General features: G+C 48.7%; 102 protein-coding genes, 1 tRNA gene and 1 other annotated feature (2 of these 104 only partly in view). Of the genes, 86 read left to right on the top strand and 17 right to left on the bottom strand.

Going from position 1 to position 115343, the window contains the following annotated elements; all coding sequences use genetic code 11:
• The 17 genes from V8Q34_RS10320 to V8Q34_RS10240 all read left to right on the top strand — a co-directional run.
• Nucleotides 1–341 carry the final stretch of a LysR family transcriptional regulator gene (locus V8Q34_RS10320; protein ID WP_033142449.1) on the top strand. Its footprint begins 568 nt before the window's first position, so the window shows 341 of its 909 coding nt (coding positions 569–909); the start codon falls outside the window, past its left edge; it ends in the stop codon at nt 339–341.
• Between the two features lie 244 nt (nt 342–585).
• Entirely contained in the window at nt 586–2478 is a 1893-nt protein-coding gene (gene cooS / locus V8Q34_RS10315; RefSeq protein WP_033142448.1) for an anaerobic carbon-monoxide dehydrogenase catalytic subunit, read from the top strand.
• A 47-nt stretch (nt 2479–2525) separates the two neighbouring features.
• Nucleotides 2526–4652, top strand: coding sequence for an acetyl-CoA decarbonylase/synthase complex subunit alpha/beta (gene acsB / locus V8Q34_RS10310; RefSeq protein WP_335835373.1), 2127 nt, complete (start codon nt 2526–2528; stop codon nt 4650–4652).
• A 202-nt stretch (nt 4653–4854) separates the two neighbouring features.
• The gene (locus V8Q34_RS10305) at nt 4855–5505 is read left to right on the top strand and encodes a DUF3786 domain-containing protein (RefSeq protein ID WP_335835372.1); all 651 of its coding nucleotides are present in this window, start codon (nt 4855–4857) and stop codon (nt 5503–5505) included.
• Nucleotides 5506–5578: 73 nt separating this feature from the next.
• Complete coding sequence (locus tag V8Q34_RS10300; protein WP_335835371.1) at nt 5579–6106, top strand: GNAT family N-acetyltransferase; 528 nt, start codon at nt 5579–5581, stop codon at nt 6104–6106.
• Nucleotides 6103–6798, top strand: a complete 696-nt coding sequence (locus V8Q34_RS10295) for an HD domain-containing protein (RefSeq protein ID WP_103731293.1) — start codon at nt 6103–6105, stop codon at nt 6796–6798. Before V8Q34_RS10300 ends, V8Q34_RS10295 begins: the two co-directional genes overlap by 4 nt.
• A gap of 2 nt (nt 6799–6800) precedes the next feature.
• On the top strand, nt 6801–7172 hold the full coding sequence (locus V8Q34_RS10290) for an ACT domain-containing protein (RefSeq protein ID WP_033142556.1): 372 nt from the start codon (nt 6801–6803) through the stop codon (nt 7170–7172).
• A gap of 8 nt (nt 7173–7180) precedes the next feature.
• On the top strand, nt 7181–8065 hold the full coding sequence (locus V8Q34_RS10285; protein WP_335835370.1) for an SPL family radical SAM protein: 885 nt from the start codon (nt 7181–7183) through the stop codon (nt 8063–8065).
• Nucleotides 8066–8268: 203 nt separating this feature from the next.
• Nucleotides 8269–8865 carry a methyltransferase family protein gene (locus V8Q34_RS10280; protein WP_054352495.1) on the top strand — a complete coding sequence of 199 codons (597 nt, stop codon included), beginning with the start codon at nt 8269–8271 and terminating at the stop codon, nt 8863–8865.
• 56 nt (nt 8866–8921) lie between these two features.
• Nucleotides 8922–9851, top strand: a complete 930-nt coding sequence (locus V8Q34_RS10275) for a GNAT family N-acetyltransferase (protein ID WP_335835369.1) — start codon at nt 8922–8924, stop codon at nt 9849–9851.
• A 53-nt stretch (nt 9852–9904) separates the two neighbouring features.
• Nucleotides 9905–10345, top strand: a complete 441-nt coding sequence (locus tag V8Q34_RS10270) for an NUDIX hydrolase (RefSeq protein WP_148392158.1) — start codon at nt 9905–9907, stop codon at nt 10343–10345.
• Nucleotides 10342–11022: a TIGR00266 family protein gene (locus V8Q34_RS10265; protein WP_033142559.1), complete on the top strand. Its 681-nt coding sequence runs from the start codon at nt 10342–10344 to the stop codon at nt 11020–11022. The genes V8Q34_RS10270 and V8Q34_RS10265 overlap by 4 nt, the downstream gene beginning before the upstream one ends.
• Before the next feature lie 50 nt (nt 11023–11072).
• Entirely contained in the window at nt 11073–12095 is a 1023-nt protein-coding gene (locus tag V8Q34_RS10260) for a DUF7309 domain-containing protein (protein WP_148392160.1), read from the top strand.
• 236 nt (nt 12096–12331) lie between these two features.
• Entirely contained in the window at nt 12332–13438 is a 1107-nt protein-coding gene (locus V8Q34_RS10255; RefSeq protein ID WP_227210627.1) for a GntR family transcriptional regulator, read from the top strand.
• 12 nt (nt 13439–13450) lie between these two features.
• A complete protein-coding gene (locus V8Q34_RS10250; RefSeq protein ID WP_335835368.1) occupies nt 13451–15121 on the top strand; it encodes a ribulokinase in 1671 nt (556 codons plus the stop codon).
• A gap of 3 nt (nt 15122–15124) precedes the next feature.
• The gene (locus V8Q34_RS10245; RefSeq protein WP_033142563.1) at nt 15125–15814 is read left to right on the top strand and encodes an L-ribulose-5-phosphate 4-epimerase; all 690 of its coding nucleotides are present in this window, start codon (nt 15125–15127) and stop codon (nt 15812–15814) included.
• Between the two features lie 23 nt (nt 15815–15837).
• Complete coding sequence (locus tag V8Q34_RS10240; protein WP_148392166.1) at nt 15838–17445, top strand: xylulokinase; 1608 nt, start codon at nt 15838–15840, stop codon at nt 17443–17445.
• Between the two features lie 76 nt (nt 17446–17521).
• On the opposite strand, the gene V8Q34_RS10235 is transcribed toward V8Q34_RS10240, so the two are convergent.
• Nucleotides 17522–17992: a DUF1648 domain-containing protein gene (locus tag V8Q34_RS10235; protein ID WP_148392168.1), complete on the bottom strand. Its 471-nt coding sequence runs from the start codon at nt 17990–17992 to the stop codon at nt 17522–17524.
• Between the two features lie 186 nt (nt 17993–18178).
• On the opposite strand from V8Q34_RS10235, the gene V8Q34_RS10230 reads away from it, so the two are divergent.
• The 32 genes from V8Q34_RS10230 to V8Q34_RS10075 all read left to right on the top strand — a co-directional run bounded on the left by V8Q34_RS10230 (nt 18179) and on the right by V8Q34_RS10075 (nt 56132).
• Nucleotides 18179–18979 carry an MBL fold metallo-hydrolase gene (locus V8Q34_RS10230; protein WP_335835367.1) on the top strand — a complete coding sequence of 267 codons (801 nt, stop codon included), beginning with the start codon at nt 18179–18181 and terminating at the stop codon, nt 18977–18979.
• Nucleotides 18980–19214: 235 nt separating this feature from the next.
• The gene (locus tag V8Q34_RS10225) at nt 19215–19502 is read left to right on the top strand and encodes a DUF2325 domain-containing protein (RefSeq protein WP_033142567.1); all 288 of its coding nucleotides are present in this window, start codon (nt 19215–19217) and stop codon (nt 19500–19502) included.
• Between the two features lie 6 nt (nt 19503–19508).
• Nucleotides 19509–20060 (top strand): DUF3793 family protein, encoded by a 552-nt coding sequence (locus tag V8Q34_RS10220; RefSeq protein ID WP_335835366.1) that lies wholly within the window; start codon nt 19509–19511, stop codon nt 20058–20060.
• A 41-nt stretch (nt 20061–20101) separates the two neighbouring features.
• The gene (locus tag V8Q34_RS10215) at nt 20102–20527 is read left to right on the top strand and encodes a flavodoxin (RefSeq protein WP_244806191.1); all 426 of its coding nucleotides are present in this window, start codon (nt 20102–20104) and stop codon (nt 20525–20527) included.
• A 343-nt stretch (nt 20528–20870) separates the two neighbouring features.
• Entirely contained in the window at nt 20871–21647 is a 777-nt protein-coding gene (locus tag V8Q34_RS10210; RefSeq protein ID WP_033142570.1) for a ZIP family metal transporter, read from the top strand.
• A gap of 27 nt (nt 21648–21674) precedes the next feature.
• Entirely contained in the window at nt 21675–22703 is a 1029-nt protein-coding gene (locus V8Q34_RS10205) for a DUF2804 domain-containing protein (RefSeq protein WP_335835365.1), read from the top strand.
• Between the two features lie 175 nt (nt 22704–22878).
• The gene (locus V8Q34_RS10200) at nt 22879–23142 is read left to right on the top strand and encodes a metal-sensing transcriptional repressor (protein WP_033142572.1); all 264 of its coding nucleotides are present in this window, start codon (nt 22879–22881) and stop codon (nt 23140–23142) included.
• A 96-nt stretch (nt 23143–23238) separates the two neighbouring features.
• A complete protein-coding gene (locus V8Q34_RS10195; protein WP_335835364.1) occupies nt 23239–25836 on the top strand; it encodes a heavy metal translocating P-type ATPase in 2598 nt (865 codons plus the stop codon).
• A 283-nt stretch (nt 25837–26119) separates the two neighbouring features.
• Nucleotides 26120–26653, top strand: coding sequence for a 2-C-methyl-D-erythritol 2,4-cyclodiphosphate synthase (ispF, locus tag V8Q34_RS10190; protein ID WP_335835400.1), 534 nt, complete (start codon nt 26120–26122; stop codon nt 26651–26653).
• Between the two features lie 26 nt (nt 26654–26679).
• Nucleotides 26680–28233, top strand: coding sequence for an ABC-F family ATP-binding cassette domain-containing protein (locus V8Q34_RS10185; RefSeq protein WP_054352568.1), 1554 nt, complete (start codon nt 26680–26682; stop codon nt 28231–28233).
• A 222-nt stretch (nt 28234–28455) separates the two neighbouring features.
• On the top strand, nt 28456–29790 hold the full coding sequence (gdhA, locus tag V8Q34_RS10180; RefSeq protein ID WP_033142576.1) for an NADP-specific glutamate dehydrogenase: 1335 nt from the start codon (nt 28456–28458) through the stop codon (nt 29788–29790).
• Between the two features lie 251 nt (nt 29791–30041).
• Entirely contained in the window at nt 30042–32132 is a 2091-nt protein-coding gene (locus tag V8Q34_RS10175) for a two-component system response regulator (protein WP_335835363.1), read from the top strand.
• A gap of 51 nt (nt 32133–32183) precedes the next feature.
• Nucleotides 32184–32397, top strand: a binding site (T-box leader).
• Between the two features lie 63 nt (nt 32398–32460).
• A complete protein-coding gene (epsC, locus tag V8Q34_RS10170; protein ID WP_103732416.1) occupies nt 32461–33132 on the top strand; it encodes a serine O-acetyltransferase EpsC in 672 nt (223 codons plus the stop codon).
• Between the two features lie 4 nt (nt 33133–33136).
• On the top strand, nt 33137–34543 hold the full coding sequence (gene cysS, locus V8Q34_RS10165; RefSeq protein WP_033142579.1) for a cysteine--tRNA ligase: 1407 nt from the start codon (nt 33137–33139) through the stop codon (nt 34541–34543).
• Nucleotides 34528–34977 (top strand): Mini-ribonuclease 3, encoded by a 450-nt coding sequence (locus V8Q34_RS10160; protein WP_033142580.1) that lies wholly within the window; start codon nt 34528–34530, stop codon nt 34975–34977. Before cysS ends, V8Q34_RS10160 begins: the two co-directional genes overlap by 16 nt.
• Entirely contained in the window at nt 34952–35701 is a 750-nt protein-coding gene (gene rlmB / locus V8Q34_RS10155; RefSeq protein WP_148392180.1) for a 23S rRNA (guanosine(2251)-2'-O)-methyltransferase RlmB, read from the top strand. Before V8Q34_RS10160 ends, rlmB begins: the two co-directional genes overlap by 26 nt.
• Nucleotides 35702–35704: 3 nt before the next feature.
• The gene (locus V8Q34_RS10150; RefSeq protein ID WP_148392182.1) at nt 35705–36289 is read left to right on the top strand and encodes a sigma-70 family RNA polymerase sigma factor; all 585 of its coding nucleotides are present in this window, start codon (nt 35705–35707) and stop codon (nt 36287–36289) included.
• Nucleotides 36290–36562: 273 nt separating this feature from the next.
• On the top strand, nt 36563–37876 hold the full coding sequence (locus tag V8Q34_RS10145; RefSeq protein WP_335835362.1) for a hemolysin family protein: 1314 nt from the start codon (nt 36563–36565) through the stop codon (nt 37874–37876).
• 56 nt (nt 37877–37932) lie between these two features.
• The gene (locus V8Q34_RS10140; RefSeq protein ID WP_033142584.1) at nt 37933–38907 is read left to right on the top strand and encodes a D-2-hydroxyacid dehydrogenase; all 975 of its coding nucleotides are present in this window, start codon (nt 37933–37935) and stop codon (nt 38905–38907) included.
• 198 nt (nt 38908–39105) lie between these two features.
• Nucleotides 39106–39178 (top strand) — tRNA-Thr (locus V8Q34_RS10135).
• A 441-nt stretch (nt 39179–39619) separates the two neighbouring features.
• Nucleotides 39620–40165, top strand: a complete 546-nt coding sequence (locus V8Q34_RS10130; protein ID WP_227210617.1) for a D-lyxose/D-mannose family sugar isomerase — start codon at nt 39620–39622, stop codon at nt 40163–40165.
• Nucleotides 40166–40181: 16 nt separating this feature from the next.
• A complete protein-coding gene (locus tag V8Q34_RS10125) occupies nt 40182–42689 on the top strand; it encodes a beta-mannosidase (protein WP_335835361.1) in 2508 nt (835 codons plus the stop codon).
• A gap of 21 nt (nt 42690–42710) precedes the next feature.
• Complete coding sequence (locus tag V8Q34_RS10120; RefSeq protein WP_033142587.1) at nt 42711–44129, top strand: ABC transporter substrate-binding protein; 1419 nt, start codon at nt 42711–42713, stop codon at nt 44127–44129.
• Between the two features lie 120 nt (nt 44130–44249).
• Nucleotides 44250–45146 (top strand): carbohydrate ABC transporter permease, encoded by an 897-nt coding sequence (locus V8Q34_RS10115; RefSeq protein ID WP_033142588.1) that lies wholly within the window; start codon nt 44250–44252, stop codon nt 45144–45146.
• Nucleotides 45139–45990, top strand: coding sequence for a carbohydrate ABC transporter permease (locus V8Q34_RS10110; RefSeq protein WP_081960475.1), 852 nt, complete (start codon nt 45139–45141; stop codon nt 45988–45990). Before V8Q34_RS10115 ends, V8Q34_RS10110 begins: the two co-directional genes overlap by 8 nt.
• Nucleotides 45991–46018: 28 nt before the next feature.
• Nucleotides 46019–46969: a sugar-binding transcriptional regulator gene (locus V8Q34_RS10105; RefSeq protein ID WP_033142589.1), complete on the top strand. Its 951-nt coding sequence runs from the start codon at nt 46019–46021 to the stop codon at nt 46967–46969.
• A gap of 10 nt (nt 46970–46979) precedes the next feature.
• Nucleotides 46980–48023 (top strand): zinc-dependent dehydrogenase, encoded by a 1044-nt coding sequence (locus tag V8Q34_RS10100; protein WP_033142590.1) that lies wholly within the window; start codon nt 46980–46982, stop codon nt 48021–48023.
• Between the two features lie 41 nt (nt 48024–48064).
• Nucleotides 48065–49120 (top strand): galactitol-1-phosphate 5-dehydrogenase, encoded by a 1056-nt coding sequence (locus V8Q34_RS10095; RefSeq protein ID WP_033142591.1) that lies wholly within the window; start codon nt 48065–48067, stop codon nt 49118–49120.
• A complete protein-coding gene (gene deoC, locus V8Q34_RS10090; RefSeq protein WP_335835360.1) occupies nt 49117–49782 on the top strand; it encodes a deoxyribose-phosphate aldolase in 666 nt (221 codons plus the stop codon). The genes V8Q34_RS10095 and deoC overlap by 4 nt, the downstream gene beginning before the upstream one ends.
• 69 nt (nt 49783–49851) lie before the next feature.
• Nucleotides 49852–51378: a xylulokinase gene (locus V8Q34_RS10085; protein ID WP_335835359.1), complete on the top strand. Its 1527-nt coding sequence runs from the start codon at nt 49852–49854 to the stop codon at nt 51376–51378.
• A 34-nt stretch (nt 51379–51412) separates the two neighbouring features.
• Nucleotides 51413–53923, top strand: coding sequence for a glycoside hydrolase family 2 protein (locus V8Q34_RS10080; RefSeq protein WP_335835358.1), 2511 nt, complete (start codon nt 51413–51415; stop codon nt 53921–53923).
• Nucleotides 53924–53933: 10 nt separating this feature from the next.
• On the top strand, nt 53934–56132 hold the full coding sequence (locus V8Q34_RS10075) for a beta-galactosidase (RefSeq protein WP_227210611.1): 2199 nt from the start codon (nt 53934–53936) through the stop codon (nt 56130–56132).
• Nucleotides 56133–56180: 48 nt separating this feature from the next.
• On the opposite strand, the gene V8Q34_RS10070 is transcribed toward V8Q34_RS10075, so the two are convergent.
• Complete coding sequence (locus V8Q34_RS10070) at nt 56181–56885, bottom strand: FadR/GntR family transcriptional regulator (protein ID WP_148392187.1); 705 nt, start codon at nt 56883–56885, stop codon at nt 56181–56183.
• A gap of 81 nt (nt 56886–56966) precedes the next feature.
• Entirely contained in the window at nt 56967–57689 is a 723-nt protein-coding gene (locus tag V8Q34_RS10065) for a FadR/GntR family transcriptional regulator (RefSeq protein ID WP_103733231.1), read from the bottom strand.
• A 271-nt stretch (nt 57690–57960) separates the two neighbouring features.
• Here V8Q34_RS10065 and V8Q34_RS10060 point away from each other — a divergent pair, with 271 nt between their 5' ends.
• The 7 genes from V8Q34_RS10060 to V8Q34_RS10030 all read left to right on the top strand — a co-directional run bounded on the left by V8Q34_RS10060 (nt 57961) and on the right by V8Q34_RS10030 (nt 64577).
• Nucleotides 57961–59040, top strand: a complete 1080-nt coding sequence (locus V8Q34_RS10060) for a TRAP transporter substrate-binding protein (protein ID WP_227244304.1) — start codon at nt 57961–57963, stop codon at nt 59038–59040.
• Nucleotides 59041–59058: 18 nt separating this feature from the next.
• Nucleotides 59059–59571, top strand: coding sequence for a TRAP transporter small permease (locus V8Q34_RS10055; protein ID WP_227210609.1), 513 nt, complete (start codon nt 59059–59061; stop codon nt 59569–59571).
• Complete coding sequence (locus V8Q34_RS10050) at nt 59568–60851, top strand: TRAP transporter large permease (RefSeq protein ID WP_207727950.1); 1284 nt, start codon at nt 59568–59570, stop codon at nt 60849–60851. The genes V8Q34_RS10055 and V8Q34_RS10050 overlap by 4 nt, the downstream gene beginning before the upstream one ends.
• 42 nt (nt 60852–60893) lie before the next feature.
• Nucleotides 60894–61715, top strand: coding sequence for a transketolase (locus tag V8Q34_RS10045; protein WP_335835357.1), 822 nt, complete (start codon nt 60894–60896; stop codon nt 61713–61715).
• Nucleotides 61715–62647 carry a transketolase family protein gene (locus V8Q34_RS10040; RefSeq protein WP_335835356.1) on the top strand — a complete coding sequence of 311 codons (933 nt, stop codon included), beginning with the start codon at nt 61715–61717 and terminating at the stop codon, nt 62645–62647. Before V8Q34_RS10045 ends, V8Q34_RS10040 begins: the two co-directional genes overlap by 1 nt.
• 65 nt (nt 62648–62712) lie before the next feature.
• Complete coding sequence (locus V8Q34_RS10035; RefSeq protein ID WP_033142941.1) at nt 62713–63576, top strand: phosphogluconate dehydrogenase C-terminal domain-containing protein; 864 nt, start codon at nt 62713–62715, stop codon at nt 63574–63576.
• A gap of 35 nt (nt 63577–63611) precedes the next feature.
• Complete coding sequence (locus V8Q34_RS10030) at nt 63612–64577, top strand: D-2-hydroxyacid dehydrogenase (RefSeq protein ID WP_033142942.1); 966 nt, start codon at nt 63612–63614, stop codon at nt 64575–64577.
• Between the two features lie 134 nt (nt 64578–64711).
• On the opposite strand, the gene arcC is transcribed toward V8Q34_RS10030, so the two are convergent.
• The 5 genes from arcC to V8Q34_RS10005 all read right to left on the bottom strand — a co-directional run bounded on the left by arcC (nt 64712) and on the right by V8Q34_RS10005 (nt 70173).
• Entirely contained in the window at nt 64712–65659 is a 948-nt protein-coding gene (gene arcC, locus V8Q34_RS10025; RefSeq protein ID WP_335835355.1) for a carbamate kinase, read from the bottom strand.
• Between the two features lie 100 nt (nt 65660–65759).
• On the bottom strand, nt 65760–66953 hold the full coding sequence (gene ygeW / locus V8Q34_RS10020) for a knotted carbamoyltransferase YgeW (RefSeq protein WP_033142944.1): 1194 nt from the start codon (nt 66951–66953) through the stop codon (nt 65760–65762).
• A 47-nt stretch (nt 66954–67000) separates the two neighbouring features.
• On the bottom strand, nt 67001–68266 hold the full coding sequence (locus V8Q34_RS10015; protein WP_334295324.1) for a YgeY family selenium metabolism-linked hydrolase: 1266 nt from the start codon (nt 68264–68266) through the stop codon (nt 67001–67003).
• Between the two features lie 45 nt (nt 68267–68311).
• On the bottom strand, nt 68312–69520 hold the full coding sequence (dpaL, locus tag V8Q34_RS10010; RefSeq protein WP_033142946.1) for a diaminopropionate ammonia-lyase: 1209 nt from the start codon (nt 69518–69520) through the stop codon (nt 68312–68314).
• Nucleotides 69517–70173, bottom strand: a complete 657-nt coding sequence (locus V8Q34_RS10005) for a helix-turn-helix transcriptional regulator (RefSeq protein ID WP_033142947.1) — start codon at nt 70171–70173, stop codon at nt 69517–69519. Before V8Q34_RS10005 ends, dpaL begins: the two co-directional genes overlap by 4 nt.
• 207 nt (nt 70174–70380) lie before the next feature.
• Here V8Q34_RS10005 and V8Q34_RS10000 point away from each other — a divergent pair, with 207 nt between their 5' ends.
• From V8Q34_RS10000 to yqeC, 6 genes are read left to right on the top strand one after another with little or no spacing between them, the layout of a single operon-like run.
• A complete protein-coding gene (locus tag V8Q34_RS10000; RefSeq protein WP_033142948.1) occupies nt 70381–70617 on the top strand; it encodes a DUF3343 domain-containing protein in 237 nt (78 codons plus the stop codon).
• Nucleotides 70618–70658: 41 nt separating this feature from the next.
• Nucleotides 70659–73229 carry a selenium-dependent xanthine dehydrogenase gene (gene xdh / locus V8Q34_RS09995; RefSeq protein WP_335835354.1) on the top strand — a complete coding sequence of 857 codons (2571 nt, stop codon included), beginning with the start codon at nt 70659–70661 and terminating at the stop codon, nt 73227–73229.
• A 6-nt stretch (nt 73230–73235) separates the two neighbouring features.
• On the top strand, nt 73236–74615 hold the full coding sequence (gene hydA, locus V8Q34_RS09990; RefSeq protein WP_148392194.1) for a dihydropyrimidinase: 1380 nt from the start codon (nt 73236–73238) through the stop codon (nt 74613–74615).
• A gap of 54 nt (nt 74616–74669) precedes the next feature.
• Nucleotides 74670–75284: a sulfurtransferase-like selenium metabolism protein YedF gene (yedF, locus tag V8Q34_RS09985; RefSeq protein WP_335835353.1), complete on the top strand. Its 615-nt coding sequence runs from the start codon at nt 74670–74672 to the stop codon at nt 75282–75284.
• A gap of 31 nt (nt 75285–75315) precedes the next feature.
• Nucleotides 75316–76131 carry a selenium-dependent molybdenum cofactor biosynthesis protein YqeB gene (gene yqeB, locus V8Q34_RS09980; protein WP_335835352.1) on the top strand — a complete coding sequence of 272 codons (816 nt, stop codon included), beginning with the start codon at nt 75316–75318 and terminating at the stop codon, nt 76129–76131.
• A complete protein-coding gene (gene yqeC, locus V8Q34_RS09975; protein WP_335835351.1) occupies nt 76128–77513 on the top strand; it encodes a selenium cofactor biosynthesis protein YqeC in 1386 nt (461 codons plus the stop codon). Before yqeB ends, yqeC begins: the two co-directional genes overlap by 4 nt.
• 37 nt (nt 77514–77550) lie before the next feature.
• On the opposite strand, the gene V8Q34_RS09970 is transcribed toward yqeC, so the two are convergent.
• Nucleotides 77551–77871, bottom strand: a complete 321-nt coding sequence (locus V8Q34_RS09970) for a helix-turn-helix domain-containing protein (protein ID WP_335835350.1) — start codon at nt 77869–77871, stop codon at nt 77551–77553.
• Between the two features lie 289 nt (nt 77872–78160).
• Between V8Q34_RS09970 and V8Q34_RS09965 the strand changes: the two genes are divergently transcribed.
• Nucleotides 78161–79033, top strand: coding sequence for a GGDEF domain-containing protein (locus V8Q34_RS09965; protein ID WP_103731478.1), 873 nt, complete (start codon nt 78161–78163; stop codon nt 79031–79033).
• 111 nt (nt 79034–79144) lie between these two features.
• Here V8Q34_RS09965 and V8Q34_RS09960 read toward each other — a convergent pair whose 3' ends face one another.
• The 3 genes from V8Q34_RS09960 to V8Q34_RS09950 all read right to left on the bottom strand — a co-directional run bounded on the left by V8Q34_RS09960 (nt 79145) and on the right by V8Q34_RS09950 (nt 81711).
• Nucleotides 79145–79624 (bottom strand): S-ribosylhomocysteine lyase, encoded by a 480-nt coding sequence (locus tag V8Q34_RS09960; protein ID WP_033142954.1) that lies wholly within the window; start codon nt 79622–79624, stop codon nt 79145–79147.
• A gap of 79 nt (nt 79625–79703) precedes the next feature.
• A complete protein-coding gene (locus V8Q34_RS09955) occupies nt 79704–81038 on the bottom strand; it encodes a sensor histidine kinase (protein ID WP_335835349.1) in 1335 nt (444 codons plus the stop codon).
• On the bottom strand, nt 81031–81711 hold the full coding sequence (locus tag V8Q34_RS09950) for a response regulator transcription factor (RefSeq protein ID WP_244806180.1): 681 nt from the start codon (nt 81709–81711) through the stop codon (nt 81031–81033). The genes V8Q34_RS09955 and V8Q34_RS09950 overlap by 8 nt, the downstream gene beginning before the upstream one ends.
• Nucleotides 81712–81867: 156 nt before the next feature.
• Between V8Q34_RS09950 and V8Q34_RS09945 the strand changes: the two genes are divergently transcribed.
• The 9 genes from V8Q34_RS09945 to V8Q34_RS09905 all read left to right on the top strand — a co-directional run bounded on the left by V8Q34_RS09945 (nt 81868) and on the right by V8Q34_RS09905 (nt 92857).
• Nucleotides 81868–84162 (top strand): ABC transporter substrate-binding protein, encoded by a 2295-nt coding sequence (locus V8Q34_RS09945; protein ID WP_335835348.1) that lies wholly within the window; start codon nt 81868–81870, stop codon nt 84160–84162.
• A gap of 13 nt (nt 84163–84175) precedes the next feature.
• Complete coding sequence (locus V8Q34_RS09940; RefSeq protein ID WP_335835347.1) at nt 84176–85045, top strand: carbohydrate ABC transporter permease; 870 nt, start codon at nt 84176–84178, stop codon at nt 85043–85045.
• A 7-nt stretch (nt 85046–85052) separates the two neighbouring features.
• On the top strand, nt 85053–85889 hold the full coding sequence (locus tag V8Q34_RS09935) for a carbohydrate ABC transporter permease (protein ID WP_335835346.1): 837 nt from the start codon (nt 85053–85055) through the stop codon (nt 85887–85889).
• 10 nt (nt 85890–85899) lie between these two features.
• Entirely contained in the window at nt 85900–87582 is a 1683-nt protein-coding gene (locus tag V8Q34_RS09930; protein WP_335835345.1) for an HlyD family efflux transporter periplasmic adaptor subunit, read from the top strand.
• Nucleotides 87579–88805 (top strand): ABC transporter permease, encoded by a 1227-nt coding sequence (locus V8Q34_RS09925; protein WP_335835344.1) that lies wholly within the window; start codon nt 87579–87581, stop codon nt 88803–88805. Before V8Q34_RS09930 ends, V8Q34_RS09925 begins: the two co-directional genes overlap by 4 nt.
• 264 nt (nt 88806–89069) lie before the next feature.
• Complete coding sequence (locus V8Q34_RS09920) at nt 89070–90575, top strand: DUF1538 domain-containing protein (RefSeq protein ID WP_033142962.1); 1506 nt, start codon at nt 89070–89072, stop codon at nt 90573–90575.
• Nucleotides 90568–91230, top strand: coding sequence for a hypothetical protein (locus V8Q34_RS09915; protein ID WP_244806175.1), 663 nt, complete (start codon nt 90568–90570; stop codon nt 91228–91230). The genes V8Q34_RS09920 and V8Q34_RS09915 overlap by 8 nt, the downstream gene beginning before the upstream one ends.
• Nucleotides 91231–91300: 70 nt before the next feature.
• Nucleotides 91301–92305, top strand: a complete 1005-nt coding sequence (gene trpS / locus V8Q34_RS09910; RefSeq protein ID WP_033142964.1) for a tryptophan--tRNA ligase — start codon at nt 91301–91303, stop codon at nt 92303–92305.
• Between the two features lie 57 nt (nt 92306–92362).
• On the top strand, nt 92363–92857 hold the full coding sequence (locus V8Q34_RS09905; protein ID WP_033142965.1) for a heme-binding protein: 495 nt from the start codon (nt 92363–92365) through the stop codon (nt 92855–92857).
• A gap of 132 nt (nt 92858–92989) precedes the next feature.
• Here the strand turns inward: V8Q34_RS09905 and V8Q34_RS09900 are convergent, their stop codons facing one another.
• The 5 genes from V8Q34_RS09900 to V8Q34_RS09880 form a co-directional block, all read right to left on the bottom strand.
• Complete coding sequence (locus V8Q34_RS09900; RefSeq protein ID WP_033142966.1) at nt 92990–93322, bottom strand: DUF6951 family protein; 333 nt, start codon at nt 93320–93322, stop codon at nt 92990–92992.
• A 153-nt stretch (nt 93323–93475) separates the two neighbouring features.
• Nucleotides 93476–94384, bottom strand: coding sequence for an RluA family pseudouridine synthase (locus V8Q34_RS09895; RefSeq protein WP_033142967.1), 909 nt, complete (start codon nt 94382–94384; stop codon nt 93476–93478).
• 61 nt (nt 94385–94445) lie between these two features.
• The gene (locus tag V8Q34_RS09890) at nt 94446–96317 is read right to left on the bottom strand and encodes an extracellular solute-binding protein (RefSeq protein ID WP_033142968.1); all 1872 of its coding nucleotides are present in this window, start codon (nt 96315–96317) and stop codon (nt 94446–94448) included.
• Nucleotides 96317–97132 carry an ABC transporter permease gene (locus tag V8Q34_RS09885; protein ID WP_033142969.1) on the bottom strand — a complete coding sequence of 272 codons (816 nt, stop codon included), beginning with the start codon at nt 97130–97132 and terminating at the stop codon, nt 96317–96319. The genes V8Q34_RS09890 and V8Q34_RS09885 overlap by 1 nt, the downstream gene beginning before the upstream one ends.
• Nucleotides 97125–98198: an ABC transporter ATP-binding protein gene (locus V8Q34_RS09880; protein WP_018596301.1), complete on the bottom strand. Its 1074-nt coding sequence runs from the start codon at nt 98196–98198 to the stop codon at nt 97125–97127. Before V8Q34_RS09880 ends, V8Q34_RS09885 begins: the two co-directional genes overlap by 8 nt.
• Before the next feature lie 248 nt (nt 98199–98446).
• Between V8Q34_RS09880 and V8Q34_RS09875 the strand changes: the two genes are divergently transcribed.
• From V8Q34_RS09875 to V8Q34_RS09810, 14 genes are all read left to right on the top strand, one after another.
• Nucleotides 98447–99505 carry a lactonase family protein gene (locus V8Q34_RS09875; protein ID WP_033142970.1) on the top strand — a complete coding sequence of 353 codons (1059 nt, stop codon included), beginning with the start codon at nt 98447–98449 and terminating at the stop codon, nt 99503–99505.
• A 138-nt stretch (nt 99506–99643) separates the two neighbouring features.
• Nucleotides 99644–100585: a magnesium transporter CorA family protein gene (locus V8Q34_RS09870; RefSeq protein WP_033142971.1), complete on the top strand. Its 942-nt coding sequence runs from the start codon at nt 99644–99646 to the stop codon at nt 100583–100585.
• A 53-nt stretch (nt 100586–100638) separates the two neighbouring features.
• Entirely contained in the window at nt 100639–101484 is an 846-nt protein-coding gene (locus V8Q34_RS09865; protein WP_033142972.1) for a hypothetical protein, read from the top strand.
• Nucleotides 101485–101493: 9 nt separating this feature from the next.
• Complete coding sequence (pyk, locus tag V8Q34_RS09860; RefSeq protein WP_033142973.1) at nt 101494–102930, top strand: pyruvate kinase; 1437 nt, start codon at nt 101494–101496, stop codon at nt 102928–102930.
• Nucleotides 102931–103082: 152 nt separating this feature from the next.
• Nucleotides 103083–103745, top strand: a complete 663-nt coding sequence (locus V8Q34_RS09855) for an HAD family hydrolase (protein WP_335835343.1) — start codon at nt 103083–103085, stop codon at nt 103743–103745.
• A gap of 31 nt (nt 103746–103776) precedes the next feature.
• Nucleotides 103777–105048, top strand: coding sequence for a diaminopimelate decarboxylase (locus V8Q34_RS09850; RefSeq protein ID WP_103731564.1), 1272 nt, complete (start codon nt 103777–103779; stop codon nt 105046–105048).
• A 179-nt stretch (nt 105049–105227) separates the two neighbouring features.
• Nucleotides 105228–106379 (top strand): anaerobic sulfatase maturase, encoded by a 1152-nt coding sequence (locus V8Q34_RS09845; RefSeq protein ID WP_335835342.1) that lies wholly within the window; start codon nt 105228–105230, stop codon nt 106377–106379.
• The gene (locus tag V8Q34_RS09840) at nt 106367–108181 is read left to right on the top strand and encodes a cache domain-containing sensor histidine kinase (RefSeq protein WP_244806169.1); all 1815 of its coding nucleotides are present in this window, start codon (nt 106367–106369) and stop codon (nt 108179–108181) included. The genes V8Q34_RS09845 and V8Q34_RS09840 overlap by 13 nt, the downstream gene beginning before the upstream one ends.
• A gap of 2 nt (nt 108182–108183) precedes the next feature.
• Nucleotides 108184–109746, top strand: coding sequence for a response regulator (locus tag V8Q34_RS09835; RefSeq protein WP_033142978.1), 1563 nt, complete (start codon nt 108184–108186; stop codon nt 109744–109746).
• Nucleotides 109747–109928: 182 nt separating this feature from the next.
• Nucleotides 109929–111254: an ABC transporter substrate-binding protein gene (locus tag V8Q34_RS09830; RefSeq protein ID WP_335835341.1), complete on the top strand. Its 1326-nt coding sequence runs from the start codon at nt 109929–109931 to the stop codon at nt 111252–111254.
• 108 nt (nt 111255–111362) lie between these two features.
• Nucleotides 111363–112265, top strand: a complete 903-nt coding sequence (locus V8Q34_RS09825; RefSeq protein ID WP_052099650.1) for a carbohydrate ABC transporter permease — start codon at nt 111363–111365, stop codon at nt 112263–112265.
• Between the two features lie 11 nt (nt 112266–112276).
• Nucleotides 112277–113140 (top strand): carbohydrate ABC transporter permease, encoded by an 864-nt coding sequence (locus tag V8Q34_RS09820; protein WP_227210595.1) that lies wholly within the window; start codon nt 112277–112279, stop codon nt 113138–113140.
• Nucleotides 113141–113152: 12 nt separating this feature from the next.
• Nucleotides 113153–114517, top strand: coding sequence for a sulfatase-like hydrolase/transferase (locus tag V8Q34_RS09815; protein ID WP_335835340.1), 1365 nt, complete (start codon nt 113153–113155; stop codon nt 114515–114517).
• Nucleotides 114518–114559: 42 nt separating this feature from the next.
• Nucleotides 114560–115343, top strand: partial view of a beta-galactosidase gene (locus V8Q34_RS09810; protein ID WP_335835339.1) — the beginning only. The gene runs 1232 nt beyond the window's last position; only the first 784 of its 2016 coding nucleotides appear in the window; it begins with the start codon at nt 114560–114562; its stop codon lies off the right edge, out of view.

The raw sequence follows: 115343 nt of genomic DNA, 5'->3' as shown, positions 1-115343 counted from the left end.
AGCTTTACATTGAAAGCTCGGAATTTAATATCCATAACCTGATACTGAGCCAGTGCAGGCTGGCAGGATTTAAGCCGGATATCGTTTTCGAGACCAGCGGATTCAGTCTGTGCCATAAAATGGTGCAGCAGAACAAAGGCATCTCTGTCACTGTGGATTTTATTTTTGATGACATGAAACAGGACGATCTGGTCATGCTCCCCTTTGAGGAGGGGCCTTTCTACTGGGAGACCTATATGCTGACCCGGGAGGGAAAGGCAGAGAACCCGGATATCAGCCTTTTTCACAACCATGTGATGTACTGGCTGGAGGAAATCAGGAAAAATTCCATACAGAGGTGAAACGCCTCAGAGATTCGTTGCATGCTTGAAACGTTTTGTTTATTATCAGCGAAGAAACGGTATGTTACAATAATCACGAATTCACTCATAAAGAAAGACACATCTCAGAACCGCAAATGAGGTGTGTCTTTCTTTTTGCATACCCCATCAATGAAACGTTGAAGAAAGTCAATAAAACGTTGATGGGAACCCCTGCCCGGGGTTGTTATAATATAGACAAATACAATATTTCAGGAGGATAAGGATGAGTTCGTTTAGGTTGACAACAGTAGAAGAATTCGAGGCAGCCACAGACAGGCTGCTGGAGACAGGGGCAAAGGTCGGTGCGGATTCCTGGCAGATGCGCGTGAAGAACCAGACACCCCACTGCAAATTCGGCGAGGAGGGCATTTGCTGCCGTATCTGTTCCATGGGACCCTGCCGGATCACAAAAAAGGCGCCGAGAGGTATCTGCGGCTGTGACGCACACGGCATTGCGGGAAGGAATTTTCTGCGTTTTACGGCAGGAGGGGCAGCCACCCATTCAGACCATGGGCGTGAGATCTGCCATACCCTGCACACGGTGGCACCGGATGGCAATTATAAGGTAAAGGACGCGGAGAAACTGATCCGCATCGCAAAAGAATGGGGCGTAGAGACAGAGGGCCGGGATATCTATGAACTGGCACATGAGATGTCAGAGCTGGCCCTTATGGAATACGGAAAACCCTTCGGTGTGCAGAGATGGCTGAAACGTGCGCCGGAGCATACACAGAAGCTCTGGCATGACGCGGAGATCGAGCCGAGAGCCATTGACCGTGAAGTTTCCACTGCCATGCATATGACACATATGGGAAATTCCAGTAAACCGGAGGCACTGGTGCGTCAGGCTCTGCGCTCCGGTATGTCTGACGGATGGGGCGGCTCCATGTGCGGCACGGAATTTTCAGACGTCATGTTCGGCACACCGAAACCGGTGGATACAGAGGCTAATCTGGGTGTCATGAAAGAGGATCAGGTCAACATCATTGTACACGGACATGATCCCAGTCTTTCCGAGATGATCTGCGAATACGCCGATGATCCGGAGATGGTGGCACTTGCAAAAACCATGGGAGCAAACGGGATCAACGTTGCAGGCGTCTGCTGTACATCCAACGAGGTTGCCATGCGAAGAGGCGTACCCATGGCGGGAAATTTCCTGCAGCAGGAAAATGTGGTGCTGACCGGAGCCTGTGAAGCCATTGTAGTGGATGTACAGTGCATTTTCCCGGCACTGGGCCCTCTCTCCAAATGCTTCCATACCAAGTTTATCACCACCTCCCCCATTGCGCAGATGCCGGATTCCGATTTCATCCGTTTTAACGCAGAGACAGCAGGGGAGAATGCTAAGAAGATTGTCCGCACAGCGGTTGAGAATTTTGCCAACAGAAAACAGGAGCTGGTACATATTCCGCAGTTAAAGCAAAAGGCCACGGTGGGCTATTCCGTGGAGGCCATAGTCAAGACTCTGGACGGTGTCACAAACTCACAGGTGGACGTGCTGGGCACCACGAAACCGCTGCTGGAATGTATCACATCCGGCGTGCTGCGGGGCGCTGTAGCTATGGTCGGCTGCAACAATCCAAGGGTACGCCCGGACTACGCGCATATTGAACTGATGAAAAAGCTCATCAAAAACGATATCATCGTGATCTTGTCAGGATGTTCCGCCCAGGCAGCGGCAAGGGCCGGACTTATGGATAAGAGGGCAAAAGACCTGTGCGGAGCCGGTTTAAAGAGAGTCTGTGAGCTGGCAGATATTCCGCCTGTCCTGCATATGGGATCCTGTGTGGATATCAGCCGTATGATGGTCCTGGCGTCTGAGCTGTCAAAGGATTCCGGGCTGCCCATCTCCAAGCTTCCTGTTGTGGGATGCGCGCCGGAATGGATGTCAGAGAAAGCCGTGTCCATCGGAAACTATGTGGTTGCCACGGGGATTGATACATTCCTGGGTGTAGACCCGCAGGTCAGCGGTTCCTCTGAGGTCACATACTGGCTGACAGAGGGTGTCCGCAAGTGGGTGGAAGCAGCGTACACCGTGGAGAAAGATATTGAAAAACTGGGCGATGCCATGATCGCCAGAATAGAAGAAAAACGTGCGGCTCTGGGAATATAAAAAGATTCGCTTTTACCAAGAAAATATCATTTGCGGAGGATGAAACAGTGACATTATTTGAAACCGTATTTAGCGGAAATGACGCAGTGTATGGGCTGACAGAAGGCGCTGTCAATGCTGCCATCGAACAGCACGGTGCTGACAAGGCTGTCAGCTTCCCGAACACCGCTTACTGCTTACCATGCTACTATGCAGTGACAGGCGTGAAGGTTAAAACTTTAGGAGAATTAAAAGAAGCTTTAGGTGTAGTGAAAACCCTGATGACAAGAGAGATGAGATTAGATGACGTATTTATGTCAGGTGTAGCTACCGCTCTCTGTGCAGAGTTCATCGAAGTTCTGAAATATATCGACGGCGCAGAGCCGTATACAGAGCCCTGCTACGGACATCTGGCAGATGCTGTGATCCGTGAGCTGGGTGTACCCCTTGTAACCGGTGATATCCCCGGTGTTGCTGTTATCCTGGGAAGCGCTCCTACAAAAGAGGAAGCAGCTGCCCTGGTTAAGAGCTATCAGGCACAGGGTATCCTGGTAACACTGGTCGGCGGTGTGATCGATCAGGTGGCAGAGGCAGGCATGAAGACAGGCGCAAACTTACGTGTTATCCCGCTGGGCAAAGACGTGACAAGCGTGATCCATGTAGTATCCGTTGCTTTAAGGGCAGCGCTTATCTTTGGTAATGTAACACCTGGTGATGCAGCAAACCTGATGAAATACACCTTTGAGCGTGTACCGGCATTCGTTAACGCATTCGCTCCCCTGGACGATGTGATCGTTGCCTGCGGCGCAGGTGCCATCGCACTGGGCTTCCCTGTTATCACAAACCAGGAAGGCGTATCCACAGTACCGAAGAGCCTGATCTTACAGCCGGATGTTTCCAAATTCAACGCTACATCCTTGGAAGCACGCGATATCAAGATCAAGATCACCAATATCGACATTCCGGTTGCATTCGCATCCGCATTCGAGGGTGAGATCATCCGCCGCGGCGACATGCAGGTAGAGTTCGACGGTTCCCGTGTAGACTGTGCAGAGCTTGTTCAGTCAGCAGAGGCTACAGAGATCGAAGACCACAAGATCACTGTGATCGGACCGGAAGCAGATGAGATGGAGCTGGGCAGCAAGAACAGCATTGCTTATGTTGTAAAAGTTGCAGGCAAGAACATGCAGTCTGACTTTGAACCGGTTATCGAGCGTAAGTTCCATAACTACATCAACTGTATCGAAGGTGTATATCACACAGGACAGCGTGATATGCAGCGTATCCGTATCAGCAAGGATGCATTCAATGCAGGATTCCGCCTGAAACATATCGGTGAAGTTCTGTACGCATCTGTTAAGAATGAATTTGATGCTGTTGTTGACAAATGTGAAGTTGTGATCTACACAGATCCTGCAGAGTGTAAGAGGATCCGTCACGAAGTGGCAGTTCCTACCTTCAACAAACGTGATGACCGTCTGAAATCCCTGACCGATGAGTCTGTAGACGTATACTACAGCTGTATCCTGTGCCAGGCATTCTCCCCGTCACACGTATGTGTGGTAACACCGGAACGTCTGGGCCTGTGCGGTGCCGTTTCATGGCTGGATGCAAAGGCGACCAACGAGCTGGATCCAAACGGACCATGCCAGGTTATCACGAAAGAGAAATGTATTGACGAGAGGATTGGTGAGTACGAGGACGTTAACGAAGCCGTACGCAAATTCTCCCAGGGTGCTCTGGAAGAGGTATCTCTGTACTCCATCATGGAAAAACCAATGACATCCTGTGGATGCTTTGAGTGTATCTGCGGTATCGAGCCGTTCTCCAACGGTGTAGTTATCACAAACCGTGAGTATGCGGGTATGACACCGCTTGGAATGACCTTCCCGGAACTGGCATCCATGACAGGCGGCGGTGTACAGACACCGGGCTTCATGGGCCATGGAAAGCATTTCATCGGTTCCAAGAAGTTCATGAAGGCAGAGGGCGGTATCGAGAGGATCGTCTGGATGCCGAAAGAGCTGAAAGAATTTGTTGCTGAGAGACTGAACCAGACAGCAAAAGAATTATACGGTATCGACAACTTCACAGACATGGTTGGTGATGAGACCATCGCAACAGATCCGGAAGAATTAGTTGCATTCTTAACAGAAAAAGGACATCCGGCTCTGGGTCTTGATCCGATGATGTGATTTTGTAAAAAGTTTTAACAGAAGAAGAGCGCGTACCTCCTGGAGAATCGGAGGTATGCGCTTTTTAGCGTGCTGCGCTTCCCACAGGTGCAGCTGACCGGGATATGATTGTAATCATCCATAAAATCCGTTATAATTAGAAAAAGAAAACCGGCAGATATGCCGTCTGCCCCGGAGAAACAGGACAGAAAGGAGAAATAATATGCAGAAGACACAGCAGTCCAATTATGATAAGCTCTGCGAAGACTGGAGAGAAAAATTTCTGCAGATGGACCAGGAGATATTGATGAGAAAGCTGCCGGAAATAAAGGCTGAGGGAGAATATCTGACCATTGTCCATTTCGGAAAAAAGTACGGAATCCACAGAAAAGAAGGATATATCAGAGCAATGGAGGATAACATTCCTCTGCGCAACGGAACGAAAATGAATATTTACAATCTGTTCTGGTATTCCAAAGAGAATGTCAGCCTCCAAGAGCGCTGGGTGCCCTTCAGGGACGTGAGAAACGCGGGACCCTTTGCGCCGGCTTTTGAGAGCAACATACTGAAACCTTTTGCCATGACCTTTGAAGGGAAAACAGAAAAACTCAGGCGTGCAGCCGAAAAGATGGGCGGACAGCCTGTACGGCAGGGCGATGCAGGATATATCGTTCATGCGTTTTCCTGTATCCCCATGCAGTATCTGTTCTGGGATGGCGATGAGGAATTTCCTGCCCAGGGAAATATATTATTTGACTACAGTGTGACGGATTTTATCCATGTGGAGTCCACCGTGACGCTGGCGGAGGAGGGAATCATCCGGCTGGCAGAACTGGCAGGCATTGAGTTAAAGAAGAAAATGTTCGGAATGTAGAGCCTGGGGCGCGCAGATTGCCGGAATGAATTTTCAAATATGCTCTAAGCACAGGATGAAAAAAGGAGAACAGATGCAGATAGAGACAGAACGATTGATCATAAGGCCGTTTCGGGCAGAGGATGAACCAGCAATGTACGAATATCTTTCGGATGCGGAAGTAGTGCGTTATGAGCCGTATCACCCCATGAGTATGGAGGAGGTCAGGGCCGAGGCAGTCAGAAGAGCGGAGGATAAAAGCTTTTGGGCGGTCTGCAAAAAGAATGGAACGCTTATTGGAAATTTGTATTTCGACAAAGGTGACCTTAATACCTGGGAGCTGGGGTATGTGTTTAACCGCAGGTACTGGAAACAGGGATATGCGTATGAGAGTGCGTGGGCACTGCTTGACCTGGCCTTCAGGGAATGGGATGTCAGGCGGGTGACAGCCATGTGTGACCCGGAAAATACGGCATCCTGGCGGCTGATGGAGCGCCTTGGCATGCGCAGGGAAGGGGAATTGAAGCAGAATGTATACTTTTTCTGTGATGAGGAGGGAAATCCAATCTGGAAAGATACTTATGAATATGGTCTGCTCAGGGAGGAATGGAAACAGAGATGACGAAAAAGACATATGAACAGCTTGAAGCTTATATGAAATCCTGTATGCAGGACAGTGCCCATGATATGGAGCATATTTACCGGGTCCTGTATACCGCGCTGGATATTGCGGATCATGAAAAAGACGTGGATTACGATGTTTTGATATGTGCCTGTCTCCTGCACGATATTGGCAGGAAAGCGCAGTTTGAAAATAAAAAGGTCTGTCATGCTAAGGCCGGGGCGGCAATGGCCGTAAGATATCTGACGGAACAGGGTTTTGACAAAGATTATACTGCGAAGGTGGAACACTGCATACTGGCACATCGGTTCAGAAAAGGAAAGGGGAATCAGCCGGACAGCACAGAGGCAAAAATCCTGTTTGACGCGGATAAAATAGACGTTACCGGCGCGGTGGGCGTTGCCAGAACGCTTCAGTATGGCGGCCATGCATCCGAACCCATATACACGCGTCTGCCTGACGGACGCATCGCCGATGGGGAGGAGGAGTCAGCTGATTCCTTTTTTCATGAATACAGACATAAACTATGTAATATCCATGAAAAACTCTATACGAAAAGAGGCCGTGAAATTGCCGGGGAGCGAAAAGCCGCGGCAGAGGCATTTTATAAAAGTCTGTACAGAGAAGTCACCGGTGCTTTTCAAACCGGACCGGAATTATTGGAGCGCAGCTTAAAAGCAGGAGGACAATAGAAATGGAGCTTAAAATCATTGACCAGGATTTTTCCGTCTGTAAAATAAAGGAATTTTCGCCGGATCTGCTGAAAGACGGCTTTTGTTTTATCGGCAGGACAGACGAAGAGCTTTCACTTGTATGTGCTGCGAAACATGTGCCAAAAGACGCACTGGAACGCGATGACGGCTGGAGGGCGTTTCGGATCCAGGGGGTTCTTGATTTTTCCCTCATAGGCATCCTGTCCGCAATTTCCGCTGTTCTGGCGGAGAATCATATAGGTATCTTTGCAGTCTCCACTTATAATACGGACTATATCCTCACAAAAGAGGAAAATTTCCAAAAGGCCGTGGAGTGTCTGAAACAGGCCGGTTACCGGTTCGCCGCGTCATAGGAGGAGATATGCATAAGGTAAATGCAAAATCCATTTTGTCTGCCCAGAACGGCATGAATCTGTACCGCGGCTGCAGCCATGGCTGTATTTACTGCGATTCCAGGAGCACATGCTATGGAATGAAGCATCCGTTTGAGGATATAGAGGTGAAAATAAATGCTCCGCAGCTTTTGGAAGCAGCCCTGAGAAGCAGACGGAAGAAATGTATGATCGGCACAGGTGCCATGACCGACCCCTATCTGCCGCTGGAAAAGGAACTCTGCCTGACCAGAAAATGCCTGGAATTGATTGAACACTACGGATTCGGCGCAGTGCTGCAGACAAAATCCGATCTGGTGCTGCGGGATTTGGATTTGCTGAAGAAGATCAATGAGAAGACAAAATGCGTGGTGCAGATGACGCTGACCACAGCAGATGAGGAGCTGTGCCGTATTCTGGAACCCAATGTGTGCACCACAAAACGGCGGGCAGAGGTGCTGGATATCCTTCGGGACGAGGGGATTCCCACGGTTGTCTGGCTTTGCCCGATTCTGCCCTTTATCAATGACACAGAAGAAAACATAAGGGGTGTTATGGATTACGCGGTCAGAGCAAAGGTGTACGGTGTCCTGAATTTTGGCATGGGCGTCACCCTGCGGGATGGGGACAGGCAGTATTTTTATGAGAAGCTGGAGCAGCATTTTCCGGGACTTCGCAGGAAATATATAGAAAACTACGGAAATGCCTATGAGGTGGACAGCCCCAGCGGGAAAAAGCTGATGTCCGTCTTTTACCAGATCTGCAGGGAAAATGGGCTGGAGAGCAGCATAAACAGGATCTTTGCATGGATACACACATTTGAGGAGAAAAATACAGCCAGTCAGATAGAGCTGTCTGATTTCATGGAGCTGTAGAGATAAGAAGAGACCGGCCGGACGCTGTTCCGACCGGTTGGCTGTGTGTTATAAAAGCCCGGAAATGACCGGCAGCTGCGGACAGCAACTAACAATTGCAATCCCGTAGCATGTAGGGTATACTGTATTGAAAGAATTCAGCTATGTTCGTAACAGGACAGAAAGTGGATTCGGACAATAACATAACAGAGGAGATACCACAAATGGACAAGTTTCAGTCAGGCAGCATTGTTATCATGCTTGTATTTTATGGCATCTATTTCGGCAAAATGCTGGGTCAGAAAAAGAAAGGGATCAGGACGAACCAGATTGCTAAGGGGGACAAAGCAGAGGAGCTTCTATACATAGAGTTCATCATGAAAATAGCAACCATCGGCGTACCTGTTTATGAATTGGTATCTATCTTTTGGGGAATTAATCAGGCATCTGAAAATGTGCGGATCGCGGGTCTGATCATTGCCACAGCAGGTGTTATGGTATTTGCACTTTCCGTATATACCATGCGCGACAGCTGGCGTGCAGGCATTCCGGAGCACGGCAGGACAAAAATGGTGTCAGAGGGAATCTATTCTGTCAGCAGAAATCCTGCGTTCTGCGGATTTGATCTGACGTATATCGGCATTTTACTTATGTTTTTCAATATTCCGTTGCTGGCATTTACCTGCTTTGCTATTTTTACCCTGCATCTGCAGATCCGGCAGGAAGAAAAATATCTGGAAAAGGTGTTTGGCAGGGAATACAGGGAATACAGAAGAAAAGTTTTCCGCTATGTGGGCAGAAATTTCTGGGCGGACCGATAGGCGGATAAAGTAAGGCGGGGTAAACCCTGCAAAGGGAAAAGGAGCAGTGGAAGGATATGGCATTCGTGATCAGGGAGTTTATCCCCAAAGACATACAGGCGTTAATGGAAATCTGGCTGCAGGCCAACTGCCGGGCGCACAGCTTTATCCCTTCTTCCTATTGGGAGGAAAATTATGAGTATGTGAGCCGGGAGCTTTTGAAGGCGGAAATCCTTGTGTGTGAGGTTGAGGAGCAGATCGCGGGTTTTATCGGCATGCAGGATGGCTTTATTGCGGGACTTTTTGTCCGGATAGAGAAGCAGGGACAGGGAATCGGCACAGCGCTTTTAAAGGAAGCCTGCAGGCGCCATGAGGAGCTGTCGCTCAGAGTGTATGAAAAGAATGAAAATGCGGTCCGTTTTTATAAAAAATACGGTTTTCTCCTCCGGGAGTCAGACACCGATGCAGAAACCGGGGAAACGGAATATCTTATGCGATATACAGGAAAGAAAGAACTCCTGTTTGAACAGATAACCTTACAGGATGGCAGGCGGGTGGAGGAATTGTCACAACTGGCGTCCTCTGTGGTAAAGGAAGTGTTCGACCCCATGATCGGGGCAGAACAAAATGATTATATGATACATTTATTCCAGACGGTTCCCGCCATAAAAGGACAGCTTGAAAACGGATACACATATTATATGGTAAAGGACGCATCCGGGGATGTGGGATTTCTGGCCTTTTATCCCAGGGACGGAATGCTTTATCTGAGCAAATTCTATCTGAAAAGCAGTGCAAGAGGCAGAGGATATGCGGGCCGGATGTTTGATTTTGTAAAGGAAAAGGCAGTTGAGGCGGGATATGGAAAAATTTTTCTGAATGTAAATAAAAAGAATCCGGCAGCAGCTGTCTACAGGCATATGGGATTTCAGCTTCTGCGGGAAGAGAAAAATGATATCGGCAATGGATTTTATATGGATGATTATGTATTTCTGTATCAAATCTGAGGCTGCAAAGCGGTGCGGTTTAAAAGCCAGGGCGCTGAAGGGGGGAAGCTTTTGTGCTGGAGGTAAAGTTTTACAGTGAGGCCGAGGACCGGCTTTTAAAATTCGCGGTGATCTACGCCGTAGCAGGAGAGAAAATGGTCCTGGTCAAACACAGGGAACGCCGGACTTATGAGATTCCGGGCGGTCACAGGGAGCCGGGAGAGACCATAGAAGAGACTGCGGCAAGGGAGCTTAAGGAGGAGACAGGTGCAGAGACATTTACCTTGAAGCCGGTGTCTGTCTATTCTGTCACAGGCCGAAACCGGGTCAATGATACGGGGGAGGAGACTTACGGAATGCTGTTCTATGCTGAGATCACTTCTTTCGGGAAAATCGAAAGCGAGATTGAACAGATCGGCTTTTTCGACAGTCTGCCGGAGGCTCTGACTTATCCGGAGATACAGCCGAAACTGGCTGAGAGAGTAAGGAAAGAAAAGGAGGCGTATGTATTATGAGATATAAGCTGGAGGGCAGTGTTATGCCGGCAGTGGAAGTGCTGCTGAACAGAGGAGAGAGTATCTATACACAGACCGGAGGTATGTGCTGGATGAGTGACGGCATCAGCATGAGCACCAATGCCAGAGGCGGTTTTATGCGCGGCCTGGGCCGTATGTTTTCCGGGGAATCCTTTTTCATGACAAGTTACCAGGCGGAGATGGACGGTGCCATGGTTGCGTTTTCTTCAACTGTACCCGGGGAGATCGTCCCGGTGGACTTAAGGGAATACAGAGGATTTTACTGCCAGAAAGGATCTTTTCTCTGTGCGGAAAGCGCAGTGGAGACAAAAGTGGCATTTACAAAGAAGGTATCTTCCGGATTCTTTGGCGGTGAGGGATTTATCCTTCAGGAGATGCAGGGGAACGGCATGGTATTTTTGGAAGTGGACGGTAATAAAGTGGAGAAAGAACTTCTTCCGGGAGAAGTGATCAAGGTGGATACCGGAAATGTGGTGGCCTTTGAGGGCAGTGTGCAGTATGAGATCGAGATGGTAAAAGGCGGCATGAACATTTTTCTGGGCGGTGAAGGACTGTTCCTCACAAAGCTGACCGGACCGGGCAAGGTGATTCTGCAGACCCAGAACTTCGGGGAATTCTGCGGCAGGATACGCCAGTATATACCATCCCACGACTGAGTTCCAGTAAGTAAGACAGAAGGGCCGGGAGGATAAGAGGAGGATCGTGTATGAGAGAAGAGGCATCGCCAAAGCAGTGGGAGAAATTGTATGAGGTAACCTGTAATCTGAAGGCCCTGGAGCCGTGGAAATATTTCTGGGATACCCAGCTTGTGGCTATATTTTTAAAGGACAGTGAGGAGCCTGTTTTCGCAAGTATTATGGGATGCGGCGGGAACTGTTACGGGATCAGTGTCTACGAAGGGCTGGAGGGGCTCAGGGATTTTGATATGATCGCTTCCACGGAAGAGACCGGTCTTCCTCCCGATTATGCAATGCTGGAACAGCATTCTCTTACCTGTTATTTCGGAGACCGGGAAGAGGTTCCCCCGGACCAGAAAAAGATGATCAAAGAACTGGGATTCCGGTTTCGGGGACGTGGGGAATGGCCTTTCTTCCAATCCTGTGTGCCCCGGTTCGTGCCCTGTACGCCGGATGCCAGGGAGGTGGAGGTGCTTACGGGAACCTTTCAGAATCTATTCATGGCTGTGCGGGCCGTGATAGAGGAAAAAATCTTTGTAGACTGGGATAAGGGGGAGATACTCTTTCGGGCCTACAATGAGAAAACCGGGATGTGGAATATGTTTGCAGAGTCCATTCCCATGGTGGAGAGGGAATATCCGGTGGTTCAGCTTCAGGACGAGGTACTGAGAAGGCGCCTGAAAAAAAGGCCCAAGGTTGGGACAGAGATATCGGTTGACTTTGCCTACGTCCATGCAGGCATAGAGATGGAAGAATATGAGCGCCCCATCAGCCCTCTTCTGTTTGTTACCCTGGACCATGCATCCGGGATGGTTCTGGATATGAAGATGGTGAATCCGGAGGAATCCGAGATTGATGTTGTTCTTGATTTCTTTGTGGATTATCTGCAGAACAAGGGCAGGATGCTGCGCATCAAAGCCAGAAACCCATGGGTGTTTGCCGCCATTCAGGACATCTGCAGGGAGTGCGGTATCCAATTGGTAAGAGATGAGATGGAGGAGATGGACCAGATCATCAGTGAGATCAGGGAGCATATGTTTGAACATTTTTGACAGAAATCCGCTGCCCCGGGCAGTTGTGGTCTGAAATTTGAGTCCGGTTTACCGGGCTCTTTTTAGTTTCGGCACCGCCTCTGGTTTACTCTGTGCCAAGCAGCATACCTCGCGCATTTGTTATTGTTCACTGCGTGCTCAGTAACGCGCATGTGCAGCAAAAGACATTTTTATACGGAAACAACTTGTGAAGAGAACCATACAAGTTGTACAATGAAAACCATAAGGAGGGGCATATGACAAACGAAAACGGAAAGACAAAATATTATGTGCTCATGGAGGAATTAAAGCAGTCCATACTGAGCGGAGAAATCAAGCCGGGGGAGAAGCTGCCCTCGGAAAATGAACTGTCTGCCCGCTATCAGATCAGCCGCCATACGGTGCGCAAGGCCCTGTCGATTCTCATAAACGAAGGCTATATCGAGGCGGAACACGGCCGCGGAACCTTCTGCTCCCAGCGCATGGGACATATGAAGAATTCAAGGAATATCGCGGTTGTTACAACCTACATATCCGACTATATTTTTCCCCGCCTGATACAGGGCATGGACAAGGTGATGACAGCCAACGGATACAGCATCATCCTGAAGAACACAGCCAACAGCCGGACCAAGGAAGAGCGTGTCCTGGAGGATATTCTGACCAAGGATATTGAGGGACTGATCATTGAACCCAGCAAGAGCCAGATTTTCTGCAGACACATGAACTTGTATGCAATGCTGGACCAGTATGAGATCCCCTATGTATTTATCCAGGGGGTATACCCCCAGATGATGGACAGGCCCCATATCCTCATGGATGACTGCAGGGGCGGTTATCTTGTCACGAAACATCTGCTGGATCTGGGGCACAGTAAGATACTGGGTATTTTCAAGGCAGACGATTTTCAGGGAAAAGAACGGCACAAGGGGTATGTAAAAGCGCTCCAGGAGGCCGGGCTGTCCTATGATCCCGATATGGTGGTGTGGTTCCACACAGAGGACCGGAAAATGAAGCCGGCGCAGATGATAGAGATCCTTCTGAAGCAGCAGGTGGAGATGGACGCAGTTGTATGCTATAACGACCAGATTGCGCTGGAGGTCATCCGTTCCCTGCAGAAGAACGGGAAACGGGTGCCGGAAGATATTTCTGTGACAGGGTATGACAACTCCGTCATCGCGGAGGGGACCGTAGGGCTGACAACCATTGCGCATCCCCAGGAAAAGCTGGGCGAGATGGCAGCGGAGCTGCTTCTTGAGAAAATCCGTAAGGTGCCGGAGGAAAAAAGCCGGATTCCCCGTCTGATCCAGCCTGAGCTGATCGTGCGGGGCTCCACCAAAGACAGGAATACGGAGAATGGATAGGAGATAAGGCGGATGAACAGAAAATACGCAATCGGTGTGGATTACGGCACACAGTCCGGCAGGGCAGTGCTGGTGGATGTATCTGACGGAACCGTAATTGCACAGAGCACCAAAGCTTACACCCATAAAGTGATGGAGGAATACCTGCCGGACGGAACCAGACTGCCCCCGGACTGGGCTCTTCAGCATCCCCTGGATTATCTGGAGGTGCTGGATATGACCATACCTGCTGTTCTTAGGGAAAGCAGGGTGAAACCTGAGGATATCATAGGTCTGTCCATAGACTTTACCGCTTGTACTGTCATGCCGGTGGACAGGGAGGGCACCCCTCTCTGTATACAGAAGGAGTGGGAGCATGTTCCCCACGCATGGCCGAAACTGTGGAAACACCACGCGGCGCAGGAGGAGGCCAATATCTGCACCCGTATTGCGAAGGAACGGGGCGAGACATTCCTCTCACGATACGGCGGAAAGGTTTCCTCAGAATGGATGATCCCAAAGCTCATGGAAATCCTGAAAGAGGCACCGGAGGTCTATGAAGAGGCAGACCGGTTCGTGGAGGCTGCGGACTGGGTGGTCTTAAGGCTGACCGGGCAGGAAAAGCGCAGCGGATGCGCAGCCGGGTACAAGGCTTTCTGGAATAAAAAGGAGGGGTATCCTTCCCCCGCATTTTTCAAAGCACTGGATGCGCGCCTGGAGCATGTGGCGCAGGAGAAGCTTGGGGCAGAGGTCTATCCCCAGGGGGCAAAAGCCGGTGAGCTGACAAGAGAGATGGCAGAGCGCCTGGGTCTCAAAGAGGGCATGGCAGTGGGGACAGCCAATGTGGATGCCCATGTGTCTCTGCCGGCTGTGGGAATCACAGAGCCGAATAAGCTTCTGATGATCATGGGCACTTCCACCTGCGGCATTATGTGCAGCAGGGACGAGAAAATGGTTCCCGGAATCTGCGGCGTTGTGGAGGACGGCGTTCTCCCGGGCCTCTATGGATATGAGGCTGGACAGCCCTGTGTGGGGGACCATTTTGAGTGGTTTGTGAAAAACTGTGTGCCCGCGGGATATGTCAGGGAAGCAGAACAAAGGGACATGAATATCCACGAGCTGCTCACTGAGAAGGCATCCCGGCTGAAGGTCGGAGAGAGCGGCCTGATTGCCCTGGACTGGTGGAACGGCAACCGCTCCGTTCTGGTGGACGCGGACCTGACAGGCATGATCCTGGGCCTGACACTGACCACAAAACCGGAGGAAATCTACAGGGCATTGATCGAGGCCACAGCCTACGGCATGCGCACCATTATTGATAATTTTGAGCAGGCAGGTGTACCGGTGGAGGAACTTTACGCCTGCGGAGGCATTTCCAAGAAAAATGCCATGATGATGCAGATTTATGCGGATGTGACTAACCGGGAGATTTCCATCGGTGCCTCTGACCAGTCTCCGGCCCTTGGCTCAGCCATGTTCGGCGCCGTGGCGGCAGGAAGGGAGAAGGGCGGTTATGATACCATCTTTGAAGCAGCCAAAGCCATGGGACGCGTGGAGGAGAGAACCTACAGGCCGGACCCGGAACATGCGGCAGCTTATGAAAAGCTGTATCATGAATTTAAGATCCTGCACGACTATTTCGGGCGGGGCGGCAACGATGTGATGAAGAGACTGAAAAAAATAAAAGCGGAAGCGAGGAGATAAATTATGTTGGAAGAACTGAAAAAAGCGGTATACGAGGCAAATATGCTGCTGCCAAAATACGGACTGGTAACCTTTACCTGGGGAAATGTAAGCCAGATTGACCGCAGTACCGGCTATTTTGCCATCAAACCAAGCGGTGTGGATTATGATAAACTGACACCGGAAGACATGGTGATCATGGATTTAAACGGTAACAAAATTGAGGGGAAATATAATCCATCCTCCGATACACCCACACATGTTGAGCTGTACAAGGCATTTCCAAACATCGGCGGAATCGTACATACACATTCTTCCTGGGCTACAAGCTGGGCACAGGCGGGAAGAGGCATTCCCTGCTACGGCACCACCCATGCAGACTATATGTATGGGGAGATTCCCTGCGTCAGATGCCTGACAAAAGAGGAGATTGACGGGGCGTATGAGAAGAACACGGGCCTTCTCATTGCGGAATATTTCCAGGACAGGGACTATGAAGCGGTTCCTGCAGTCCTGTGCAAGAACCATGGACCCTTTACCTGGGGCAAAGACGGACACGAAGCAGTCCACAATGCAGTCGTTCTGGAGGAAGTTGCCAAGATGGCAGCCCGCTGCGAGACCATCAACCCGCAGGTACAGCCGGCTCCCCAGGAACTGCAGGACAAGCATTATTACAGAAAACACGGTGCAAATGCCTACTACGGACAGAAATAAAAATATATCGGAGGTAAGATTTCATGGGTTTTGATTTGGAAAAGGCAAAAAGTGTAATTGAAAGCGGCAACGCGGTTCTGGGGATTGAATTTGGTTCTACCCGCATCAAGGCAGTGCTGATCGGCGAAGACAACGCCCCCATCGCATCCGGAAGCCATGACTGGGAAAACCGTCTGGAAAATAATATCTGGACCTACACCCTGGAGGACATCTGGAAAGGACTGCAGGACAGCTATGCCAAAATGGCGGAGGATGTAAAGGAAAAATACGGCGCTGTCATCACAAAACTGGGCGCTGTGGGTTTCAGTGCCATGATGCACGGCTATATGGTATTTGACGAGAAGGATGAACTGCTGGTACCGTTCCGTACATGGAGAAACACCATGACGGAGGAAGCTTCGGATAAGCTGACAGAAGTATTTAATTTTAATATTCCCCAGAGGTGGAGTATTGCCCATCTGTACCAGGCTGTCCTGAACCAGGAGGAGCATGTGGCAAAAATCAAATTCCAGACAACACTGGCCGGATACATCCACTGGAAACTGACCGGACAGAAGGTGCTGGGCGTAGGCGAGGCCTCCGGTATGTTCCCTATTGACATGAACACAGGAGATTTTAATGCCCGCATGATAGAGCAGTTTGACGCCCTTGTCGCTGATAAAAAATATCCCTGGAAACTGAGAGAAATCCTTCCGAAAGTATTAAGTGCAGGCCAGGATGCCGGTGCTTTGACAGAGGAGGGCGCAAAACTTCTGGATGTGAGCGGAAATCTGCAGGCAGGTATTCCGGTTTGTCCTCCGGAGGGAGATGCCGGTACCGGTATGACTGCAACGAACAGCATCGCAAAACGTACAGGTAATGTTTCTGCCGGAACATCTGTATTTGCCATGGTCGTTTTGGAAAAGGAGCTTTCCAGGGTATACAAGGAGATTGATATGGTGACAACACCCACCGGCAATCACGTGGCAATGGTGCACTGCAACAACTGCACCTCTGATCTGAATGCCTGGGTATCCCTGTTCAAGGAATTCGCAGAGGCATTCGGGGTGGAAGTGGACATGGATAAGCTGTTCAAAACCCTGTATAACAAAGCTCTTGAGGGAGATGATGACTGCGGCGGCCTGCTGGCTTACAACTATTTTTCAGGGGAGCACATCACCGGATTTGAGGAGGGACGTCCCCTCTTTGCCCGTATGCCGGAGAGCAGATTCAATCTGGCTAACTTTATGAGAGTACACCTGTTCACAGCCCTTGGTGCTTTGAAGACAGGTCTTGATATTCTGTTAAAAGATGAAGGCGTGAAACTGGACAAGATTCTGGGTCACGGCGGTCTGTTCAAGACGAAGGGCGTGGGGCAGAAGATCATGGCAGGAGCCATTGACGTTCCGGTGTCTGTTATGGAGACTGCAGGAGAAGGCGGAGCCTGGGGAATTGCCCTGCTGGCTTCCTATATGGTCCACAAAGAGGAGAATGAAACTCTGGATGAGTATCTGACCAATAAAGTATTTGCAGGAGAAACGGGAAGTGAGATGGCTCCCGACCCGGCAGATGTGGCCGGATTTAATAAATTTATCAAACGGTATCAGAAAGGACTGGCTATTGAGAGGGCGGCTGTTGATGCTATGAGATAAGTGATAAGAGGCACACAGAGGCAGTAAGATGCGTTTGTGTGCCTCTTTTATGCGCGTTTTGGCAGGGAAGAAGAAGCTATTTAAAATGTACGGCTCTCCGGAGAAAGAAAATCATAGTGCCTGCAAGATAGAGCATCGATACAGGCAGGAACCACGCCCCTATATCGCGGCAGAATACGGTGCAGTAATTTATATAGAAGAAGATAAAACAGACACCGAACTTTTCGGAGACAAGCATACTTTTTACATTTCCATAGATCCATCCGATGTTCTCAGGCGTCACATGACCGGGCACATTCCAGAGTTCGGGAAATTTTTCCACAAATATCATCAGCAGATAGATCAAAATACTTATGACCGGCAGAAGGATCACAGACCCTTTGGAACCGTAGGCATCCGCCTGTCCACTCAATCCAAAATGGGTGGGAATCTCATCAGGCAAATGATTCCAGCGCAGAATAAGACATAAGATCTGTCCGGCCAGAAGCAGGAAGGACAATATGCTTAAAATACGCTGGTAAAGTGTAACCGGTAATTTGATTTTCATGAAACAGCCCCCTTCACAGCTACTTTTACTGTTACTATAGAGAATCGAAATCAAAGAGTCAAGAGAGACATCATAAGAGACAGAAATGAGAGGATAAAAGAAAAAAGCAGAGAAAGAAATTGATTTTCTTCGGAAAACTGTCTATGATATTTAAGGATACATTGTTTTTACAAAGGGAGGTTACATATGAAACTTACAATGCTGGGCACCGGTCATGCTACGGTGACAAAATGCTACAATACCTGTTTTGCCCTTACTGAGGGAAACCGGCACTTTCTGGTAGATGCAGGAGGCGGTAACGGAATTCTGGAAAGACTGAAAGTGGCAGAGATTCCTGTTACAGATATACATGATATTTTTGTAACCCATGAACACGTGGACCATCTTCTGGGAGTTGTGTGGATGATACGCATGATCGGCACAGCCATAGAGCAGGGAAAGTATCAGGGAGAACTGCGGATCTACTGTCATGAGGACTTGAAGCGGATTCTCACCACCATCACGGAAATGACCATACAGAAGAAAGTGACCAGGCATCTGGGGGAACGCATCCGTTTTGTCACAGTGGAACACGGAAGCCGGGCAGAGATTCTGGGATGCGAGACTGTATTTTTTGATATTTTTTCCACCAAGGCAAAACAATTCGGATTCACTCTGAAAACAAAAGAGGGTATCAGACTGACCTGCGCCGGAGATGAACCTTATAACGAAAAAGATGAGGAATTTATAAAAGGCAGCGACTGGCTCATGCATGAGGCGTTTTGCCTCTACGCACAGAGGGATATTTTCAAACCTTATGAAAAACACCACAGCACGGCAAAAGACGCCTGCATAACCGCCCGGGAACTGGAGGTGCCGAATCTCATCCTGTACCACACGGAGGACAGAAACCTGGCTGACAGAAAACGCCTCTATACAGAGGAGGGCAGGGAATACTACAGCGGAAATCTTTTCGTACCGGAAGATCTGGAGACATTTGAAATTTAGGCGGTTATGCACAGGCGGGCAGTGGCGGATACAAGACGGCAATCTTTTTTACAAATCTTCTTGACACACGCTATGAAACTGTGTATAGTATATGACATAAGTTAGCTGTAGCTAACCAAAAGAAACACCACTCCACATAAACATACACAACCCAATCAGCGGATGTACGCAGTTGCATCCGCTCTAATAAAAACTATGAGTTAGATACAACTAACTGAAAAAGGAGAATTTGCCCATGAGTATTGTCATTGTAGGCGGAAATGAGAGAATGGTCTGTCAGTATGAAACTATCTGTAAGTGCCATGGCTGTAAGGCCAAGGTTTTTGCCAAGGAAAAAGGCGCCCTGAAGAAAAAACTGGGCTGTCCGGATTTGATGATCCTGTTCACCAACACGGTTTCCCATAAAATGGTGGTGAGCGCTCTTCAGGAGGCAAAGAAGAATCAGATTCCGGTGGCCAGGGTGCACACGAGCAGTGCCGCGGCCCTGCACAATGTCTTAGAAGAATATGCAGGAAAGGAATAAAACCATATGCTGGAACGTTATCTGGTAGAACATTGTTCACCGACGCTGGCATCCATCAAGACGGCAAATCTTTTTAATATGCCTTATGCTTCCTGGAAGGAGCTGGATGGCCAGCTTAAAAGCCTGAAACAACAGTTTGCCGAGAAAGGAATCTCCCTTTCCGTGGTGAGAAAACGGGAAGGGACGGCACTGATTTACGTCTACAGAAGGCAGAAGCTGAAAGAAGATCTGACAAAACCCGGTGTGGCAGAATTTTTACAAACATACGGATATGAGAATACTGACGTTGACCAGGCAATTGAACGGCTGCACATACGGCTTGAGAAAGGTGGGAACTTCCCTCACGAGATAGGCCTGTTTTTGGGATATCCCTTAGGCGATGTGAAAGGATTTATTGAAAACGCCGGGAAAAACAGCAAATGTGCAGGCTGCTGGAAAGTGTACTGCAACGAGTGTGAGACCATGAAGCTGTTTGAGAGATTCCGGAAATGCAGGGAAATCTATCTCAGGCTGTGGCAGCAGGGAAAACCTGTCTGGAAACTGGCAGTGGCGGCATAAAAAGCTTCTGCCCAAGATGATGCGATATGGAGGATATTATCATGAGTAAAATAGCAGTTGTATACTGGAGCGGAACCGGAAATACCGAGAGGATGGCTGAGGCGGTGACAGAAGGTGCAAAAGAAGCAGGGGCGGAGGCCTTTTCTTTCACTCCTGAAACATTCAGTGCAGAGAAAATGGATGAATTTGACGCAGTGGCCTTCGGATGCCCGTCCATGGGAGATGAGGAGCTTGAGGATACAGAATTTGAACCTTTATTTACGGACTGTGAACCAAAGCTGAAAGGCAGGAAAATCGCTTTGTTTGGCTCTTACGGCTGGGGTGATGGAGAATGGATGCGCACCTGGGAGGAAAAATGCAGAAAGGACGGCGCAGAGCTTGTCTGCGACAGCGTGATCTGCAGCGAGGAACCCGGTGATGATGAAAAAGAAGCCTGCAGAAAACTGGGGAAATCATTGGCTTCATAATTTAAAGGTTACATATTTCAAAGGTTACAGACGCAGACCCTGTAAAAGAGAACGGCCGCACAGCTGTTTCTTTACAGGGTCTTTTTCTGTAAAGAATGTTCCGCCTGCCCGGCTGCCCGGGTGTTTTTATGCTTTTGGCCTGAAAGCACCTGACGGGACAGCGGCGTGCGAACCGTTAGGAAAGGAATGGAAGCTAACAGAAAACTTAACAAAATTAGTGCAAATTAGTCTGGATTATGCTACAATAATTTTAACATTTGCCGGTATCCTATAAACCGCAGAACAGAGCTGCGTAAACAGACATCGGCAAATCTACGAATAAAAGAAAAGCAGGTGATAAAATATGAATACATTTCTGGGAATCTTAATTCCCTTTGCCGGAACTACACTGGGAGCTGCCTGTGTGTTCTTCCTGAAAAATGAGATCAAACCCCTGGTGCAGAAAATGCTTCTGGGATTTGCGTCAGGTGTTATGATAGCCGCTTCCGTGTGGTCGCTGCTCATTCCCTCCATGGATATGTCGGAGCATATGGGAAAACTGGCTTTCATACCGGCGGCTGTAGGCTTTGGACTCGGAATTTTGTTTCTGCTTGCCATGGACCGCCTGATTCCCCATCTGCATCTGGGATGCAGCGAGCCGGAGGGAAAAAAATGCAGTCTGAAGAAGAATACCATGCTGGTCCTGGCAGTCACCCTTCATAATATACCGGAAGGTATGGCAGTGGGCGTGGTGTTTGCCGGTATGCTGGCGCAGAATTCAGACATCAGTATGATGGGAGCTTTTGCCCTCTCCATCGGTATAGCCATCCAGAATTTCCCGGAGGGAGCCATCATATCCCTTCCGCTGAAAAGTGAGGGAAATACCAGAGCACGGGCCTTTACCATGGGCACCCTCTCCGGAATCGTGGAGCCTATCGGAGCGCTTTTGACAATACTTCTGGCTTCCTATATCACACCGGTTCTTCCGTATCTCCTGTCTTTTGCAGCAGGTGCCATGGTATACGTGGTGGTGGAGGAGCTGATCCCTGAGGCCAGTGAGGGAGATCATTCCAATATTGCGACCATCGGATTTGCCGTTGGATTTGTAGTCATGATGATTCTGGATGTAGCACTGGGATAAAAGGACTGTGTGAAAGGGGGATTTTGTATGCAGAAAAAACTGGAACCCGGGAATCTGCTGGACGAATACGGAAATCTGGCGCAGGCCGGATATGCCCTGTCACTGGTAAAAAAATACGACAGGGATAAGATTCAGGCCAATCCTTTCCGAATTAAGGAATGGGATTACTATCTGATCCATAATTCTCATTTCGGGGTGGCTCTGACTGTGGATGACAACAGTTATATGGGGCTTATGAGCATTTCTTTTCTGGACTTTGATGCCCGGACAGAACGGACCGTGAGCCCTATGACGGTTTTTCCTATGGGAAAGACCAATCTGCCGCCGGATTCGGGATACGGGGAGACAAAATATCACGACAAAAAGTGTTATTTCTCCTTCCGTGTCGAGAAAGGCAGGCGTGTTTTGAGGGCCTGGATGAAGAATTTTGAGGACCATGAGCCGATCAGAATGAAAATCATCCTGGATAAGGAGCCGGAGGACAGCATGGTGATCGCCACTCCTTTTGAGAAGGAGAAGGCGTTCTACTACAACCAGAAGATCATCGGCATGCGGGCCAGAGGCGTAGTGGAATACAAAGGCCGCCGCCATTACCTGAACCCGGAGGACAGTTTCGGACTTCTGGACTGGGGACGCGGTGTCTGGACCTACAGCAACACCTGGTACTGGAGTGCCATGCATGGATGGATCGACGGTAAAGTGTTCAGCTTTAATCTGGGGTATGGCTTTGGTGATACCTCCGCAGCGTCTGAAAACATGCTGTTCTATGACAGTCACGCCCATAAGCTGGAACAGGTCAGGTTCCATATTCCGGGGGAGAAGGAGGGCAGGGAGCAGTATCTGAAACCCTGGTACTTTACCTCCTCAGATGACAGGCTGGATCTGACCTTCACGCCGGTCCTGGACCGCAGGGCATATACCTCGGCAGGAATTATCTTAAGTGACCAGCATCAGGTGTTCGGCCATTTCGACGGTACAGCAGTTCTGGATGACGGTACAGAGCTGAAAATCCATCATATGCTGGGATTTGCGGAAAAAGTAAGAAATAAATGGTGACGAGGCAGCAGCGTGGGAACAGTAACATTAAAATATAATACTGCCGTAGGAAAGAAAATGGAGTAAAAGTGTTGACTTTTGCTCCGTTTTTTGTTATTGTATTTTTGAAAGAGATAACACCCCCCAGGGGTGTAGTGGTAAAATGGAAGTCCACATAGGGAAAGGAGCTGTGCAAATGCAGGCAGATAAAGCGAAGATCAGCCGTCTTCTGAAAACAGCCCGGGGGCAGATAGACGGGATTCTGAAGATGGTGGAGGAAGACAGGTACTGTATTGACATTTCCCAGCAGCTCATGGCAACAGAAGCCATTCTGAACAAAGCGAACAAGGAGATTCTCACAGCCCATCTGAAAAACTGTATTCGAAATGCAGATACTGATGAGGAAAGAGAAGAAAAGGTGGATGAACTGGTGACTATGCTGGGTAAAATATTAAAATAACCCGTATACCGCTGCGGTTTCTGTGCAGGCCATGGTCTGCCGTGTCGGAATCCGTACAGCAGTGTAACGGGAGCACGCGGAAGGGAGCGAAATATTATGAAACAGAAATTTGACGTGACAGGCATGACCTGTTCCGCCTGCTCGTCCCGGGTAGAGAAATGTGTCAGAAAGCTGCCCGGCACGAAGGATGTCAGCGTAAACCTGCTGACAAACAGCATGCAGGTGGATTTCGATGAGTCCGCACTGTCTGTGCAGGATATAGAAAATGCAGTGGAACATGCGGGCTACGGCGCCGCTGCCGCAGGAGATCATAAGGCAGCGGAAAAGACCAAAAGTGCCTCCGAAACAAAGACATCCCGGGCAGATGCCGCTGAGCCGGGAGAGTCACCGGTGGAAAAACATATGCATGAGATGAAGAACCGGATGATTCTTTCCTTCCTGTTCCTGATCCCGCTTATGTATGTCTCCATGGGGCATATGGCAGGGCTGCCGCTGCCGGGATTCTTAAGCGGGCCTGAGAATGCGGTGGGATTTGCCATGACCCAGTTCCTTTTATGTCTTCCGGTGGCATATGTGAACCGGGCTTATTACACAAAGGGCTTTTCCACCTTAATGCACGGGGCGCCCAATATGGATACCCTGATCGCCATCGGCTCAACCGCGTCTTTGGTTTACGGCATCTTTGCCATATACCGCATAGGCTACGGCCTGGGCGTGCAGGATACCGCTTTGGTGAACCAGTACAGGCATGACCTTTATTTTGAGTCTGCCGTGATGATCCTGGCATTTATCAATGTGGGAAAATACCTGGAGGCCCGTTCCAAAGGAAAGACCAGCGAGGCGATCCGGAAACTGATGGATATGGCACCAAAAACGGCTGTTGTGGAACGTGACGGCCGTCAGATAGAGATTCCGGCTGAGGAGGCTGTGGCCGGCGATATCTTTATCGTAAAACCGGGCAGCAGCATTCCCGCTGACGGCATTATAATCGAGGGCAGCACCAGCGTGGATGAGGCCGCCATCACAGGGGAGAGCATTCCCGTGGAGAAGAACGTGGGAGATACCGTGATCGCAGCGACCATGAACAAGGCGGGATTTATCCGTTTCCGGGGAACAAAGGTAGGGGATGACACCACCTTTTCCCAGATCATCCGCCTGGTGGAGGAGGCCAGTTCCAGCAAAGCGCCCATTGCCAAGATTGCGGATAAGATAGCAGGTATTTTTGTGCCGGTGGTCATGGGAATCGCGCTGATCACAGCGGCTGCCTGGATCATTGCGGGGGCCACCTTTGAATTTGCACTCTCCTGCGCCATTGCCGTGCTGGTCATCTCCTGTCCCTGCGCACTGGGACTGGCGACACCTGTTGCCATCATGGTGGGAACGGGAAAAGGCGCGGAAAACGGAATTCTTATCAAATCCGGGGAGGCACTGGAGATCACCCACAATATAAAGAGCGTGGTGCTGGATAAAACAGGCACCATCACCCAGGGCAAACCCCAGGTGACCGATATCCTTCCAAATAAACGGACAGAAGAGGAGCTCCTTCAAGTGGCGGCTGCCCTGGAAGAAAAAAGTGAACATCCCCTGGCAGAGGCGATCCTTGAAAGAGCCGGAGCACAAGGGATAAAAGCTGCCAGAGCGGAGAATTTCCTTGCCATATCAGGCCGGGGCGTGCAGGCAGAGATAAACGGAAAACTGTACTTTGCAGGTAATGAAAAGTTCGCCGGGGAAAAGGGACTTGCCACAGAGACGCAGGCGCGTGACATGGAACGCCTGGCAGAGGAGGGCAAGACACCGCTTCTGTTCTTTGACGAAAAGGAAATCCTGGGCATCATCGCCGCCGCCGATGTGGTGAAGGAGACAAGCGCCCAGGCCATCCGGGAGATGAAGAAGCTGGGCATAGAGGTCATCATGCTCACAGGGGACAATAAAAGGACTGCAGAGGCCATCAAACGGCAGCTGGATATAGATACCGTCATTGCCGAGGTACTGCCTCAGGACAAGGAACGGGAAGTGGCAAGGCTTCAGGAGGGCGGAAGGACAGTGGCCATGGTAGGCGACGGAATCAACGATGCCCCCGCGCTTGCCAGAGCTGATGTGGGAATCGCCATCGGCGCAGGTACGGACGTAGCCATTGAGAGCGCAGATATTGTGCTGATGAAGAGTGATCTTCTGGATGTGGTGACCGCCGTGGGCCTCAGTAAAGCGGTGATCCGCAATATTAAACAGAATCTGTTCTGGGCATTTTTCTATAACGCCTGCGGAATCCCGCTGGCGGCAGGACTTCTCTATCCCATGTTTGGGTTAAAGCTAAGTCCCATGTTCGGCGCGGCGGCTATGAGTCTCAGCAGCTTTTTCGTTGTGACCAATGCCCTGCGGCTCCGCTTCTTCCATGTACTGAAGAAACCCGTCAAAAAAGAACAGACAGAAACCGTCAACACAGCAAATAAAGGCAGAACACTGCCGGAAAATAAGGAGGAAACCAATATGATCACCATGAAAATCGAAGGAATGATGTGCCCGCACTGCCAGGCAGCAGTGACAAAAGCCCTGAACGCAGTGGAGGGTGTGACTAAGACAGAGGTAAGCCTGGAGGACAAAGCTGCGTATGTGGAAGCAGGCGAAGGCATATCCAGGGACGCACTGAAAAAAGCGGTTGCGGATGCAGGCTATGAAGTGACAGGAATAGAGTAGGCGTTCGGAGCATGCACACAGACTGCAGAAGGCTGAACGGCAAGAAACAGACATTTCATAGAACAGAATGAGGAAAAGAGGCAGAATATCCAAAAAAGCGGTATTCTGCCTCTTTTTGGCCATGTACAGAACAGCCTTGTCATGCAGACAGCTTATCTGTTATACTTTGCGTATGGCCGAAATCTGCGCAGACAAGCGCAGGGCCGTATAGTTATAAATTGAGAATGCGGGTAGTCTGTCCGCAGAACAGATAAAACGACGGCGGGAAAGGAGAACGACTATGATACGTGTAGGTATGGGATATGATGTACACAAACTGGTAGAGGGAAGGGATTTGATACTTGGAGGCGTGAAGATTCCCTGGGAGAAGGGACTTCTGGGGCATTCCGACGCGGATGTGCTGCTGCATGCCGTTATGGACGCACTTTTGGGCGCTGCGGCCCTTCATGATATCGGCAGGCATTTTCCGGATACGGACCCAAAATACGAGGGGGCATCCAGTATGAAACTGCTGGCGCATGTGGGAAAGCTTCTGGAGGAAAACATGTATGTGATCAATAATATTGATGCCACCATCATCGCGCAGAAGCCCAAGATGCTGCCTCATATAGATAAAATGACAGAGAACATCGCGGAGGTCCTGCATCTGGAGAAAAACCAGGTCAACATAAAAGCGACCACAGAGGAGGGACTCGGCTTCACGGGAGCCGGCGAGGGGATTTCTGCCCAGGCCATCTGCGCGCTGACTGACGCAAGGGATTTGATGCCGGATGACCGCTCAGGCGGCGGCTGCGGCGGATGCTGCCAGCGGCAGTAATAAACAACAGGAGAGGATCAGGAAACATGAGTATTTTAAACGTAGAACATCTGTCCCACGGCTTCGGTGACAGGGCTATTTTTCAGGACGTATCTTTCCGCCTTTTAAAAGGCGAGCATATTGGCCTTGTGGGTGCCAATGGGGAGGGAAAATCCACTTTCATGAATATCATCACCAACAAACTAATGCCCGATGAGGGTAAGATCGAGTGGGCGAAGAATGTCCGGGTTGGCTATCTGGACCAGCACACCGTGCTGGAAAAAGGCATGACCATCCGTGATGTGCTGAAATCTGCATTTGCCTGGCTTTTTGAGATGGAGGAGAATATGAATTCCATCTGCGACCGTATGGGGGACGCCTCTGAGGAGGAGCTGAACCAAATGATGGAGGAGCTGGGCACCATCCAGGATATGCTCACCATGCATGATTTTTATATCATAGATTCCAAGGTGGAGGAAGTGGGAAGGGCACTGGGACTTTCAGACATCGGGCTGGACAAGGATGTGACGGATTTGAGCGGCGGACAGAGGACCAAGGTGCTTCTGGGCAAGCTGCTGCTGGAAAAACCGGACATTCTGCTGTTGGATGAGCCAACCAACTATCTGGACGAGGTGCACATTGAATGGCTGAAACGGTATCTCCAGGAATATGAGAATGCGTTCATCCTCATTTCCCATGACATCCCCTTTTTGAATCAGGTGGTGAACCTTATCTATCATATGGACAATCAGCAGCTTAACCGGTATGTGGGGGATTATGACCACTTCCAGGAGGTCTACGCAGTGAAGAAGGCTCAGCTTGAGGCGGCATACCAAAGGCAGCAGCAGGAGATCAGTGAGCTGAAGGATTTTGTTGCCCGCAATAAAGCCCGTGTGGCTACCAGAAACATGGCCATGTCCAGGCAGAAGAAGCTGGATAAGATGGATGTCATTGAGCTGGCAAAGGAAAAGCCGAAGCCGGAATTTCATTTTCTGACAGCCAGGACACCCAGCCGTTTTGTGGTGGAGACAAAAGAGCTGGTGATCGGCTACGAAGAGCCGCTGTCAAAGCCTTTGACTCTCACGGTGGAGAGGGGAGAGAAGATTGCCCTTGTGGGTGCCAACGGCATCGGCAAGACCACACTTCTTAAGAGTATTCTGGGCCTGATCCCCGCGCTGTCCGGCAAAGTACATCTGGGTGATTATCTGGAGATCGGCTATTTTGAGCAGGAGATGCCCCAGGGAAATAAACGTACCTGCATTGAGGAAATCTGGGAGGAGTTCCCCGCCTATACCCAGTATGAGGTGAGAGCAGCCCTGGCAAAATGCGGTCTGACCACAAAGCATATCGAGAGCCTGGTGCGGGTACTGAGCGGCGGGGAGCAGGCCAAGGTCCGCCTCTGCAAGATTTTGAACAGGGAGACCAACCTGCTGCTTCTGGATGAGCCTACCAACCATCTGGACGCGGATGCCAAGGCAGAATTAAAGCGCGCCCTAAAGGAATATAAAGGGACGATCCTCATGGTATGCCACGAGCCGGAGTTCTATGACGGCCTGGTTTCCAAGGTATGGGACTGCTCAGAGTGGACGACCAGAATCTGATATTTGTTTTGTATTGTCAATACGCTACAAATAAATCACTTTAAATAGAAGAAGTATATGACACTTTCACGAAAGAAAGATTCACTTTTCTTTGGAAAAGTCCGGAAAAAGTAAAATTTATGAAAAAATCTGCAGGAACTAAAAATAAAACTTGCAAAATCTGGCAACAGGTTTTATAATAACCTACATAAGTTTTACACATATCACTATAGGAGGATCGTCATGTCATACGTAGATGAGGTAATTGAATCAGTAGTTAAGAAAAATCCAGGTGAACCGGAATTCCATCAGGCTGTCAGAGAGGTCCTGGAGTCCCTGAAACCTGTTGTTGAAGCAAACGAAGAAAAGTACCGCAGAGAAGCACTGCTGGAGCGTCTGGTTGAGCCGGAGCGCGTGATCATGTTCCGTGTACCGTGGGTAGATGACAACGGCAATGTGCAGGTGAACAAAGGTTACCGCGTACAGTTCAACAGTGCCATCGGACCGTACAAGGGTGGTCTCCGTTTCCATCCGTCCGTATATCTGGGAATCATCAAGTTCCTGGGATTTGAGCAGATTTTCAAAAACTCACTCACCGGACTTCCTATCGGCGGCGGCAAAGGCGGTTCTGATTTTGATCCGAAAGGAAAATCAGACAGAGAGGTTATGGCATTCTGCCAGAGCTTCATGACAGAGCTGTACAGACACATCGGTGCAGACACTGACGTACCTGCAGGTGATATCGGTGTAGGCGCAAGAGAAATCGGCTATATGTTCGGCCAGTATAAGAGAATCCGCAACGCTTACGAAGGCGTTCTCACAGGAAAGGGCCTCACATACGGCGGTTCCCTGGTGAGAACACAGGCTACGGGATACGGTCTGTTATACCTGACAGAAGAGCTGCTGAAATTAAACGGCAAAGAGCTGGCCGGCAAGACCGTTGCCGTATCCGGCGCAGGAAATGTTGCCATTTACGCTATTGAAAAAGCATACCAGTTAGGTGCAAAACCGGTGACCTGCTCCGACTCCGCAGGCTGGATCTATGATCCCGAAGGCATTGACCTGGCAGCGTTAAAAGAGATCAAAGAAGTAAAACGTGCCCGTCTGACGGAGTACAAGAACTACAGACCGAATGCAGAATACCACGAGGGCAGAGGTGTGTGGAGCGTAAAAGTGGATGTTGCCCTTCCTTGCGCGACACAGAACGAGCTGCAGCTTGAGGATGCAAAACAGTTGGCAGCTAACGGATGCTTTGCAGTATGCGAGGGCGCCAACATGCCTACCACACTGGAAGCTACCGAATATCTGCAGGAGAACGGCATTATCTTCGCACCGGGCAAAGCTGCCAATGCAGGCGGTGTTGCCACATCCGCACTTGAGATGTCCCAGAACAGCGAGCGTCTGAGCTGGAGCTTTGAAGAAGTAGATGCAAAATTACAGGGCATCATGGTTAACATCTGCCACAACATGGTAGATGCAGCTAAGAAATACGGCCACGAGGGCAACTATGTAGTCGGTGCCAACGCAGCCGGATTTGAAAAAGTTGCAGAAGCAATGCTCGCTCAGGGCATCTGCTAAGTTTTGTGATTTGAACAGCCTTCCTTGAAAATAAAAATACAAAAATCAGCCTCTTGTAAGAAACGGGTGCAGAATCGCAGGATTTTGTACCCGTTTTTGTCCGGAAAAATCTTGTTTGCAGGCGTACTGTGAGCTATAATAAAAGATAGTGAGGACTGCAGAGAAGATGCAGGATATGATAGAAAGATTCTGCAGGGCACCAAAAGCTTTTGAGAACAGACAGGAGAAAAACGAGGAAGGGTTATAAACAGATGCAGAGAGAAAAGACCATGCTGATTGCAGATGACGTAGAATTGAACAGAGCGCTCCTGGAGAATATCTTTGATGACGAGTACAGCATTCTTCAGGCTGCAGACGGAGTGGAAGCCATGGAGATCCTTCGCAGCCAGCCGGTGGATGTTGTCCTGTTGGATATTGTCATGCCGCGCATGGACGGGTTCGAGGTCCTGAAAACCATGAAGGAGGAGGAGACACTTTCGGGTATTCCGGTCATCATGGCAACTTCAGAGAAGGAAAATTCGGAGGAGCGGGCCCTGCTGCTTGGGGCGGACGATTTTATCAACAAGCCGTACCGGGCCATGGTGGTAAAAAAGCGTGTAGAAAATATTGTGGTTAAGCATATTCTGGAGCGGAAACGGCTGGAAAATGCCCTTTTTGAGACCAGGAATGAATTGAACTCCCTGATCGACTCTGTCCCGGGCGGCATTGGTGTCTGGAAGGTGACGGATAAGGTGCAGGTGGAGTATTTTAATGACGGATTCTGCCGGCAGTTCGGCTATGACAGGGAGGAGTTCCAGGAGAAATTCAGCAGTGATCTGACTGCTCTGTGGGTTGGCGGCGATACAGAATATATTCTTAACCGGCTGCGGGAAAACAAGGACAGTAATGACAGGATCTCCCTGGTCCATCAGGTGAGAAGAAAGGACAAAAGCCTTCGGTGGTTCAGTCTGAATGCCCTGAAATACAAGGTGGAGGACGGGGTACCTGTCTTCCGCATCGTGAATATCGACGTGACGGAGAGCAGGGAGAATGAACTTCTCATTGAGCAGAAGAATGAGGAGCTCAGGTACCTGCTGGATCATGATGCCCTCACAGGCCTTTATAACCGCTCCACTTTCTGTCGGAAGACCGCGGATTTCCTGAGACAGAATCCTGAGGGGACCTACAATATGGTGCAGTTTGATATTGAGCGCTTTAAGGTGATCAACGAGCTTTACGGCAATTTTATGGGAGACAGGATACTGCTTCTGATTGCCGAGGGGCTTCAGAAATGCCTGAAAAGTAAGGGGACCTACGGAAGACTGGAGGCAGACCATTTTGCCGTATGCCTTCCGGCAGGGACAGAGGAGCTGCAGCAGGTGCGGGACCAGATGGAGAAAAGCCTGGCGTCTGTGAAGATAGAGCAGAAGATCAATCTCTATTACGGGGTTTACACCATTGAGGACAGGGGCATGTCCGTGGATCTCATGTGTGACAGGGCAAACCTGGCCCTGCGTACAGTCAAGGGAAATTCAAACCGCGCTTACGCAGTGTACAATGACGAGCTCCATCAGGTCGTTTTAAGTGAGCAGCAGCTTACCAACTCCATGGAGGAGGCACTTCTCCAGAGACAGTTTGAGGTTTATTACCAGCCGGTTGTGGACCTGAACACAGGAGATGTGGTGAGCGCTGAGGCGCTGGTGCGGTGGAACCATCCGGAAAAGGGTATGGTGTCGCCCGGATTTTTCATTCCGTTTTTTGAGCATAATGGCTTTATCATCAAGCTGGACGCCTACATCAGGGAGGAAGTCTGCAGGAATATGATGGAGCTCAGGCGCCGCGGCTTAAAAAACATTCCGGTGTCTGTAAATGTATCCAGGCTGGAGTTCTATGATCCCAATCTCTGCAGAAGCATCATAGACCTGACAGAAAGGTACCGGCTGGAGCCGCAGATGATGCGGCTGGAGATCACGGAGAGTGCCTATACGGATAATCCCCAGCAGCTTCTGGCAGCCATGAAGGAACTGCAGAACTACGGGTTCCAGGTGCTGATGGATGATTTCGGGAGCGGATATTCCTCTCTGAACATGCTGAAGGATGTGCCTGTGGATATCCTGAAAATGGACATGAAATTCCTGGAAGACCAGGGGATCTCCGGCAGAGGCCCTGAGATCCTGGCCTCCCTGGTACGCATGGCAAAAAAACTGGGCATGCGCACCATTGCAGAGGGTATCGAGACGAAGGAGCAGGGAGATTTTCTGCGCTCTGTGGGATGTGAATACGGACAGGGCTATTACTATGCAAGACCTATGCCGGCAGATTCCTTTACCAGTCTGCTGATGGCAAGAGAAAACGTAAAGTGAAAAAATCCATTGACAAACAGTCCATTTATGCATAAACTAGAGAAAGATATGGAAAAAGCTGTGAACGGAAAGAGTAACCTGGGAATTTTTACAGAGAAGGACAGTCACCGGCTGAGAGCTGCCCGAAAAGGAAAAGGTGAAAGTGCATCCGGGAGCTGACCAGCCTGTCATACGGGAAGGTCCGTGTACCTGCGTTAAAGGTGTGAGCGGGGGACTGATGTCCTCAAATAGAGTGGAACCGCGGAGTGATTTCTTCGTCTCTATATGGCAGTAACAGCCATATAGAGGCGTTTTTTATTCCATATTTACCATAGAAAGGAAATAAACCATGGGATTTGTCAAACATATAAAAGAAGAATTTCAGGTTATCCGGGAAAGGGACCCGGCCATCAAAACGCCGCTGGAAGTCCTTCTGTATCCCAGTTTCCGGGTCATGATCCAGTATAGAAGGGCGCATAAGCTTTATGAAAAAGGCCACTATTTCCTTGCCAGATGGATTTCCCAGAGGGCAGCCAGAAAAACAGGTATTGAAATCCATCCCGGGGCAAAAATAGGAAAGGGACTGTTTATTGACCACGGCACCGGTGTTATCATCGGTGAGACAACAGTCATAGGCAACAATGTGACGCTTTACCAGGGCGTGACCCTGGGCGGTACCGGCAAAGAGACCGGCAAGCGCCATCCCACCCTGAAGGACAATGTGATGGTAAGTGCCGGGGCGAAAATACTGGGCTCCTTCACCATTGGGGAAAATTCCAAAATCGGTGCGGGAAGCGTAGTGCTGGAGGAGATTCCTCCCAACTGTACCGTAGTCGGTGTTCCGGGCCGTATTGTGAAGCGGGAGAACCAGAAAGTGCCAAGAAGTGATATGGACCAGGTTCATCTGCCTGACCCGGTACTGGAGGATATCAGAAAACTGCAGAGTGAGAATGAACACCTGAAGTCAAAGCTGCAGAAGCTGGAATACGAACTTCAGGAATTAATAGAAGAAAAGGAGTAGAGACATGAAGATTTACAATACCCTGACAAAGAGAAAAGAAGACTTCGTTCCCCTGGAGGAAGGAAAAGTAAAAATGTATGTGTGCGGCCCTACCGTATACAATTTTATCCACATCGGAAATGCCAGACCCATGATCGTTTTCGACACAGTGAGAAGATATATGGAGTACAAGGGATATGAAGTAAACTATGTATCCAATTTCACGGATGTGGATGACAAGATCATTGCAAAAGCCATCGAGGAGGGTGTACCTGCGGAAGAGATCTCCGAGCGCTACATCAAAGAGTGCAAAAAGGATATGGCTGATATGAATGTAAAGCCTGCCACCACACATCCCCTGGCAACCCAGGAGATTGACGGCATGATCGACATGATCCAGACGCTCATTGACAAAGGATTTGCCTATGCGGTGAACGGCACTGTCTACTTCCGGGTAAAGAATTTCAGCGAGTATGGAAAACTCTCCCACAAGAATCTGGATGACCTGCAGTCAGGATTCCGTTCTATCCAGGTATCAGGGGAGGACCAGAAGGAAGATCCCCTTGACTTTGTTCTCTGGAAGCCGAAAAAAGAAGGGGAGCCTTACTGGGTATCACCCTGGAGTGAGGGAAGGCCGGGCTGGCACATTGAGTGCTCTGTCATGTCTAAAAAATATCTGGGCGAGGAGATTGATATCCACGCAGGCGGTGAGGACCTGGTATTCCCGCACCACGAGAATGAAATTGCCCAGTCTGAGTGCTGCAACGGCAAAATCTTTGCAAAATACTGGATGCACAATGCATTTCTGAACATTGATAACAGAAAGATGTCAAAATCTCTGGGCAATTTCTTCACGGTCCGTGAGATCGGCGAGAAATATGACCTGCAGGTACTGCGCTTTTTCATGCTGAATGCCCATTACAGAAGTCCTTTAAACTTCAGCGCCGAGCTGATGGAGGCTTCCAAGAATGCGCTGGACCGTATTGTGACCTGCGTGGACCAGTTAAAGCATCTGCTTGAAAATGCCCGGGATGAAGAGCTTACGGAGGCGGAAAAGGCGCAGCTTCCGGAAATCGAAGGCCTTGTGAAGAAATATGAGGAGTCCATGGAAGATGACTTCAATACAGCAGATGCCATTGCGGCTGTTTTTGAGCTTGTAAAATTCACCAACACCCAGGCGGGAAGCGGCAGCACAAAAGCATTTGTAAAACTGCTCTTTGACAAGATCACAGGCCTGTGCGATGTACTTGGCCTGATCGTGAATAAAAAAGAAGAAGTGCTGGACTCTGTAGTGGAAGGCCTGATCGAGGAGCGCCAGGCAGCCAGAAAAGCAAAAGATTTCGCGCGGGCAGATGAGATCCGTGACCAGCTTGCCTCCATGGGCATCATCCTGAAGGATACAAGAGAAGGTGTACAATGGAAGAGAGCTTAAGAAAGTTAAAAGACATGTTCTGTCTGGAGGATACGGATATCAGAACGTATTCTCCCCTGACCCTGGCTTATATCGGGGACGCTATCTACGAGCTGGTGATCCGCACCATACTGGTGGAAAAGGGCAATACACAGGTGAATAAACTGCACAACCGGGCAAGCAGGCTTGTAAAGGCCTCTGCCCAGTCCTCCATGATCGAGAAGCTGAAACCGCATCTCACAGAGGAGGAGGCAGCTGTATTCAAGCGCGGCAGAAATGCGAAATCTTATACCATGGCGAAAAATGCCAGTATGTCAGATTACAGAAGAGCAACCGGTTTTGAGGCACTGATGGGATATCTGTATCTTACGGAGCAGTGGGACAGAATGCTGGAGCTGATAAAAACAGGTTTGGAAGAAGGAGAAGCAGATGGAAGAGAAATTCCAGGAGAGTAAAGTAGAGGGCCGCAATGCAGTGCTGGAGGCATTCCGTTCAGGCCGCGTGGTGGACAAGCTGTTTGTGCTGGAGCGATGTGAGGACGGTCCTGTCCGCACAATTTTGAGAGAGGCGAAAAAGCACGATACCATGGTGCGGTTCGTGAAAAAGGAGCGTCTGGACCAGATGTCAGAGACCGGAAAACACCAGGGAGTCATTGCCGTGACAGCGGCCTATGACTACGCGGAAGTGGATGATATTCTGAATAAGGCCAGGGAAAAGGGAGAGGCTCCCTTTGTGGTGCTCCTTGACAACATCGAAGATCCCCACAACCTGGGAGCAATCATCCGTACTGCCAATCTGGCAGGCGCCCACGGAGTGATCATACCGAAAAACAGAGCAGTGGGCCTTACCGCCACCGTTGCCCGCACCTCAGCGGGAGCCCTGAATTACACGCCTGTGGCGAGAGTGACCAACATTGCCAGGACCATAGAGGAGCTGAAAAAAGAAGGACTGTGGTTTGTCTGCGCAGATATGGGCGGCACCAGCATGTACCAGCTTGATTTGAAAGGGCCGATCGGTCTTGTGATTGGAAATGAAGGGGAAGGCGTATCCCGCATGGTTAAGGAGAAATGCGACTTTGTGGCATCCATACCCATGAAAGGTGATATTGATTCCCTGAATGCTTCCGTGGCTGCGGGAGTTTTGGCTTATGAAATTGTGAGACAGCGGCTTTTGGGATAAAATATGGATAATTACGAACAGTTTACGGACGAAGAATTGATTGAGCGGCTGAGGGACGGTGAGCAGGAGCTGGAGGACTATCTCATGGAGAAATACAAGGGGATGGTACTGAAAAAGGCCCATGCCATGTTCATTGTGGGCGGCGAGCGGGAGGATCTGATCCAGGAGGGCATGATTGGCCTGTTCAGGGCTTTGAGAGATTACCAGCCGGGGAAAAGCGCCACCTTTGCCACCTTTGCCAACCTGTGTGTGGAGCGGCAGATCTATAAGGCCATAGAAATGTCGGGAAGGCTTAAAAATAAGCCGCTGAACTCCTACATTTCCCTCAGCGAGGAGGAAAGTCCCATTCTTGACAGTCTGGCCTTTGAGCAGCAGGACCCTGAGGCCATTGTCATTGACAGGGAGAACGTAAATGTCATGCAGGAGAAGATCCGGCAGCATCTGAGCCGTTTTGAAACCCGGGTGCTGGACTCTTATCTGGAAGGTATGACCTACACCCAGATTGCGGAGGCTATGGGGAAAAGCCCCAAGTCCATTGACAATGCCCTGCAGAGAATCCGGGGGAAGATCAGGGAATTCTTAGAGTGAACAGTCACAAAAGAACAGCATTGACAGGTGCGCGTTTTAGTGGTATCTTAATACACAATAAGAGGAAAGGATGTGATTGCGCACATGGAGGATAGCGACGATAGTGATAGTGCATTTAGCAGATTAGCTGCCCCATGTCGTATTATGGATAGATAAGGCGTGGTCTGTATACGGAGAGGTCCGGATACAGGCTGTGCCTTTTTGTGTTTTTTCATACTTCCCATACAGATGGGGAGAAAGATTCCATAATACGATTTCAGGAGGTATAGGATAATGATAGGAGCTTTACTTTTACAGGTTGTTTTGATATTTTTAAATGCGACTTTTGCCAGTGCGGAGATCGCGGTGATCTCTATGAATGAGACACGGCTGCGCAAGCTGACTGCGGATGGGGATAAGAGGGCTGTGAAGCTGTCTGCCCTGACGGAACAGCCCGCCAGGTTTTTAGCCACCATTCAGGTTGCCATCACGCTGGCAGGACTGCTGGGAAGTGCGTTTGCAGCGGAAAACTTTGCCGGACCCCTGGTGGGGTGGCTGACGGCAGCAGGGGTGGCCATTCCGGAATCCGTGCTGAAATCCATTGCCGTATTTTTGATCACACTGATACTGGCTTATTTTAACCTGGTATTCGGAGAGCTGGTTCCAAAGCGTATTGCCATGAAAAAGGCGGATTCCATGGCGCTGTCCATGTCGGGCATGCTTTATGGAGTGTCCAGGGCATTTGCGCCGCTGGTATTTCTCTTGACAGTATCCACGAACCTGATCCTGAAGCTGATGGGTATTAACCCGGAGGAAGAGGAGGAGAAGGTTTCTGAGGAGGAGATCCGTATGCTTCTCATGGAGGGAAATGCCCAGGGAACCATTGATGCCCGGGAAAATGAGATGATACAGAATATATTTGATTTTGACGATATGGATGCGGAACAGATCTGTACCCACCGTATTGATGTGGATGTGCTGTATCTGGAAGATGATATGGCAGAGTGGGAGGATATGATAAGACGTACCCGCCATTCCTTTTATCCTGTGTGCGGTGAGAGCTGTGACGATATTGTGGGTATTTTGGATACCAGAGATTATTTCCGCATGGAGGACAGATCGCGTGAGGCTGTCATGGCGCAGGCTGTGGATAAGGCCTGGTTTGTGCCGGACGGCATGAAGGCGGATGTGCTTTTTTCCAATATGAAGAAGAACAGGACATATTTTGCCGTGCTGGTGGACGAATACGGCGGTGTCTCCGGCATCATCACGCTTCATGACCTGATGGAGGCCCTGGTAGGGGAGCTGTGCGAGGAGGAGGAAGCGCTGCGCCCCAGGGAAATCGAGAAGATCAGTGACAAGGAGTGGAAGGTACAGGGCTGTGCCCCGCTGGACGATGTGGCGGAGGCGCTGGGTGTTCATCTTCCCACAGACACGTATGACACATTCAACGGATTTATCTGCAGCATCATAGGAAGGGTGCCGAAAAACGGCGAGAGATTTGAATGTGAATTTTCAGGCGTGCGGGTCTTGGTCCACTCTGTGGAAAATCACAGAATCGGCACTACCACACTCCATTTGATTGACGAAAATCCTTTGCCCTGTTAAAATAGTAATAATTAAAACATTAAAGTGTTACAGCAGAAAGAACGGGAGGTAGCAACATGAGGGAAAAAACAATTCTGGTAGTGATACCTGTGAGAGAAGAACATAGAGAGCTTCTGGAGGAGGCGGCACCGGGGAATCATTTTGTATATTCCTCGATCAGGGAAGTGAGCAGGGAACAGGTGCAGGAGGCGGATATCATTCTGGGAAATGTCCCGGCAGATAAAATCGGAGCTTCCAAAAAACTACAGTGGCTGCAGTTAAACTCTGCCGGTGCTGACGCTTATACAGGCCAGGGCATTCTGGATGAAAATACAGTTGTCACAACAGCAAACGGAGCCTACGGAAAGACTGTTTCCGAGCATATGTTTGCCATGCTGTTAGCCATGCAGAAGAAACTGCATCTCTACCGTGACAGTCAGAATAAGCATATCTGGGACGAACACGGAACCGTGACTTCCATTGCGGACTCTACAGTGCTGATCTTCGGAATGGGGGATATCGGCCGCCACTTTGCCAAGATGGCCCATGCCCTGGGCGCTTATGTCATTGGTGTGAAGAAAAGTCCGGGAAACTGCCCGGAGTACATTGATGAGCCGCATCTGATGAAGGACTGCAGAGAACTGCTGCCCCATGCCGATGTGGTGGTCTCCTTCCTGCCCAGTACACCGGAGACGAGGGGCCTGTTTGACAAGGAACTGTTCCATCTCATGAAGCCGGGTGCCTTCTTTTTGAACGGCGGCCGCGGCGATGCGGTCTGTACAGAGGACCTCTGCGATGTGCTGGATGAGGGCCGTCTGGCAGGCGTGGCCCTGGACGTGACAAAACCTGAGCCGCTTCCGGCTGACCACAGACTGTGGGATTATCCCAATGTATTTATCACGCCCCATGTGTCAGGCTTCTATCACCTTCCGGAAACCCTGGATAAGGTGGTAAATATCTGCACGGAGAACCTGAAACGGTACATGCAGGGACAGAAGCTCAGAAACATCATGGATTTCCAGGCAGGCTACTGCAGCGGAAACAAAAAATAAAGCGCTGCATTGATAAACAGCAGTGACAATATGACCTGTGCGGTGCACAAACCGGGCACCGCACAGGGGGCATATTACACCGTTCTGGCTGCTGCGACAAAAAAATAAAAAAGTTTTCAAAAATATCTTGACATTTGACACAACTTTTGTTAGAATTCTTAATTGTGATGACGAGTTACACAGCACATCACTAGGAATGCTGCCTTGGCTCAGTTGGTAGAGCGTCGCCTTGGTAAGGCGGAGGTCGGCGGTTCAAATCCGCTAGGCAGCTCGATGAAAACCCTTGAATTTTCAAGGGTTTTTTTCTTTGATTTCTTCTTTCATTATCTGCCGAATGGCTTCTAAATCTTTTGCTTCCAGCATAAGATACCTCCTAAATTCATTTTTGTTTCCTGAGCATAACATGATTAAAACTTAATCCATTACCTGTCTGCTGCATTGAAACTACAGTGCATTTGCATATTCAGATTAAAATAAAGAAAAAGGATTACCCTGTCTGTGTCAAATGACACAAATGGTAAAAATTGGAAAAAATAAAATATGTAGAAAATTTAAGTATAAAATTGTGGAAAATTCATAATTGACCGGCATAATTAATTGTGATAATATGCAGTTATAAACAAAAAAGTTCGTTTTTATAGATGCATCTGAAAAAATGAATGGTAACAGAACTAAAGAAAAGTTAGTGTCATATGACACAAAGGAGAAGGAAATGAAGAGAAGCGATTATGACAAGATCAAAAAGGAAGGTTTGGAACTGATGAAAAAAGCCGGTATCTATCTGACACCGGAAGAACAGGAAAGGATGGAGGTTACGGATTTCGGCCTGAATGATCCTTACCGCGAAGGCCTTATGCTGCATGTATATGTAAATACAAAAAGATGCTGTGCCAAAGAACTGCCCATGCTTCCCGGACAAATCTGTGCAGAGCACAGGCATCCGCCGCTGGGACCGGAAAATCCGGGAAAAGAAGAGACTTTCCGTTGTCGTTATGGTGAAGTATATGTTCATGTTCCCGGAGAGCCCACCGAGAATCCGAAGGCGAAAATTCCTGATGGGAAAGATGACGTTTATACTGTCTGGCATGAGATTGTTCTGAAACAAGGAGAGCAGTACACCCTGGCACCTAATACAAAACACTGGTTCCAGGCAGGGCCGGAGGGAGCAGTTGTCTCAGAATTTTCATCCTACAGTGATGACGGCACAGATGTCTATACGGATCCTGAGATTTCAAGATTTACTACAATAGAAGACTGAGAAGCGGGGGCTGTATATGATCGTACAAGGGCTGGGAGGTTTGGAGTGGAAGTACAGAGATACACAGGAGAACGAATGGCATCATGGGGAAGTGCCCGGTTCCCTGTTTCTGGATATGATAAAAGAAGGGAGAATTAAAAAGCCATTTTATCGTTTCCAGGACAGAGAGTTTCATGAACTTGCTGAAAGGGATTATGAATATAAGCTGCATTTTTCAGTAAGGGAGGATGTGCTTCTCAGGGAAAAACAGTTTGTGGTATTTGAGGGAATTGATACCATAGCTGATATTTATCTCAACGGCGTGAAGCTTGCCCGCACGGAAAATATGCACCGCACATATCGTTTTCCGGTAAAAGATATACTGAAGGCCGAGGATAATCTGCTTCAGGTGATTATATATTCATCGGTGCGCTATATAGAAGAACAGCACAGGGAACATCCTCTGCCTGAATTTAATACCGCAAGTCCCCACGGATTTTCCCAGATAAGGAAAACACACAGTTCTTTTGGCTGGGATGCGGAGCCGAATGTACCGGATCTGGGCATTTGGAGAGAGGTATACATAGAAGCGTATGACAAAGCAAGGATTTCCCATATCTATACCAGGCAGAGACATGAAAAGGGAAAGGTTTACTTGAAAACAGAGACTTTGACAGAAGCAGCATACGGAGAAGAAGTCTGTGTGGAGGTGACTGTATACGATCCTCAGGGGGAAGAGATATTCAGGGAAAAGACAAAGTGCAGAGAATCTCTGGCAGAAGTATGGACAGAGATAGAAAGTCCGGAAATATGGTGGCCCAACGGATATGGAGATCACCCTCTCTATGAGATCTGTGTCAAAATGCAGTGCAGAGATGAACAGGAGGAAAAAAGATTCTTTGTTGGACTTCGTACTATGGAGGTGAGAAGGGAAGAAGATGCGGATGGGGAAAGCTTTGCCTTTTATGTAAATAACGTTCCTGTATTTGCAAAAGGCGGAAGTTATACGCCGCCGGACAAATTCCTGACAGCCTGCAGGGGTCAGCGCCACCGGGAACTGATACGTCTTTGTAAGGAGGCAAACTATAACTGTATCCGTATATGGGGCGGGGCAGTATATCCTGATGATGAACTGTATGATCTGTGCGACAGAAACGGACTTTTAGTCTGGCAGGATCTGATGTTTGCCTGTGCCTTATATCCTTCAAACGATGAGTTTTTGGAGAGCATCAGGGAGGAAGTGAAGGACAATGTGATCAGGCTCCGTAATCATGCCTGCCTTGTGCTCTGGTGCGGGAATAACGAAAATGAATGGTTTCATGACTATGAGCATCATGCAGAGGGACTGACCCATGAACTTAGGATGAAAAACCTTCAGCAGTATGAAGTACATTTGGCTGAGATAGTCAGAAAGTATGATCCTGACAGATTATACTGGCCGAGTTCTCCCTCCAGCGGAGGAGGTTATTATGATCCCAATGGATATGAGAAGGGAGATGTGCACTGCTGGTATGTCTGGTATCTGCCGGCAAAACCCTATACATTTTACAGAGACTGTACGGGAAGGTTTATCAGCGAATTCGGTCTGGAATCATTCCAAAATTATAAAACACTGTGCAGTTACCTGGAACCGGAGGATATGAGTCCGAATTCGGAAGTGATGGATTATATGCAGCACTGCAGTGACAATTACTGCAATATGGGAAATGGCAAGATCATGAATTACATATTCCAGGAAGTCCGGGCTCCCAAGAATTTTAAAGAATATATTTTCGCATCCCAGTATGCGCAGGCTGAGGGTATTAAATATGGGACATATCATTTCCGCAGTATGAAACCGAGATGTATGGGAGCACTTTACTGGCAGATTGTGGACTGTTTTCCGGGCACAAGCTGGTCTGGGATTGATTATGAGTATCGGCTGAAGGTTCTTCACTATTATGCCAGACGTTTTTTCAGTCAAGTTGTCCTGTGTGTGAAAGAGGACAGATTTGAACCGCGGAGACTGGAGATATTTGTGGTGAATGATCATCCTGAAGGATTTACAGCAAACCTTATATGGGCATTGAGGGATTCTGCGGGATGTGTAGTGAAAGAAGGGAAAAAGGAAATACAGATACAGGGTTCCTCCTCTTCTGTCTTTCAGGAGATGGACTGGACAGAGGAAATCAGGGAGGAGGACAAGAAGCAGTATTATCTGGAATTTTCGTTATGCAGTCAGGATGGGAAAAGAATCAGTGAGGAGACCTATCTGTTTGTAAAGCCAAAACATTTCCATTTTTTACATCCCGAGTTTCGTGTGGAAGTACAAAATGATAAGGAAAAGTATATCTTAAATATTCAGACATCTTGCTTTGCGAAATGTATAAAAATGGATTTGAACGATAATGACTGTGAATTTTCGGATAACTGTTTTGACTTATCGCCGGACAGAATAAAAACAGTGGAAATCAGCAAAAACAGTTTTCGCCGGCCGGTTACAATGGAGGAGCTGAAAAAGCAGTTGATTTTTGAAACAGTAAACGATATCGGCAGAATATTATAATGTGAATTTGGGAGGAAAACAATGAGAAAAAGAATTGCTGTATTATTGGCAGGTGTGATGGTCTGTTCTATGCTGACTGCTTGTGGTTCCACAGAAGAACCGAAAGAGGAGCCGGAAGCAAAACAGGAGGAGACAAAAGAAGAAAAGCCGGAAAGTAAAGAAGAAAAAGAGCCGGAAGCGGAAACAGACGCAAAGTCCGACGGAGATTTTACTGAGGAGGTAACTCTTGATGTTGCTATGATGTGGCCTCTTGACAGTACCACAGATGCAAAATCATATGCACTGAACCATGCCATTGAAAGGCTGGAGAAGGATTATCCGAATATTAAGATCAATTATGACGGTTCCGTGCATGATGATTACCAGACGATCATGATGACTTATGCTGCAGCAGATACGCTGCCTGATGTGTTTAATGTAAAAGGAGCATGGATTCCCAATCTGGTGGAGAATGAACAGATTGGAACTGTAGATGAATTTTTTGAAAATGACAAAGACTGGTCAGGAAAATTTGATGATGAAGTTCTGTTTGATATGGAGTATGACGGTCATTACTATGGCGCGCCATTCCAGAACCTCTGCTGCTCTCTTGTAGTATACAATAAGGAGATCTATAAATCTGTGGGATACGAAAAGTTCCCGGAGACCTGGGAAGATATGATGGACTGTTTTGCAAAGCTGAAAGACGCAGGTTATGTGCCTTTGGGTGTGGGAAACAGCGGACAGTGGGTTGCCAATTCCTGTATTTTCGGGGCTATGGGAGACAGAGGAGCCGGTACAAAATGGTATGATGACATCATGGAAGGCACCGGTGACGGATTCTTAGATAAAGATATGTTAAAAGGTGTTGAGAAAATGGCGGAACTGGCTGATAAAGAATATCTCAATACAAATCTCAACAGCATTGACCAGTTTGAGGTTATGCCGCCGTATCTGAACGAAGAATATGCTTCTTATGTAGATGGTTCATGGACATTTGCAACACTGATTGCAACCGCAGGTGATGACCAGAGCGTGATCGAGAAATCAGGCGTGGCTGTTCTGCCGGCTATTGACGGAGGAAAAGGGGATTATCCGGCAACACCGGGCGGCTCCGCATGGGGACAGGCATACAATGCCAAACTTACCGGTGCCAAAAAACAGGCTGCAGAGTTATTTATCAAATATACTACAGATGAAGAATGGTGTAAAGATCTTGCAGAAAAAGGTGACTTCGGCGGTATGAATATTGATTATGACTACAGTGCGATTTCTCCTTTAGTTCAGGAATATGCACAGCTTAAAAGCAGTGTGAAGAAGACTCCGCAGTACGACTGTCACTTTGACACCTCTGTGATAGACGCCATGAATACAAATTTCCAGGAACTGCTCATTGGTGAGATCACTCCCGAGGAATGGGGCGGACGTGTACAGGAAGAATATGAGCTGACTCTTGACTGATAACAGGTAAACAGTATTGTGTACAGGGTTACTGTTCACTTCGTGCCCGGTAACTATACAGGAGACCGACTGATAACGGCCGGTCTCCGCAGATAAATTTAGAAAGGCGGTGGCTGCCAAATGGCAAACAACAAGGTACTGCAGCCTAAGAAGAGAACTCTTTTTCTGTATATGTTTCCAAGTGTAGTGCTGTTTCTGGTATTTACAGCAATACCGATCATTATGGCAATTTATTATTCTTTATTTAACTGGTCCGGAGGAAAGAAGAAGATATTTCTGGGTCTGGGCAATTATTCCAGGTTATTGGGGGATTCCATCTTTGGAAAAGCACTGCTCAATAACTTTATTCTGGCAGCCTGCTGTGTGGTTTTTCAAGTAGGGATCGCTTTTATCATTGCTTCCCTTATCTGTTCCAAAGGTCTCAAATTAAAATCCTTTCACCAGTTTGCAATCTTTATGCCGGTAGTTCTTGCTCCCGTTGTTGTGGGATTTTTGTGGAAGATCATCTATAACCAGGATTACGGACTCCTTAATTTCCTGCTGCATTCGGTTGGACTGGAGAGTTGGATACGGCCATGGATCGACGATGTGGATATTGTTATGAAGTGTATAACTGTCCCCATTGTATGGCAGTGGATTGGATTGTATGTGGTTATTTTCGTCAGTGCGATGAAAAACATACCGGAAGAAATTTTTGAGAGCGCTGCACTGGATGGGGCAGGGGGAATCAAAAAGGCATTTTTCATTACCTGGCCCATGACAATGGATACAGTGAAAATTTCAGTTATTCTGGCTGTGTCAGGGTGTATGAAAATTTTTGAACATATTTACATTATCACAAGCGGTGGTCCGGGTACTGCATCCATGGTGGGGGCCATGTATGCATACAAGACTTCCTTTATAAAACAACGGTTCGGCTACGGCTCCACCATATCTGTTGGAATCATGGCAGTGAGTCTGACACTGGTGTTGATATGTAATGTGATATTTGGGAAGGGAAAGAAGAAATATGAATAAAACTTATGGAGTGACACAAATATCGAAGAAAATACTGATGCTGCTGGTAAATGTGCTCATAGCTCTTCTGTCTCTTTTCTGTCTGTTTCCTGTAGTGTGGATGATCTATTCTTCTTTGAAGGATGAGCCCTCTTTTTTAAGGAATCTGATCGGGCTTCCGACTTCCTTTCATTTCAGCAATTATCTGTCAGCCATTAAAACAGGAAAGATGGATGTGGCGTTTGTCAACAGTGTGTTAGTCAGTGTTACGGCTGTAGCAGCTTTGGTCTTTATTGCTTTTGTAGCAGGAGTGGTATTTGCAAGGTATCAGTTCAGGGGGAAAACAATTCTGTATACCATGTTCCTTTCCGGGATGCTGATACCTGTACACAGCCTCTTAATACCGATTTTTGTGGAGCTAAAGCTATTTACACTGAATAATAATAGGTTTATACTGGCTCTAGTCTATGCCGCTTTCGGGCTGCCAAAGGCCATTTTCCTGGTGACGAGCTTTGCAGCCACCATACCAAGAGAAATTGAAGAGGCTGTAATCATTGATGGGGGAAATACCCATGATATCTTCTTCAAAGTGTTTCTGCCCATATCCAAACCTATACTTTCGACCGTGATCATTTTAAGCTTTTTGGATGCCTGGAATGAATTTCCGTTCTCTTTGGTACTGATGGGAAAACCTGAGCTGAAAACGCTGCCGATTGCGCTGACATATTTTACAGGACAGCACTCCGTCCAGTATACGCCTATGATGGCAGGGCTTACCATAGCTACCTTGCCGGTTGTGATCGTATATTTCCTGTTTCATAAAAAGATTATGGAAGGGATGGTGGCCGGTTCTGTGAAGGGATAAAACTTCAGCAGACAAGGAGAAATTAAATATGGTAAGAGATCATTTAAAACTAGAGGTAGTAAGACTTTATTATCTGGAGAATTTAAGTCAAAATCAAATAGCAAAGCAGATGGAGATTTCACGTTCCTATGTTTCAAAACTGCTTATTGAGGCGAGAAAAGAAAAACTCATAGAGATAAGAAGCAGCAATCCGTGGCTGATCGAGACGGAAGAGGAAAAATACCTCAGAAAAAAATACGGGCTGAAAAAAGCCTTTATGGTATCAGCGGGCAGAAAGAAGGACGAAGGAAAAAGAGAGGCTTATTACCAGGAGCTCGGACGGGTTTTAAATGATATTCTGAATGCCATCGTAAAGGATGGAGATACAATCGGCGTTGCATGGGGCCGGACAATTTATGAGTGTTCCAAAAGGCTTTCAACGGAACAGGAGTATAAAGGGATAAAAGTTGTCCAGTTATGCGGCGGGCTGAGCCAGAACCAGAACAGCACATTTTCAGGGGAGATCAGCAATAATTTTGTCTCCGCATTCGGCGGGGATGCATACGCCATGACTGCGCCTGCTATTGTGGAAAACAAGGCATACAAAGAAATTTTTTTGAAAGAGCATGGCATAAGTCAGGTTATGCAGCTCTGGGAGAATATGAATATTGCTGTATTTACGGTAGGTAAATGTGAACAGCAAAGTTCGCTGGTCCGTTCCGGTTATATTCCGGATCATATGATAGAGTATCTGAAGGATACCGGAGCCGTGGGAGAGGTATGTACCCATTTTATTGACAAGGATGGCAGATGTGCCAATCAGGACCTGGAGGACAGGACCATAGCGGTTCCCATGGAACAGTTAAAAAATTGTGAATTCCGAATTGCTGTAATCCTGGGGGAGAAAAGGCTGGAGACACTGCGTGCAGTTCTTAAAGCAGGCTATGCAAATGTCCTGATCATTGATGAAGAAGCAGCAGAGAAATTGATTCAAGAATAAAAGGAGAGGTATGTTAGCTTACATATTCGATAAAAATGGAAAACCGAGATTGACCGAAAAGGAAAAGCCGTCCCTGCAGGCGGGGAACGGGGCAGTTATCAAACTGGAAGCCTGTTCCATCTGCGGTACGGATATCCGTACCTACCGGTTCGGAAGCAATAAAATTCCGGATGGAAGGATTATGGGACATGAGATCGTGGGGCAGATCATAGAAGTGCGGGATGAGTTTAAGAAGAAATTTCCCGTAGGAACCCATGTATCCATGGCACCTGCCATAGGGTGCGGAAACTGCAGAAGCTGCAGACAGGGATTCACGAATATGTGTGATGACCTGAAAACCATAGGGTTTGAATATGACGGGGGTTTTGCAGAGTATATGGCAGTTCCGGATTGTGCCTTTGAAATGGGAAATGTCTATACTCTGCCGGAGGAGAACTCCTATACAAGGTATGCCCTTAGCGAACCTCTTGCCTGTGTCATGAATGCCCAGTCTTATCTGAATATTGCACCGGGAGAATGTGTTCTTATCATCGGAAGCGGTATTATCGGGTGTATGCATGCGGAGCTTGCCATGCATGCAAAGGCAGGGAAAGTTGTGATTGCAGAGACATCACAGGAGAGAATCAGCCAGGCAGAGAGATTACTGGAAGGGGTAACCTTTGTAAATTCCTCTAAAGAAAATCTGGAAGAAAAGATCAGAGAGTTAACGGATGGAAATGGTGCGGATGTGGTGATCACTGCCTGTTCAGTCGGAAAAGTACAGGAGCAGGGCATGGGACTTTTAGCAAAGAGGGGCAGAATATCCCTGTTTGGAGGGCTTCCCGGAGAGTCTAAGGGATTCATCGACAGCAATCTGATCCATTACAGGGAATTATCAGTTTTTGGTGTCCATGCATCCACACCGAAGCAGAATAAAAGGGCAATGGAATATATCCGGGACGGTGTTATAGATGCTGAAAAATATATCAGTGCCTGTTATCCGCTTAAACGTGTGGAGGATGCTTTTGCGGAGGCCGAAAAAGGAGAAGCCATGAAACTGGTGGTAACGATGTAAAAAGGTGAGTATAGAGTCAAGAAGGAGAGGGAAGACAGCTTATGAAAGCAGTTAGAATGTATGCACCGGGGGATTTGAGAGTGGAAGAGGTTTCCATTCCGGAAATAGAAGAAGATGAAGTATTGGTAAAGGTAATGGCTGTGGGAATCTGCGGTTCGGATATTCCGCGTGCGAATAAGTATGGAGCCCATGTTTCCCCTATTATTCTGGGACATGAATTTGGGGGGATCATTGTAAAAAAAGGTGAGAAAGCAGGAAACTTTGAAGTGGGGGACCATGTGACTGCCACGCCGTTGATCCCCTGTTATTCCTGTCATTGGTGCAGGGAGGGGCAGTATTCCCTGTGTGATCATTATGATTATTACGGCTCCAGAAGAGATGGCGCCATGGCACAGTATATTGCGGTGAAAACAAGCAACCTTCTGAAAGTGGACAGGAAAGTTCCCTTTGAAGATATAGCTACGGTGGATCCCTGTGCGAACGCGCTTCATGCAATGTTCAAGGCCGGGTTTAGGCCCGGTGAGACTGTGTGTATTTTCGGAGCGGGAGCAATTGGACTTTTCGCGGTACAGTATGCGAAAATACAGGGTGCAGGCAAGATCATTACCGTGGACGTGTGGGATAAGAAGCTTATTATGGCAAAAGAAGCAGGGGCAGACTGTGTTATGAATTCCCTGCATACAGATGTCATACAGGAAGTAAAAGATGTAACCGGAGGAATCGGGGCAGACGTGGTGATCGACTTTTCAGGTTCTCCGGCTGCACAGAAGCAGTGCATCCGCTGTGCGAGAAAGCAGGGAAAGGTAGTGCTTCTGGGTATCTCTCATCAGGGCCTTGCATTGTCTGAAGAGGAAGTGGACTATGTTATGAGGAGCGAGATTGAGATCGTAGGTTCCTGGAATTCTTTTACCAAGCCATTTCCGGGAAGAGACTGGACGGAATCTATCAAGCTGTATGAAAATGGTATGTCCGCAAAGGGCATCATCAGCCATAGAATAGGTCTGGAGGATGTACCTGAAGTCTTTAAAAAGATTGATGCAGGCGGTTATTTTTTCAGTAAAATCATGATTTTTCCAAACGGTCAGGAGGCAGCATGAGAGAGAACAGAGAGATATTAAGGCATATTGACCATACCCTTTTAAACGCATCGGCAAGCTGGGAAGAGATTCAGAGACTTTGTGAGGAAGCTGTTGCATATGGCACCGCGTCTGTCTGTATACCGCCCTGTTATATAGAAAGGGTACGGGAAACTTATGGGGACAGGTTGAATATTTGTACAGTTATCGGATTTCCGCTGGGATACAGTACCAGGGAATCCAAAGTGTTCGAGGCAAAAGATGCAGTGGAAAAAGGCGCCCAAGAAGTGGATATGGTCATCAATATAACGGATCTGAAGAATGGTGATATTCAAAAAGTGACGGCAGAAATACGCGCTGTGAAAGAAGCTGTGGGGGATGCTGTTTTAAAGGTTATTATTGAAACCTGTTATCTGACAGAGCAGGAGAAGACTGCCATGTGCAGAGCAGTTACCAGTGCCGGTGCAGATTATATTAAGACTTCAACAGGATTCGGCACAAAAGGTGCGGATATTGAGGATATCCGCCTGTTCAAAAAATATATTGGGGAAAACGTAAAAATAAAAGCAGCAGGCGGAATCAGGACCAGGGAAGCGTTAGAAGCCTTTCTTTCAGAAGGATGCGACAGAATCGGAACAAGCTCGGCGGTAAAGCTTCTTACGAAAACAACAGGTTGTGAATAGATGGCAGAAAGCAACAGTTCCGTATATCGGAACTGCTGCGGCAGAAAAATGCTGTAAGGGGGATTAGAATTGGACAGGTATTTACTTATGGCGGTGGATTTGGGGACCAGTTTTATTAAGTGTGGTGTATATGATACGCAGAGCCGGTGTGTGGAAGAGGCCATGGAGCCGGTGAAAGATGAAAGGCCGTCACCGGGTGTATTTATTCAGAGAGGTGATGAACTGTATTCATCGGTGCTTAACTGCATGAAAAAGGTTTCACAAAAGCTCGGAGAACGGGCGCAGGATATTGCAGCTATTGCGTTTACCGGACAGATGTCAGGATTTATGGGAGTGGGAAAAGACTGGGAGGATATTACCACATGGTCCTGTTCACTGGATTCCCGGTATATGCCATATGCGAAAAGACAGATGCAGGAGCTGAAAAATGAATTTCTGGAAATCAGCGGGACGAATTTTCCGCAGATGGCTCCCAAATATGAATGGTTCGCTGCAGAATACCCGGAACTCTCTAAAAAAATAGAAAAGTATGTGATGATCAGCGGCTATGTGATTGGCAGACTGGGGAATCTTGGAATGGATGAAGCTGTGATGGACCGCTCCTATGCAGCCTGGACCGGACTTGCAGATATCAGAAACGATGCCTGGTCAAAGGAGATCTGCGGCAGTATTGGGCTGAAGGAATCATATCTGCCTAAAATGGTGGAATCCAATACAATCTGCGGATATCTGAGCGGGCAGGCAGCAGAGATAGTCGGATTAAAGAGTGGAATTCCTCTTGTCTCCGGAGCAGGGGACAAAGTGGCAGGATGTCTGGGAGCGGCTAACGTAAAGGCGGGAGATATTGTATTTGAGGCGTCATCGTACGGGGAAATAAGCTGCTGCGTGGAAGAATACAGACCGGATTTGCAGGAAAAGCGCCTGGATGTACTGGCAGCAGCGGTACCGGGTAAATATTACGCAACGCATTTTATTGCCGGTTCAGGTATTACACTGGATTGGTTTGTAAATCATTTTATCAGAAAAGAGGAGTCATTAAAAGACGCCTTCAGCAGAATTGACAGAGAGGCGAAACTGGTCCCGGCCGGATGTGACGGTATGATGGCCCTGGGACTTCTGGGCGGCAGTTCCATGCCTTTGATCGAAGAGCTGAAAGGGCTTTTTATGGGATTTGACTGGAGTCATGACGCAGGACATTTCTACCGTGCACTTCTGGAGAGTTTTTCTTATGATTTTTCCCTTGCACTGGAACGTGTGGATTGTCTGTATCCGGAATATACGTGGGATACAGTTAAGATGATCGGCGGAGGGGCCAAGTCTGTCCTATGGCCGGAAATGGCTGCTGACATTACAGGGAAAAATCACTGTACCATGAACAGAGGAGATGTATCCATGTGGGGTGCGTGTATACTCGCAGGTAATGCAGTGGGGCTGTTTGACAGTCTGGAAGAAACTGCGGAGAAATATGCGGCAGTTTCCAAAGTATATGAGCCATCTGCGGCAAATTATAGATTGTATAAGGACAGAAAGCAGCTGTATAAATCATTTATGCAGGAACTGCCGTCGTTTTATAGGAAACTTGAGAAATGTTCGTGATGAATACGGAACAAGTTACACGTGAGGGTAAACTATGGAGAAAATAAATCTGAATCGGGGATGGAAACTGCATGATTCTCCCCTTTGCTGGGAAAAGGAAAAGCTGGCAGAAGTTAAATTATATCAGGATGGGTGGCTTACATGTGATATACCTGCAGATGTCAGAATGCCGCTGATCGAAAAGGGAATCATCAAAGATCCGGTAGTGGCAGACCACTGTCTGGAGTCGGAGTGGGTGGAAAAGCGTGCATGGTGGTTTTTGAAAGAGTTTGATCTGCCTGATTTATCAGGAAAGACGATCGAGCTTGTTATGGAAGCTTTAGACACAAAGAGTGATATTTTTATAAATGGGCAGTATGCAGGCAGCCATAGAAGTGTGCATTATCCATTTGTCTGTCCGGCCGGGCATATGCTGAGAGAAGGGAAAAATGAGATTGCAGTGCGGGTAACCACAGGGCTTGAAGAGGTTACAGATGAACAGCTCTCACAGATTAACTGGGCAGTATGCCGGGAAGATGACAATGGAGGAAAATACAGAAGTGATTACCGCAGGGCTTTTGTGCGCAGACCTCAGTACACAGTAGGATGGGACTGGGGACCGCGGGTTGTCACCTGTGGGATTGTGGGAGATGTATATCTTCAATGCAGTGAAAAAGCGGTGATCAGAAATGTAGAGATAAGGAATCGGCTGCAGGGGGAAAAAGCATTTCTGGCAGTGACGGCAGAGGTGGAAAGTCTGCCGATGATCTCCACACAGAGCTGCGATTTACAGGTGAGCGTTTCTTACGAAGCGCAGGTCTGTGCGGTATCTGTATTGAAAAATCAGCTGTTGACCTCCGGTACTAATTATTTTTGTGTGGATTTGGAAATAGATCATCCCATGCTGTGGTGGCCGAATGGATATGGTGAACAGCCATTATACAGGATTGCAGTAGATATGGTGCTGGATCATGATATAAAAGAACACAGGGAGATCACATATGGCATTCGTTCACTGAGACTGGACACATCTCCCCTGGAAGGGGAGAACAGAAAGTTTCAGTTCTATGTAAACGATGTTCCTGTCTTTTGCAGAGGCGGGGACTGGATTCCAAATGATTCTATTTATGCAAGAGTGACGGACCGGAAGATAGAAAAGCTTTTGGAGGAGGCGGTGAATGCTAATTTCAATATGCTGCGTATCTGGGGCGGAGGGTTATATGAGAGAGAATATTTCTATCAGCTCTGTGATCAAAAGGGCATTTTGATTTGGCAGGACTTTATGTTCGCCTGTGCCACATATCCGGACCATCTGGAATGGTTCCGCGCAGAAGCCGCAAAGGAGCTGGAATACCAGACCAGACGGCTTGGCAGTCATGCCTGTATGGCATTGTTCTGCGGCAGCAATGAGAATCACTGGCTTTTTAATCCCCAGGATAATCCGCAGTGGCAGGTGGATTTTACCAGGGAAAAGCCATTGGGGTTATATATCGCCAATGTATTGGCAAAAAAGATCATACATGCAAACTGTCCGGATATCCCTTATTGGAACAGCTCACCGTACGGGGGAAAACTGCCAAATGATGATTCCTGCGGGGATGTGCACAGATGGCATAATGGGTTTATGAGTAAGGATATGGAAGAACGGATAGAGCCGGTTTTGTACGATGAAGTACGTTCCAGATTTGTGAGCGAATATGGTTGTGTCGGTCCATGCTGTGTGGAATCCATACAGGAATATATGGGAACGGATGAATATGAAAGAACCGGCAGAGCATGGGAAATGCACTGCAATGTCTTTGAGAAGGACAGTGTATATGCAGGTATCCGGAAGCATTATCTGGATGATCCGGAAAAACTGGAAATGGAGGAATATGTTCTCTATGGAGGAATGTTCCAGGCTCTGGTTCTCGGCTATTCTCTGGAGGCCATACGGGCACGAATGGATTGTTACGGGGCTTTATTCTGGATGTATAACGATACCTGGGGAGAGACTGGATGGACGATAGTTGATTATTATCTGAGAAGAAAAATTTCTTATTATGCAGTGAAGAGGGCGCTTGCTCCGGTTAAATTGATCATGCGCTGCGATAAAGGCGAACTGGTGGTATGGGGACTTAATGACAGCAATACCTGTGCAGAAGCAGAAGGTGAACTGGGATATGTTTCTTTTGACGGAAGCATCAGGAAACTCCGCACGGTTGTCTTTAAGCTTCCGGCAGCCTCCAGGCAGTGTGTACTGCGGGAAAAACTTCCGGTGGAGGATTACAGGAAAGGCAGTATTATGTTTTTGGCATCCGGAGGTGTGGAGGACAGCGTATGTCTGAGAATGGATGATATGCGTAATCTGGAGTTTGAAAAAAGTCAGATCGAGATAGTACAGACAAAACAAATCGGGCGCTGTACGCATGTCACACTAACAAGCAGAGGCTATATACATGGAGCGTATGTAAAGGGAAATTATTTATGTTCAGACAACTACTTTGATATACTTCCGGGTGAAAGCAGGGAAATCCTGGTAGAAAACCCGAATGGAGAGGAACTCCGATTTGGGCAGGTAAGGTAAAGGGGGAAAGATGATGAATCAGACAGATAAACTTAAGATGCTGTTTCCAATTGGAACCAAGTATTCCGCTTACCGGGACAGAAGCAGCCGAAACTGGGAGTATGACTTCCGGAATATGAAGGACTGTGGCATGGACACGGTAAGGGTTCATGCTACCTGGGGAACGATTGAGCCATCAGAAGGGGAATTTGATTTTTCATATTATGATGCGATTTTGGAAACTGCGGTGAAACATGGACTACAGGTGATTTTTACCTTATATCTGGTATGTACTCCTGAGTGGGTCTATGAAAAACATCCTGACAGCAGATATGTATCAGCAGCCGGATCTATTTGGACACCCCATCAGCAGGCAGATGCTGCAACAGGCGGATGGCCGGGATTGTGTCTGGACAGTGAACCGCATCGGGAAACCATCGAGAATTTTATCAGGGCATTTACAGAGCATTATAAGGGAAATGAAAATATTGCAGCTTTTGATGTATTCCATGAACCGACAGAAGAGCCTTCCCAGCAGTATTACCAAAATGAATGGAGAGAGCTGGTATACTGCTATTGTGAACATTCAAAAGAAAAGTTCAGGACATGGTTGAAAGATAAGTACAAAACTCTGGAAAAACTGAATGAAACCTGGACGAGACAGTATCAGAACTGGGCACAGGTAGAGCCGCCGCGCTCTGTGGGAATCTATACGGATTGGCTGGACTGGAAATATTTCCGCTCGGATGCTCAGGCGGATGCTATGAAATTTTTAAGTGATACGGTTAAAAAGTATGATGAGAACAGGTGTACCGTGGTACATACAGCCATATATGAGACAGGGCATCCGGTGGTCACATCCAATGACCATTACAAACTTGCGGGGACTACCGACATGCTTGGAAGCTCCATGTATGATTTCATCAATCCGGAAATTACAGCCTTTGTCTGCGATCTGCTGAGAAGTGCCGGGAACAATGGACCATACTGGATCGGAGAGACCGGAACCGGGGCAGGCCCCATGTATGTTTTTATAGGGGAGAGAACCGAGGACAGTTTCTGTTTTTCAATTCCGATCACCGGACAGGAGATCAAGCGGCAGACCTGGGGACAGATCGCCAGGGGGGCAAAGGGGATTCTCTTTTGGGGATGGAGGCCTGAGCTTTCCACTGTGGAAACTATCTCCCTGGGATTTACGGAGAGAAATGGGGAGCCAACAGAGAGATGCCAGGCACTGAAAGAGTTTAATCAGGTCTTTTCGCCATATAAAGAGCAGATCGCTGAGGCAATGGCACCAAAAAGTCAGGCTGCGATTCTGTATAATCTGGACAGTATCTTCACAGAGGGCCTTATCTCTCTGGGATTGTCAGGAAGCTGTATGATTCGGAAGCAGAACAGATTTTATAAAGATTCCCTCTCCTTAATGGGAGCGTATAAATTATGTATGCAGAACCAGATACAGCCGGATTTTGTGAGCAGGGAGCAGGTTCTTAAGGGAGAACTTGAAAAATATCAGCTTCTGCTGCTGCCCTACAGTATCAATTTGTCCTCTGAGATGGCAAAGGCTATTGAAGGATATGTGCGCAATGGTGGAAAAGTGATCAGCGACGGCCTGTGCGGATATTTTACAGACAAAGGATGGGGAGCGGAAGTATGTCCTGCAGGAGGTCTTGACCAGGTGTTTGGACTGCATGTAAGGAGTGACTACAGAACCATCAATGAAGAAGATATTATTCTGGATGGCAGACGGTATGAGCATACGGCAAAGGTGATTGCAGAAAAACTGGTTCTCCATGACAATGCAGAGGCAGTGGCAACACTTGATGACGGGCTTCCGGTTATGACAAAGAGTACATACGGCAAAGGAAAGACCGTTTATCTTGGAACACTGTTTTTTGCAAACGCCATGTGGAACTATTCGGCAGATACAAACAGATTGTTTAAGAAAGCGCTCGATATGGCAGAATACCATTCTCAGATACTTCTAAGCGGGCCTAGAGAAGAACAGAATGTGGAAGTTCGTATTTTGGAGCGGGAAAACGATAAGTTTGTCTTTGTGATCAACCATGAAGCAGAGCACATAGGCGTCAGCCTTGGCTTAAACCTGGGATGGGACGCAGAGGTGACCGATATAGTCACAGAACAGAAATGGGGTTCGGAAAATGTGCTGAGTCAGACATTTCATCTGGAACCACAGGAAGTAAAGATCCTCTATTGCAGGAAAAAATAAGGAAAATGAAAAAGAGCCGTCCGCTTTTAAGCCGGATGGCTCTTTTGATCAGGCGTCCTGAAGTTTAAACCAAACCTCCACCGTCCTGTCCACAACTTCATCAATCCTGGTGTGATCCCTTTTCTCAATGACCTCATAAACCGCCATATGGGTATTGTACACATACTCCCCATTCTGATGCTTGTGGGTATTGGTGATAGAAGCCTGCATAAAATCCATGACAAAAGCATAAATCCTGGCAGCAATCTGGTTATGGCAGGCAAGTCCTAAGAGGCGGTGAAAATCCAGATCATTTTCTGTTATTTTAGACTGGGGAGCACCGCTGTCGATCAGCGCTTTTAACTCTTCCAGGTTTTCTGCAAGCTTTTTGCGTTCTGCGGCATTCTCGTCATAGTGCTCCAGAATCAATTCAAGAATATCGGTCTCGAATATTTTCCGGAATTCATAGAGATTGGAGATGTCAGGATTGGACACGAAAAAGCTGAACAGAAGAGAGTCAATCAGCTCATTTCCCGGTGTTTCACAGACATAAGTGCCGTTACCCACCCGGATGTCCACCAGCCCGAAGGCTGACAGGATTTTCATGGCTTCCCTTACGGAACCTCGGCTGACACCTAATCCTTCGGAAATTTCCAGTTCATTGGGGAGCTTATCCCCCGGTTTCAGACGCCTTTCCATCAATAACTGCTTGATACTGTTCACTACAATATCTACAGCAGATTCACGCTTGCTGGCCTCAAACAAATTACTCATAATGTATTCCACCCCGATCGTTGTTAATTATAGTTATTCTATCAAAAAAAACATAATACGTCAAACAAATGGCGGAAATCCTTATTCTCCCCATGGATTCAGGGAAGGCTGGAGTATGGACCAGGTATCTACGGATTTTGTGATGGCTTCATCAATTCTGCCCGCGTCTTTTGATTCGATCAAATCCACAATATCGCGATGAATTTCATAGACAATCTCTCCGCTGCGGCCCTTATGGGTGGCAGCAATGGAGGGTTCCATAAAGTCTATGATAAAATTATAAACCCGTTCAGCCAGGAGATTTTTGGATGCCTGGCCTAAAATTCTGTGGAATTCCAGGTCGTTTTCTGACAGCTTTTTGTCGGATGCGCTGTTGGCCATCAGGCGCTCTAACTGCTCCAGATTATCACGGAGCGCTTTTCTCTCTTTTCCATTGTCATCGTAGTGTTCCAGAATCATAGTAAGAATATCGTTTTCAAAGATATGTCGGAACTCATAGAGGTCATCAATTTGCGGATTGGAGATAAAGAAACTGAACAGAAGGGAATCCATAGTGGTATTTCCCGGTGTTTCACAGACATAAGTACCGTTGCCCACCCGGATATCCACCAGTCCGAAAGCAGAAAGAATCTTCATCGCCTCCCGGACGGACCCGCGGCTCACCCGCAGTTCTTCGGATATCTCCAACTCACTGGGAAGTTTATCGCCTGGTTTTAAGGTCCTTTCCATTAAGAGCTGTTTAATACTGTTTACAACCAGATCGACAGCGGATTCCCGTTTGCTTGCTTCAAATAAATTACTCAAGTATTCACCTCCGAATCTATTATTATTCTCAAAAGTCAAAAATGTTTAGTTGTTGTAACTATCTTATCATGGGGAATCATCATACGTCAAATAATAGATATAAGATATTATGCATAAGATTTCCATGGGTAATTTATTTATATTTAACAAAATACACATATAATAGAAAAAAGTTTGGAAAATTCATTGACAAATCAGTCGATAAATGATATACATAAAACATCAGATGTTTAACGAACGACAAATGAAATGAGAGAAAAGGAGAATGGACATGAAAAACAAGATCTTAGCAGCAATTCTGACTGTAACATTGGCAGGCGTTATGACTGCATGTGGAAATAACGGCGGAGGAGGAAACGCAGATGCCTCTGGGACGCAGTCCTCCAAAAGTACATCCGACAGCGGGACGAAAAGTGAAGACACCATGCTCGGGGCGGACAGCGCCACACTGCGCCTGAAGGTGGGAACCACCACAGCTCCCGAAGGTCATTATGTGAAAGGTCTGCAGGAAATGCAGAAGCTGTTGGAGGAGTACAGCGACGGTGAGATGACACTTGATATCTATCCAAACTCCCAGTTGGGAAATGAAAGAGACATGATGGAAAATGTGGGGATGGGAGTACAGGAGATGTGCCTCATATCCACAGGACCCATACCGAACTTTGTCTCTGACTTTGCGGTGCTGGACCTCCCTTACTTATTTGAAGATGAACAACATGCCTATGAAGTATTGGACGGTGAAATCGGAACTTCCCTTCTGGGTCAGCTGGAGAGCCAGGGAATCAGGGGCGTTGGCTTCTGGGAGAATGGTTTCCGTGAGGTGACCAACGACAAAAAGGAGATCAAAACACCGGAAGACTTAAAAGGAATGAAGATCCGTACCATGGAAAACAGCGTACATATGGCAACCTACCAGACATTGGGTGCCACAGCAACACCAATGGCATGGAGTGAGATCTTCACAGCGCTTCAGCAGGGAACCGTGGACGGACAGGAAAACCCCATTGCCATCATAGAATCCGCCAAGGTGTATGAAGTGCAGAAATACGTTTCCATGATTGATATTTTCTATTCCCCCTGTGTGCTGATGATCGCCCAGAGTACCTACGATGGGTTTACGGATGCACAGAAGGAAGCTTTCGACAAAGCAGCAGAGGAGGCAAAGGATTATCAGAGGGAATACAGCAGCAGCTATAATGAAGAAGCAATTGAAAATATGAAAGAAGCAGGCGTTACGGTGACAGAAGTGGATAAAGAAGTGTGGAAGAGTGCAGCGGATGCGGTCTATGACCAGTTGGACAGCCTGAAGCTGAACAAGGAGCTGGTAGAGAAAATTCAGTCATCTAACTAAACAGAAGGAGTGGACATTTTGGAAAAGCTATTTAACGGACTAAAGAAAGCGGAAGAAATACTTCTGGTAGTGTTAATGGTTATTATGTGCGCAGTCATATTTATTGCCACAGTGGCACGTTTCACCGGTTTGTTTGTGATCCCATGGGCAGAAGAGCTGGCAAGGTACTGTATGATATGGGTGATTTTTCTCGGAATCGGTGTTGCGGCATGCAATGGGGAACATTTCTGCGTGGAAGCCCTGGAGTTGTTCTGCTCCAGGACAGTGCTGAAAATCATTTATGTGCTGGACTCTGTCCTGGTGGTTGCGTTCAGTATCTTCGCTTCCTATTATGGAGTGACCATACTGCAGAAACAGATGGCAAGCGGGCAGGTAACGCCGAGTCTTCGGTGGCCTATGTGGATCATGTATCTCTCCATTCCTCTGGGATTGATTCTTATGGCTCTCTGCTACGCATGGCATACATTTGAGAAGGTCACGGGAAAAGAAAAACCAGAAGAGATCGGGCAGAAGGAGGAAGAGAAAAAATGATTATAGGAATGTTGTTCGGAGTTTTATTTGTCATGCTGTTTCTGGGAGTCCCCATTGCCATCTGCCTGGGAATAGCCGTGTGCGTGGCGATCGTAGCCAGCGGGAACCTGAATCTGCTCCCTGCAGTTGCCCAGAGAATGTTTACCCAGGCGGATAATTTTACTCTGATGGCTGTTCCCTTCTTTATACTGGCCGGAAACATTATGGAAAAGGGAGGCATTTCCAAACGGCTCATAGATTTTATTGAAATACTGATGAGAAGAATACCCGGGCGTCTGTCCTGTATCACAGTCGTGGCCTCCGCGTTCTTTGGTGCCATCTCCGGTTCCAATCCGGCAACAGTCGCTGCCATCGGCGGTATCACAGTTCCGAGGATGAAGCAGAAGGGGTACCCGGAAGATGTGGCTGCAGCCGTTGCAGCATCCGGCGGAACACTGGGAGTTGTCATTCCGCCCAGTATTCCTATGGTAACCTATGCGGTGACAGCATCCGTATCTGTGGGAACCATGTTCATGGCAGGTGTCATTCCGGGGCTTTTGCTTGCGGCAGTGCTGATCGCAACCAATATTGTGATCTGTAAAAAATACGACGCCGCAGAGAATGGCAAGGTTACTTTAAAAGCCTTTGCTCACTCTTTTAAAGAGGCACTCCTCGCCATTTTTATGCCTGTGATCATTCTGGGAGGCATTTACGGCGGTTTATTTACACCTACGGAATCCGCGGCGGTTGCCTGTGTGTATGCTTTTATCATCAGTGTATTTGTATATAAAGAACTGACATTAAAGGATATCTACGAGATTTTCCGTAAATCTACCGTGAGTTCAGCGGTGGTATTGTTTGTGGTCAGCATGTCAGCACCCTTTGCCTGGTTTATGACGAACCAGAATATCCCCACTTTTATCGCGTCCAGCGTACTGGGCCTGTTTACCAATAAGGTGGCACTGCTGCTGATGATCAATGTGATCCTGCTGTTTTTGGGATGTTTCCTGGAGACACAGTCCATCATTCTGCTGGTAACCCCGATTCTGCTGCCCATTGCAGCTTCCCTGGGATTATCACCAGTCGCTTTAGGTATCATCATTATTATCAATACCTCCATCGGTATGATCACACCGCCGATGGCAGTGAACCTGTTTGTCGCTTCGGGTATAGCCAATACCAGTATAGGGAAGATCAGTAAACGGATTATTCCCTACCTGTGCATTGAAGTGGCAACACTGCTGGTAATGACCTTCATTCCGGCAATTATCACCTGGCTTCCGGGTATTATGGGAGTTTGATAGTAACTGATAAAATATATAAAAATTCAAGGAGGTTTTCGTATGAACAGCGCAGAATTGAAACAGATGGCAGATCATCTTCGGATGACAGCCGTGGATATGGTCTATAAAGGAAAGGACGGACATCCGGGCCCGGCACTGTCAATAGCGGACATTATGGCAGTCCTCTTCTTCGATGAGATGAGAATAGATCCTGCCAACCCCGACTGGGAGGACAGAGACCGTTTTATCCTGTCAAAAGGCCATGCATGCCCTATTTACTATGCGGCATTATCTGAGAGAGGTTATTTCGGAGAGAAAATTGAGGACTTTAAGCTGAGAGCACTGGGAAGTAAATTCCAGGGGCATCCGGTCATGAACAAGACAAAAGGTGTGGATATGACATCCGGCTCCCTGGGGAACGGTATTTCCATCGCCGGAGGTATGGCACTGGCGGGAAAATACAGAAGGAAAGACTACAATGTGTATGTGATCGCCGGGGACGGTGAGCTTCAGGAGGGTGTGTGCTGGGAGGGAATCAATTCCGCAGCAGCCCACAAGCTTGATAACCTGATCGTATTCGTGGACAAGAACGGATGGCAGAGCGGTGCTTCTGTACAGGAGACCATTGGCTCCAACAATATAAAAGAGCGTTTTGAGGCGTTCCAGTGGGATGCCCAGGAGATTGACGGCCACGACGCGGACGCGATCAAAGCGGCCATTGCAAAAGCAAAAGAGACAAAGGGAAAACCAAGTGTCATTGTATGCGACTGTGTGAAGGGAAAAGGACTCTCCTTTATGGAAAATGATAACGCATGGCACAAGGGAGTTCCCACAGAGGAACAGTATCAGCAGGCAGTAAAAGAATTAGGAGGTGCAGAATAATGACAGAATTCAAGGGAACGCGGGAGGCCTTTGCTGCGGCGCTTATAGATCTGGCAGCAAATGACGACAAGATCATGTTTGTTTCACCCGACTCATTAAAAGCGATGCGTGCAACAAAATTTGCAGAGCTGTATCCTGAGCAGTATGTGGAAGTGGGAATATCAGAGCAGAATGCAGTGGACACCGCAGCAGGTCTGGCGGCGGCAGGATTGACCCCTTTTGTAGGTACATATGCAGGGTTTATGACCATGCGTGCCTGTGAGCAGATGCGCACCTTTGTTGCGTATCCGAATCTGAACGTAAAGTTTGTGGGCATCAATTCCGGACTTTTGGGAGGAGAGAGAGAGGGGGTTACCCATCAGTTCTATGAAGATCTTGGGATCCTTTCCAACATTCCCAATTACACGATCCTGACTCCGGCAGACGGTTATCAGACATACAAAGCAGTACAGATGGCAGCTAAGATCAATGGACCTGTATATGTAAGGGCAGGCAGCGGAAGAGAGGCAAATGTGTATGAAAAAGACGCACCCTTCTCTTCGGACGGCATTACTGTCTTAAGAGAATACGGAAATGACACACTTCTGTTATCCAGCGGATTTGTTCTGGACCGTGTCCTGGCAGCAGCGGATCTGTTAAAAGAGCAGGGTGTAAATGTAACGGTTGGGGATATTAACATCTTATATGGAAAGAATCCGGAGAAGATCATTGAGGCTATCAGGAAAGCGGAGAAGATCGTGACAGTGGAGGACCACAATATTAACGGCGGTCTGGGTGCATACATAAGCAGGCTTTCAGCAGAGAACGCGCCGAAATTCGTAAAACGCATAGGTCTAACCACTTTCGGGGAATCCGGCCCTGCAAAAGAGCTGGCTGATGCCTATGGATTCTCTCCCGAGAACATTGCAAAGACAGTAAAAGAAAATCTGTAACAGGCAGGATCGTTCCGGACAGGAATGAAAGACAGAATATAGGAATTGGAAAAGAGGAAAATAAAATGAGTAAAATCGTAGTTAGTGTAATCGGTGCAGGCGGTAAAATGGGAACAAGGACAAGCAACAATCTGGCAAAGAAACCGGAAGAATTTGAGCTGCTTCTGGTGGAAGCCACGGACGCGGGAATTAAGAGCATCAAAGAAAGGGGATTTGAGCCTGTTCCTGTGGAGGAGGCCCTGGCAAAGGCTGATGTGGTGGTATTTGCTGTGCCGGATACTCTGATCGGCAAACTCTCCGCTGTTTATGTGCCACAGTTAAAACCGGGAACCGGATTCATTATCCTGGACCCTGCAGCAGCGGTTGCAAGAGAACTGACCCTGAGAGAAGACTGCACCTTTGGTGTGGCTCATCCCTGCCACCCGTCCTATTTCCTGGATCAGGATACCTTTGAGGCGCGCCAGGACCGCTTTGGCGGAATGGGCGGAAAACAGGACATTGTCATGTCAAAGATCCAGGGCGATGATGACCGTTTTGCCCAGTGCGTGGAGGTGGCAAAACAGATGTATGCCCCTGTGGAGCATGCATATGTCATGTCCTCAGAGCAGATCGCATTTTTGGAGCCAACCCTTGTGGAGCTTTTGGGAGCCACCTGTCTGTATGCCATGGCGGAGACCGTGGAGGAAGCAGTGAAGAGGGGAATACCCAAGGAGGCAGCAGTCTCCTTCCTGACAGGCCATATTTATAATCTGTCCGCAAACTTCCTGGGATATATTCCCGGAAATCCGCCGGTTTCAGATGCCTGCAAAGTGGCGATCGGACTGGGGAACCGTCTGGTCATGAGGGAAAACTGGAAAGATATCTGGAAAGATGAAGTGCTGGATAAGGTCATTGCCACCATGCTGCATCCGGAGAATCCACAGATCTGACACAAAGAAGCTTTTTTGGAAAGGAAGAAATGAGTATGAAAATTGTTGTTTTGGACGGTTATACGGAAAATCCGGGAGATTTATCCTGGAAAGATATGGAGGCACTGGGGGAATTGACGGTTTATGACCGCACATCCCTTACGGATATGCAGGAGGTCATAGACAGGATCGGTGATGCGGAGGCTGTTATAACCAATAAAACACCGCTTCCCAGGGAAGTGTTTGATGCCTGCAGAAATATCAGGTATGTGGGAGTCCTTGCCACAGGATACAATGTGGTAGATGTGGAAACGGCAAAGGAGAGAGGCATTCCGGTGTGCAACATTCCAACCTATGGTACAGCGGCTGTGGGACAGTTTGCCATTGCCCTGCTGCTGGAAATCTGCCATCACATCGGTCATCATGACAAAGCTGTCCATGAGGGCAGATGGGAAAATAATCCTGACTGGTGCTTCTGGGATTATCCGCTGATCGAGCTGGCTGACAAGACCATGGGTATCGTGGGATTCGGAAGAATCGGACAGGCAACAGGGCGTATTGCCAAGGCTCTTGGAATGAAGGTCATTGCCAATGATGAATACCCGAATGACAGCGGGAGAGAGATTGCGGAATATGTGACCAGGGACGAGTTATTTGCCAGGTCGGACGTGATCGCCCTGCACTGCCCTCTGTTTCCCTCCACACAGGGGCTGGTGAACAAGGAGAGTATCGCAAGGATGAAAGACGGCGTGATCATTATCAATAATTCCAGAGGGCCGCTGATCGTGGAAGAGGATCTAAAAGATGCGCTGAACAGCGGTAAAGTTGCCGGTGCCGGTTTGGATGTGGTATCCACTGAACCCATCAGAGGGGACAACCCGCTGCTTAAGGCAAAGAATTGTATCATTACACCGCATATTTCCTGGGCGCCGAGAGAATCCAGACAGAGGCTCATGGATATTGCAGTGGAGGACCTGAAAGCATTTGTGGAGGGTCATCCCATAAATGTGGTAAATAAATAAATTTCAGAAATATCAACCTAATAAAGTGATTCCGATAACATCCCCGGGTACTGCCATGTCCGGGGATGTCTGTAAAAAAACACCCGGCAGGCACAAAGCGGAGAAATGAGCCTTCCGGGTGTTTTTATCTGCAGTCACAGTCTGTCGCAGATGACAGTTCCTGTTCTGCCTTCAATTCCGTCTTTTGCTTTCTGAAGCAGAGTGATCAGAGCTTTTCTCCCCGGCTTCGAGGAAGCGAAGTCAATGGCTGCTTCCACCTTGGGAAGCATGGAGCCGGGGGCAAACTGTCCCTCCCGGGCATATTTCCTGGCCTCAGAGGTGGAGACAGCGGACAGCCAGGTCTCATCCTGTTTGCCGAAATTGATGGCCACTTTTTCCACGGCTGTAAGGATGATGAGATAGTCAGCATCCAGTTCCTTAGCCAGCAGGCAGCTTGCAAAGTCCTTGTCGATCACTGCGCTGGCGCCTTTTAAGTGGTTTCCCTTCAGCGTCACGGGGATTCCGCCGCCGCCGCAGGCTATGACAACTTCACCGGAGTCCACCAGGGAGCGGATCGCGCCGATCTCCACGATCTCCTGAGGTTTCGGGGAGGCGACGAAGCGGCGCCAGCCTCTGCCTGCATCCTCACGCATGATGTGGCCGTATTTTTCGGCAATGACCTTTGCCTCCTCCTCGCCCAAAAACTTTCCGATCGGCTTGGAAGGAGAGGAAAATGCCGGATCATCTTCATTGACACGTACCTGTGTGACCATGGTGGATACGGGAATGTTGTCAATACCCCGGTTCAGCAGTTCTTCCCGGAGCGCATTCTGCAGATCATATCCGATATAAGCCTGGCTCATGGCAACGCAGACCGAAAGCGGAGTGTTGGGCTGTGCTGCGTCTTCCCTTGAAAGGGCAGCCATGGCATTGTTGATCATGCCCACCTGAGGGCCGTTGCCGTGTGTGATAATGACCTGGTGGCCCTCCTCGATCAGGTCTACAATGGCTTTGGCTGTCACTTTCACAGCCGCCATCTGTTCCGGAAGGGTATTGCCCAGGGCATTGCCGCCCAGAGCGATAACGATTTTTTGTTTCTGCATAGTAAAAACCCCCTGTTCTTACAATTGACATTTTGAAAAGAGAAAGGGACAGGGTAATGGTGTCCTGACCCCGTCCCGGTTTCTTTCAGAGTGACCTGTTTTATTTGAATTTACGCGGCTGGTCGCGTTCTTCCAGTTTCTTTAAAACTTCTGCCGGGTCATCAAATTTGCTGAGCATGATCATGGCTGCAATGATGTATGGCTTGAAGCTGGCTTCCTTGTAAAGCGGTGTGCGGTAGCGGTCAAATACAGAGGCATCCACCTCACCGGATTCACAGCTTAAGCCTGTGATATCAGCAGGCAGGCAGTGCAGATAGAGGGCCTTGCCGTCCTTTGTGGTCTTCATCAGTTCCTCTGTGCATGCCCAGTCTTTGTGCTGTGCATTCTGTGCCAGAAGTTCTTTTTCCAATTTATCAATTCCTTCAAAGTCACCTTTTCCGTATAAGTCGGTTCTCTCTTCCATAGCTGCAAATGGTGCCCAGCTCTTGGGATATACGATGTCTGCGTCTTTGAATGCTTCTTCCATGCTGTTGGTGCGCTTGAAGCTGCCGCCTGTCTTTTCTGCGTTCTTCTTAGCCACTTCCTCAACTTCCGGCATAACCTCGTATCCTTCCGGATGAGCCAGAACCACGTCCATGCCGAAACGTGTCATCAGGCCGATCACACCCTGGGGAACAGACAGGGGTTTGCCGTAGGACGGAGAATAAGCCCATGTCATGGCAAGCTTTTTGCCTTTTAAGTTCTCCACTCCGCCGAACTCGTGGATGATGTGGAGCATATCAGCCATACACTGGGTAGGATGGTCAATATCGCACTGCAGGTTTACAAGTGTGGGGCGCTGCTCCAGAATGCCGTCCTCGTAGCCCTCTTTGACAGAATCGGAAACCTGATGCATGTAAGCATTTCCTTTTCCGATATACATATCATCACGGATACCGATCACATCAGCCATAAAGGAGATCATGTTGGCTGTCTCGCGGACCGTTTCCCCGTGTGCGATCTGGGATTTGCCCTCGTCCAGGTCCTGTACTTCCAGGCCCAGCAGGTTGCAGGCGGAAGCAAAGGAGAAACGTGTACGGGTGGAGTTGTCACGGAACAGGGAGATGCCGAGGCCGCTCTCGAATACTTTTGTGGAGATGTTGTTCTGGCGCATGAAACGAAGTGCGTCTGCCAGGGTAAATACAGCTTCCAGCTCATCATCTGTCTTCTCCCAGGTGAGGAAGAAGTCGTTTTCGTACATTTCTTTGAAGTTCAGTTTGTTTAATTTATCAATATAATCCTGTAATGTTTTCATGGTATGGATATCCTTTCTTTATATAAATTCAAATGATTCGGCAGCAGTTATCTGCAGTATTCAGAGGGGAGTGCAGCGTACACGGCAGCACATCTTACAAGGTCTTCTTTCCAGGTCTTCTCATTGGGTGCGTGCGCCTGCGCTTCCTTGCCCGGGCCAAAGCCGATGCATGGGATGCCGAAACGGCCCATAATGGAAACACCGTTGGTGGAGAAGGTCCATTTGTCAATGCGCGGCTCTCCGTACAGCTCAGTGTAAGCGGCTGCCATAGCCTCTGTCACTTTGTGGTCCTGGGGAATGACCCATGTGGGGAAGTAGCACTCGGTAGGATAGGAAAGTCCGGTCCAGGACGGGCGCTCATAGTTGTACATGGATACCTTTGCGCCGTATTTTTTCACGGACGGAAGGGCACGGATCTCATCCAGGCAGCTTTCCCAGGTCTCACCTGCAGTCATGCGGCGGTCAAGAGAGACAGCACAGGAGTCTGCAACTGCACAGCGGCTTGGGGAGGTGAAGAAGATTTCGGATGTGGTCACTGTGCCGCGGCCGAGGAAACGGGCTTCTTTCCACTCTTTGTTGTATTTTTCGTCCAGCATTTTTACAAGACCTTTGATCTCTGTGGAGTCCTCAGCGTCGTTTTCATTGAGGGCGCGCACTTCCTGGAGGATGTCAGCCATTTTGTAGATGGCATTGTCACCGCGCTCCGGAGCGGAACCGTGGCAGGAAACACCGGTCACATCTATGCGGATCTCCATACGGCCCCTCTGGCCTCTGTAGATGCCGCCGTCTGTAGGCTCTGTGGAAACTACGAATTCAGGTCTTACTTTGTCTTCGTTTACAATATACTGCCAGCACAGACCGTCACAGTCCTCCTCCTGAACAGTTCCTGTTACCAGTACGGTATAGCGGTCATCCAACAGTCCCTGATCCTTCATGATCTTGGCGCCGTACACAGCGGAGACAATGCCGCCGAGCTGGTCAGAGGTACCGCGGCCGCCGATCTCCGTGTCGGATTCGAAACCTTCATAGGGATCAAAATCCCAGTTGTCACGGTTGCCGATGCCAACGGTATCAATGTGGGCGTCAAAGCCGATGAGTGTTTTGCCGCTTCCCATATATCCTAAAATGTTTCCCATGGGGTCAATGACAACTTTGTCAAATCCCAGGGCGTTCATTTCCTGCTCGATTCGTTTTACATGGCCTTCCTCGCCGACACTTTCGCCGGGAATCCTTACCAGGTCCCTTAAAAATTTTGTCATAGCCTGCTCGTAACCCTGTGCTGCTTCTTTGATTTTACCGTAATCCATAATCATATCCTCCCAATACATTTATTCTTAATTATAAAATGGTTTCCTATATCAATTATACTGTTTTCCGTCCCACACGATTTCTTTATAACGCTGGGGGTCTGTGTCTCCCTCTGTTGAGAAGAGAAGCACCTTTGCGTTCTCATCCAGTTTCAGGAAGTCCCGCAGTTCCCTGTATTCTTCCTGCTCCATGATGGCGCTGAGAAGTCCCATACCCACAGCACCGGATTCCCCGCTTGTCACCTGGGGGTCTCCTTTTACGGGAGCTGCCAGCATGCGCATGCCTCTGGCGGATACCCAGTCAGGACAGGATGTAAATACAGATACATGGTTCTTTAAGATATCCCATGAAATGGTGTTCGGCTCTCCGCATGCAAGACCTGCCATAATGGTTGGCATATCGCCGTCCACAATACGGATCTGGCCGTCAGCAGCCTTGGCGCCTTTGTAGAGGCAGGCGGCTGAATCCGCTTCCATGACTACGACTACAGGCGGATTGTCGGGATAGCGGTTTGCGAAATATCCCTGTACGGCTCCGGCCAGGGAACCCACGCCTGCCTGGATGAAGATGTGGGTGGGGCGGTCACAGCCGTATTCGCCGAGCTGTTCGTCGGCCTCGGAAGCCATGGTTCCGTAACCCTGCATGATCCAGGATGGAATCTCCTCATAGCCGTCCCATGCAGTATCCTGCACCATGACACCGTTTGGTGTCTGCTCTGCCATGGCGTTTGCCCGGCGGACACATTCGTCATAGTTCACATCTGTAATGGTGGCATCTGCGCCTTCTTTTAAGATATTTTCAAGACGTGTCTGGGTGGAGCCTTTTGGCATGAGGACTACAGATTTCTGTCCCAGCCTGTTTGCTGCCCAGGCAACGCCGCGTCCGTGATTGCCGTCCGTTGCGGTGAAGAATGTGGCCTGCCCGAATTCTTTTCTGAGCTCCTCAGAGGTGAGGACTGCGTAGGGCAGTTCGCTTACATCCCTGTGGGTCTGTTTGGCAATGTAGTTTGCCATGGCGAAGGACCCGCCCAGCACCTTGAAGGCATTCAGGCCGAAACGGTAGGATTCATCCTTTACGAAGAGTCCTCCCAGGCCCAGATATTCGGCCATGTGGTCAAGCTTTGCAAGCGGTGTTTTGCTGTACTGCGGAAAGCTCTGGTGGAAAGCTCTGGCTTTTGCTACATTTTCCAGTGACATGATCGGAAGAGAGGTGTCTGCCGTCTTCGGCATACGGTTCTCTGCCCATTGGATTTCTTTCATTTTTTTAGTTCCCCCTTTTCTTTGTTCACATCGGTATAGCTATATAAAGTATATTTGGAAATGCCGAAATAATTTGCCACCTTGTCGCCTGACTTGGTGATGAGGAAGGCGCCGGAGTCATTCAGAAATTGGATGGCTTTTACCTTGTCTTCCTTGGTCATCAGTGCCACCGGTTTGCCTACCAGGTTTACGGACTCCTCAATGAGGTGGTCTAAAAGGTCATTTACATTGTGGGTGATCTCCGGGGCAGCTTCTTTTTCTTTCTCCTCATCCGTGTCCGTCAGGTTGTGGATGGCGGCTTCTAAGGTGAGAAGCTTGGTAATATCATAATTAATACCGAGAATGTAGTGAAGCTCCTCCGCTTCGTCTTTTATGTAGAAAGTGGAAGATTTTAAAACTCTTCCGTCTGCCGTCCGGGTCAGATAACCGGCCCTGTCCGTCAGATTTTCCGGATGTGTTTCCTTTAACGCTTTCAGCACCACATTCGACGGGCCGTCCCCAAGTTGTCTGCCGGAGACATGACCGTTTTCCAGATAGACGATGGAGTGTTCCAGGTCTTTGGTCTTTAAGTCATGTATGACGATTTCGCAGTCCGGTCCGAACTGTCTGGCAAGACCGGCTGCCACCTGTTTCAGTAATTTCAATCTGCCCATAAGAAAGCTCCTTTCTGACAGGGTTCATTTTTTCTTGTTAATTCCATCATAGCATACTTTTTGGAGATTGCAAGAAGTTTTTACAAAAATTTTTAGGTTAACTAAAATATTTTTTAAAAAGTGTCCCGAATCCCTTGTAATAAGGGTCTGCAGGTGTTATAGTTAGACTATCAAAGCCAGCGTATGCAGCGAAAGGAAGGCAGAATTATGAGAGAGAGAACACTGAAGCTGGTGGTCACGTTCGGAACCACAACCAGGGCTATGGCAATGGAGAAAATGTGCAGGGAACAGGGGCTTCCCGGAAGGCTGATCCCTCTGCCGAGAGCAGTGTCAGCCGGATGCGGCCTGTCCTGGTGCACAGAGGTTCAGGAAAGAGAAAGAACGGAGAAAATGATGCAGGAGCAGGGTCTCCTGTATGAGGGTGTTTACGAAGTATTGGTGTAGGAAATGGGAACCATATGGGAGGTTCCGGATGGGAGGTTTTTATGTATACGTTCTATGTAAATGGAAAAGAGTGCAGAACCGAGAAGGAGGGCAGGCTTCTGGATTATCTAAGGGATGAGTTGGGCCTTACCGCGGTCAAGGAAGGATGCAGCGAGGGTGCCTGCGGAACCTGTACCGTGCTGGTGGACGGGAAGAAGATGAAAGCCTGTGTGGTCAAGCTTTCCAAGGTGGACGGCAGGCATGTGACGACTGTGGAGGGAATCCCGGAAGAGGAGATGAAGGTGTATGTGCACTGCTTTGCGGAAGCAGGAGCTGTACAGTGTGGTTTCTGTATACCGGGCATGATCATCTCCGCCAAGTCTCTGCTGGATGTGAACTTAAACCCCTCAAGACAAGATGTGAAAAAGGCCATCCACGGCAATATCTGCCGCTGTACAGGATATAAGAAGATAGAGGATGCCATTCTCATGGCAGCAGATTTTTTCCGGGAAAAACGTGAAGTACCTGGGGCAGAGGAAGATGGCGGCATAACCCGCAGATTCAAGCGTGTGGATGCAGAGGAAAAGGTCCGGGGCACGGGAAAATATGTGGATGACATCGTACTTCCGGATATGGCCTATGCAAAGGCTCTCCGTTCCCCATACCCCAGGTGCAGGATCAACGGCATTCATATAGAAAAAGCGCTGGCCCATCCGGACTGTGTGGCTGTCTATACGGCAGAGGATGTGCCGGAAAATATCTGCGGTCATATTAAGAAGGACTGGGATGTGATGATCCCCGTAGGCGGGATCACAAGATACGTGGGGGATGCCCTGGCGCTTGCCGTTGTGAACCATAAGGAAAATCTGGATGAAGTGTTAAGCCTCATAGAACTGGATGCGGAGGAACTGCAGCCGGTGACAGATCCCAGAAAGGCTCTGGAGGAAGATGCACCCAGGGTGCATGAGGAAGGCAATCTGCTGGCAAAGAAACAGTGTATCCGCGGGGATGCGGACACTGCCATCAAAAATTCCAAATATGTTGTGACACGCCACTACAGTCTTCCTTTTACAGACCACGCGTTCATGGAACCGGAATGTGCTATTGCTTTCCCTGAAGGAGAGGACGGTGTGCATCTGTACACCTCAGGACAGTCTGTGTATGATGAACAGAGGGAGATATCCGGGATCCTGCAGATTCCCCAGGAGAAGGTGGTTGTGGAATCCATGCTGGTAGGCGGCGGCTTCGGCGGCAAGGAGGATATGAGCGTGCAGCATCACGCAGCCCTCTGTGCCTGGCTCTTAAAGCGGCCGGTGAAAGTACGTTTTTCAAGGGCGGAGAGCCTGATGTGCCATGTGAAGCGTCATGCCATGGAAATGGACTTCACCACTGCCTGCGATGAAAACGGGTATCTGACCGGTATGAAAGCAGTGCTCTATGCGGATACGGGAGCTTACGCTTCTTTGGGAAGCCCGGTACTGGAGCGCGCCTGTACCCATGCAGCAGGACCTTATAATTATCAGGATGTGGAGATCATCGGATATGGTGTATACACCAACAACATTCCTGCAGGCGCATACCGGGGGTTTGGCGTGACCCAGAGCTGCTTTGCCACAGAGTTCAATCTGGACCTGCTGGCAGAGCAGGTTGGCATTACCCCTTGGGAGATCCGTTACAGAAATGCCATCCGTCCGGGACAGACGCTTCCCAACGGACAGATCGCCACACCGGACTGTGCCCTGGCGCAGACCCTGGAGACGGTAAAGGAAGTCTATGATTCCCATCCCTATGCGGGAATCGCCTCCTGTATGAAGAACAGCGGAATCGGTGTGGGGAACCCCGATGTGGGGCGCTGTAACCTGAGGATACGGGACGGAAAAGTCCAGGTGCTCACCTCCGCTGCCTGTATGGGCCAAGGTGTCGGCACAGTGGCGATCCAGATCGTCTGCGAGACCACAGGACTGAAAGCAGACCAGGTGACACATAAAAAGGCAAACACCATTGACACTCCGGATTCCGGCACCAGCACAGCATCCCGCCAGACTCTTTTTACCGGGGAGGCCACCCGGAGAGCTGCGCTTCAATTAAAGGATGCCCTGCAGGATAAGGGTTCCCTGGAAGCGCTGGAGGGAGAGGAGTTCTATGCAGAATATACAGGTGAGACGGATGCCATGGGTTCACCGAAAGAGCATCCTGTCAGCCACATAGCGTATGGATATGCGACCCAGGTGGTGATTCTGGATGAGAGCGGAAAAGTGACAGAGGTTGTGGCAGCACACGATGTGGGCACTGTGATCAATGTACAGTCCTGTGAGGGACAGGTGGAAGGCGGCGTAGTCATGGGACTCGGTTATGCTTTTACGGAGGATTTCCCCATGGTGGACGGAAGGCCTGTGCTGAGCTACGGAAAGCTGGGGCTTTTCAGGGCAACCGCCGCGCCGGATATCAAAACCATTCTTGTCACCTCCCCGGAGGTGCTCACAGAGGCATACGGGGCGAAGGGGGTGGGAGAGATCTCCACTGTTCCCACGGCTCCTGCATGTGCCCATGCCTATTACAGACTGGATGGGGTGGAGCGGAGAAAACTGCCCCTGGAGAATACATTTTACAGGAAAGAAAAGAAGAAAGGGTGAGGTCATATGAAGCTGCTTTTACAGAACGGAACGGTTGTAAGCGGACAGGAAAGCGGAAAAAAAGATATCCTTCTTGACGGGGAGATTATCTGCAGGGTGGATACGGAGATATCTCCTGAGGAAGCGGATGAAGTGGTGGATCTGGAAGGAAAGCTGGTGTTTCCGGGATTCATAGACGCTCATACCCATTTTGACCTGGAGGTGTCCGGCACCGTAACGGCGGATGATTTTGAAAGCGGAACCCTTGCCGCCATAGCCGGAGGGACCACCACCATCGTTGACTTTGCCACACAGAATAAGGGGGAGACGCTGCGGGAGGCCCTTGCAAACTGGCATAAAAAGGCAGACGGAAGATCTTCCTGTGATTACGGATTCCACATGGCTATTTCTGACTGGAATGAGGAGACATCGGCCCAGATAAAGGATATGATCGAGGCGGGGGTAACGACCTTTAAGCTGTATATGACATATCCTGCCATGAAGCTGAATGACGGTGAGATCTACGAGGTCCTGAAACGGCTGCACGATATGGGCGGAATCGCCGGAGTGCACTGTGAGAATGCGGATATCATTGACGCTCTGATCCGGGAAGCGAGATCACAGGGCAGGCTGGATGCCGACACACATCCCAGGGTGCGCCCTGCCCAGCTTGAAGCTGAGGCTGTGCACCGCCTGCTTGTGACAGCGCGGACTGCGGGAACACCCATTATTGTGGTGCATCTCACCTGTGAGGAGGCGTACCGGGAGATCGAGCAGGCCAGAGCCGGCGGGCAGGAAGTGTACGCGGAGACCTGTCCCCAGTATCTGCTCATGGATGACAGCCTCTATGTGCAGGGCGGCGCGGAGGCGGCAAAATACGTCATCTCTCCGCCCCTCCGAAAGAAAAAGGATCAGGAATGCCTCTGGAAAGCATTAAAGGAGGACCGTATCCAGACCGTATCCACAGACCACTGCAGTTTTACCACCGGGCAGAAGGCCATGGGAAAAGAGGACTTTACAAAGATACCAAACGGCATGCCGGGTGTGGAGACAAGGGGAACTTTACTCTACACATACGGGGTGAGGGAAGGAAGGATATCCCCGGAACAGATGTGCCGCGTTCTGTCTGAAAACCCGGCTAAACTCTATGGCATGTACCCGCAGAAGGGATGCATCGCCGCGGGAAGCACAGCGGATCTGGTCATACTGGACCCGGAAAAGGAAGCTGTGATCTCCGCAGATACCCAGCACTATGCCATGGATTATGCCCCCTTTGAGGGAACAAAAATAAAAGGATGTATTGACAAAGTTTATTTGCATGGTACTCTTGTAGTAGACGAAGGTACCGTACAGGTGAAAAAAGCGGGCAGATATGTGCCCAGACAGAAGTATACGGCGCCTCAGTAAAATAGAAAAAGGCGTAACAGCTCAGGTATCTGAACGGTTACGAAAGGGTGACATATGGAACAGAGAATAGACGCAAAAGGACTTGCCTGCCCGAAGCCGGTGATATTAGCAAAAAAGGCCATGGACGCCTGCGGCCGGAATGATGTAGTCCTCATCACAGTGGACAATGAGATGGCAGTGGAAAATCTGCGAAAACTGGCGGCATCACAAGGTGCGGAATATGCCTCCGAAAAGCTGGGGGAAAAAGAATACAGCGTGAGAATAACCGTGACCGGAGAAAATGAAAATAAGACGCAGACAGAAATCCCGGTGACCTGTTCGATTCCCGCCGCGGACAATACCGTTGTGGTCATCTCCTCGAGAGAGATGGGAAACGGGGATGGGGTTCTGGGAAAAATACTGATGAAAGGATTTATCTATGCCCTGACACAGCTTCTGAAACTTCCGAAAACGGTACTGTTATACAATGGCGGTGCCTATCTGTCCTGTGAGGATTCTGAGTCTCTGGAAGATTTGAGAAAGCTGGACGGGGAAGGCGTGGAGATCCTCACCTGCGGAACCTGTCTGAACCATTACGGAATCACGGAAAAACTGGCAGTGGGCAGAGTGACTAATATGTATGAGATTGTGGAAAAACAGGCAGATGCCGGTAAGATCATACGTCCATAGAGCAGCATAAGACTGGTTAGGAGAACGGATTATGAGACCAATTGTAGTAAGAGGAGGAGGCGATCTGGCAACAGGGACCATTCATCGTCTCAGCAGAAGCGGATATCCTGTCGTCATTCTGGAGACTGACAGGCCATCCGCGATCCGCAGGCTGGTGGCTTTTTCCCAGGCTGTTTATGACGGGGAGACAGAAGTGGAGGGTATGGTGTGCAGAAGGGTGGAGAGTGCTGAGGCGGCTCTCGCTTTGGCGGCGCCTCTGGCCCCTGTCCTTTTGGTGGACCCTGCGTGCAGCTCTCTTGATACATTGCGGCCGGAGGTTCTTGTGGATGGGATTCTGGCAAAACGGAATCTGGGTACCACAAGGGATATGGCAGAACTGACCATTGCCCTTGGGCCGGGATTTGAGGCCGGGCGTGATGTGGATTATGTGGTTGAGACAAAGCGGGGGCATTATCTGGGCAGAATACTGAATAAGGGCTTTGCCATACCAAATACAGGGGTTCCGGGAATGATCGGCGGCTGCGGAAAAGAGAGGGTGATCCACTCGGACCGGGCCGGTGTATTTTGGGCAGAGGCATCCATCGGTGACTGGGTGGAGGCAGGAACCCCGGTAGGATATGTGGAGACTTCGGATGGACAGCGTTATCCGCAGAGAACCGTGATCTCCGGTGTGCTCCGGGGTATACTGCCGGACGGCTACCGGGTGACAGAGCATTTCAAGTCCGCGGATGTGGATCCCAGGGAGGAATCCGGGGCGCACTGTGCCCTGATCTCAGATAAAGCCAGATGTATTGCGGGCAGTGTACTGGAACTGGTCAGTGCCTTTGAAAAGGGTGTATTGAAATGAAGAAAATGCTGTTGGATATGTTGAAAAGTACAGGGAGATGGCCGGAAAAACCGGTGATCTCCCTTGTGGGCGCAGGGGGGAAGACCACCTGCGCCTATCTGTTGGCGGAGGAACTGGCAGGAGAAGGGAAAAAGGTTCTGGTCACTACCACCACCCATATGGAGCATCCGAACTTTTTGGGGAGAAACGGCGCCATTGACCAATCTCCGGAAGAGATAGCGGCAGCTCTGGAGAGATCCCCCATCGTGACAGCCGGCACGTCCGGCCCGGGAGGCATGAAGATGCGGGCACTGCCGGAGGAGGTTTTTGGCGCAGTGCTGCCTTATTTTGACGCGGCTGTCATAGAGGCGGACGGCTCAAAGCGCCATCCCTTTAAAGTTCCGGCCTCCCATGAACCGGTGATCAGAAAGGAGACAACGCATATTATGATCCTGGCGGGTATGCCTGCAATGGGCAGGCCTCTTTGCCGGGTCTGCTTCCGAATGGAGGAGGCAGAAAAACTGCTCTTGGAGACAGAAAACAGAGGTCCGGCAGAAGACAGCAGGGACGGTTCTTTGGCAGAACGGATACTGACACCGGGACTTGCCGGGCGGCTTTTGGAGGCGGGATATGTACAGCCCCTGAAAAGGCAGTTTCCGGATGCGGCGCAGATGATCCTGCTGAACCAGACAGAGGACGCGGCGGCTGTGGAGGAACTGCAGAAAAATACCAGTGTACCTGTGTTTGGAAGGCCTTCTGACCCTGTGCGGGCCAATGGGAGAATCCATCTGATCCTTCTGGCCGCAGGCTTTTCTAGGCGGTTTGGGGAGAATAAACTGCTCTTTGAACTGGATGGCAGGCCCATGTATCAGTATCCCATGGAAATCTTCAGGACACTGAAGGCGGTCAGAAGGGATATTGCCTCTGTCTGCGTGGTGAGTCAGTATGCCCGGATTCTGGAGACAGCCGGAGAATACGGATTTTGTCCCGCGGAAAACAGGGAGAGTGCGGAGGGTATTTCCTCCTCTTTGAAGCTGGGCATTAAAAAAAGCAGGGAGGCGGACAAAACTGACGGGACAGAGGAACATTTTTACTGCTTTTTTGTGGCTGACCAGCCCCATCTGAGGGCAGATACCGTGAACCGTTTTCTGGATGGATTTTTAAGGAGCGGAAAGAAGATCGGATGTCTTGCAAGCGGAGACACGACGGGAAATCCGGTTATTTTTCATGAGAGTTATGTACCGGAGCTGATGGGTCTAAAGGGAGATACAGGAGGGAAGAAAGTGCTGAAAAGGCATCCGGAGGAAGTATTTCTCTGTGATGTGGGCGAAGAACTGCAGCTCCATGACTATGACAGCAGACAGTCATTGGAAGACAGAAGAATAAAAGGAAATGCAGAATGAGATTATGGGCAGAAAGTGTGCACAGCATACTTTCTGCTCATTTTTGTGCGAGAAGCTTTGCCAGATTGAGAAGTACCCCTGCCTGTTCTTTGTTTAACTGGCGATAGAGACGAACCAGTTCCGCTTCACAGGGTGAGGGGTAAAGAATATTGGGTTTTTCAGATTCCTCATTGAAAAATTCCGAGAGACGCATTCCAAGGGGAGACAGCAGTGCGGTTAGAATTTCTATGCTGGGTACACTCTCGCCCTTTTCCACTCTCCTGATATAGTTAATGGAGACATCGCTTAATTGAGAGAGCTTATAGACACTTATCTGTTTATCTTTGCGCAGCCGGGCCAGATTTTCACCAATGTTCATAAGAAACCTCCCTTTTCTATGAGATACATATACAGCATTGCATAAAATATGGTAAATATGGCACATGCCATTTATGACACTGTTCGGATCATTCATATACCAGTATATGCACTATATTATGCCCCAATGGGTATAAAATTATAAGCCAACAATTGTTGTTTACAATAGTGTTATATTGTTGTATTATAATAGATATTCGGTGATTGTCCGGACAGGCCGGCACAACACATGCGCCGGCCGTGCATAAGAGCAGTTACGAGATATGTTGATTTGAAAGGTGGTGACAGGATTGGTCTATACCGTGATTTTTGAGGTGGACATAAAGAATAACCAGATATTATTTTTTCATACAGGCTCCCTGTCGGTAAAGCTGAAAGCGGGAATCCTGTACGATTACGAGAAATTCCTGGAACAGTTTATTCTGGATAATGTCTATGAAGAGGAGAAGATAGACCTCTACCAGAATTTTAATATCGAGGCGCTCAGAAGCGCTTCCGTAAATAAGAGAGAGAATATCACATGTGATTTCCGCCTCAGGCCGGAAGGAAACCGGGAATACCGCTGGTTTACCATGAGCCTCATGCTGCCACACGGGGCAGGCGGCGCGGTGGGAGCGATTCTGGATATCCACGATAAAAAAATGCATGAACTGGAGATGCAGCATCAGGCGTCTCATGATGCCATGACAAATCTGCTGAACCGCCAGGCGTTTGAGCGGGCAGTGTTTTCCTATTTTATGCAGGGAGGAAAATGCGGCGCGTACTGCCTGATGGATGTGGATGATTTTAAACGGATCAATGACACAAGAGGCCATGCTTATGGGGATATCGCTCTGATGAAGATAGCCAAAATACTCACGGAATCTGTTCCGGAAGGAACCATCACCGCCAGATACGGAGGCGATGAATTCTGCATGTTTCTGCCGGGGATGGACAGGGAAGAACAACTGGAACCCATTCTGAAAGAGATTCTGGCGCATGTAAAGAAGGAAGAGTACGGGGGAATGCAGCTTTCCTTGTCCGTGGGGGTGGCTTTTTATCCAAAGCACCGCACAGGGGATAAGAATTCCATAGGAAAATATGCAGATGTGGCCCTCTATAAGGCTAAGGAATCCGGTAAGGACAGCTACTGCTTTTACTGTGACGAGATGGGGGAGTTTTGAAAACATCGCGAAGCGTGCTGCTGGGTACGCAGTGAAAACAGCAGCCCTTCCGGTCAGGTGAGACACCGTGGCCGGAAGGGTTAGAATGTGGAGTCCGATGCGGACTCTTATTTAATTGGGATATACAAGACGGTCAGGGCCGATATGGTCCAGCACCTCATCCAGATATTTTTTCGCCAGATAATTGGCCATACCCAGATTCATATCCAGATAATTGCCGCAGTCTTTTGGGGACGCTCCGGGAACCTCATCTTTAAAATCGCGGATAAATGCAAACATTTCTTTTAAAAGCTCCACAATATCAGAAGACTCATAATCTCCTGCCAACAGCAGATAAAAACCTGTGCGGCAGCCCATAGGACCGAAATAGATGATCTTGCTTCCGAATTCCCCGTGATTTCTCAGGAAGGTGGCGGCCAGGTGTTCGATCGTGTGGACTTCCGCTGTGTTCATGACAGGCTCCTCATTGGGGGAGGTCATGCGGATGTCAAAGGTGGTGATGACTTCCTGTCCCACGTAATCTTTCCGGGAAACATAGATGCCCGGCTGCAGTTTTATATGGTCAATGGTAAAGCTTGCGATTTTTTCCATTTGTTTTCTCCTTTTACTTATCTCATTCTTTTTCCGGTAAAATAATTATAATCCGTATGCCGGCAGGATGCAAGCAGAATCAGGATGGTGCTGTCCTTAAAATAATGGTAAAGGTGGCCCCTCCGCCCGGTGTATCGGACAGGATCAGCCGTCCTCTGTGAATCTTTATGATCTCCCTGGCAATGCTTAAGCCAAGTCCGAAATGTTCTTTGCTGGTGTGGGCCTTGTCCTGGCGGAAAAAACGCTGGAACACCTGCTTTTTAAACGAGTCCGGAATACCGGGGCCGTCATCGGCAACAGACAGGGAGACATGATTGGCAGTAAAGGACAGTGTAAGGGTGATATGGCCGAACGCAGGTGTGTAACTGAGGGCATTGTCCATGAGGATGGAGAGTACCTGGGAGATCCGTTCTTCGTCGCAGAGAACAGGCGGGCATTCCTCCTCAGGCAGACGGATACTTAGGCAGAGTCCCTTTTCTCTGGCAAGATACTCATATTTTTCATATGTCTCCAGGAGCAGGGTGTCGGGCGGTACCGGAGCCGGCTCCAGATTCCAGGAGCAGGCATCCGCACCGGCAAGCTGCAGCATGTCATCAATCAGGCGTGACATACGCTTTCCCTCAAGCTGGATAGTCTCTGTAAAGCGGGCGGCCTCCTCAGGTGCAGCTTTCTGGGAGGCAGTCAGGCAGGAGAGTATAACTGCCAGGGGGGAGCGGAGTTCATGGGAGGCAGAGGCTATGAACTGTGCCTGCTGTCTGCGGTTTTCTTCCAGAGGAGCCAGGGTCCTTCCTGTGAAGAACCAGAAAAAGACGGCGAGGAGGAGAAGCGCAGCGCTGTCTGCCCCCAGAAAGACAAGGCGTTGTCCATAAATCTGGGTTTTCTGTGCCTCCAGAGACTGCAGGATGACAGCGCTTAAATGGCCGTTTGTCCTGGGAAGCAGTATGACGGAGGCGTAATACTCCTGCCCGCCCTTTGGTTTTAACCGGAATTCCACATGTTTGGACAAAAGGGAGGAGGCATTCGCGGCATCCAGATCCAGCCCGTAGTCCCGGGAGGCGGTTTCTTTTGCAAGGGATATGACATCCTTTTCCTCCCGGGTTCTGCGCAGCTCCTGGTAAAAGAGGGGCTGGCCGTTGTCGAACAGGGAGAGAATGGTATTGTGGTTCTTCTCGATACCGGCGATCCACTGAAGGGTAATGGTGTTCTGGCTTTCCAACTGGGTGAGCATGGAATTCAGGCTGTTGGTAAAGGAAGTGCTGCCGTTTTTCGCAATGCCTGACTCGGAGAAATAGAGACACAGACAGGTGGCGGCAGCCAGAATAACGCCTGTGACCGCAAGGCAGAGAAGGGTGAGGCGTATCCGCATTTTGCGGAACAGCAGGGGATGGGGGGGACGGTCTTCTTTTTTATTCATGGGTTACCTCCAGGCAGTAGCCGATGCCCCGGACTGTGCGCAGAGTGAGTGCGCTTCCGACTGTCCGGAGACGGCGGCGGATAAAGTGGATATAGTTATCCAGATTGCCCTCCTCCACCTCCGCGTTGGGGCCCCAGACGCGGGACAGGATGGTGAGCCTGGGAAGCGTCTGTCCCGGATTACGGAGCAGAAACTCAAGAAGCGCGCCCTCACGTTTTGACAGTACCAGAACCTTGGAACCGCAGAGGAGCTGTTTTGGAGCAGGGCGGTATGTCACATCCCCAAAGGTGATCTCATCGGACAGCTCCAGGTTGACCGGACGGCGGGCAATACAGCGGATGCGCGCCAGAAGTTCCTGGAAATCATAGGGTTTTACCAGATAATCATCTGCCCCCCGGTTGAGTCCTGTGATCTTATCGGAGAGTTCTCCCAGTGCGGTGACAAGGATGACAGGAGTGGAAATACCCTCCGCGCGTATTTTTTCCAGGACAGTAAGGCCGTCCATAGAGGGGAGCATTCGGTCCAGAAGGACCAGATCATGGGTGCGCTGCCTGATATAATCCAGGCCATCTTCCCCGTCGTAACACAGATCCGTCAGTATCCCCTCCTTTTCCAACTGGAATTTCAGGGAGTCACAGAGCTTGCGGTCGTCTTCTATTATCAATATTCTCATGAAAAAATATCCTCCGGTCTTTCATTTTATTTAGAAGTATAACACAGGAATCTTTAAGTTATCTCTAAAAATGAAAGAAAAATTAGAGGGAATCTTAGAGAATGTTTAGAGAATGGAATGATAAGATAAACGCAAATGAAAGACAGGAGGAGAAACATGAACCGATATATCAAAAAAGCAGTCTGTCTGACAGCAGCTCTTGCCATTGCCGTGGCAGGGCTTGCAGGGTGCGGAAAACAAACAGAGGATGAGAGCGGGAAAGGCGCCATGGGCCGTTATCTGGAGGAGGAGGTATCCCTTCCGGGAAATACAGGCAGGGTCCTGGCAATGGAGAGACTGAATGACAACAGCCTGTCACTTTTGACAGAGGATAAGGAGACGGGTGAGCGCTGTCTGTGGAAGTCAGCGGATTTGGGCAAAAGCTGGGAGGAGGATACGCTGCCGGGAGGACTGGGACTTGCCGACTGTGCTTACATAGACTGGGCCTGCATCAGTAAAGAGGGAGATATAGCCGTATCTGCCATGCCTGAGGCGTCTGAGGTAATGGTATCCCAGAGCTTTTCCCTTCTGTATGCAAAGAAGGGGGAATCCCTGAAAGCCCTGAACCTTGATGGGGAAAAGACAGATGACATGAAAGTTATCACCGGGATCGCATTTTCTGACAGCGGAAAGCTGATCGCCACATATACATACGGAACGGTGTGCGTGATCGACCCGGAAAGCGGACATGTGGAGCAGAACATCCAGCCGGGTGAGACAATCCAGCAGGTTACCAATACAGAAGATACGCTGCTGCTGCTCACAGACAAGGGGCTGAAAGCCTATGATATGAACACCGGGGAATCCGCGGAGACAGATCAGGCGCTTTCTGATGAGCTTTTAAAAGAGATGGAGACCGAACAGAAAAAGTTGAGAAACAGCGTGGTCTTTGGGTATGGGAAAGAGGAAGATAAGCTGTTCTACTGTGCAGGGAGCGGCATTTACCGGCACATTTTGGGCGGCACGGTGGTAGAGCAGGCAGTGAACGGAAGCCTGACATCCATCGGAAATCCAAAGACCATGCTCATTTCCCTGGCTGTTATGGATGATGACAGCTTCCTTGTGGCCTGCTCCGTAGACGCGGAGTACAAGATTTACCGCTATTCTTACTCCGCTGACACGTCTTCTGTGCCGGAAAAGGAGATCAAGGTGTATTCTCTGGAAGACTGCTCTGTGCTGAGACAGGCAATCTCCGTATACCAGAAGCAGAATCCGGATGTGTATGTGGACCTGGAGATTGGTATGAGCGGCGAGGATTCCGTCACCGCTTCCGATGCCCTGCGCACCCTGAATACCGATATCATGGCAGGAAAGGGACCGGATATCCTGATCCTGGACGGCATGCCTGTGGAGAATTATATTCAGAAGGGGCTTCTGGAGGATATTACAGACACTGTGGAAGCAGTCGGCCGGGAAGACGGATTGTTTGAAAATATTATGAGGACCTTTGAGAAGGATGACAAGATCTACGCAGTGCCGCTGGGCTTCTTACTCCCTGTTGTCCAGGGTGACGAAGCCGTTGTAAATGCAGCCGAAAGCATGAACACACTGGCAGAGCAGATCGCAGAGATAAGGGAAGAAAATCCCCATACAGGGCGCATTATGATTCCCACAGATTCCTCTGATTTTCTGGAGATATTCTACAACCTGGAGAACGCGGCTATGAGAAATGAGGACGGCACTCTGAATGAAGAGGCGCTGAAAGCTTTTCTGGAAAACATGAAAAAACTATATGGGGAACCCATCACCCAGGAAGAACAGGAAAATACCATAGGGTACTTCAGTGCAGCAGAAGGGGTCGCGTCAAACCTGGACGGACTGCGCCTGCAGTCTATGGTGCTGCTCTCCCAGCAGTCCAAGGCGGGCGCGGGGTGGATTGGCTCCGTGTCACAGCTTGTGGAGATCCTGGGGGTAAATGAAGCCTGTGGTCTGGACTACACAGAACTGAAATCAGAGGGTAAAAGTGTATTTCTTCCCTACCAGAGTGTGGGAATCAGCAGCAAGAGCAAGGAGAAAGAGCTTGCCTTCGATTTCCTGAAAGCCCTGCTGGGCGTGGAGGTACAGGGCACCTTAAACGCAGCCTTCCCCATCAATCAGAAGGGGTATGAGAAGGCAATGGAATTTGCGAAAACCACCTACGGCGGCGGAGGGGATGACGCAGCAGGAGGTGCGTCCATCACGATGTCTGACAGTTCAGGCAGTATGTCATCCGTAAACTTAGGATGGCCCGGCGAAGAAGAACTGGACGGGCTGAAAGCGCTTCTTGAACAGGCGGAGGTACCGGCTTCCACGGATGATACCATATGGAACGCGGTCAAAGAGCAGGGGGAAAAATACCTGAATGAAGGCCTGGGCCTGGACGAGGCATGCAGCAATATCATACAGAAGGTCAATCTCTATCTGGCTGAGTAAAGGGGAGAAGGCAATGAGGCGTCACGGCAGAAAGAAAGCGGGAATAAGGAAAAAGAACAGGGCGGCAGCAGTCTTTCTGCTGCCAAGCCTCGGCGGTGTGGCGCTGTTTGTCCTGATACCCTTTGCGGATGTGATCAGGCGGTCCTTTCTGGATGCCATGGGGATGGAGTTTAAAGGAATCGGCAATTATCTGGAGCTGTTTCACAATTCAGCCTTTCTGCTGGCAGTGAAGAATACCATGCGGTTTGCGTTTATCTGTATTCCGGTTCTGCTGCTTCTCTCCCTGGGAATCGCGGTGCTGCTCACAGGCGCAGGGAAAAGGGGGAAGCTTTTGAAAAACTTTTATCTGATTCCCATGGCGGTCCCGGTGGCGTCCATAGTACTTTTATGGAAGTTTTTATTTCACAGCCAGGGGTTTTTGAGTGCCTTCTGCAGTATGGTGCACCTGCCGTCAATGGACTGGATGAACAGCAGCGCAGCGTTCTGGGTGCTGGTTGTCAGTTATCTGTGGAAGAATATGGGGTATGACATTATACTGTGGAGCGCAGGTCTGGCTGCTATACCGGACAATCTGTATGAGGCGGCAAGGGTGGATGGTGCCGGCAGTCTGGGCTGCTTTTTCAGGATCACACTGCCGAATCTTCTGCCTGTATTCTATACCATCACGGTGCTCTCTTTCCTGAATTCCTTCAAGGTGTTCCGGGAGGCATATCTGGTGGCCGGGGATTATCCCCATGACAGTATGTATCTGCTGCAGCATGTGTTTAACAACTGGTTCAGGGAGCTTTCGCTTGATAAGATGGCAGCCGGGGCAGTGCTTACGTTTCTGGCTGTTCTGATACTTATCCTGCTTCTGCAGAGAGCCTGGGGGAGAGAGGGTTGATGGAGGAATGAAGAAAGTTATTTTGGTTATTCTGGGATTCTTTGCACTGCTGGCAGCGTATCCGGTGTTGTTTCTTGCGGCAGGTTCCCTGATGGGAAAGCAGGAGCTGGCCGGATATCTGGCGCCGGTTCTGGCAAAAGGGGGCGGGTACGCGGCATTTCGTCTCTTTCCCATGTATCCCACCCTGCGGGCATATGCGGAGCTTTTGCTGGATTCTCCCGGATATTTTATAATGTTCTGGAATTCCGTTCGTATTACAGCGGGAATCCTTTTGGGGCAGCTCCTGGCAGGTGTGCCTGCGGCATGGGGATTTGCCAGATTTGAATTTCCGTTTAAGAGAGCAGTGTTCACCGTGTATGTGACACTGATGATGATGCCCTTCCAGGTGACCATGCTCTCCAATTATCTGGTGCTGGATCAGATGGGGCTTATGGATACCCTCTGGGCAGTGATCCTTCCGGGGGCGTTCTCCACATTTCCGGTGTTTATCATGTACCGGTTCTTTACGGGCATACCGGAGGCTGTGGTGGAATCTGCAAGAATAGACGGGGCAGGAGAGTGGAAGATATTCCTGCATCTGGGGCTTCCCCTGGGATCCGGGGGTATCTGTTCCGCCATGGTACTGGGATTTCTGGAGTGCTGGAATCTCATTGAACAGCCCCTTACATTTTTGAAAAATAAAGAATTATGGCCCCTTTCCCTGTATCTGCCGGATATCGGGCTTTTGGAAGCGCCGGCAGCGTTTGCGGCTTCCGTGGTGGTTCTTCTGCCGGCTTTTTTCATTTTTTTGGGCGGACAGGATTATCTGGAACAGGGGATCGTGGCAGCGGCAGTGAAGGAATAGAGGTGGAGAGATGATACGAGGAAAAGGGAGAAAAAGCCTGAGACAAAAAGCATTTTTTATGCTTGCCGTTTTTCTGGTCATGATGATGGTATTTACGGTCATATCAAGAGCTGCCGACAGTGTGACCATAGCGCAGGTGGATGTGGAGAATATGTCCTCAAAGGCGATTGAGCACTCTGTGGTGGGTGAGGGGACGGTAAAAGAGAATCTGGAGAAGGCCATAAGCACAGAGCCAAATATCATGGTGGAGACGCTGTATGCGGCACAGGGCAGCCAGGTGGAAGAAGGGGAGCTTCTCATGCAGCTTAGGATGGCAGATATTGAGGAACAGATTGAGAATCTGAATACGGAGATAAAGAAGCTGGAGCTGAACAACCGGGATCTCGGAAGCAGGAAGCAATCCGAACAGCAGAAAAAATCCGTACAGGCCCAGAGGGCCAGAGAGGATTACGACAGGGCCGAGACGGAAGGCGGAAACCGCGTGGCCCAGGCACAGGCAGCGCTTGCCCGGGCGGAGGCAGAGCTGGAGGAATTTTATCAGGCCGGGCAGGAAGAGAGCGGCGGTGAGGAGCTGACGGTTTCCACTCTGCAGGAGCTGTGTAAGGAGAGGGAGGAGGCACTCTCCGTCCTTGAAGCCAAAGCAGACGCCCTGTGGGAGAAAATTGAGGAAGAGATCTTAAAAGAGATTGGCGCCGCGGAGGAAGAAAACGGTTCTCTGACTGAGGCACAGAAAGAAGAGATCAGGACACGCATAGAAGAGGAGAATGCCCGGGAGCTTGCAGCGGCAAGAGAGGACGCGGAGGCAGCAAAGCAGGCTCTTGAGGAGGCACGAAGTGCCCTTGCAGAGGCCGAAAGTCTGGGGCAGACTGCCGGGGAACAGAGTGCCAAAGCCCGGGAAGAGCAGCTTCTGGCTGACATCGAGGCGAAAAAACAGGCCTGCCAGGAGGCGGAAAAGGCAAAAGAGGACAGCCAGACACAGGCCCAGAGAGCGCTGGAGGATGCGGAGGCTTCGGATGGCAGTGACAGTACGGAGAAGGTCAATGCGCTGGATCTGGACGCTAAGAAAAAGAGTCTTGAGAAGCTGGAGAAGCTGAAAGAGGATCAGGGGCAGATTCTGTCACCGGTGAAGGGGGTTGTGACGGAAGTGAGAGTGGGGGCAGGTGACAATACACCGGATACGGCGCTTATGACACTGGCGGATGTAAGCTCCGGATGCAGGTTTGTGGCGCAGATCGACAAGAGTCTGGAAAAATATATAGCCAGAAAAGATCCTGTTAAGCTGTCCGCGGAGGGCAGTAAAAAGGACATAGAAAATCTGGAGGTGGAGAGCATTACACCGGATGCGGAGGACAAGACAAAACTCAATGTGACGGTTCTGCTCCCCGCAGATTCCATGGAGATTGGCACGGCAGCCACCATGACCTGTATGCGCAGAACAAAGGTACAGGATAACTGTATTCCCGTGGAGGCTCTGCATGTGGAAAATTCAAAATATTATGTTCTGGTGGCGGAGGAAAAAAAGACGGTCCTGGGAACAGAGCTGACAGCCGTGAGAAAGGATGTGGCGGTGAAGGACAAAAACAGTTCCTATGCTGCCCTGGAAAGCGGCAGTCTTCTGCCGGATGACCGGGTGATCACAGAATCTGACAGGACCATAGATGCGGGCAGCAGAGTGCGCCTGCGGGAACCATGAGAGGGGGAAGGAAGGCTGTCTGCAGACTTGGGATTTTAGGGCTGCTGCTTTTATGCTGTTTTTTGGCAAAAGCCGCTGCAGCCGGTACAGAAAAATACAGCGAAGGGGTTTCAGTAAGAAAGACGAAGGGTACCTGGTCCCCGGCGGAGGCGGATTCCATCCGGCAGGAGGAGTCAGAGCAGGAGTTCCCCGATTCCTGTATATTTTGGGGAGAGCGGGGAGAGGAGGTTCTGGAAAATGAGAAACTGGACAGAATGGAGCAGGCTTCTGTCATAGAGGTTCTGGGAGATACACAGGGGCTTCTTGCGGCCACGGCACCTCTGTATGAGGAGGATGAGGATGGCTGTCTTTTGTCCGAGGATTTGGCCTGCAGACTTTTCGGAAGTAAATATGTGATGGGGGAAGAGATTTCCTATCGGGGAAGGACCCTGACGGTCCGTGGGATCTTGAGAGGGATGGAGGGGACTGCCGCCGTACAGGCAGAAAAGGAGGGGGACAGCGTTCTGGACACCATAGCGTATGAGGCGAACACGGAGGGCGATTCCCTGGAAAGTCCGGTGCAGGCATTTCTGATGCGCCATGGGATACAGGGAAAAGTCCAGCCGTGGAGGTATTTTGCAGTGTGCGCAGAGCTTCTGGTATTTCTTCTTCCTCTGGTCATATTTTTGAGAATGGCCGGCAGGACGGCAGATGCATGTCGGAAAATGCATTCCCGCAGTCTGCGGACACGCGCCGGGAAAGACGGGAGGCAGAGAAACACCAGAATACGGACAGCAGGCATGTATGCAGTACCCGTTCTTATGGCAGTTCTGTTTTACTGGCTTTTTCGGCCCTCTCTTGGAGTGACCAGGGATATGATGCCTACAAAATGGTCGGATTTTAACTTTTGGAGACAGACCATACAGCAGATACAGAATAATCTGGAACTGCTGCTTCAGACGAAAAAGACAAGTCTGGATCTGCTTGTACTCCGCCCGTTCTTTTCCTGCCTGAAATACTGTGTTATGGCCTGGCTGCTATATGCTGTGGGGTACAGATGGGAAAAAAATGCAGGTACAGCGGAAGTTTTGGCGGGGATATTATTGTCCTGGATCTTACTGCTGGGGGTCATCTGCTTTTTGGGGGACAGCGGCCTTTACCTGGCGGGGGAGAAACGTGTCTGGTTCTGGGCATGCTTCTGGCTGACCGGCGGGTACGCGGCGGACAGGATGCATGCCTTTTGAGGGCAGCATCCTTTTGCCGCTGTGAAGCAGAAAGACTGAATTGTAACCCGCTTTTTTACTTCATTGAAATAAACAATTGAAATGAGAAAGTATTTATGCTAAACTTTATCTATAAATTCTGTTTTTCTTATATTCTTAACATTCTTTTGCTATTCATCTTATCTGAATCAATGAAACCCTGAAATTAAGTATGAAATGAATGCATCTGCGTAAAGTCACAGAGAGCCGCACGCGCATAATATTTATTAGAAAAGAGGTGAATGGATGACAAAATTAAAAGAGAAGATCAATGAGGCATTATCCTCTGTACTGCCTATCACCTGCATTGTATTTTTGTTAAGTATCACGATCACGCCCATGCCCATAGGGACCATTCTGCTGTTTGTGCTGGGGGCGGTTCTGCTTGTGGTGGGTATGGGATTTTTTTCACTGGGAGCGGATATGTCCATGATGCCTATGGGGGACGGTATTGGTAATGCTCTTGTGTCATCAAAGAAAAAGCTGGTTATGTTTCTTGTTACCTTTGCAATCGGATTTATAGTTACCATTGCAGAGCCTGACCTGACTGTTCTGGCACATCAGGTTCCCGGCATACCGGATCAGATACTTATCTGGACTGTGGCCTGCGGTGTGGGACTCTTTCTGATGTTTTCATGGATACGTATTACCTTTGGCGTGGATTTGAAGTATATGCTGATCTTCTTTTACATAGTTGTCTTTATCCTGGCATTTTTTTCTATGGACAGCTTTATGGCAGTGGCTTTTGACAGCGGGGGCGTTACCACCGGACCTATTACCGTTCCGTTCATCATGGCGCTGGGGATCGGCATGGCTCATATGAGGAACAGCCACGCAGAGGAGGACAGTTTTGGTCTGGTTGCTCTGGGCAGTATAGGTCCTATTCTTGCTGTTCTGCTTTTGGGAATTCTGTATCACCCTAAAGGGGCTTCCTATACGCCTTTTCAGATGGTGCATGTTGAGACCACAAAGGACGTGGCTAAGACATTCCTGGCAGAGATGCCCCGGTATGTCAGGGAGGTGAGTAAGGCATTGTTTCCCATTCTCTGCTTTTTCTTTTTCTTCCAGATGATAACCAGGTACTTTAAAAAGAAATCGGTCATTAAAATACTGGTGGGAACTCTGTATACTTATATGGGGCTGATCCTGTTTTTGTGCGGTGTCAATGTGGGATTTATGCCGGCGGGATATTTTATCGGTTCCGAGCTGGCGGCCCTGTCCTATAACTGGGTTTTGGTGCCTGTGGGCATGGTTATAGGGTTTTACATTGTAAAGGCAGAGCCTGCGGTACATGTGCTGAACCGCCAGGTGGAGGAGGTGTCATCCGGTGCTATTTCCTCTAAGGGGATGCTCTATTCCCTCTCTGTGGGTGTGGGGATTTCACTGGGAATCGCCATGCTTCGTGTGCTGACGGGAATCAGCATCATGTATTTTCTTATTCCGGGCTATTTCACTGCTCTGCTGCTGAGCTTTTTTGTGCCGAAGGTGTTTACCGGCATCGCCTTTGATTCCGGCGGAGTGGCCAGCGGGCCCATGACGGCAACCTTTCTGCTGCCTCTGGCAATGGGGGCGTGTGAAAGCCTGGGCGGGGATGTGATGATGGATGCCTTTGGAATCGTGGCAATGGTTGCCATGACACCGCTTGTTACCATTCAAATTCTGGGATTGATGATGAGGAGAAAGAAAAGGGCAGTATCTTCAGCTCAGGAAGAGGATGGGATTCTTGCCTTTGAGGAGGTTTCAGATGAGTAAACAAAAAGTAAAATGTTTGGTCGCTATTGTTAACCGTGGAAAGGGCAGGCTGGTAGCTGATATCTGCAGAAGCCGTCAGATCTGCTTTACATGCGGGACACTGGCGCTTGGAACTGCGGGAAGTGAGCTTCTGGATTATCTGGGAATCGGGGAGACAGACAAGGAATTGCTGTTCTGCTTCCTGCCGGCCTGTATGGAACGTGATATCATGAATGAAATAGCCGCGAAAATCAATATCAAGAAACCTGGACATGGTATTATGTTCACAATTCCATTGAGCGGTATCAGTACATTATTCCAGCAGAAAGTTTTGTTCCGGGGCGCGGAAAAGGAGGAGTATATGGAGCAGGCGGAAAGAAAATATGAACTGGTGGTTGCAGTGGTGGACCACGGCTTTCAGGATCAGGTGATGGTTGCCGCAAAAGCGGCGGATGCCACAGGGGGTACGGTATTTCATGCCCGTTCCCTGCACGATGAGGATGCCTCTTCCTTTCTGGGGATAAGACTGCAGGGAGAGAAGGATGTGGTCATGATTTTGTCCGGTATTGACGCGTATACCAGGATCATGCAGGCTGTCAACACAGCATGCGGTCTGAAGACAGAGGCAAAAGGACTGATATTCTCCCTCCCAGTGGACCATTTTATAGGGATTTGATTATAAAGATTTGACTTTGTACGGGCAGAATGATACAATTTATCGTAGTAAATTTCTGGAGGACATTAAAATGATTAACGATAAAAAAGTATTATTCAGCGGTATGCAGGCAACCGGAAACCTGACACTTGGAAATTATCTGGGAGCGCTGAAAAACTGGGTGACATTGAGTGATGAATATGAGTGCTTTTACAGTGTAGTGGACATGCATTCCATCACAGTGCGCCAGGACCCGGCTACTCTTCGCAAGAGAGCCCGTGCGCTTCTGACTTTATATATTGCGGCAGGATTGGACCCGAAGAAAAACTGTATTTATTACCAGTCCCATGTATCAGGACATGCAGAGCTTTCATGGATCTTAAACTGCTTTACCTATATGGGTGAGCTGAGCCGTATGACACAGTTTAAGGACAAATCCGCCAAACATGCGGACAATATCAACGCAGGACTTTTCACCTACCCGGTACTGATGGCGGCTGATATCCTGCTGTATCAGGCAGATGTGGTTCCGGTGGGAATTGACCAGATGCAGCATCTGGAATTGACACGTGACATTGCCATCCGATTTAACAACATTTACGGGGATGTGTTCACAGTTCCGGAGGCATATATCGGCAAAGTGGGGGCCAAGATCATGAGCCTTCAGGAGCCGTCCAAGAAGATGTCCAAGTCAGATGAGAATCCAAACGGAAGCATCTACCTCATGGATGACCCGGACACCATCATGCGCAAATGCAAACGTGCCGTGACAGATTCTGAGGCATGTATCGCCTACAGGGATGAGCAGCCGGGGCTGAAAAACCTGCTGGATATCTACTGCGCATGTACAGAAAAGACCACCGATGAAGCGCTGCGCGAGTTTGAAGGAAAAGGATACGGTGACTTGAAAATGGCTGTGGGTGAGGCCGTGGTAAGTGTTCTGAAACCTCTGCAGGATGAGGTTGCAAGACTGGAAAAAGATAAGTCATACATTGATTCCATTATCAAGGAAAATGCTGAGAAAGCCAGCTACTTTGCCAATAAAACCCTGCGCAAGGTACAGAGAAAAGTGGGATTTCCGGATAGGATCCGTTAAGCCGCGCCGGGGACACACGGCGGCATATAATTGAAAATTGTACAGGAGGGAATGTATATGACAATGGATGAAGTGATCACCGTACTCAGTATGCAGGAGGAGATACTCCAGTTTTCACATTTTACCAACGAGGACGCATGGGAATTGGGGCTGATGCTTGTGGCAGAGAGCAGACGAAGAGGTCTGGACTGTGCTGTATCCATCCGCAGAAATAACGGATACACAGTATTCAAATACGCGGGGAATACAACCAATCTGAACAATGACCGCTGGATGGACAGAACGTTCAACACGGTCCGCACACTGGAGAAGAGCAGTCTTCTGGTGTACACTGAACTGCAGAAAAGCGAGGAGACCATGGTTGACATTGCTCTGGACCCAAAAGAATTTTCCTGCATGGGCGGAGGCTTCCCGGTACGCGTGGAGGAAGTGGGTGTTGTGGGTGCTGTTATGGTGACCAACCAGAACCACTATATCAATCATGATATCATTGTGAAGACTCTGGGAAGATATCTTCATATTGATGAGGTGCCGAGAATCAGAATGCTGTAAAGTGACAGCGGCAACAGGCTGTTATCGTGTAAAAGCCGGGCGGAATATTGTGTTCCGCCCGGCTTTTGTGCGCCATAGGATATCTATGTGCGGTATCCTATTTGGTATCCATTGGCGCCAGGAGATTTCCTTTTATTCGTTGTCCAGGAACTTGATGGAGGCATCTGCCTTCAATGCAAGATTGGCCTCAGCCTCAATGCATTTGGTGATTCCCGCAATGATCGGGCATCCCGAGTGTACCGGAAAGTTTTTGTTGGCATACTCGAAGAAGGGTCCGGATCCTGGTTTTACAAGACAGACTTCGTAGGCATCAAAGGTACTTCCCAGTTCTTCCATCATTTTCTTCACGCTGGGACAGCCGCTTGCGACTTTGATGGTGACTTCCGTCTCTTCATCCTCTGATGCAGTGGCAGTGACGAGAGTGGAAAATTTACAGATTCCCGGTTCAATCTTAACTTTAGTCATTTGAATTCCTCCCTTGATAGATGCCGGTGAGACTGTTCAGGCTTTTGACGGAAGAACAGTTTACCGTTATAAATACATGATATAGTTTATAATTCTCATTATAGCACTTCTGGAAGAGAATGAAACAGAAAGTTACATGTCGGGAACGGTTTTTCAGATGCTGCCATATCCGGCTTGATAAAATGCCTCTGCCATGTCCTTGGGCAGCGGTACACGAAACTGCATGGGTTCCCGGGTAATGGGATGGGTAAACGCAAGCGCAGAGGAGTGCAGGGCAACCCTGGATATGCAGGTGAAATCCGGATGATAGAGATAATCCCCAAGCAGCGGGGCGCCCAGATACTGCATGTGCACCCGGATCTGGTGGGTGCGCCCTGTCTCCAGATGAAGCTCGGCCAGTGTTACATGGCGGCGTGTTTCCAGCACTTTGTAGTGTGTGACTGCCCGTTCTCCTCTTTCAAGATCCACACACCGCTCAATGGCCGAACCTTCCTTTCTGGCAATGGGAGCGTCTATGGTCCCCTGAGACGACGGGAGGATACCGTCGCAGAGTGCCAGATAAGTCCTGTGGATCTGCCGCTTTTTCATCTGCGAGGACAATAAGGAGGCGCTCAGAGCATTTTTAGCCACGATCAATAGGCCGGTGGTATCCCGGTCCAGGCGGTTGATGCAGCGAAAGATAAATTCTTCTCCGGCCGACCGGTAATAATGCGCTACTGCATTGGCGAGGGTATTGTCATAGTTGTTGACGGAGGGATGTACCGGCATATCGGCGGGCTTATTGAGAACCAGAATATCCTCATCCTCCCAGACGATCGTTAAGGGCAGCAAAACCGGCCGGATATGCTCTGAGGACTGCGTTTCCTTCAGAAAGATCTTCAGCTCATCCCCGGTGCGGAGCATGGTCTTGACATAGGCCCATCTGCCGTTTACCGTTATGCCGTCATCGTTTTTTTTCAATTGAATGATAATCTGCCGGGAATATCCCCTGGCTTTTAAAAAGGATTCCACCGTGCAGGGGGAATCCTTTTCTTCTATCTTGTAGATCAATGTCCGATTCATAAAAACTCCTGTTTGGCTGCAGAAAAGGTTCCGCATAAGCCGTACGGCAATGCCTTCCCGGTTACTTGGATTTTACCTTGTTCCACAGTTCATTGTAGTATGAGTCTGCTTCATCGCCCAGGAACTGGAAGGTCTCGCTTCCCTTCAGATCTTCTGCTTCGGGGAAGAGCACTCTGCTGTTTCGGATGCTGTCATCCTCGATCAGATCTCTGGCAGCTTTGTTTGGTGTTGCGTAGGTGATGTACTCAAAGTTCATCAGCGCAATATCCGGGCGGCAGAGGAAATTGATGAATTTTTCCGCGTTTTCCTTATTCTGCGCATTGGATGGGATCACCCAGGAATCAATCCATACGTTAGTCCCCTCTTTGGGAATCACATATTCCAGATTCGGGTTCTCCCTTTGGGTATAGAGGGCTTCGCCGGAATAGATAACACCCAGCGCAGCCTCATTTCCGATCATCTTATCCCTGACCTGGTCCACCACATAGGCCTGGACCAGAGGTTTCTGCGCGATCAGATCATCCGTGGCCTGGATCAGCTCGTCCACGACTACGGAGTTCAGGGAATATCCCCTGCGCTTCAGGGCAACCGCGAAGGCATCCCGGACGGAATCCTGCATGAGGATACTGTCCCTGTATTTTTCATCCCAGAGGATATCCCAGCTATCCACCTTTTCTTTGACCATGGTCTTGTTGTAGAGAATGCCCACAGTGCCGACACAGTAGGGCACTGAGTATTCGTTTTCCGGGTCAAAGCTCCTGGACTGTTCCATATAGGTGGGGTCAATGTTCTTAATGTTGGGCACATTGTCCCAGTTGATCTTGGCCAGCAGATCGTTCTCCCGCATACGCTGGATCATATAATCAGAGGGGCAGACCACATCGTAGGCAATGGCCTTTGACATGATTTTCGGATACATGATCTCATTGGTCTCGTACTCCTCATAGGTGACGGTTATACCGGTCTCCTCCTCGAAGATATCTATGACCTCAGGGTCCAGATATTCCCCCCAGTTATACACGATCAGCTTTTCGTCTGACACGCTTCCTTTGCTTCCCAGATGGAAAAGAAATCCTGCGCCTGCCACAAGGATGACAAGTGCTGCCGGAATGACCTGGCGCAGAGGGAGCTTCTTCTTTTCATTTTCAAGCTCTAAGCTGAGCTTTTTATCCGGCTCTTTGGGGGCTGAATTTACCAGGATCATAATGACCATGACAGATAAAAAGAGCAGAGTGGAGAGCGCGTACATCTCCGGCCGGATGCCCTTCCGCACCTCGGAATATATCTTGGTGGACAGGGTATCCACCCCGGGTCCCTTGGTAAAATGCGTGATGATAAAATCATCCAGGGACATGGTAAAAGCCATGAGAAATCCTGACAGCACACCGGGAAGGATATCCGGGAACACTACCTTCATAAATGCCTGGAAAGGGCCTGCGCCCAGGTCTCTGGCGGCCTCATAAGTGCTCTTGTTGGTCTGCTTCAGCTTCGGCATAACGCTCAGGATCACATAGGGGATATTGAAGGTTATGTGTGCCATTAAAATGGTGGAAAAGCCCAGGGTAAACCTGCATGCAATAAACAGAAGCATGAGGGAAATACCGGTCACAATGTCAGAATTCAGTATGGGAATATTGGTGACTCCCATAAATACCGTACGCCATCTGCTCTTCATGGAATTAATGCCGATGGAAGCACAGGTTCCGATGAGAGTCGCCAGTATTGCCGATAAAAATGCAATGACAAGGGTGTTGTAAAGGGCACTCATAATGGCATCATCCCGGAACAGGGAGCTATACCACTGCAGGGTAAATCCGCCCCATTTGGAGCGTGATTTGGAGGCATTGAAGGAGAGGATCATAAGTGTCACGATCGGCGCGTACATGAGGATCAGAATAAGCGCCAAATATATATTTCTGGCTGTCTTCTTCATCAGAACATACCTCCTTGTCCGTCTTTGTCATACTTGGTGGTGACCACCATGCTGATCAGGATAAAGACCATCAGCACCAGAGAAAGTCCGCTTCCCACATGCCAGTTGCTGCCCTGTTTGAACTTCTGTTCAATGACATTTCCGATGAGCAGGATCTTGCTTCCGCCCAACAGATCGGAGATGACAAATGTGGTGAGAGCAGGCACAAATACCATGATGACACCGCTCACCACGCCGGGAAGGCTGAGAGGGAAGATGATCTTCCGGAAGGTATACAGTTCCGTGGCCCCCAGATCTCTGGCTGCGAAGATGACGTCCTTGTCAATCTTGGACAGCACATTGTAGAGGGGCAGCACCATGAAAGGCAGGAAGTTGTACACCATACCCAGGATGATGGCATAGGGCGTGTTGATGAGCTGAATGGAGGGCAGGTGCAGAAAGCCCAGAAGCTGGTTGATGACGCCGTTTTTCTCCAGCAGGGTCTGCCAGGCCATGGTGCGCAGCAGAAAATTCATCCACATGGGCAGGATGAAGATCAACACAATAAAACTGGTCTGATTTACCTTCATGCCGGATAAAATCATGGCAAGAGGGTAGGCTAACAACAGACAGATGGCTGTACTGACAATGGAGAGCAGCAGGGAGAGGCATAGGGCCTTGAAATTCTCCACTGTTCCGATGGCCAGAAGATTTTCATAAGTCAGATGGCCGTCCACATCTGTCAGACCATAATATAAGACCATGGCGAGGGGAATCAGAATAAAGGCCACGGCCCAGAAAAAATAAGGTCCGGTCAGTAATTTTTTTCTATTCATTCACTCCTATGGCCTCCTCGTCCTCCGATACCGGCTTGTGCATGATCTGGATGTCGAAGGGGTCCACATGGATACCGACTTTCTGGCCTACCGGGAACATGTCTGTGCTGTGTACCAGCCATTCAAACCCGTTTGCCTGGACTTCCATTTCATAGTGGACGCCTTTGAAGATCAGATGGGAGACAACCCCCTGGATCGTGCCCTCCTCAGGCTTCACCAGGTCCACATCCTCGGGCCGGATGACAACGTCAACGGGTCTGTTGCGGCCAAAGCCTTCGTCCACACAGGGGAACTTGGCACCCAGGATCTTCACCAGCCTGTCCTCAAGCATAGTACCTTCTATAATATTACTCTCGCCGATAAAGTCGGCTACAAATGCGTTCTGCGGCTCATTGTAGATATCCTCAGGGGACCCCATCTGCTGGATATATCCCTGGTTCATGACCACGATGGTGTCTGACATGGTAAGTGCTTCTTCCTGATCGTGGGTCACGTAGATAAAGGTAATGCCCAGCTCATTTTTCAGGCGGATCAGCTCATACTGCATGTCCTGGCGAAGCTTCAGATCCAGAGCGCCCAGAGGCTCATCCAATAGCAGAAGACGCGGTTCATTTACAATGGCGCGGGCTATGGCTACACGCTGCTGCTGGCCGCCGCTTAAAGAGTCAGGCAGACGGTTTTCAAAGCCCTCAAGATTTACCAGTTTCAGTGCGTATTTGATCTTGTCTTTGATATAAGCGTTGCTCTTTCCGGCAATTTTTAAACCAAAAGCAATATTTTCTTCTATATTCATGTGGGAGAACAGGGCGTATTTCTGGAATACGGTGTTCAGATTTCGCTTATTGGGCGGAAGATTGGTAATATCCTCTCCGTCAAAAATAACCTGTCCGAAATCCGGCGTTTCAAAACCGCCCAGGATACGGAGAGTGGTTGTCTTACCGCAGCCGCTGGGGCCTAAAAGGGTAAGAAATTCATTTTCCCGGATGGAGAGATTCAGCTTGTCCAGAACAATCTGATCGCCAAATCCTTTGGAAATGTCAATTAAATCCACCAGTGTATGGTTCATTCGCGTTCTCCTTTACGTGATATGAAATAAATGCAGAATCTGTCCCGTAAAACCGGCCTGACCGTGGAAAGACTCTGAATTTCATTATACTAAACACACAAACCTTGTCAACATAAATGTTGCGAATTTAGCGGGAATTGCATTGTATAAAGAAAAAGTTTGTGGTAGAATGTCGTTAGACCACGGATAGCGGCTGAAAATTCCGCCAACCGGGGAGAATCAGAATAAAACAGGAGGGTATTGCATAAATGAAAGAGAAGTATGTTGCATATGTTGGAACGTATACCCATGGAAGCAGTATCGGAATCCATTTATATGATGTAAATGTAGAAGAGGGGACACTTACAGAGCGAAAAGTCATTCCTGTAAATAATTCCTCCCACCTGGCCATATCATTAAATGGGAAATATCTCTATTCCATTGCCGACGAAGGAGTTGCCGTATTTTCAATTGATCCGGACGGAGATCTTACCTTTATTAATAAAGTAGACATTGACGGAATGAGAGGCTGCCACCTGTCCACCGACAAGGAAGGAAAATATCTCTATGTGGCAGGTTATCACGACGGTAAGGTTACCGTGGTACATACCCACAGGGACGGACGCCTGGGAAGCGTCATGGACGGGGTATTCCACAGAGGACTGGGAAGCGTGGCGGAGAGAAACTTCCGTCCCCATGTAAGCTGTGTGCGTCCTACACCGGACGGAAAATATCTCTGTGCAGTGGACAACGGAATTGACCAGATGAAGATCTACCGTGTCAATAACAGGACCAGCAAGCTGGAGCTTGTGGATGTACTGCGCTGTGTGAGGGAGTCCGGACCGAGACTGATCAAATTCAGTCCCAACGGCAAATATGCATTCCTGAATTTTGAGCTGAGCAATGAGGTGCAGGTATACCGCTACGACGGAAGCGGCAAGAATCCTGTTTTCGAGCTGATTCAGACAGAGAGCACGCTGGTATCCCACGATGATGAGACGCACGATGCCACATCCGGCATGTGCCTGTCACCGGACGGTGAGTATCTCTTCTGCTCCACAGCAGGTGAAGATACCGTGTCCATGTACAAAGTGGATGAGGAGACCGGCAGTCTGGAAAAACAGTTTATACTGCCCATCAGCGGCGAGTATCCAAAGGATCTGGATGTATTCCCGGACGGGAAACATCTGGCAGTGGTGAACCATGAGTCCAACTCTATCACCACATTTACCATTGATTATGAAAACAAGCTGTTGGTTATGAAGGGGAAACCTTTGAAGGTGGAGACACCAAACAGTATTATCTTCCACAAATGTGAGGAAGAATAGGAGAAAGGAAGTGTTATCATGGAAGGTGGGCCTTGTCCCGGGAATACGAATCAAGAAAGCAAAATAAAGAGTAGAAACCCCATAGGCAGGCGCATCTGATATCTTTGCGCCCGTTTATGGGGCGTGAAGGGAGATAACATGATCAGAATTTTTAAAACGATAGACGGAAAAATGCATCAGGTGGAGGAAGCCAGCGAGGGATGCTGGATCGCTCTCACAGATCCGACAGCAACAGAGATTTTTGAGATTTCCAACAAGTACCAGATAGAGGTGGACGATCTGCGTGCACCTCTGGATGAGGAAGAGCGCTCCCGTATAGAGGTGGAGGACAATTACACACTCATCCTGGTTGACACCCCCATCATTGAGGAGAGGGGCGAAAAGGACTGGTACGGAACTATCCCTCTGTCCATCATTGTGACCAATGAAATGATCTTCACTGTGTGTCTGGAGGATATCTCAGTGCTGGGTAAATTTATGGACGGCCGCGTGCGGAACTTTTATACTTATATGAAGACCAGATTTATCCTGCAGATCTTATATAACAATGCCAGTATGTTCCTGCATTATCTGCGCATCATAGATAAAAAGAGCGAGGAAGTGGAAGGGAAGCTTCACGCTTCTACCAGGAACCAGGAGCTGATCGAGCTTCTGGAGCTGGAAAAGTCCCTGGTGTACTTTACCACATCCCTGCGTTCCAATGAGGTGGTGCTGGAGAAGCTTTTGAAAGTGGAACGGATCAAACAGTATCCCGATGACACGGACCTTTTGGAGGACGTCATTGTGGAGAATAAGCAGGCCATTGAGATGGCCAATATTTACAGCGGTATTCTTTCCGGAATGATGGATGCCTTTGCCTCTGTTATTTCCAACAATCTGAATATTGTCATGAAGTTTCTGGCAACCGTAACCATTGTCATGTCGATTCCGACCATGATATTCAGTGCATACGGTATGAATGTGAACACATCGGGGATGCCTTTTGCGGGGAGCCCTTATGGGTTCGTGATCGTCATTGTGCTGTCCCTGGTTCTGAGCTTACTGGTTGCATTGATCTTCTCCAAGAAAAACCTTTTCTAATTGGAAGAGTTTCCCTGAGGGGGGAATACTGATATCAGAAACGAGGAGAATATATGAATTTTTTGAACAAAATGGAAAGGAAATGCGGTCGTTTTGCTATCAGAAATCTGACAAAGTACATCATCCTGCTTTATGTGATCGGATATGTACTTTCTTTTCTGGGCACAGTTACCGGAATTCCTTTCAGCGCTTATCTGATGCTGAGCCCCGGCCACATTCTGCACGGACAGATATGGAGACTTGTGAGCTGGCTTTTGATTCCGCCCTCCGGGCTTAATATTTTTACCATCATCATGCTTGCACTTTACTATTCCCTGGGAACTTCACTGGAGAAGACATGGGGGGATTTCAGGTACAATGTCTATATCTTAGGAGGTATTTTAAGCACTATCATCGGTGCATTTCTGCTCTATTTTATTCAGGGACCCATGAATTCCCTTTACGGAATGGCAGCGATCTCCACATATTATATCAACCTGTCCATTTTCCTGGCTTTTGCAGCCAGTTACCCGGATATGCAGCTTCTTCTGTACTTTGTGATTCCGGTGAAGATCAAATGGCTGGCGTATCTGGATGTTGCATACCTGGTCTATAATTTTATACAGACACCGATCTGGTCCATCAGGATGATGATCATCGCGTCCCTGCTGAACTTTATCGTGTTCTTTTTTGCCACCAGGAATTACAGCCATATCAATCCGAAAGAAGTACACAGGCGGCAGCAGTTCCAAAAGGCAGTCCATCCCAAAATGGCACCGGGTGTGACAAAGCATAAATGCGCCATATGCGGCAGGACAGAGAAGGACGGGGATAACCTGGAGTTCCGCTTCTGTTCCAAATGCAACGGCAATTACGAATACTGTCAGGATCATCTTTTTACTCATGAACATATAAAATAGGAGGAATTTATGCGCAAGACGAAGATTGTATGTACCATGGGTCCGAATACGGACAAAAAAGCCACAATGAAAGCCCTGGTAAGACACGGCATGGATGTGGCCCGTTTCAACTTTTCACACGGGGATTACGAGGAGCAGAGAAACCGTATGAACCTGCTGAAAAATGTCAGGGAGGAGCTGGATAAACCGGTTGCTATTCTTCTGGATACCAAAGGCCCGGAAATTCGTACCGGGGTTCTGGAGGACGGAAAGAAAGTCACTCTGACAGAGGGCGCAGATTTTACTCTCTATATGGAAGAGACGGTGGGTAATGAAAAAGGATGTTCCATCACTTATCCCGGGCTGGCAAGAGAAGTCAAACCGGGCAACAAGATCCTCATTGATGACGGCCTTATCGAGCTGGATGTAAAGACCGTAAAAAAAGATCACATTGTCTGCACCGTTGCAAACGGCGGTGAGCTGGGCGAGAAAAAGGGCGTCAATGTACCGAATGTAAGAGTGAAGCTTCCGGCTATCACAGAGAAAGACAAGGCAGATATTATCTTCGGCATTCAGCAGGATATTGACTTTATTGCAGCCTCTTTCATCCGGAATGCAGCGGGCATCAAGGAAATCCGCAAGATCCTTCACGAGCACCATGCGGAGCAGATCGCCATCATCGCCAAGATTGAGAATGCAGAAGGTGTTGAGAATATTGACGAGATCATCGGGGCAGCCGACGGCATTATGGTAGCCAGAGGTGACCTGGGCGTGGAGATCCCGGCACAGGAAGTTCCTTATATCCAGAAGATGATCATCAAGAAATGCAATGAAAATTATATTCCGGTTATCACAGCAACACAGATGCTGGATTCCATGATCCGTAACCCGCGTCCCACACGTGCAGAGGTGGCGGACGTGGCAAACGCCATCTACGACGGCACCGACGCAGTCATGCTCTCCGGGGAGACTGCAGCGGGAAAATATCCTGTGGAAGCGCTGACCATGATGGGCGAGATCGCAGAGGATACAGAGAAGCATGTGGATTATGACAAATACATTCAGCACAGGACCATGTACAAACAGACTCTGGTTTCCAGTGCCATCGGTATTGCGTCTGTCCGCACGGCCAGAAACATTGATGCAGACTGCATCATCACCCCCACCATGTCAGGCAAGACCGCAAGACTGGTATCCAGTTTCCGTCCGACCATGCCCATCTATGCCATCACGCCAAACGAGTTTGTGCAGCATAAGATGCAGCTCTACTGGGGCGTAAGACCGCTGAAAGGCAACACAAAAGACACCACAGAAAATATCCTGACAAGTGCCATGGAGACTGTAAAACGCAAACGCCTTGTAAAAAAAGGCCAGCTTGCCGTCTTCACCGCAGGCGACCCGGCTACCAACAGCCGCAGGGATGAGCAGAATGTGACCAACATGCTGCATGTGATCGAAGTGAAATAAATAAAAAGCTGTTCCGCCGTGGTCATGGACCGCCGGCGGGATAGCTTTTTTCATTTGTCCAACAGGCTCATCCACAGACAGGATATATTTTTTTTGTTGCAAAACAGAGAAAAAACCGTTATGATAGTATCCGTACAAAAAGGAGCAGAAATATGGAGAAAAGAGATATCCACGGTGTCGTCTTCGATATGGACGGCCTTATGTTTGACAGTGAGAGGATCGTGAAATATTCCTGGGACGTGGCGGGAGAACGGATGGGGTACGGTAAGCTGGGAGATAATATTTTTTATACCCTTGGTTTTAACGTAGATAAAAGAAAACGCCATTTCCAGGATACCTACGGGGAAGATTTCCCCTTTGAACAGTTCCGGGAGGAGTACAGAAAGGCATTCTGGGAATACGAGGAGAAGAACGGCCTGCCTGCAAAGAAAGGTCTGCATGAGCTGCTGGATGTGCTGACAAAAAAGAATATCCCTATGGCAGTGGCGACCTCCTCCAGCCATGAGTATGCGAAGAACAATCTGCAGCGGGAGGGGATAGAAGCTTACTTTTCCGCTGTGATTACAGGGAGCATGGTTTCCGAGGCAAAGCCCTCCCCTGAGATCTATAAAAAGGCGTGCCAAGCGCTGAAGGTCAGTCCCGCCCACGCCCTTGCACTGGAGGACTCCTACAACGGCATACGCTCTGCGTACGGGGCGGGTATGATAACTGTCATGATACCTGACCTGCTCACAGATTCCTCACCGGTGGACGAACTGCTGGACGGCAAAATGGAATCCCTGCTTGCTGTTGCCAGGTGGATAGAATCCTGCTGATATAAAAAATTTACCAAAGGAGAAAATTTCAATGGAGAAAAAGACATTTGTCACCAAAGAACAACTGGACGAGATCATAAAAAAGTATCCAACCCCTTTTCATTTATATGATGAGAAGGGAATCCGGGATAATGTCAGGGCAGTGAACGAGGCATTTTCCTGGAACAAAGGCTTCAGGGAGTATTTTGCAGTGAAAGCCAATCCCAATCCGTTTCTGATCGATATTTTAAGGGAATATGGCTGCGGCTGCGACTGTTCCTCCTACACAGAGCTGATGCTCTCCGAGGCCATGGGCTGCAGAGGTGATGACATTATGTTTTCCTCCAATGACACCCCGGCGGAGGATTACGTGTACGCGGAGAAACTGGGGGCTACCATTAACCTGGACGATTTTACGCATATTGAATTTCTGGAGAAGACCATAGGATATATTCCAAAACGCATCAGCTGCCGTTATAATCCGGGCGGTGTGTTTGAGATGGGCAACGGCATCATGGACAATCCCGGAGACGCCAAGTACGGAATGACCACAGAGCAGATGTTTGAGGCCTTCCGCGTGTTGAAGGAAAAAGGTGCGCAGGAGTTCGGTATCCATGCGTTTCTTGCAAGCAATACGGTGACGAATGACTACTATCCGGTTCTGGCTAAAGAACTCTTTGAGCTGGCAGTTAAACTGGAAAAAGAGACCGGGGCTGATATTACGTTTATCAACCTGTCAGGCGGTGTGGGAATTCCATATACCCCGGACATGGAGGCAAATGATATCCGTGCCATCGGAGCCGGTGTCAAGAAGGTTTATGAGGAAGTGCTGGTACCGGCAGGCATGTCAGATGTGGCGATCTATTGTGAAATGGGGCGCTATATGATGGGACCTTACGGCTGCCTTGTCACCAAAGCGATCCATGAGAAACATACCCACAAAGAGTATGTTGGCGTGGACGCCTGCGCAGTAGATCTCATGCGCCCTGCCATGTACGGCGCATACCATCATATCACTGTGATGGGAAAAGAGAACAGCCCCTGTGACCACAAATACGATATCGCAGGTTCCCTGTGCGAAAATAACGATAAATTCGCAGTTGACCGCATGCTTCCCGAAATCGAAAAAGGAGACCTTCTGGTCATCCATGACACCGGTGCACACGGTTATGCCATGGGATACAATTACAATGGCAAATTAAAATCCGCTGAGATACTCCTGAAGGAGGACGGCAGTACAGCGCTCATCCGCCGCGCGGAAACGCCTAAGGATTATTTTGCCACACTGGACTGCTTTGCTGTTTATAACAAATTGAATCTGTAAACAGGAGATACCGCCCCGGACTGGGAAAGATACAGTCCCCGGGCGGTATTTTTCTTTTATCCAAATATATTTCAAAAAATGCTAAAGATTGCCTATTGTTCCTGCTTTTTTCAAAAGATATACTAAGTATATGTATATGAGAAAATACGCATATTCTGCGGAAAAATAAGGAGAACGATATGGCAGATACACTTCACTTGCTCATAAAGCCGGCATCCGGGAACTGCAATATGAGATGCGCCTACTGCTTCTATGCGGATGAAGCAGCGAACAGGGAAACGCCGTCCTTTGGTGTGATGGACAGAGAGACCGCGCGCATTCTGATTGAAAAGTCTATGGACTATGCCAAAAAGCAATGTATTTTTACTTTCCAGGGCGGGGAGCCGACACTTGCCGGGCTTGATTATTTTAAATATTTTACGGAGACTGTCCGAAAATCCAACAAAAGAAATATCCCGGTCAGCTATAATATCCAGACCAACGGATACCATCTTCAGGAGGACTGGTTTCCTTTTTTGAAGGAAAATAAATTCCTGGCAGGCGTGTCACTGGACGGAGATGCTGCCTGCCATGACTATCTGCGCCGTGATGCAAAAGGAAAGGGTACCTATAAACAGGTGATGAAAACCATTGCATTATTTAAAAAGTATGGGATTGACTTTAATGTTCTGACTGTAGTGACCGGTTACTCAGCAGGCCATGCCCGGCAGCTTTACAATTTTTTCAAAAAGCAGGGCCTGTATTATCAGCAGTATATCGAATGTCTGGATCCCATAGGAGAAGCACAGGGTACAAGCCCTTACTCCCTGACACCGGAGAAATACGGAAGATTCCTGAAAAATCTGTTCGACTGCTGGTATCAGGATATGACCGGACCGTCCGCGAAAGGCACAAAAAGCCGTGTGATCTACAACCGCTATTTTGAAAACCTGGCAGCCATACTCACAGGACGGGAGCCGGAGCTGTGCAGTATGCGGGGAATCTGCGGGCTTCAGTGGGTGGTGGAGGCGGACGGCAGTCTGTATCCCTGTGATTTCTATGCGCTGGACGAATGGAAACTGGGAAATATAAAAGACGATTCCTTTGAGCAGATAGATCAAAAAAGAGAAGAGCTGGGATTTATCAGCCGTTCCCGCACTCTTCCAAAGGAATGCCGGATATGTCCATACCTGGCTCTCTGCCGGAATGGATGCTGCCGCCTGTGCAGTATGGAAAAACAGGAGGATGGCACGTACATAAGAGGAAAGAACTACTATTGCGGGGCATACAGGGAATTTTTCGCATATGCCCTTCCGAGGCTTGAGGAGCTGGTGCGCTTATGGGGAAAATAAAGAAAAAATTTCAGAATCTGCGTCTTGGACAGAAAATCCTCCTATCCAATCTGGTTCTGTTTGTGTTACCCTGTATGGTCCTCATGCTGCTCCTTTTTCATCTTGTGCAGACAGGAGCCAATGAGCGCCTGAACAGTTCCAAGCTGGTCATTTTAAATCAGATAGACAGAAATATGGAGGATATGTTTCAGGACATTGTATCCTACACTAATTATTTTTACTGCAACAGGGAGCTGAATCGTCTCATATCCCTGCGTGAATTCCGGAGCCCTTATGAGGAGCTTGTGGCGAAGAAAAATATATGCAGTTATTTTAAAGAGAGCAGGGCAATATACAGTAATATGGACTATAATCTGCGTCTTCTCTGTGACAGCGGAAGGAATTACTCCGTGGAGGATGATGGAAGTGAGTACGTTGACTATCCTGTGCTCAAAGAACTTGAGCAGGAGCCATGGTATCAAAAACTGGGGGAGAACACCAGCAGTATCAAATACATTCCTGCATATGTAAGCAGTGAATTTCAGAAGACAGAGGATAACAGCGCTATGCGGGCTGTCCGTCTTCTTAAAAATCTGAACAGCGGCAGAGTACTGGGAATCATGGAGGTCAATATTCCACGGAAGCAGGTAGAAGACATTTTCCGGGGCGGTGTGGAAAAAGAGAGCCAGCAGGTGTTTCTGATGGACAAAACAGGGAAAATACTGTGCAGTACAGAGGAAAGCCTTGTAGAGCAGAGTGTGGAGAACGAGGAATATCTGAAGAAATTGACAGGATTTGACCACGGCTATTTTAAAGCGAAGATGAATGGCAGGCCGGCACAGATATCCTTTGTCACAAATGAGACCACCGGCTGGAAACTGGTCATGTATGAAGAGGAAAAAGAAGCTGTGTGGGCCGGCAACCGTATCTTTGTCATGATTCTTTTGGTGGCGTCAGTCTATGTACTGCTTGCTGTGATCATGTCTGTGTACAATTCCAGGTATATCAGCAGGCCGGTGCAGAAATTAAAGGCTGACATGAAAAATGTATACAGAGGTGACCTGACTGTGCGCACACCTGTGGAGACAAACGATGAGTTCGGACAGCTCAGCCTGCAGTTTAACCAGATGATTGGCAGGATAGAGGAGCTGATCGTAAGACTGGAACAGGAGGAAGAGGAGAAGCGGGGGCTGGAGATGCAGGCTCTGCAGGCTCAGATCAATCCCCACTTTTTGTATAATACCCTTGCTTCCATACGTTTTCTGGTGGAGATGGATATGGCAGAACAGGCGGACCAGTGTCTGCTGGCACTGGCAAAACTGCTGAGAAGGACCTATTCCGATAAAAGGGAATGCATACCTGTGACAGAAGAGATGGAATCCCTGAAAAACTATCTTGTTCTTATGGAAAACAGATATCAGGATACCTTTGTGTGGAACATAGAAGTGTCCGGGAAAGTGAAAGACTGGCTCATACCGAAGATTTCCGTCCAGCCCCTTGTGGAAAATGCCATCGCCCACGGCTTTTGCCAGAAGGAGGACACCGGACATATCCTGATCAGGGCTGAAGCGGAGGGGGAGAATCTGCTGCTTCGTGTGGAGGATGATGGGAGCGGCGGAGATCTGGAATATATCCGCAGAGTACTGGACGGCAGGGAGGAAGCCCGGTCTAACGAGCAGTTCAGTGGAATCGGAATCCGGAATGTACAGAAACGCCTGCAGATCATTTACGGAGAGGAATATGGAATCTCTGCGGAGCATACCCACAAAGGCGGCATGCGTTTTGATATCAGGATCCCATGCAGAACAGAGAAGGAGATGTGAAAATGCGGATTATAATCGTGGAAGACGAGGCAGTAACCCGTAGATGGGTGAGAAAAAAAATAGAAGAGCTGGATATCAACTACCATGTGACAGGGGAGTTTGTAAACGGAAAACAGGCATTGGAATACTGCAGGGAACATGAGGTGGAGGTTGTGTTTACTGATATCCGGATGGCTGTCATGGACGGTCTGGAATTTCTGGACAGGCTGAAAAATGAAAGGATTGCCCAGCCTTACAAGGTGATCCTCAGCGCTTACGATGAATTTCATTATGCCAGACAGGCCATAAAAGCCGGGGCCAATGAGTTTATCTTAAAGCCTGAGATCACAAAGGAGGGGATGAAGACTACACTGGAGGAAGCAAAGCGTTTTCTGGAGAAAAGCAGGACAAAGGACAGCAAAGCGGCGTGTGGTTCCGAACCGGAGAGGCGGAGGATCACCATGGAAAAACTGCTGGAAACCGGGACCACAGAGCAGCAGAGGGAAGAAGTTCTCCGTGGATTGGAGAACCGGGGCATTGCTTTGAAAGAGGAAGGTATAGTTCTTCTGTCCATATCCCTGTCCGGAGAAGAAAAGGGGGATGCAGCTTTGGAGGTGGCGGAGCTTTTTATGCAGGAGGAACATATATCCGGCATCTGTGCATCCATAGAAGAGGGGGAGTATCTTCTCCTCTATAATCCCAGCCTTCATATGGACCGGGAGGTGTTTTCCGGAAAGCTGGAGGCACTTTTGCGGCATAATCTGGGGACGGAGGTATATATCGGAATAAGTGTGAAAAAGGATGGCTTCCATCATTTGAGGGACATGCTGCGGCAGGCCAGAATGGCCAGGGAAAACCGTACTTTTTTCAGGCTTCCGGGGATTTGGAGATATGATGCCATGACGGTAAATTCTGATTCGGGACATGGAGATTTATATTACGCAGTGGAGATGAGAGAGATTCTGGCTGCGGTGGAAAAGAATGATTTTGAAAGTGCAGAGGAGAAGATGAAGGGGATTCTGGCGGACATAGAAGGAAGAATTGTGCTGCCTCCTGCCTATGTGAAGGCCCTGTGTATTGAGATTCTTTCTTCCTGTATCCGGAAGGCCAGAACGTATGCCCTGACAGCCGCGGAGGTGGAGGAAGTCAGAAGGACAGAGATGATGTTCTGCGAGAGATTTAGGACGCTTCAGGATTTGAAAAACTGGACGTATGCAGGGATGGCAGAGCTTCGCAGAATCTGTGAGATAAAGAGCAGTCTGAATCAGTATTCCGGCCCGGTACGGGACATTATAGGCTATGTGAAGCAGAATTATACACAGAAGATATCCCTGGAGCAGGTGTCCTCTCTGGTTCATCTGAATAAAAGCTATGTCTCTGTACTTTTTAAAAAAGAGACAGGAGAAAAATTCAGCGACTTTCTTCTCCGCGTTCGTCTGGAGGAGTCCCGCAGACTGCTGGGAGCCACCAGAAAAAGTATCCAGGAGATAGCCGGAATGGCAGGCTTTCCGGACGCGGCGTATTTCAGCAGAGCTTTTAAGGAGCGGTATGGAAAGTCACCTATGGAATATCGGAAAGGAATCTAAAACCAGTCAAATAAATCAAAAGATAATCCATATTTTCCGCAGACAGCGCAGCAAGAAAAAAAAGAAGAAAAAAATCATAAAAACCGCAAAATATAGTACAAAAACAAGTAGACAGGGTACATGGATGTGCGGGCCCGTTTTTCTTATACTGGATATATAATAAAAAATAGGAGGACTTGGATATGAAAAGAAAAGTGGCACTGCTTCTGGCAGGAATCATGGGGACATCTGCGGTACTCGGAATGGGCGGATGCGGAAATAAGGGTACAGAAGAGCTGGTGAAAAAAAAGGAACAGACATCAGCCGATACCGAAAACACATCAGGAGAAAAGACAAAACTGGTATTTTTAAGAAGCGGAACAGAGCCTGAGCGTAAGGCTTACTGGGAAAAAATGATTGCCGGTTTTGAAAAGGAAAATCCGAATATTGAGATAGAATTTCAGGAATGCCCTTACGGTGATGATTTCGAGACAAAGCTGAACACGGGGTTTGCTTCCGGCACGGCCCCGGACATTATTAATTTTACCATGGCTTCTCTGGGAACCAGAGTACCTCTTGGCCAGTATGCTGCATTGGATGAGTATGTGGACAAATGGGATGGAAAAGACGATTTTATGGAGAATGCCCTGAATCTTGGAAAAGTCAACGGTAAGATATATGGAATCGCTGTTTTTCCGGATCCCAGAATGCTGGCATATAACAAGGAGCTTTTTAAGGAGGCCGGCCTTGACCCGGATACCCCTCCTGCAACCTGGCAGGAAATGCTGGAGGACCATAAAAAGCTGATAAAAAAAGACGACAGCGGCACTGTAGTACAGACAGGATTTGCCATGCCCACCTCAGGAACATCCATGCAGCATTATATGTCTATTTTCATAGAGGAGAATGGTGTTAAGAATCTGGTAGATGAGGATAATAATGAGATACTCTGCAATTCTGACAAGGCGGTTGAGGCAGTGGCATTTATGAAAGAGGTTGCAGATGCCGGTGTGATTCCCTTTGACTGTTCTAACTCCGAGCAGGATCCCTTCGGTATGGGAACTGCAGGCATGGGAATTGTAACTGACCAGACATATAAACAATTAAATGAAGGCGCGCTGAAAGGCAAGATCGCACTTGCAAGCCCACTTAAAAATACACAGCAGGCGACTTTCTGCGGCATGAGCTTCATGTTTATGAGCGGAGAAACCAAGCATAAGGATAAAGTGTGGAAATTTATTGAATATGTATCCAGTCCCGAGAGTATGTGGACAAGGTACGAAGATCTGGGCACCACACCGATCCGGGAATCTCTGAAAGAGAAATTTATTGAACAGGACCCTGAGACAAACCAGGTGATCTATGATTCTATCAACTGCGGAACTGGTTCACCAAAAGTGCCATACGCCAATTCCGTCTATAATATTATCAATGAGGCCATGGAAAAAGTGATGTATGATGTGGAGACACCAAAAGATGCCATGGATACGGCAGCAGAAAAGATACAGGAAGAAATCAACAATCAGTAAATTCTAAAAGATTTTATCGGTATAGGGGATGTCTCCTGAGGCATCCCCTGAAATATGACTGTAGGTATCTGATAACATTGAAAAAACTGATAAAAAGGAGAAATTTACATGGCTAAAACAAGCAATACAGTGCCAAAAGTGAGGAAAAATGATAATTGCGCGTATATCATGATTTTACCTGCTTACCTTGTATTCACCATATTTATTCTGGTCCCCATTGGAATCGTCATCTATTACAGTGTGACGAATTTTAACCTTTATTCCGCTCCTGAATTTGTGGGGATGAAGAATTATCTTACGATGTTCAGGGATGCAGATTTCCTGATCTCTGTCAAAAACACACTGCTTTATACCTTGTGTACCCTGTTCCCTCAATTGTTTCTGGGACTTATGCTGGCAGTGATGCTGTACAGAAAATCAAAGCTGATTCCCATATTCAGGACAGCTTTTTATCTACCTAATGTAATGTCTATGGTGTGCATGTCCATGGTGTGGCTGTGGATCTATGACCCAACCTTTGGCCTTTTGAACAGTGTATTGAAATATTTTGGCTTTTCCGTCAAACAGTGGCTGCAGGACCCTAAAATGGCTATGTTTTGTGTGGTGTTCATGAGCATCTGGAAGAGCTGTGGATACAGTATGGTCATCTTTTTGTCAGGTCTTACTTCCATACCGGACTCCCTGTACGAAGCGGCCAGTCTGGACGGTGCAGGGGGCTTGAAAAAGTTTCTTTACATTACCTGGCCCATGCTCAGGCCAACCACATTTTTCCTTCTTGTAACGGGAATCGTAAATAGTTTTTCCGTGTTTGAACAGATCAATATTATGACTGCAGGCGGACCGCTGAACAAGACAACCACCATTGTACACCAGATTTACCGCAGAGGTTTTCTGGAATTCAAGATGGGCTATGCCAGTGCGCTTTCGGTTATGCTGCTGTTGTTTTCCATACTCATCACTGTACTGGTATTCCGGTTCGGAAGCCGCGGACAGGATGTGGATGTATCATAAGGAGGATAAATATGAAAAAGAAGAAAGTAAACCACATTTTATGGATCATCTTTATGAGTGCACTGACTGTTTTCATGCTGATACCGATTATTATGATGATCACAACGGCAGTCAAGCCCATAGAGGAAATACGTTCCGCGGTGTTTCACCTTTTGCCTCAGAACTTTACCTTGAATAATTTTACGGACGCCATGCGTGCAGGTACCTGGAATATATTTTTCAGGAACTCTCTGTTTATCACCCTGGCTGCCGTTGTGTTTTCTCTTCTGTTTAATTCCATAGCAGGATATGCCTTTGCCAGACTGACGTTCAGGGGATCTAAGGTACTTTTTATGTTTCTTTTGATTGGCCTGATGATGCCGCCCCAGGTGACAATGCTTCCCACGTTTCTCATCATGGCAAAATTCCCCATGATGGGAGGCAACAGTCTGTTCGGAGCCGGCGGAACGGGCATGATCAATACATATGCAGGTCTGGTGATTCCTCTTGTGGCAGGGTCCTTCGGCGTGTTTTTGTGTAAACAGTTTTATGAGAATTTCCCCCGGTCTTTGGATGAGGCGGCGGAAATTGACGGGACGAACAAGTGGCAGACGTATTTCATAATATACCTGCCAAATTCCAAGGCCATACTGGCTACACTGGGACTGTTAAAGGGTGTCTCTGTATGGAATGATTACCTTTGGCCTCTGATCATGACAAACTCAGAGGATATGAAAACCGTGCAGCTTGCACTCACCATGTTCAAAACAGACGGCTATATCCAGTGGGGGCAGATGATGGCAGCCTCTGTTCTGGTAGTGATGCCTATGATCTTGTTATTCCTCTGTGCACAGAAATATTTTGTACAGGGAATTGTCACTTCAGGACTGAAGTAGGAGGAGAAAAGGATGGGAAAACCAAATATTATATTTTATTTTACAGACCAGCAGAGACACGACACGCTGGGATGCTATGGTCAGAAGCTGGATATCAGCCCTAACCTGGATGCGCTGGCAAAGGAGGGCATTCTTTTTGAGGAGGCCTATACAGCCCAGCCGGTGTGCGGGCCATGCAGGGCACTTTTTCAGACAGGACAGTATCCCACAGCAATCAACTGTTTTCGCAATGCGCAGCCTCTTCCCCTGCATGTGAAAACATTGGCAGATTACCTGAATGAGGCGGGATATGAGACTGCCTATGTGGGCAAATGGCATCTGGCAAGCGAGAGGAAGGATTACAGCACACTGCCAATTGTGGACTATGAGACAAAGGCGATTCCTCCCGAGAGAAGGGGTGGCTATCGTGGATACTGGAGGGCAGCAGACCTTCTGGAATTTACCTCCCACGGGTATGGCGGGTATGTCTTTGATGAAAATATGCAGAAGTGTGAGTTTGACGGATACAGGGCAGACTGTATCACAGATTTTGCACTGGATTTTTTGGAACAGTATAAGGGAGAAAAGCCGTTTTTTATGACCATTTCCCACATAGAACCACATCACCAGAATGACAGAGGATGCTATGAAGGTCCTGAGGGGTCAAAGGAGAGGTTCAAAGATTTTGAGCTGCCGGGAGATCTGGCGGCACTGCATGGCGATGCCAGAGAGATGTATCCGGATTATCTGGGATGCTGCAGAAGCCTGGACGACAATCTGGGCAGACTTATAGAAAAATTGAAGGAAAAAGGAATTTATAAGGACACTATCATAATTTACAGCTCTGACCATGGTTCCCATTTCCGTACGAGAAACAGAGATGAACATCTGTGCGGAGGGGATGACTACAAAAGGTCATGCCATTCTGCCTGCCTGCATGTGCCCCTGGTGATTGCCGGGCCGGGATTTGAGGGAGGAAAAAGAGTTCGGGAGCTGGTGAGCACTGCGGGTCTTCCAAAGACGATTCTGGCTGCTGCCGGTGTGGATGTGGGGGATGCCATGGCAGGTGAAAATCTGAAGGAGATTGCGGACGGAAATCTCCGGAATCATACAGACAGGGTATTTGCTCAGATCAGTGAGAGCAGGGTGGGCCGCTGCATCCACACAAGGGATTGGCTCTACAGCATACATGCTCCGGGACTTGACGGCAACTTGTACCCTTCCAGCGACTATTATGAGGAAGATTTCCTCTATGATTTAAAAAATGACCCATTTGAGTTGACGAATCTGGCAAAAGATGATAAGTATAGAGATATCAGAGCGCAGCTTGCCAAAGAGCTTCAGGAGGAGATGAAAAAAGCCGGAGAAAAGATTCCGGTCATTGCCCCTTCAAAGTAAAGCTGCCATGAATATCAACCAGAAAGGACAGCAGAAAAATATATGGAAGAATTACTCTATGGGGTAGCATATTACGACGAATATATGCCTTATGACAGACTGGAAAAAGACGTGGAGATGATGAAAAAGGCAGGGATTAATCTGGTAAGGATCGCAGAATCTACCTGGAGTACCTTGGAACCCCAGGACGGTGTATTTGACTTTTACCACATTGACAGAGTTCTGGATGCCATGGAGGAAGCGGGGATTCATGTGATCGTGGGTACGCCGACCTATGCCATTCCGGCATGGATGGAGAAAAAGCATCCGGATGTGATGGCAGTGACCAGACAGGGCCGGGGCATCTACGGGGCCAGACAAATCATGGACATCACAAACCGCCATTACCGGTTCTACAGCGAGCGTGTCATAAGAAAACTGATGGAGCATGTGAAGGACAGAAAATGTATCATAGGCTATCAGATCGACAATGAGACAAAACATTACGGCACCTCAGGAGAGCGGGTACAGGAGGAATTTGTCGAATACTTAAAGGAAAAATTCCAGGGCGATGTGGAGGCCATGAACCGGGAGTTCGGAATGAATTACTGGAGCAATGCCCTTCATTCCTGGGAGGATTTCCCGGATGTGAGGGGGACTATCAACGGCAGCCTGGGCTGTGAGTTTGAGAAATTCCAACGCAGCCTTGTGACAGAATTTCTGTCCTGGCAGGCAGAGATTGTGCGGGAATATAAGAGGGAAGACCAGTTTATCACCCAGAATTTTGATTTTGAATGGAGAAATTATTCCTTTGGCGTACAGCCGGATGTGGACCATTTCCGGGCTG

It is taken from the genome of Blautia sp. JLR.GB0024 (assembly GCF_037000545.1).
Lineage (GTDB): Bacteria > Bacillota > Clostridia > Lachnospirales > Lachnospiraceae > Blautia > Blautia celeris.
The sequence above is the reverse complement of the archived record's forward strand: the minus strand, read 5'-3'. Positions and strand labels throughout refer to the sequence as shown.

Bases quoted from the DNA above. Each gene is read 5' to 3' on its own strand.
- yqeC (WP_335835351.1), top strand. From the start codon at position 76,128: ATGAAGAAAATGCTGTTGGATATGTTGAAAAGTACAGGGAGATGGCCG.
- V8Q34_RS10275 (WP_335835369.1), top strand. From the start codon at position 8,922: ATGGCATTCGTGATCAGGGAGTTTATCCCCAAAGACATACAGGCGTTA.
- V8Q34_RS10265 (WP_033142559.1), top strand. From the start codon at position 10,342: ATGAGATATAAGCTGGAGGGCAGTGTTATGCCGGCAGTGGAAGTGCTG.
- V8Q34_RS09900 (WP_033142966.1), bottom strand. From the start codon at position 93,322: ATGACTAAAGTTAAGATTGAACCGGGAATCTGTAAATTTTCCACTCTC.
- V8Q34_RS10220 (WP_335835366.1), top strand. From the start codon at position 19,509: ATGCTGGAACGTTATCTGGTAGAACATTGTTCACCGACGCTGGCATCC.
- rlmB (WP_148392180.1), top strand. From the start codon at position 34,952: ATGGAAGAGAAATTCCAGGAGAGTAAAGTAGAGGGCCGCAATGCAGTG.
- V8Q34_RS10050 (WP_207727950.1), top strand. From the start codon at position 59,568: ATGATTATAGGAATGTTGTTCGGAGTTTTATTTGTCATGCTGTTTCTG.
- V8Q34_RS09950 (WP_244806180.1), bottom strand. From the start codon at position 81,711: ATGAGAATATTGATAATAGAAGACGACCGCAAGCTCTGTGACTCCCTG.
- V8Q34_RS10290 (WP_033142556.1), top strand. From the start codon at position 6,801: ATGGAGCTTAAAATCATTGACCAGGATTTTTCCGTCTGTAAAATAAAG.
- V8Q34_RS10110 (WP_081960475.1), top strand. From the start codon at position 45,139: ATGAATAAAACTTATGGAGTGACACAAATATCGAAGAAAATACTGATG.
- V8Q34_RS09870 (WP_033142971.1), top strand. From the start codon at position 99,644: ATGATCAGAATTTTTAAAACGATAGACGGAAAAATGCATCAGGTGGAG.
- V8Q34_RS09935 (WP_335835346.1), top strand. From the start codon at position 85,053: ATGAAGAAAGTTATTTTGGTTATTCTGGGATTCTTTGCACTGCTGGCA.
- deoC (WP_335835360.1), top strand. From the start codon at position 49,117: ATGAGAGAGAACAGAGAGATATTAAGGCATATTGACCATACCCTTTTA.
- V8Q34_RS10160 (WP_033142580.1), top strand. From the start codon at position 34,528: ATGGAAGAGAGCTTAAGAAAGTTAAAAGACATGTTCTGTCTGGAGGAT.
- pyk (WP_033142973.1), top strand. From the start codon at position 101,494: ATGCGCAAGACGAAGATTGTATGTACCATGGGTCCGAATACGGACAAA.
- V8Q34_RS10035 (WP_033142941.1), top strand. From the start codon at position 62,713: ATGAGTAAAATCGTAGTTAGTGTAATCGGTGCAGGCGGTAAAATGGGA.
- trpS (WP_033142964.1), top strand. From the start codon at position 91,301: ATGATTAACGATAAAAAAGTATTATTCAGCGGTATGCAGGCAACCGGA.
- V8Q34_RS10240 (WP_148392166.1), top strand. From the start codon at position 15,838: ATGGGTTTTGATTTGGAAAAGGCAAAAAGTGTAATTGAAAGCGGCAAC.
- V8Q34_RS09955 (WP_335835349.1), bottom strand. From the start codon at position 81,038: ATGAATAAAAAAGAAGACCGTCCCCCCCATCCCCTGCTGTTCCGCAAA.
- V8Q34_RS09930 (WP_335835345.1), top strand. From the start codon at position 85,900: ATGATACGAGGAAAAGGGAGAAAAAGCCTGAGACAAAAAGCATTTTTT.
- V8Q34_RS10235 (WP_148392168.1), bottom strand. From the start codon at position 17,992: ATGAAAATCAAATTACCGGTTACACTTTACCAGCGTATTTTAAGCATA.
- V8Q34_RS09875 (WP_033142970.1), top strand. From the start codon at position 98,447: ATGAAAGAGAAGTATGTTGCATATGTTGGAACGTATACCCATGGAAGC.
- V8Q34_RS09820 (WP_227210595.1), top strand. From the start codon at position 112,277: ATGAAAAAGAAGAAAGTAAACCACATTTTATGGATCATCTTTATGAGT.
- V8Q34_RS10040 (WP_335835356.1), top strand. From the start codon at position 61,715: ATGACAGAATTCAAGGGAACGCGGGAGGCCTTTGCTGCGGCGCTTATA.
- V8Q34_RS10230 (WP_335835367.1), top strand. From the start codon at position 18,179: ATGAAACTTACAATGCTGGGCACCGGTCATGCTACGGTGACAAAATGC.
- V8Q34_RS09880 (WP_018596301.1), bottom strand. From the start codon at position 98,198: ATGAACCATACACTGGTGGATTTAATTGACATTTCCAAAGGATTTGGC.
- V8Q34_RS10130 (WP_227210617.1), top strand. From the start codon at position 39,620: ATGAAGAGAAGCGATTATGACAAGATCAAAAAGGAAGGTTTGGAACTG.
- V8Q34_RS09885 (WP_033142969.1), bottom strand. From the start codon at position 97,132: ATGAATAGAAAAAAATTACTGACCGGACCTTATTTTTTCTGGGCCGTG.
- V8Q34_RS10280 (WP_054352495.1), top strand. From the start codon at position 8,269: ATGGACAAGTTTCAGTCAGGCAGCATTGTTATCATGCTTGTATTTTAT.
- xdh (WP_335835354.1), top strand. From the start codon at position 70,659: ATGTATACGTTCTATGTAAATGGAAAAGAGTGCAGAACCGAGAAGGAG.
- V8Q34_RS10225 (WP_033142567.1), top strand. From the start codon at position 19,215: ATGAGTATTGTCATTGTAGGCGGAAATGAGAGAATGGTCTGTCAGTAT.
- V8Q34_RS10100 (WP_033142590.1), top strand. From the start codon at position 46,980: ATGTTAGCTTACATATTCGATAAAAATGGAAAACCGAGATTGACCGAA.
- V8Q34_RS10210 (WP_033142570.1), top strand. From the start codon at position 20,871: ATGAATACATTTCTGGGAATCTTAATTCCCTTTGCCGGAACTACACTG.
- yqeB (WP_335835352.1), top strand. From the start codon at position 75,316: ATGAGACCAATTGTAGTAAGAGGAGGAGGCGATCTGGCAACAGGGACC.
- V8Q34_RS10185 (WP_054352568.1), top strand. From the start codon at position 26,680: ATGAGTATTTTAAACGTAGAACATCTGTCCCACGGCTTCGGTGACAGG.
- V8Q34_RS10255 (WP_227210627.1), top strand. From the start codon at position 12,332: ATGACAAACGAAAACGGAAAGACAAAATATTATGTGCTCATGGAGGAA.
- V8Q34_RS09905 (WP_033142965.1), top strand. From the start codon at position 92,363: ATGACAATGGATGAAGTGATCACCGTACTCAGTATGCAGGAGGAGATA.
- V8Q34_RS09850 (WP_103731564.1), top strand. From the start codon at position 103,777: ATGGAGAAAAAGACATTTGTCACCAAAGAACAACTGGACGAGATCATA.
- V8Q34_RS10205 (WP_335835365.1), top strand. From the start codon at position 21,675: ATGCAGAAAAAACTGGAACCCGGGAATCTGCTGGACGAATACGGAAAT.
- epsC (WP_103732416.1), top strand. From the start codon at position 32,461: ATGGGATTTGTCAAACATATAAAAGAAGAATTTCAGGTTATCCGGGAA.
- V8Q34_RS10150 (WP_148392182.1), top strand. From the start codon at position 35,705: ATGGATAATTACGAACAGTTTACGGACGAAGAATTGATTGAGCGGCTG.
- hydA (WP_148392194.1), top strand. From the start codon at position 73,236: ATGAAGCTGCTTTTACAGAACGGAACGGTTGTAAGCGGACAGGAAAGC.
- V8Q34_RS09940 (WP_335835347.1), top strand. From the start codon at position 84,176: ATGAGGCGTCACGGCAGAAAGAAAGCGGGAATAAGGAAAAAGAACAGG.
- V8Q34_RS10125 (WP_335835361.1), top strand. From the start codon at position 40,182: ATGATCGTACAAGGGCTGGGAGGTTTGGAGTGGAAGTACAGAGATACA.
- V8Q34_RS10250 (WP_335835368.1), top strand. From the start codon at position 13,451: ATGAACAGAAAATACGCAATCGGTGTGGATTACGGCACACAGTCCGGC.
- V8Q34_RS10060 (WP_227244304.1), top strand. From the start codon at position 57,961: ATGAAAAACAAGATCTTAGCAGCAATTCTGACTGTAACATTGGCAGGC.
- V8Q34_RS10000 (WP_033142948.1), top strand. From the start codon at position 70,381: ATGAGAGAGAGAACACTGAAGCTGGTGGTCACGTTCGGAACCACAACC.
- V8Q34_RS09825 (WP_052099650.1), top strand. From the start codon at position 111,363: ATGGCTAAAACAAGCAATACAGTGCCAAAAGTGAGGAAAAATGATAAT.
- V8Q34_RS09915 (WP_244806175.1), top strand. From the start codon at position 90,568: ATGAGTAAACAAAAAGTAAAATGTTTGGTCGCTATTGTTAACCGTGGA.
- V8Q34_RS09920 (WP_033142962.1), top strand. From the start codon at position 89,070: ATGACAAAATTAAAAGAGAAGATCAATGAGGCATTATCCTCTGTACTG.
- yedF (WP_335835353.1), top strand. From the start codon at position 74,670: ATGGAACAGAGAATAGACGCAAAAGGACTTGCCTGCCCGAAGCCGGTG.
- V8Q34_RS09895 (WP_033142967.1), bottom strand. From the start codon at position 94,384: ATGAATCGGACATTGATCTACAAGATAGAAGAAAAGGATTCCCCCTGC.
- cysS (WP_033142579.1), top strand. From the start codon at position 33,137: ATGAAGATTTACAATACCCTGACAAAGAGAAAAGAAGACTTCGTTCCC.
- V8Q34_RS09815 (WP_335835340.1), top strand. From the start codon at position 113,153: ATGGGAAAACCAAATATTATATTTTATTTTACAGACCAGCAGAGACAC.
- cooS (WP_033142448.1), top strand. From the start codon at position 586: ATGAGTTCGTTTAGGTTGACAACAGTAGAAGAATTCGAGGCAGCCACA.
- V8Q34_RS10285 (WP_335835370.1), top strand. From the start codon at position 7,181: ATGCATAAGGTAAATGCAAAATCCATTTTGTCTGCCCAGAACGGCATG.
- V8Q34_RS10300 (WP_335835371.1), top strand. From the start codon at position 5,579: ATGCAGATAGAGACAGAACGATTGATCATAAGGCCGTTTCGGGCAGAG.
- V8Q34_RS09845 (WP_335835342.1), top strand. From the start codon at position 105,228: ATGGCAGATACACTTCACTTGCTCATAAAGCCGGCATCCGGGAACTGC.
- V8Q34_RS10305 (WP_335835372.1), top strand. From the start codon at position 4,855: ATGCAGAAGACACAGCAGTCCAATTATGATAAGCTCTGCGAAGACTGG.
- V8Q34_RS10260 (WP_148392160.1), top strand. From the start codon at position 11,073: ATGAGAGAAGAGGCATCGCCAAAGCAGTGGGAGAAATTGTATGAGGTA.
- V8Q34_RS09960 (WP_033142954.1), bottom strand. From the start codon at position 79,624: ATGGAAAAAATCGCAAGCTTTACCATTGACCATATAAAACTGCAGCCG.
- V8Q34_RS09925 (WP_335835344.1), top strand. From the start codon at position 87,579: ATGAGAGGGGGAAGGAAGGCTGTCTGCAGACTTGGGATTTTAGGGCTG.
- V8Q34_RS10140 (WP_033142584.1), top strand. From the start codon at position 37,933: ATGAGGGAAAAAACAATTCTGGTAGTGATACCTGTGAGAGAAGAACAT.
- V8Q34_RS10200 (WP_033142572.1), top strand. From the start codon at position 22,879: ATGCAGGCAGATAAAGCGAAGATCAGCCGTCTTCTGAAAACAGCCCGG.
- V8Q34_RS10005 (WP_033142947.1), bottom strand. From the start codon at position 70,173: ATGGGCAGATTGAAATTACTGAAACAGGTGGCAGCCGGTCTTGCCAGA.
- V8Q34_RS10115 (WP_033142588.1), top strand. From the start codon at position 44,250: ATGGCAAACAACAAGGTACTGCAGCCTAAGAAGAGAACTCTTTTTCTG.
- V8Q34_RS09840 (WP_244806169.1), top strand. From the start codon at position 106,367: ATGGGGAAAATAAAGAAAAAATTTCAGAATCTGCGTCTTGGACAGAAA.
- V8Q34_RS10080 (WP_335835358.1), top strand. From the start codon at position 51,413: ATGGAGAAAATAAATCTGAATCGGGGATGGAAACTGCATGATTCTCCC.
- V8Q34_RS10195 (WP_335835364.1), top strand. From the start codon at position 23,239: ATGAAACAGAAATTTGACGTGACAGGCATGACCTGTTCCGCCTGCTCG.
- V8Q34_RS10145 (WP_335835362.1), top strand. From the start codon at position 36,563: ATGATAGGAGCTTTACTTTTACAGGTTGTTTTGATATTTTTAAATGCG.
- V8Q34_RS10070 (WP_148392187.1), bottom strand. From the start codon at position 56,885: ATGAGTAATTTGTTTGAGGCCAGCAAGCGTGAATCTGCTGTAGATATT.
- V8Q34_RS10120 (WP_033142587.1), top strand. From the start codon at position 42,711: ATGAGAAAAAGAATTGCTGTATTATTGGCAGGTGTGATGGTCTGTTCT.
- V8Q34_RS10045 (WP_335835357.1), top strand. From the start codon at position 60,894: ATGAACAGCGCAGAATTGAAACAGATGGCAGATCATCTTCGGATGACA.
- V8Q34_RS09945 (WP_335835348.1), top strand. From the start codon at position 81,868: ATGAACCGATATATCAAAAAAGCAGTCTGTCTGACAGCAGCTCTTGCC.
- V8Q34_RS10295 (WP_103731293.1), top strand. From the start codon at position 6,103: ATGACGAAAAAGACATATGAACAGCTTGAAGCTTATATGAAATCCTGT.
- ygeW (WP_033142944.1), bottom strand. From the start codon at position 66,953: ATGAAAACATTACAGGATTATATTGATAAATTAAACAAACTGAACTTC.
- V8Q34_RS09970 (WP_335835350.1), bottom strand. From the start codon at position 77,871: ATGAACATTGGTGAAAATCTGGCCCGGCTGCGCAAAGATAAACAGATA.
- V8Q34_RS10030 (WP_033142942.1), top strand. From the start codon at position 63,612: ATGAAAATTGTTGTTTTGGACGGTTATACGGAAAATCCGGGAGATTTA.
- V8Q34_RS10215 (WP_244806191.1), top strand. From the start codon at position 20,102: ATGAGTAAAATAGCAGTTGTATACTGGAGCGGAACCGGAAATACCGAG.
- V8Q34_RS10245 (WP_033142563.1), top strand. From the start codon at position 15,125: ATGTTGGAAGAACTGAAAAAAGCGGTATACGAGGCAAATATGCTGCTG.
- V8Q34_RS10095 (WP_033142591.1), top strand. From the start codon at position 48,065: ATGAAAGCAGTTAGAATGTATGCACCGGGGGATTTGAGAGTGGAAGAG.
- V8Q34_RS10015 (WP_334295324.1), bottom strand. From the start codon at position 68,266: ATGATTATGGATTACGGTAAAATCAAAGAAGCAGCACAGGGTTACGAG.
- dpaL (WP_033142946.1), bottom strand. From the start codon at position 69,520: ATGAAAGAAATCCAATGGGCAGAGAACCGTATGCCGAAGACGGCAGAC.
- gdhA (WP_033142576.1), top strand. From the start codon at position 28,456: ATGTCATACGTAGATGAGGTAATTGAATCAGTAGTTAAGAAAAATCCA.
- V8Q34_RS10175 (WP_335835363.1), top strand. From the start codon at position 30,042: ATGCAGAGAGAAAAGACCATGCTGATTGCAGATGACGTAGAATTGAAC.
- V8Q34_RS09890 (WP_033142968.1), bottom strand. From the start codon at position 96,317: ATGAAGAAGACAGCCAGAAATATATATTTGGCGCTTATTCTGATCCTC.
- V8Q34_RS09830 (WP_335835341.1), top strand. From the start codon at position 109,929: ATGAAAAGAAAAGTGGCACTGCTTCTGGCAGGAATCATGGGGACATCT.
- V8Q34_RS09855 (WP_335835343.1), top strand. From the start codon at position 103,083: ATGGAGAAAAGAGATATCCACGGTGTCGTCTTCGATATGGACGGCCTT.
- arcC (WP_335835355.1), bottom strand. From the start codon at position 65,659: ATGCAGAAACAAAAAATCGTTATCGCTCTGGGCGGCAATGCCCTGGGC.
- V8Q34_RS10075 (WP_227210611.1), top strand. From the start codon at position 53,934: ATGATGAATCAGACAGATAAACTTAAGATGCTGTTTCCAATTGGAACC.
- V8Q34_RS10105 (WP_033142589.1), top strand. From the start codon at position 46,019: ATGGTAAGAGATCATTTAAAACTAGAGGTAGTAAGACTTTATTATCTG.
- V8Q34_RS09835 (WP_033142978.1), top strand. From the start codon at position 108,184: ATGCGGATTATAATCGTGGAAGACGAGGCAGTAACCCGTAGATGGGTG.
- V8Q34_RS09865 (WP_033142972.1), top strand. From the start codon at position 100,639: ATGAATTTTTTGAACAAAATGGAAAGGAAATGCGGTCGTTTTGCTATC.